The following is a 113475-nucleotide window of genomic DNA, read 5'->3' on the forward strand; positions in this document are numbered from 1 at the left end:
CGACCTTCGACCGGCTGCGTCATTCGCAGACCTTCGATGACGGCGATAGCGGGCGTTATTGGGACGAATTGCGTTAATCCCCCTTCGCCAACCTCCGCCATGGCAAGCTGCCGGACAGCGGTGACGAGGATCGCGCCTACTGAACCATAACATAAAACCTAGCTGCACGGTTTTGCCAACGTGCAGCCACCTTGGTGGCATGGCGCTTGGGAGCATTGCGCCATGCCATTTTCTCACTGAAAACTACATCGGGCGGAACAATCCCACAGCTTGATCGAAGTCAATCTGCTTATCGTTCACTCTGAACGCCAAATCGACGAGGGACTTGAAATCACCTCTTGCCTTCATAACGCCGCCTCGAAAGCTCGCCGCTGCGGCGCATTTCATGGCAAGATAATGATAGGAATGCGTCGTTGGCCGAATACTACTCAGCGTCGCAATACGATTACGAAAACGCAAAAGCAAGACATGCCTCGTCCGCGCAAGTGCAAAACTAATTGCTCCGCCAAATCTGTTGCTGATCGATGATGATCTTTTCACCTCGTGGCAGTCATTTTAGTGCTTCCGGAAGCTTGAGGGTCGAAGGCCGGTAGGGCATGATGTTTAGACGACGCTCTTCAAAGGCTGATAAAAACTCTTCGGGATTATTCATTTGAATATCAGCGAAATCTCGCCAGTCATAGTCCCACCAGCTTGACGCAAGAAGACGTTCAATGACTTCATCCGGAAATCTAAACCGAATTATTTTACTAGGATTGCCGCCGACAATAGCAAATGGTGGAACATCTTTCGTTACCAAAGAGTTTGCAGCCACGATGGCCCCATGGCCTATCGTAATCCCCATACTAAGAACCACATCTTGGCCGATCCATACATCGTGACCAATTTTTGGGTAGGATTTACCGCCCATGATGTCAAAGTGCTCTGCCTTGAAGCGGGGGCCGCAATCCTGTTCGGCAAGCTGAAGTAGGGCGTTATGCCTCCATGAAATATGCCCTGTACTTACGCGGCCAACAGGGTGCTGAGAGTCTAAAAATTTCAAACGCGGAGCTATTGAGCAGTGCCGCCCAACCTTCATGCCTTCTGGTAAAGCTGAATAGCTGTAGCTCCACGAACCGATCGAACAAAGACCGTGCTGGATGGACAATCCAGGTCCAGGGTGGTAGGTGGAAGTGTAGATCGCACTAAAAGGCTCGATCTCTATCGACGCATTGAAGGTCAATTGTAGCCCCGGCTTCAGCCAGCCGATGTCAGGATTGTTCAAGTACGAACTTGCGCTAGGCCGCCAAGCGGCCAGAAACCGGAACGATTTGAAAAGTTCAATATGATCCGGCGTCAGGACAATTTTTTGTACCATGCTAAAGTAAATACCTAAAAAAGTTGCTGTCCGCAAGACTAGGAGAAAAGAGCTGCATCGACGCTTCTGCTCAATCATGGATGAAGCATAAATTATCGAGGATTTGTCACTTTCTGGCTATCGCGTCCTAGATTGACTATCTCCGGCTGTGGCCGGGTTTATCATGAGGCCAGACGCGGGGAAGCGGGAGAACGCCTCTCCACTCACTCCCGCCAAAGTTAGCTTATTGGCGTGATGGTGGCCCCCTACCTTCATAAAACTGACCAGAATGCCCCCAGCGCGGAATCGATGGGGCGAGCCGAGCATACTATTTTGGAACGCTTCGATGCCTTTCTACCGATAAACTCGGTGATGGATCAACATCAATCCGCATTCGCCGCATTCCTGAGCTGCTCGTCGCTGACATGACAGTAGAGCGCCGTGGTCTGGATCGAGGAATGGCCCATGAGCTGCTGGATCGTGGCCATACCAATGCCCAGCTCATTCTTCCGTGTTGCGAACGTGCGCCGCCCTGCATGGCTGCTCGTATCAATGCCCGCTGCGCGGTAAATGGATTTGAGCCTCGTCGACAGCGTGACGGTGCACATATGCCGACCAGTGCGGGAGCTGGCGATCAAGGGCGCTGCGTCGGGCAATTCCTTTGAGTGTCCCAAGAAAATGCTCAAAATCCGGCGCAGCTCGTCGCCGACAAAAACACGCCGTGACCGATTGCCTTTGGTCTGGTGCTTGGCGAGGTGAATGATGTCCACCGCCCGGCCATCAATGCCCCTCACATCGCCCAAAGTGAGCGCAGCAATTTCACCTACACGCATGCCGCCCATGATGCTCAGCGCCAATGCCAGCTTGTCGCGCTGCCCATGATTGAGCGTCTCCGCAATGCGCAGCACACGACGCACTTCGTCCTTGGTGAGCACCTTAGCCTTGGCCATTGCAACCGCCTCTTGATGAACTTTTCCGCTGTACTCAGCATATTTTCATCAAGGCGACGTTCCTACGGAAAGGGGATCAGAGAAGACCTGTTCGATCTCAATGGTATAGCCGTAGTCGGTGAACTTTTATGTAAAAGTTCACATCGCCCAAAGAGGTGATTGGAAATACACGATTTAGATATGGCTAGATTTCGGTAGGAATAAGTTACTCATAAACTTATCATGCGATTTGTAGGAAATGTTTATGAGGAAATGGCAAAATGGCTCGTGCAAAGGTTCTCTCTCGTGATGAGATAAAGAGGGTCATGCGAATGGCTGACTGCACGAGCAATGGGCTTCGTGACAAAGTGAGCTTGGCTCTCAGCATTCAAGCAGGGATGCGGATTGGCGAAATCGCAGCACTCAAGATTGGCGACGTTCGAGGGATCGATGGTCGCTCAGTAGAAGTCATTCATCTCACTAAGCACCAGACGAAAGGCAATCGATCTCGACGTGTCTTTCTCAGCGACGAGCTTCGAAAGCTGCTGAACACCTATCTCGCTCAGATCGAGCAGCTAGACGACAGCAGAGCGTTCATTCGCAGCACTCGCACTGGAGGTCACTTCAGCAATGTGTCGCTCAGCTCCAGGCTGAAAGCGATCTACGAGAGCGCAGGTATCGAGACGAGCAGTCACAGTGGTCGACGCAGCTTTTGCACTGCGCTTCACGAGAAGGGCGTGGGCATCAAAACGATTCAGCATCTCATGGGTCATCAATCGATTCAGACGACTGCGATCTACATTTCCATAACTGACTGTCAGCTCGCCAACGCTGTCAACGCAATCTGAGCAAAACTCAAACTTTAAGAAAGGAAGCGATCATGTGCACGTGTCAGGATCTCGTGGAACAAGATGCACGACAAGGAGCTCCCTTGATCGCTTCACTTTCTATCGTTAGCTTTGAATATGATATCAGGGGGAGGAAGCTGAAATGGGAATAAGGGGCGTGAACCGCATCATGATCGCGGTGCATGATATCGAGAAAGCCAAGCAGCAGTATGCAGATTTGCTAGGCGCAACGTTCATGGATGCAGACTGGACGGGAGCACCGTTTGGAATCAAGGTTGCCATAGCTTGGGATGCAGGAATCGAACTTTGCGCGCCTATGCCAGGACGAGAAAAAGACAGTGCAGTTTCGCAGTTCCTCGAGAAACGCGGCGAAGGCATCATGAATGTCTTTTTTGGGGTAGACAATGGTGACGAAGCAAACGCACGAGCTTCATCTCATGGTTACAACTGCGTGGGCTCGCTTGATTACACGCAAGAGGAAATCGATGCACATCTTGGAGGTTTATTCAAACGCTACCAAGAGTTCACGCTAAACTCTAGCGGTCGCTGCGGATTTACGATTTCCCTCGCTCAGATTGATGAAAAATAGCTCGTTGCGTATTTCGCGGTTCAAGACGCAATAACATTCGCAGCCTTGCGAAACGCAACGTCCTTGTTCTGCGTCCCATATATCTGACGACGAAGCTGTTGCTGCTGTGATTGTGGTGTAGGCGCTGCGTTCAGAGCCTGCTGAATGCCCTGCCCTATACTCGATTGCCCCTGTGAGCGTCCCTCAGAGTCTTTCTGACTATCAGGGTTATCTGTGCTGCTTTGCTTGTCGTGCTGCTTCTGAGGAATGCTCTGAGGAGCAGGCTTTGGTGGTTTAGCTTTTCGTGGACGACACTGCTTTGCGAGAGCAGCGCACTTGTTCTGCAAAATCCCTGTGAACTGCTCTGCACCAACGAGCATCAGATCGATGTAGAGCTTCAGTCGCTCAGCATCTGACTTCGCAGCTTTCTGCAGAGCTACTGCAAGCCAACGCTTCAGCTCCTCGATATCGTCAATCTCAGTGTCCATCGCACTCTCCTATCGAGAGTATTTAGCGATGCTCAGAAACTCAAAAGTTTGAGTCAGGGATGATCAGATGGGCGTTATTCTGCCGTTCTCGTCACGCACGTAATCTGCTGTCGCATTCGTAAATCGACGCTCATCGTTGAGATGAAAGTAGACCTTTCCAATCTGATACTCGCTGCTGCCAATCATCTCTGCAACTTGCTGAAACGATAGACCGCTCATCACACGCTGCGTGACCATGAAATGGCGCAAGCTGTAGGGTACGACATGCCTCGCTTTGCGATCAGTGATCTTCGCTTCCTCGAGAATCTTGTCGAAGTGATAGCCTACAGCACGATTCGACAGTCTCGCTTTCCCATCGATGCTGAAGATCAGATCAGTCTCGCTTTCAGGAGGGAAAAGCTCCTTCAGACGCTGAAAATAATAACCACCTCGACACAGAAACTCTCTTGATTCTTTGACCTTCGAGGTTTTGTCTCTGACATAGATACGAGCTAGCAATGTGTGCAGATAACTCTGCCCTTTCTCATACTTCTCCAAGCCAACGTCGCACCATCGAAGCTGCTGCTGCTCACCTGAACGAAGTCCTGAGTTAGCAGCGATGATGAAATAATGACGCATGATCTGACGCATCTTCCACTCGTTTTCGTCGAGTTTGTTTTTCGTCTTCGAAGCGTACCTTCTCGCTGCTGCTGTGAATGCGTTGTACTCGTCAGGACTGAAAGTTTGACGTTTGATGCGATTTGAATCGATCTTGTACGTGCTGAGCTTGGGGAAATCGAAAGAGTCGACCATCACTTCGTTGTGACGAAACAGGTATTTCATCATGCTGTTAATGGTGCCTTGCTCATTGTGAAGAGTTGAATGAGCAAGTTGACGCTTCGCTTTGGCGATGCGTTCGCTGAAGTAGTTCTCGCAAGCTGTGCGCCCCAAATCCTTCAGCTTCGTATCTCGACCTATGAAGTCGAGCCAATGATTGAGATGCGTTGTGATCGTACCATGTCGTCCTTTGACGATATGCCCAACGCCAATGTCCTTCTCTCGATGTTCAAGAAAGAGCCTTACGCCTTCCTTCGCATTCAAAGAAAAGTACTTTTTGCCAATCTGCTGATTGCCTAGAAGCTCAAGGTAGAAGGTCTTACCACGTTCGAGAGCAGTAGCTCGATTGGTGGTGCCTAAGCTCTTACGGGCATATTTGTTCTCAGCTTTAAGCCACAAGCGAAAGTGCCAATAGTCGCCACGCTTGTAGATGCAGCCATCATCAAAGATGGCAATCTCATCCTCACCAAAGCGTTTCTTCTTCGAGACCATCAGCGCCCCCAAGCTGCACGTTAGAACTCACATACACTACGAAACGCAATAGCGTCCTCAGTGTGAAAGTTCGTGTGCAACTTTATGAGGCGTGGCACTGAAGGGCAACGCTTTTTTCTGCGATGTGAAAGTTATGTGAAACTTATAAATCTCAGAAATGCGTTACTTTTGGAGTATGAACTACTCCCACTCGATCGTACCCGGCGGCTTTGACGTATAGTCATAAACCACGCGGTTGATGCCCTTGACCTCGTTGATGATCCGCGTCGCCACCCGGCTCAGGAACGCCGCGTCGAACGGATAGATGTCAGCCGTCATCCCGTCAGTGCTGGTCACGGCGCGCAGCGCGCAGACGTTGTCATAGGTGCGACCATCGCCCATCACGCCGACCGTCTTGACCGGAAGCAGCACGGCGAACGCCTGCCAGATCGCATCGTAGAGGCCAGCGTTGCGGATTTCCTCCAGATAGATCGCGTCGGCCTTGCGCAGCACATCGCAGCGCTCACGCGTGACTTCGCCGGGAATGCGGATGGCCAGGCCCGGGCCGGGGAACGGATGGCGACCGACGAACACATCCGGCAGGCCCAGTTCACGGCCCAGTTCGCGGACCTCGTCCTTGAACAACTCGCGCAGCGGTTCGACCAGCTTCATGTTCATGCGCTCGGGCAGGCCGCCGACGTTGTGGTGGCTCTTGATGGTGACGCTCGGACCACCGGTGAACGAAACGCTTTCGATCACGTCGGGATAGAGCGTGCCCTGCGCCAGGAATTCAGCCCCGCCGATCTGCTTGGCTTCGGCCTCGAACACGTCGATGAAAGTCTTGCCGATGAACTTGCGCTTGGCTTCGGGGTCGGTCACCCCGGCCAGCCCGCCCAGGAACAGCGCGGAAACGTCCTTGTGGATTAGCGGGATGTTGTAGTGTCCGCGGAACAGGCTGACGACCTGGTCCGCCTCGCCCATGCGCATCAGCCCGTGGTCCACGAACACGCAGGTCAGCTGGTCGCCGATCGCTTCGTGGATCAGCACGGCGGCGACGGCCGAATCGACCCCGCCCGAGAGGCCGCAGATGACCTTGCCGCTGCCGACCTGCTCGCGGATTTCCGCGATCTTGGTCTTGCGGAATTCGGCCATGGTCCAGTCACCGGCCAGCCCGCAGACGTGGCGGACGAAGTTCTTGAGCAGCTTGGCCCCGTCCGGCGTGTGGACCACTTCCGGGTGGAACTGCATCGCGTAGATGCGCTTTTCGTCATTGGCGATGACCGCAAACGGCGCGCCGGGGCTGGCTGCGACCGGGCGGAAGCCGGGTGCCAGCGCGGTGACCTTGTCGCCGTGGCTCATCCACACCTGGTGCTTCTCGCCTTCGGCCCAGAGCCCGTCGAACAGAACGCAAGTGTCGGAAATATCAATGAAAGCGCGGCCGAACTCGCCGGCGTCGCCTTGCAGGACCTGTCCGCCCAGCTGGTGCATCAGGGCCTGCTGACCATAGCAGATCCCCAGCATCGGCAGTCCGCTGTTCAGGATCGCGTCGGGAATGCGGGGGCCGTTTTCATCCAGAACCGAGGCCGGCCCGCCCGACAGGATGATCCCCTTGGGCTGCATCCGTGCAAAGGCGGCTTCGGCGTGGCTGAACGGGGCGATTTCGGAATAGACCCCGGCTTCGCGCACCCGGCGGGCGATCAGCTGGGTTACCTGGCTGCCGAAATCGACAATGAGGATGGAGTCGGAGGGCTGGATGGTCATGTCTGGCCGATAAAGACGCCGCCGCGCGGTGGCAAGGGCGCGCGTGGCGCTTTTCAAGGGTGGCATAACGGGACAAGGCGGCACCGACCGGCCGCCATGCCCCGCTGAACCGCGCCAGACCGCCTACCGGGCGATCGCGATTTCGCGCAAGTCGGTCTTGAGCAGCTTGCCGATGTGGCTGCGCGGCATTTCGGCAATGGCATGGAGCGCGGAAACGCGCTGTGTCTTGCCAAGGCGGCTGTTGGTGACGGTGCGGATGTCTTCCAGCTGGTCCTCGCCCACGCCGGGTTTCAGCACGACGAAGCCGACCGGCGTTTCGCCCCACTGGTCGGATGGAATCCCGACCACCGCCGCTTCGACCACCCGGTCGTCCTTGGCCAGTTCCATTTCCAGGTCGATCGGGAAGATGTTGAAGCCGCCGGAGATGATCACGTCCTTGGTTCGGCCGACCAGCTCGACAAAGCCGTCCTCGTCGACCCGGCCGACATCGCCCATGCGCTGCCAGGTGCTGCCATCGGCGGGATCTATCCAATAGCCTTCGCGGGTCTTTTCGGGTTGGTTCTTGTAACCCAGCATCATCGTGGGCGATTTGCCGACGAGTTCGCCGGCGACGCCGGGGGGGACTTCGTTGCCGTGCTCGTCCAGCACTTTCAGGAAGTGGCCGGGGGCGGGGCGGCCCACGGTGTGGAGCTTGTCCGGGTGTTCATGCACCGGGAAGATGCAGGCCACGCCGCCTTCGGTCATGCCATAGATCTCGATCAGCCCGCCCGGCATCCGCGCCAGCACTTCGGCCTTCAGGTCGGCGGGGAAGGGGGCGGAGGTGCAATACTTCATCCGCATCGAGGACAAGTCGTAATCGTCGAAGTGCTCGAACTGCATCAGGCGGCGGTATTGCACCGGGACCAGCATGGTGTGGGTGATGCGTTCGCCTTGCGCGCGCTTCAGCCAGCCTTCGGTATCGAACTTGCCCATCAGCGAGGCACAGCCGCCCGAATACATCGTCGGCAGGAACACGGCCATCGTGGTGTTGGAATACAGCGGGGTCGAGGTCAGCGTCCGGCTGTCGGTGCCATAGTTGAGCGCGGCGCGGAACGTCATCTGCCGCCAGCGCATGCCGTGGCTGTGGACGATCCCCTTGGGAATGCCGGTGGTGCCGGAAGAGTAGATGATGTTGAGCGGATCGTTCTCGTGCGGTTCGAACGGCATGGCCTGCGCGCCCGGCGGTGCCATGAAGCTGTCCAGTTCCTCGTCCATCACGATCTGGTTGGCAGTGGGTAGCTTGAAATCGCCCAGCTCGGTCAGCTTGGCCCGGTCGATGAACAAGTGGATCGCGCCCGAATCCCTTGCCATTCCAGCCAGCTGGTCGGGGCTGGCACTGGTCGTCAGCGGGGCGGCGCAACCACCGGCGCGAATCGCGGCGAGGTAGATGAGCGCGTAGTTGACCGTGGTCGTGCCCAGGATGGCCACCGCCTGTCCGCGTTCCAGCCCATCGGCCTGCAGGCGCGCAGCGATCCGCTCAACCCGGTCCGCCGTTTCGCGCCAGGACAGCGAGGTCGTGCCATCGAACAGCGCTTCGGCATCCCCGCGATATTCACCCCAGGCGGCGATCAGGCCGGGGAACGAACCGAATTCGGCATCAAGCAGGGCAGCGGGGTTGCTGGTCATGGGGTGGCACGCCTCTCAAGTTTTGCTGTTTGTGCTGTCATGGCGCGGCTTGCCCGGTGGCTGCAACGATGAATTGCAGATCAGGACCCTTTTTGCCCGACCGGCGACAAGTTGCATAAAACGCAACAAGTGTTACGCCCTTTGCACTCGCAATCTCTACCATAATAGTTATGTTGCAACTGCGAACAACGCTTCGCATGTACAACCCAGGAGGCACACGATGCGCAATCTTATCGTCGCAGTGCTGCCGTTCATCGCCGCTGCTGGTTTCAGCGGCCTGATGTTCTCCGCCACGCTCGCCTGAGCGCCGGAGCAGCAGCACTCCCAAAACAGCAAAGGCCGTCCGCGCCCCACCGGCACGGACGGCCTTTGACTGTTGTCGTTCGGGCCTGCCTGCTCGCCAGACTTACTTGCTCGACAGTGTCTTCACCAGATCGAACAGGTAATCGCGCCCGGCATAGAGCGACTTCACCCCGATCCGCTCGTTGAGGCCGTGGGCGCCGTTGCCGTCGGGATCGCCCCATGCGCCGGGGACGCCATAGGTCGGGATGCCAACCGCGGCGAGGTAAAGCGCATCCGTCGCGCCGGTCGCCATGTTGGGGATCACCGGCACGCCGGGGAAGTGCTTGGCCGACAGTTGCTCCATCGGCCCGATGATCGCCGGATCCATCGGCGGGGCCTTGGCAATCGGCTTGCCCTTCACCCGCTGTTCCACCTTGACTTTGGGGTTGCCGATCGCGCGTTCAAGCGCGGCCTGGGTCTCTTCCGCCGTGCGGCCGGGGAACATCCGGCAATTGACATTGGCCGTTACCGTCTGCGGCAGCGCGTTGAGCGCATGGCCCCCGTCAACCAGCGTGGCGACGCAGGTCGTGCGGAGCATCGAATGGAGCATCTTGTCCTGGTTGACGATGGCTTCGGCTGCGCTGTCGGCCGGGTTCTTGACCAGCGCCTGCATGGCCGCGCCCGTTTCCCCGCCGCGCTGCGCCCCGGCCTTGGCAAAGAAGGCGCGGGTGGTGTCGTTGAATTCCAGCGGGAAGCGATAGTCGCGGACCTTGGCGATGGCATCGGCCATCACGTAGATCGCGTTGTCCGGCACCGGCTGGCTCGAATGGCCGCCGGGGTTGGTCGTGGTCAGGGTGAAGTCCTGATAGGCCTTTTCGCCGACCTGGATCGTCTGGACCAGCAGATTGCCCTTGCCGTCAGAGCGCCCGCCGCCGCCTTCGTTGAGGGCGAAGGCGGCATCGATCAACTCGCGCTGGTTGTTGGCCAGCCACTCCGCCCCGTTGAACGCGCCGCTCGTTTCCTCGCCGCAGGTCAGCGCCATCTTGATCGTGCGCTTGGGCTTGTAACCCGACTTGGCGAAGCGGACGAGCGTGTCGGTCCAGATCGCGGCCTGCGATTTGTCGTCCGCCGCGCCGCGCGCATAGAAGTATCCGTTCTCCTCGATCAGGGTGAAGGGATCGCGGGTCCAGTCCGCGCGGTTTGCTTCGACCACGTCGATATGCGCCAGCAGCAGCATCGGCTTCAGTTTCTTCGACGTGCCGGGATAGATCGCGACCAGGCTGCCTTCCTTGGGATGGTCGCTGGTGAACATCACCTTGACCTGATCGTCCGTCATCCCTGCCGCCTTCAGGCGGGCGGCCATGCGCTCTGCTGCCAGCGTGCAGCTACCGGCCGACAGGGTGGTGTTGGTTTCCACCAGCTCCTTGTACAGCGCGCGGAATTCGGCCTGATCGGCGCGGATCGCGCCATCCTGTGCGGCGGCGGTGCCGCCCAGCAGCGAAGTGGCGAGCAGGGCGGTCAGGATCGTGCGCATCGGGGCTACCTTCTGTCAGCGTGAAAACGTGCCGCCCGTTTGAGCAGCTTTAGCGCGTCGAGGGAAGAGGGTCCCGAATCGCAACCCAATATCCCATCGTCGGTGCGGCCTTGTCCCACAGGCGCGGCCGCCAGTAGCGCGCGTTCCATGCCATCAGCCACGATGCGGCGGCATCCGCCAGCACGAAGGCACGGTTGTCCCACACCTGCCGCAGGCCAAGCCGCCGGGCAATTTGCTGCAAGCCCGGAAAACCGGCAAGCGAGCGTGCTCGCACGGTGAACCCGGCCTCGGCCAGCATCCGGTCCATCAGCGCGCGCGGGATGCCGCGTTCGTGGGCGGTCAGGCCGGGGCGGGGACGGCGGAAATCGCCCAGCGAGACGATCGGTTCACGCAGGATCAGTGGTGCGCCGGGGGGCAGCACGCGGGCGAGTTCGGCCAGCACTTCGGAGACGTTGGGAATATGGTGCAGCACGCCAAAGCTGCACGCCAGGTCGCACGCTCCGTCCGGCAGGTCGATGGTCCCGCGCGGGGTCGGCATGCGGTATTCGGCCGGGGCACCCGCGATGCGATCCCGCCAGAACCCGCGTCCCGGTTCGATCGCGATGAAGCGGTCCACCTGGCCCGCGAACACCCCGTATTCCCCGCCATCCGCCGCGCCCAGCGCCAGGGCGGTGGCATAGCGCCGGGGCGGCAGATGGCGCAGTGCGTGGTGGCGATGGACCGCGCCCGTGGGGTTTTCCCGAGCGCCGCCGGTCAGCTCGAAATAGCCCTGTTCCTCGCTGGCGAACCATGCTGCGATCCCGGCGTCGTCCAGCCCTTCGCCATAGAGCGTGCGGCCGGTCAGGTCGTCGAAAGTGGGCGCGGGCAACGTCATCACGGCGCGTGGTATCGCATTCGCGCCGAAATGCCCAACCTTGGGGAAAAATTCGCGGTCGCGCGCCGGTTTGGCTTGGGTTTCGGGGGGGCTTTGCCTATAGCCTTGCCATGTCTGAAGCACCCGAAAACACCCCGAACACCAATTCCTATGGCGCGGATTCGATCAAGGTCCTGAAGGGCCTTGATGCGGTGCGCAAGCGCCCCGGCATGTACATCGGCGATACCGATGACGGTTCTGGCCTGCACCACATGGTGTTCGAAGTTTCGGACAACGCGATTGACGAGGCGCTGGCCGGGCATTGCGACCTGGTGCTGATCGAGCTCAACCCCGATGGCTCCGTTTCGGTCGAGGATAACGGGCGCGGCATTCCCACCGGCATCCATCCGGAAGAGGGCGTGTCCGCCGCCGAAGTGATCATGACCCAACTCCACGCGGGCGGGAAGTTCGAGAATACCAGCGACGACAACGCCTACAAGGTGTCGGGCGGCCTGCACGGGGTGGGCGTTTCGGTGGTGAACGCGCTGTCGGAATGGCTGGAGCTGACCATCTGGCGCGACGGTGAAGAGCACTGGATGAAGTTCGCCCATGGCGACGCGGTGGCCCCGCTGGTGGTGCGCGGCCCCGCGCCCGAAGGGAAGAAGGGCACCCGCGTGACCTTCCTCGCCTCGGACGAGACCTTCAAGAACGTCACGACCTATGACTTCGACAAGCTTGAGCATCGCTACCGCGAACTGGCGTTCCTGAACTCCGGCGTTCGCATCCTGCTGCGCGACCTGCGCGGCGAGGAAGTGAAGGAGCACGACCTGTTCTACGAAGGTGGGATCGCGGCCTTCGTGAAGTATCTCGATCGCAACAAGACCGCGCTGCTGCCCGATCCGATCGCGATCAGCTCCGAACGCGACGGCATCGGCATCGATGTCGCGCTGGAGTGGAACGATTCGTATTACGAAAACGTCCTGTGCTTCACCAACAACATCCCGCAGCGCGATGGCGGCACGCACCTGGCCGCGTTCCGCGCCGCGCTGACGCGCACGCTCAACGGCTATGCCGAGAAATCCGGCCTGCTGAAGAAGGAAAAGGTCAACCTGACCGGCGAGGACATGCGCGAAGGGCTGACCGCGATCGTTTCGGTCAAGCTGCCAGACCCGAAGTTCTCCAGCCAGACCAAGGACAAGCTGGTGTCCTCCGAAGTGCGCCAGCCGCTGGAAAGCCTGATGGCCGACCGGCTGAGCGAATGGCTGGAGGAAAATCCCGCCAATGCCAAGCAGGTCGTCGGCAAGATCATCGATGCCGCCGCTGCCCGCGAAGCGGCGCGCCGCGCCCGCGAACTGACCCGTCGCAAGGGGGTGATGGATATCGCCAGCCTGCCGGGCAAGCTGGCCGATTGCCAGGAACGCGATCCTTCGAAGTGCGAGTTGTTCCTGGTCGAAGGGGACTCCGCGGGCGGCAGTGCCAAGCAGGGCCGTGATCGCCACTATCAGGCGATCCTGCCGCTGAAGGGCAAGATCCTGAACGTGGAGCGCGCGCGGTTTGACCGGATCATTTCCTCGAAGGAAGTCGGCACGCTGATCCAGGCGATGGGCACGGGCATTCGCGATGAATTCAACATCGAGAAGCTGCGCTATCACAAGATCGTCATCATGACCGACGCCGACGTCGACGGTGCGCATATCCGCACCCTGCTGCTGACGTTCTTCCACCGCCAGATGCCGGAAATTATCAAGGCGGGCCATTTGTTCATTGCCCAGCCGCCGCTCTACAAGGTCAGCAAGGGACGCAGCGAAGTCTATTTGAAGGATAACGCCGCGCTGGATCGCTACCTGGTCGAAGCCGGTCTGGCGGGCCGCGTGCTGGAAACCGCCGGCGGCGCGCGCAGCGGCAAGGATCTGGAAGCGCTGGTCGATCACGCGATGCGGATGCGCAGCCTGATGGGCTTCGTTCCCAGCCGCTATGATCCCGCGATTGTCGAGGCGCTGGCCATGGCCGGGGTGCTCGGCCCCGATCTGGACCGCGCAGGCCGCGAAGCCGCGCTGGCGCGAGTTGCACTTTGGCTCGACGCCGGGGACCGCGATGCGACCTGGACCGCAGAACTGACGCCCGAAGGCGCCGTGATGGTCAAGCGGCTGTGGCGCGGGGTGACCGATGCCTATCCGATCGACGCCGCGTTCCTGATCAGCGCCGAAGCGCGCAAGCTTTCGCGCCTCGCGGCCGAAAACGTGGAAGTCTATGCCAGCCCGGTCCGGCTGGTCCGCGCCACCGCCGCGGTCGAGGAAGCCGCGGAACCGGATGCCGCCGAGGTGGCCGAGGACGAGGGCGCGGCCGTCCGCCCCGCAGCGGTCAAGGACCAGATCACCCGCCCGTCCGAACTGCTCGAAGCCGTGCTGGCTTCTGGCCGCAAGGGCCTGTCCATCGCCCGCTACAAGGGGCTGGGCGAAATGAATGCGGAACAGCTCTGGGAAACCACGCTCGACCCGGAACACCGCGCGCTGCTGCAGGTGAAGGTCGAGGACGCCGACGTGACCGACGAGATCTTCACCCGCCTGATGGGCGACATCGTCGAACCGCGCCGCGACTTCATCCAGGAAAACGCGCTGAACGTGGCCAACCTCGACGTTTGATGGTGCCGCGCCAGCGGCGCGCAATCGCCCTTGCCCATGGCGGCTCTCATTGTTATGCCTCATAACAACAAAGGAGAGCTGCCATGGAATTCACGCGCCTCAACCCGCTGACCGGTGAAGTCGCCTCGTCCGCTCCGGCGATGAAGGCGGCGGATATTCCCGCCATTGCCGCCAAGGCGGCTGCCGCCTTCCCGGCCTGGGCCGCGCAGGGGCCGAATGCCCGCCGCGCGGTGCTGATGAAGGCCGCCGCCGCGCTCGAAGCGCGGGCCGACGCGTTCGTCGAGGCGATGATGGGCGAAATCGGCGCGACCAGGGGCTGGGCGCTGTTCAACCTGGGCCTCGCCGCCGGGATGGTGCGCGAAGCCGCCGCGCTGACCACGCAGATCGCGGGCGAAGTGATCCCGTCCGACAAGCCCGGCTGCCTGGCCATGGCGCTGAAGGAGCCGGTCGGCGTGATCCTGGGCATCGCCCCGTGGAACGCGCCGATCATCCTGGGCGTGCGCGCGATCGCGGTGCCGCTGGCCTGCGGTAACAGCGTGATCCTGAAGGCGAGCGAAACCTGCCCCCGCACGCACGCCCTGATCATCGAGGCATTTGCCGAAGCGGGCTTCCCCGAAGGCGTGGTGAATGTCGTCACCAACGCACCGGAAGATGCCGCCGAAGTGGTCGGCGCGCTGATCGATGCGCCGCAGGTGAAGCGGATCAACTTCACCGGCAGCACCGGGGTTGGCCGGATCATCGCCAAGCGCGCGGCCGAGCACCTCAAGCCGTGCCTGCTGGAACTGGGCGGCAAGGCCCCGCTGATCGTGCTGGAAGACGCCGATCTGGACGAAGCGGTGAAGGCCGCCGCCTTCGGCGCGTTCATGAACCAGGGCCAGATCTGCATGAGCACCGAGCGGATCATCGTGGTCGAGGCGGTGGCCGATGAATTTGCCCGCCGCTTTGCCGCCAAGGCCGCCAGCATGGCGACCGGCGACCCGCGCGAAGGCACGACCCCGCTGGGCGCGGTGGTCGATCAGAAGACGGTCAACCACGTCAACGCGCTGATCGCGGATGCCGCCGCCAAGGGTGCCAGCGTGATCGCGGGCGGCCCGGCGGAATCGGTGCTGATGCCCGCGACTGTGGTCGACGGCGTGACGGCGGAGATGAACCTCTACCGCGACGAAAGCTTCGGCCCGGTCGTGGCCATGATCCGCGCCCGCGATGCGGCCCACGCGGTCGAACTGGCCAACGACACCCAGTATGGCCTCTCCGCCGCAGTGTTCACGCGCGACATTGCCAAGGGGCTGACCATTGCCCGCCAGATCCAGTCCGGCATCTGCCACGTCAACGGCCCGACCGTGCATGACGAGGCGCAGATGCCGTTCGGCGGGGTGGGCGCATCGGGTTATGGCCGGTTCGGCGGCAAGCAGGGGATCGACAGCTTCACCGAAACCCGGTGGATCACGGTCGAAACCCAGCCGGGCCATTTCCCGATCTGATTGAGAGGCACCGCCGATGAAGCACCTGCTGACCGCCGCTGCCCTCGCTCTTGCAACCCTCACCGGGGCGGCACAGGCCGAGGTTCCGCCGGGGGCAGCCGCGCCCGCGCCGACGCTGACTTATGTCTTCTCGATCCGCGCCGATCTCGATCCCCCGATCGAGGTGGGCACGGTCGACGGCGGGCGCCGCCGCTTCATCGGCATTCGCGGCGGCGAGGTCTATGGTCCGCGCTTGCAAGGCACGGTCATGGCCGGGGGTGGCGATTGGCAGACGATCATGCCCGAAGGCCTGACCAAGGTAGAGGCGCGTTATTTCCTGAAATCCGCCGATGGCACCGTGATCGAAGTCACCAACCCCGGCGTGCGCGTCGCCTCGGTCGAGGTGGTTGAGAAGCTGGCGCGGGGCGAGGTAGTCGACCCCTCGCTCTACTATTTCCGCACCACGCCGAACTTCAAGGTGAACGGCGGCCCGCTCGACTGGATGCAGCGTCACGCCTTCGTCGCGCGCGGCATTCGCAAGCCGGATTCGGTGGTGATCGACTATTACGTGGTGAATTGAGATCCGCGTTAACGTCACCTCGGACTCGATCCGGGATCCAGTTGCTTTCGCACGCGCTCTCCACAAAAGCGGGGCCCCGGATCAAGTCCGGGGTGACGGATGTGGGTGAGGTCCGTTTTGGGGTGTTGGTAGGCGGTTTAAATCGCCTGCCCAGCCGCCCAGCCGCTCGCCCAGGCCCACTGGAAATTATACCCGCCCAGCCAGCCGGTCACGTCGACCGCCTCACCGATGGCATAAAGCCCCGGAACCTTGCTGGCCATCATCGTGCGCGATGACAGGTCGGCGGTGGAAATGCCGCCCGCCGTCACTTCCGCCTTGGCGAAACCTTCCGTGCCGCTGGGCATGAATTGCCAGTCGGCCAGTTTGCTTTCCAGCGCGCGCAGCGCCTTGTCGGTCAGGCCCGCCAGTTCGCCGCCAATCCCGGTGCGGTCCAGCAGCGCGCTCGTCAGTCGGTCGGGCAGGGCCAGCGCGTTGTGCAGTGCCAGTTTGGGGCGCGCGCGTTTCAGGTCGGTCAGCCAGCCTTGCGCGGCATCGGGCAGGAAGTTCACGCCGATGGGCGTGCGGTGCTGCCAGTAGGATGAGATTTGCAGCATCGCCGGGCCGCTCAACCCCCGGTGGGTGAACAGGGCAGCTTCGCGGAAGCGGACCTTGTTCCAGCGCACCACGACTTCGGCGGACACGCCCGACAGCTCGCGGAACAGCGCTTCGTCCGCGCCCAGCGTGAACGGCACCAGCGCGGGGCGCGGCTGGACCACGGACAGGCCGAACTGGCGGGCCAGTTCATAGGCGAACCCGGTGGCGCCGAGCTTGGGGATCGCGGGGCCGCCCGTGGCCAGCACCAGCGCGGGAGCGGTGTAATCGTGCCCGCCCGCACTCACCCTGAACTGTCCGTCGGCATGCGTTACCGCGCTGACCGACTGGCCCAGCGCCAGAGCTACGCCGCCCGCGCGACATTCCTCCACCAGCAGGGCGACGATCTGGCGCGCAGAGCCATCGCAGAACAGCTGCCCCAGCGTCTTTTCGTGCCAGGCGATGCCGTGGCGTTCGACCAGCGCTAGAAAATCCTGCGGGCTGAAACGCCCCAGCGCGGACTTGGCGAAGTGCGGGTTGGCAGACAGGTAACGGTCCGGCGCGGTGCCAAGATTGGTGAAATTGCAGCGCCCACCGCCCGAAATCAGGATCTTCTTGCCCGGCTCGTCCGCGTGATCCAACAGCAGCACCCGCTTGCCGCGCTGGCCAGCGGTGGCCGCCGCCATCATTCCCGCCGCGCCCGCGCCGAGCACGATAGCGTCGAATTGGGCGGCGCTCATTGCGCCATGATGCTTTGCGCGACCGCTTCGCCCACCTTGATCCCGTCAATCGCGGCAGACAGGATGCCGCCCGCATAGCCCGCGCCTTCGCCCGCCGGGAACAGCCGTTCGACGTTGAGGCTCTGGAAATCCTTGCCGCGCGTGATGCGGATCGGGGAGGAGGTGCGGGTTTCAACCCCGGTCATCACTACGTCGGGATCGTCATAGCGGCGGATCTGGCGGCCAAACACGGGCAGCGCCTCGCGCATGGCCTCGACCGCGAAGTCGGGCAGGCAGGCAGCCAGGTCGGTCGGGGTGACGCCGGGCTTGTAGCTGGGGGTCACGCTGCCCAGTGCGGTCGAGGGCCGTCCGGCGAGGAAATCCTCGACCCGCTGGCCCGGTGCGAAATAGGCACCGCCGCCGGCCTGATAGGCCAGCGATTCCCATTTGCGCTGGAATTCGATCCCCGCCAGCGGCCCGTCCGGGTAATCGCGCGCCGGGTCGATCCCGACGACGAAGCCCGAATTGGCATTGAATTCGGCGCGCGAATACTGGCTCATCCCGTTGGTGACGACGCGGCCTTCCTCGCTCGTCGCGGCGACCACGCGCCCGCCGGGGCACATGCAAAAGCTGTAGACGGTGCGTTCGTTCGAACAGTGATGGACCAGGCTATAGGCCGCCGCGCCCAGGATCGGATGCCTGGCGCACTTGCCGAAGCGCGCTTCGTCGATCCAGCTTTGCGGGTGTTCGATCCGCACCCCGATGGAAAACGGCTTCGCCTCGATATGCACGCCCCGCGCGTGGAGCATTTCAAAGGTCGGACGCGCGGAATGGCCGACCGCCATCACCACGTGGTCGGTTTCCAGAAAGCTGCCATCGGCCAGTTGCAGCCCGCGCAGGCGCTGGCGGCCATCGGGCAGGCGGTCCAGCACCAGATCGTCGACGCGGGTTTCCCAGCGGTATTCGCCGCCCAGTTCCTCGATCGTCGCGCGCAGGCTTTCCACCATCGTCACCAGCCGGAACGTGCCGATGTGCGGGTGCGCTTCGTACAGGATATCGTCGGGCGCACCGGCCTTGACGAATTCCTCCAGCACCTTGCGGCCCAGGAAGCGCGGGTCCTTGACCCGGCAATAGAGTTTTCCGTCAGAGAACGTGCCCGCGCCGCCTTCGCCGAACTGGACGTTGGAATCCGGGTTCAGCTCTGACCGCCGCCACAGTCCCCAGGTGTCCTTGGTCCGCTGGCGCACGACCTTGCCGCGATCGACGATGATCGGGCGGAACCCCATCTGCGCCAGCACCAGCCCCGCGAACAGCCCGCACGGCCCCGCACCGATCACGACCGGGCGCTGGCCCGACCAGCCCTCCGGCGCGCGGACCGGCGGGTGCCAGGTCATGTCCGGCGTGGGGCGCAGATCCTTGTCATTGGGGAAGCGCGCCAGCACGGCGGCCTCGTCGGCCACGTCCACGTCGAAGGTATAGACCAGCAGGATCGCGCTCTTGCGGCGGGCATCGTTGCCGCGCTTGAACAGGGTATAGCCGCGCAGTTCATCCACCGCGATGCCCAGCCGCGCGCAGATCGCGGGTGCAATCGCTTCGGGGGGATGGTCAAGCGGCAGGGACAGTCCGGACAGGCGCAGCATTCGCGCCCCTTACCGGGAAAGCGCCTCTGCGCCAACTGGACTCGAATCTGTTGCAGCGAGGCGGCAACAGGGCATCACCGGCCCACTCCCCCGGCCCGACCACCCGATAGGATACAGTGTGGGTGGTCGGGCCGGGGGAGTGGGGCGGTGATGCTTCCACGATAGTGGAACAAGTCCCGATCACGCGCAGGCGGGGCAGCTTTCGCCGGGAATGTAGTCGGGCGAGGCCTGGTCTTCGGCGCTCACGGGCTGGTTGCAGGCATGGCACAGCGCATAAGTGCCGGGGGTCAGGCCGTGGCCGACCGTGACGCGCTCATCGAACACGAAGCATTCGCCCTGCCACAGGCTGTCCTCGGCAGGCACGGTTTCCAGGTATTTGAGGATGCCGCCCTGCAAATGGAATACGCTGTCCACCCCTTCCGCCTTCAGGAACGCGGTCGACTTTTCGCAGCGGATGCCGCCGGTGCAGAACATCGCGACCTTGGGCGGGGAGCCGCTGCCCAGCAAGCGCTCGCGGTTGGCGCGGAACCAGTCCGGAAACTCGCGGAAGCTGCGGGTGCCGGGATCGATGGCGCCCGTGAACGTCCCGGCGGCGACTTCGTAGGCGTTGCGGGTGTCGATCACGATGGTGTCGGGGTCCGCGATCAGCGCGTTCCAGTCATGCGGGGATACATAGGTGCCAACGCTGGCGAGGGGGTCGATCCCCTCTACCCCCAGCGTCACGATTTCCTTTTTCAGCCGCACTTTCATCCGCTGGAACGGCATGGCGGGGGCTTCGGAGTATTTGACTTCCAGCGCGGCGCAGCCCGGCAGAGCGCGGATGTGATCGAGTACGACGGCAAGCCCGGCCTCGGTTCCCGCGATGGTGCCGTTGATCCCTTCGCCCGCCAGCAGCAGCGTGCCCTTGATCCCCGCCGCCGCGCACACCGCCAGCAGCGGTTCGCGCAGCGCGGCGGGATCGGAGAAGGGCGTGAACTGGTACAGCGCGGCGACGCGGACGGGATCTGTGTCGGACATGGCCCGCGCTATTGCGCCGCCCGCGCCCCGCGCGCAAGGGGCGCCGTCAGGCCGGTTCCTCCCGCGCGGGCAGGCGCACCGGCAGGATCAGCAGGGCACCGACCAGCAGCGCCACGGCGCCGAACGCCTGCCAGATCGCATAGCTGCCGGTCGCATCGTGGAGCAGACCGACGCCGATGATTCCCGCCGCGTTGCCGATCCACCCGATCCCGACCAGCGCGCCATAGACCGTGCCATACTTCGCCACTTCGAACCGGCGACTGACGAAGTAGGCGAAGATGTCCAGTTCCGCCCCCTGCTGCAGCCCGATCATTGCCGCCGCGAACAGTGCGGCAGGGGCAAGGCCGGTGGTCAGAAGCAGGACGATGAAGCCCATCCCCGGCACCAGCGTCAGCAGGAACGCGACCCGGCGCGGCTCGAACCGGTCAAGCAGCCAGCCGCCGCCGAGCCGTCCGGCGAACTGCCCGGCGGCATAGACCGACAGCGCCAGCGCGGCGGTGGCGGCGCTGATCCCTTCTTCCTGGATCATCGGCGACATCTGGCTGACCGCCCCGGCGGTGGCCGTCGACATCGCGACGTTGGACAGGGTCATGAACCAGAAGTCCGGCACTTTCATGAAGCCATAGTCGGGCGGCGGGGACTTGGCCCCCACGCCGCTGCCGGCGCGTCCGGCATTGCGCGGCAGCAGCAGCGCGACCGAGGGGATGCCGATGCAGACCGAGATCGCCGCCAGCGCGATAAACCCGCCGCGCCAGCTATAGGCGTCCAGCACTTCCTGCAGGATCGGCGGCATGAAGATCGTGGTGACGGAGGCCCCCACCGCGACCAGCCCCAAGGCCTTGCCCCGGTGAACGCGAAAGTGCGCGCTGATCGGGCGGGTGATGGCGACGGCGGTGCTGCCGACGCTGAAGAACCCAGTCAGCGCGATGGAAATCGCCATGTGCCAGATCGTGCTGCCCAGCAGCGCGGTCGTGACCTGGATGGTCGCGACGATCAGCGTGCAGGCGAAATAGACCGGGCGAAAGCCGTAGATGTCGGTCATCCGCCCGATCACCGGCGATCCCAGCGCGGCGGTGATGATCAGCGCCTGGACGATCCCCAGCTGCCCGCGCGTGACGTTCAGTTCCGCCGCCAGCGGCAGCAGGAACAGGCTGAACGTGAAGAACAGCAGCGCCACCCCGGTGGCCGAGGCGAGGGCGCAGCCCAGCACGATGCGCCAGCCTTCGCGCCATTCGCCCGTCGCGGCGGGGAGCCATCGCGCCATGCCCCAGACTGCCCTTCAGCCCGCCAGCGCGCGGGTGTAGGTGCCCATGTCGAAGTAATCGCGCCACACCGCGATCTTGCCTTCGCGCAACTCGAACACGCCGCAGCACGGCAGGTCCACCGGTTTGCCGTTCGCCACGGTGCGGTCAACCCGCTCGGCAATCACCACATCCCCGGCGGAGAGCAGGTTCAGCACTTCCCAATCGGTACTGCTCCACCCGCCCGCGAACGCGCCGATGAACTGGCGCAGGGCCGCGTGGCCCTGCACCGGCTCGATCGGCATGTTGTGATAGATGCCGTCCTCGGTGAAGAAGCCGACGAGCTCCTCCACGTCGAGGCGCGACCATGCGGCGATGAAATCCCGCACCACGGTGGCGTTGTCCGCCATGGTCAGCCTTCCGCCGCGAACGTGATCTCGGCGTGGTCGCGCAGGCGCTGGACCAGTGCCTCGCCCAGCAGCGCGCCGGGGGTGGCAATCGCGCCCTCGGCCGTGCAGCTCAGCAGCGCGATCCCGGTTTCGGCGATCATCCGGCTGGTCGAGCCATAGCCCGGATCGTAGCGGCCCTTCACGCCATAGCGGATCGTGCGGCCATCGGGGTATTCGCCCACGAACAGCACATCGTAGTGGCCGTTGTCGCGCTCTTCCTTGGTCGGGCCTTCGCCGGGCTTGGGATCGTCGGGGTTGCCGATCATCGGCGTGGCGGCGACATGCTTGGCAATCGCCTCGCCCTGCTCGCCGGGGCCGGTCATCAGCATCTCGTCATAGACGAAGTCCGCGCCATAGGGATGGCCGAGCAGGAAGTTGGTGCGGTGGACGTTCTTGGTGTTGATCACCGCCATGATGAACGGTGCGCACCAGCTGCCCACGGCTTCGTCGAATTCCGGCGCATCGCCCTTGGGCTGGGGCGGACCTTCGAAGCCGGGGGTCAGGCCGAACGGGCTGACCATGTAGGGGACAAGGCTGGGGTCCTTGCCCAGCGCGGCCAGCGTTGCGGTCAGGCTGGCGGCGGTGCCGCCGGAGAAGCCGCCCTGCATCGCCCGCACCCGGCCCTTCACGCGCGGGACCGGGGTGCCGAACCGGGCCTTGGCTTCCTGCTGCAACATGAACACGCCGAGATCGAACGGGATCGAATCGAACCCGGACGAGAACGCGATGCGCGCGCCCGACGCCTTGGCGGCGGCGTGATACTTGTCCGCCATCTGGCGCATCCATACCGGCTCACCGCAGAGGTCGGCATAGTCGGTGCCGGCCGCGACGCAGGCGGCCAGCAGCGGTTCGCCGTAAAGCTGGTAGGGGCCGACGGTGGTGACGACCACGCGGGTCTGCTCCACCAGCGCCTTCATGCTGGCCGGGTCATCCGAATTGGCGACGATCAGCGGAGTATCGGCGGGCGCGCCGATCAGGTCGCGCACTTCGGCCAGCTTGGCCGCGCTGCGTCCGGCCATCGCCCATTTCGGGCCTTTCCCCTGATAGTGGTGGGCCAGATACTCGGCCACCAGGCGCCCGGTATAGCCGGTTGCGCCATAGACCACGATATCGAACGGACGGTCCGTCTTGTTCATTGAAAAGCTCTCCATTGTCCCGAATCTGCCGGTCCGGGTTGGCGGCAGAACGCCACAGTTCGGTGGCAATGTCGAACTGAATTGCGCTGACGCTACGGCAGCCTTTGGTCCGGGGAGGCGCTCAGAACTTGTATTGCCGGCTGGCGAGGTCGAACATGATTTCCTCGCTGCCTCCGCCAATCGCCATGACGCGCACTTCGCGGTAGATCCGCTCGATCCGGCTGCCCCGGACAAAGCTGGCCCCGCCCAGGATCTGGCAGGCTTCGCGCGCGCAGAATTCCATCGTCTGGGTTGCCTGCACTTTCAGCAGCGCGAAATCGCCGGGGAAGGCCTTGTCGTTCAGCACGCTCCACGCGCACTGGTCGATCCAGGCCTGCGTTGCGCTGATCCGGCGGACCATGTCGGCCAGCTTGTGGCGGATCACCTGGTTGCGGATCAGCGGCTGGCCGAAGGTTTCCCGTTGGCGCGCCCAGTCCAGCGCATCCTCGAAACAGATCCGGGCAAAGGCGTTGGCCTGCTGGCTCATCCCCAGCCGTTCGCCGTTGAAATTGCGCATGATACCGGCGAACCCGCCGTTTTCGGGGCCGATCAGGTTTTCGGCCGGAACTTCGACATCGTCGAAATGGATCGTCGCGGTATCGCTGGAATGCCAGCCCATCTTGGCCAGCGCGGTGCGCGATACGCCGGGGCGGTCGGTTTCCACCAGCAGCAAGGATATGCCGCCGATGCCGGGGCCGCCGGTGCGCACGGCCAGCGTGATGTAATCGGCGCGCACGCCCGAAGTAATCAGCGTTTTTGCGCCATTGACGATGTAGGCCGCGCCCTTGCGCTCCGCGCGGGTCTTCAGGTTGGCGACGTCCGATCCGCCGCCCGGTTCGGTGATGCCCAGCGCGATGATCTTATCGCCCGCCAGCACATCCGGCGCGATTCGGCGTTGCAGTTCCGCGCTGCCCATCGCCAGGATCGGCGGCAGCCCGATGCCGTGGGTCATCAGCGAGGCGCAGATGCCGCCCGCGCCGGGACGGGCCAGCTCCTCGGTCTGGACCAGGCTGTGAAACAGATCGAACGCACTGCCGGTGCCGCCGAATTCCTCCGGATAGTTCAGTCCCAGCACGCCAGCTGCGGCGGCCTTCCTGTGCAGGTCGCGCGGCAATTGCCCGGCGGCTTCCCATTCATCGACATGTGGGGTGATTTCCCGCGCGACGAAAGCGCGGACGGTGTCGCACACCGCTTCGTGGCTGTCGTCGTAATAGGGGGATCGGGCGCGCCACTGGTCGAACATCGGGGCGGTCATTGGCGCTGCTCCTGCTTACAGGCGGGGAAGGGTAACCCCGCGCTGGCCCATGTACTTGCCCGATCGGTCGCCATAGCTGACCTCGCACGGTTCGTTCCCTTGCAGGAACAGGAACTGGCAGGCCCCTTCGTTGGCGTAGATCTTCGCGGGCAGCGGGGTGGTGTTGGAAAATTCCAGCGTCACGTGGCCTTCCCATTCCGGCTCCAGCGGGGTGACGTTCACGATGATCCCGCAGCGGGCATACGTGCTCTTGCCCAGGCAGATCACCAGCACGTCGCGCGGGATGCGGAAATATTCGACCGTGCGGGCCAGCGCAAAGCTGTTGGGCGGGATGATGCAGCAGTCCGTCTTCATGTCGACGAAGCTGTTGTCGGAAAAGTTCTTGGGATCGACCACCGCCGAATGGACGTTGGTGAACACCTTGAACTCATCCGCGACGCGCGCGTCATAGCCATAGGATGACAGGCCATAACTGATGCAGCCGTCGCGCTGCTGCCGTTCCACGAACGGTTCGATCATGCCCGAATGCCGGGCTTCATTGCGGATCCAGCGGTCACTGAGAATCGTCATGGCCGTGTGATTACCGATGCAGCGCGCCCCGGCAAGCGCCCTGATCGCCTTTTCCCCTACACCCCGTGATAATCCCGGTACCAGCGCACGAACTCTGGCACGCCATCTTCGATGGCGGTCGTCGGGGCATAGCCCAGGTCCGCTTGAATCGCGCTGATATCGGCATAGGTCTTGTGGACGTCGCCGGGCTGCATCGGCAGGAATTCGATCTCGGCCTTCTGGCCGCAGGCTTCTTCCAGCAGGCCGACGACTTTCATCAGGTGTTCGCTGCGGCTGTTGCCGATGTTGTAGAGCCGGTGCGGCTTGACGCTGCCGCCGGCCTTTTCCAGCCCGTCGTCGGGCGGCGGATTATCGAGGCAGGCGACGACCCCGGCGATGATGTCGTCGATATAAGTGAAGTCGCGGTACATGTCGCCGTGGTTGAACACCGGGATCGGCTGGCCGGTCAGGATGCGGTTGGTGAAGTTCCACAGCATCATGTCGGGCCGCCCCCACGGGCCATAGACAGTGAAGAACCGCAGCCCGGTTTGCGGCAGGCGGAACAGGTGGGCGTAGGTTTCGCTCATCAGCTCGTCCGCGCGCTTGGTGGCGGCATAGAGCGAAACGGGGTGATCCACCCGGTCCTCCACCGCGAAGGGCAGCTTGGTGTTGCCGCCATAGACCGAGGACGAGCTGGCATAGACCAGGTGTTCCACTGCGCGGTGGCGCGCCAGCTCCATCAGGTTGAGGTGCCCGGCCAGGTTCGATTGCACATAGGCATGCGGGTTTTCGATCGAATAGCGCACCCCGGCCTGCGCCCCCAGATGCACGATCCGGTCAATCCGCGCGCCCTCAGTCGCGGCGTTCAGCGCCGCCATGTCGGAAAAGTCGAGGTTGTGGAACGCAAAGCGGTTGCCTCCGGCCGCGGCAAGCGCGGCCAGCCGGTCCTGCTTCAGGCTGACCTGATAGTAATCGTTGAGGTTATCGACCCCGATCACGATGTCGCCGCGCGCCAGCAAATGCCGGGCAAGGTGAAAGCCGATGAAGCCGGCAACGCCGGTAACCAAAATGTGCATTACTTTTCGCTTTACCTTGTGCTGTTTGGGCTACCGCATAGCGTGCGGGCGTTATGCATCGATTAACCAACCCGGCCTAGATCGGATTACATGACCAGACAGCACAAGATCCTTGTCGTATTCGGGACCCGGCCGGAAGCCATCAAGCTGTTTCCGGTGATCGCCGCGTTGCGGGCCGACCCACGCTTTCACCCGGTGGTCTGCGTTTCGGCGCAGCACCGCGGGATGCTGGATCAGGTGCTGGAAATTGCGGGGATCGTGCCCGATTACGATCTGGACCTGATGAAGCCCGATCAGACGCTCGACGGACTGACCTCGGCGTTGCTGAACGAGGTGGGCCGGGTGATGGACACCGAGCACCCCGACCGGGTGATGGTGCAGGGCGATACCGCCACCGCGATGGTGGGGGCGCTGGCGGCCTATTATCGCAAGATCCCGGTCGACCATGTGGAGGCCGGGCTTCGCTCTGGCGATATCTATCAGCCCTGGCCGGAGGAGGTGAATCGCAAGATCATCGGCGCCATGGCCAGCCTGCATTTCGCCCCGACCCAGACCGCGGCCGAAGCGCTGATGCGCGAGAATGTCGATCCGGGCCGCGTTCACGTCACCGGCAACACGGTGATCGACGCGCTGCACTGGGTCACCGCGCGCATCGCGGAGAATCCCGCGCTGGTCAGCGGCCTGGCCGACCTGGAAGCACGCTTTGCCAACAAGCGGATCATCGGGGTCACATCCCACCGCCGCGAGAATTTCGGCGACGGCCTGGAACACATTGCCGAGGCCGTGCGCCAGATCGCCGCGCGTGAGGATGTGGCTGTGATCTTTCCCGTCCACCCCAACCCCAACGTGCGCAAGGTCATGAACAAGGCGCTGGCCGGGCTCGACAACGTCGCGCTGATCGAGCCGCTGGACTACCCGCACTTTTCGCGCCTGCTGGCGATCTGCGACATCATGCTGACCGATAGCGGCGGCGTGCAGGAAGAAGCCCCCGCGCTGGGCAAGCCGGTGCTGGTGATGCGCGAGACGACCGAGCGCCCCGAAGGGGTGGAGGCCGGGACCGCCAAACTGGTCGGAACCGAAACCGCTCGTATCGTTACCGAAATTTTCACCTTGCTGGATGATAAGGCCGCCTACGAAGCCATGGCGCAGGCCCATAACCCGTTCGGGGATGGGCATTCCGCGCGCCGTATCGTGGAGCTGCTCGCGCATGAAATCGGATCTGAAGCCTGACGTCTGTGTTGTAGGCCTGGGCTATATCGGCCTGCCCACCGCCGCCATTGTCGCCCGCGCCGGGTGCAAGGTGCGCGGGATCGACGTGTCGCGGCACGTCGTCGACACGATCAACCGGGGCGAGATCCATATCGAGGAAGTCGACCTCGACGGGCTGGTGCAGGGTGTGGTCGCGCGCGGGCTGCTCTCCGCCTCGACCGAGATCGCGCCCGCCGATGTGTTCATCATCGCCGTGCCGACCCCGTTCGACGCCAACCATGCGCCCGACATTTCCTATGTCCTCGCCGCGGGTGAGGCCGTCGCCAGTGTGCTGAAGGCCGGGGATACGGTGATCCTTGAATCGACGTCGCCGGTCGGCACGACCGAACAGCTGCGCGACCTGATCGCCGCCCGCCGCCCGGACCTGAAATGCCCCGGTCTGACGGCGGAAACGCCCGATGTCTCGATTGCCTATTGCCCGGAGCGCGTGCTGCCGGGGAAGATCCTGGAAGAGCTGACCAACAACGATCGCTCGATCGGCGGGATCACGCCGCGCTGCGCGCGCAAGGCGCTGGCGTTCTACAAGCGCTTCGTGCGCGGCACCTGCGTCACCACCGATGCCCGCAGCGCGGAAATGACCAAGCTGGTCGAAAACGCCTATCGCGACGTCAACATTGCCTTTGCCAACGAGCTGTCGATGGTGGCGGACACGATGGGGCTGGACGTGTGGGAAGTGATCCGGCTGGCCAACCGCCATCCGCGCGTCAACATCTTGACGCCGGGGCCGGGCGTGGGCGGGCACTGCATCGCGGTAGACCCGTGGTTCATCGTCCACGGCGCGCCGGAGCAAACCCCGCTGATCCGCACCGCGCGCGGCGTTAACGATGGCAAGATCCACCACGTGATCGCGCAGGCCGAAGCCCTGATCGCGGCCCATCCGCAAGCCCGCGTCGCCTGCCTGGGGCTGGCGTTCAAGGCCAATATCGACGATTTCCGCGAAAGCCCGGCGCGGCTGGTCGCGGTCACGCTGGCGCGCAAGTTCGGGGACCGGATCGCCGTGGTCGAACCTTATGCTGCCGAACTGCCCAAAGAGTTTGACGGCACCGCCGCCAGCCTGATCGATATCGACACCGCGCTGGAAACGTCGGACATCCTGATCGTGCTTGTGGATCATGACGCGTTCAAGGCCGTTCCGCTGGCCGAACGCGCGCACAAGCTGGTCTATGACACGCGCGGTATCTGGCTGGACCAGCCGCGCGCCAGTGCAGAGGTCAGTGCGGAGCCGCTCAAGCTGGTCGGCTGACAGGGGGCATTGTCGGCGGCGCGGGGGGCTGTCATGGTTCGGCCATGACGTCCGCCCGCCTGCTCGCCGCCCTGTGTTCCACCGCCGCGCTTGCGGCCTGCGCCACCACGCCGCCAGCCGCGCCGCATGACGCGTTCTGGCAGGCGCTGTCCAGCCATTGCGGCAAGGCCTTCGCGGGACGGATGGTGAGCGACGAGGCCCCTGACGCAGAGATGCGCGGGGCGGCGATGGTGATGCACGTGCGCGAATGCTCTGCCGCCCGCATCGCGGTGCCGTTTCACGTCCAGCGCCCCGATGGCAGCTGGGATCGCAGCCGGACCTGGCTGATCACGCGCGTCGGCACGCTCGACAATCCGGGGCGCGGCCTGCGCCTGAAACACGATCACCGCCATGAAGACGGCACGAGCGATGCGCTGACGCTCTATGGCGGGGATACCGCCGTGCCGGGCACCGCCAGCGTGCAGGAATTCCCGGTCGATGCCGAAAGCGTGGCGCTGTTCCGCGCGCAGGGCCGCACGGTGTCGGTCACCAACGTCTGGCGGGTGGAAGTGACCCCCGCCGGTTCGGCGCAGCCCCGCTTTGCCTATCAGCTGCTGCGCCAGCTGCCCAATGCGCGCAATTTCCGGGTGGAATTCGACCTCACCCGGCCGATTCCCGCCCCGCCCGCGCCGTGGGGCACGACTGACGCCTATTGGCCGGGATAGCGCTCAAACCGGTGGAGCGCGGTCAGGTCGTCGATCCACGGCAGCCGCTCCGCCACCTGAATTTGCGCGCCGGGGACTTCGTCCGCCGCCGTGTCGAGCGTGGCGGACTGGATATCGATGATTCCGGGCAGCATTTCGGCGTTGGTATAGAACAGCCCGGTGCCGCACCCGGGGCAGAACTGCCGCCGCGCCCCGGTCTTGCCGACATAGGTCGTGGTCTGGCCCCTGGTCACGCGGACCTGGTCTTCGGCAATGGCCATCCACGCCACCAGCGGCGCCCCGGCTGACGCGCGGCAATCCGCGCAATGGCATACCGCGTGGTGCTGCGGTTCACCCACGGCCTCATACCGCACCGCGCCGCACTGGCATCCGCCGGATCGTGTCATGACCATCCTCCCGCTCTCGATTCGCTTTGAAACATAACATGAACATTGGGGCCTTACAAAGCGATTGCCAGCGCCGCGCTTCCCCGGCACATTCGATTGCGGGCGCGCGGCCTTCGTGAACAGGAATGCCTTGATGGGAGCGATCATCCTCAAATACCGCCTGAAGCCCGGCGTTACCCAGGCGGACTTCGAACAATGGGTCCGCACCGTGGACCAGCCCGCGATGCGGGGCCTGGCGCGGGTGCAGGCGTTCAACACCTATCGCGTCACCGGACTGCTGATGGGCGAGGGCGCGCCATCGGTCGAATACGTGGAAGTGTTCGAGATCGACGATATTGCCGGGTTCACCGGGCAGGACATGGCGGGCGAGGTGGTCCAGTCGATCATGGGTCAGTTCATGGGCTTTGCCGACGCGCCCGAATTCCTGTTGGCGGAAAGGATCTGAGTGTGATGCTGGCTCTGCGTCTGTTCCTGATCATCGGCTGGACCGTGTTGCTGGCCTATACGTCGTTCACGGTGGGGAAAGAGGGGATCAACCTGTTCCCCGCGTTCTTCGGCGCCATGGCGTCGGGCAGCTGGCAGGGCCAGTTCAACCTCGATTTCATGCTGATGCTGATGCTGTCCGCGCTGTGGACCGGCTGGCGCAACGGCTGGAGCGTTTCGGGCAGCCTGCTGGCCATCGTGGCGTTCTTCGGCGGAGCCGCGTTCCTGATGGTGTACCTGCTGGTCCTGCTCCACCGCGAACAGGGTGACATGCGGCGGGTCCTGCTGGGGGTGCGCGCATCGGCGTGAAGCGGATTGCCGTGGCGGCACTGGCCTACTGGGCCGGCGGGCTGGCGCTGGGCTTCCTGCTGGGACCGGTGCGGGTGCTGTGGGTGGCCCCCCGCCTTGGCGAGTTCGGGGCGGTTGCGGCCGAACTGCCGGTGATGCTGGCGGCGGGCTGGGGCTGGGCGCGGGTCGTGCTGGGCCGGGCCGCCGTGGTGGACGCGCGCGGCGCCTGGCTGGTCGGGGCCGGGGCTTTCATCCTGCTGCTGACAAGCGAATGCGTGCTGGCTGCCGTGCTGTTTGGCCGATTGCCGGATCAATGGGCTGCCGACCTGCTGCTGCCGGCCGGATTGCTGGGGCTGGCCGGGCAGCTGCTCTGGGCGTTGCTGCCCGGCTGGGCCTGGCGCCACGGGACGCCGGATCGCTTGGGCTGACCCGGCGGCGCCCGGCGATGCTTACACGCCCTGGGTCAGGAACACGCGGTAGTCGGCGCCCTGGAAACGGTGCGCGCGCGCTTCCTGATAGGCGGGGGAGTTATACCACGCGCGGGCGTCTTCCATGGTCGGAAACTCCACGATCACCGCGCCGGCCGCTTCCGGTCCTTCCAGCGTCTCGATCGCGCCATAGAATGCCAGCGGCTTGATCGGATGCCCGGCCCCGGCCGCCCGCGCCTTGCCGGCATATTCCGCCATCGCATCGGCGTCGTGCTCGCGTTCCTTGGTAAAGACGATGTAGGCGGCCATGCGGGATTTCCTCTCGGTTGTTGGTTTCAGGCCCAACATGGCGCGGAGGATGGGGCGAGGGCAAGGGGAAGTTGGGGCGGGGCTAACCAGCGAAATGCCACCCGGCCAGCGCTCCGGCCCCAGCCAGCTGAAACATCACGACATGAAACAGATTGTCGGAAAACGGCTGCTTGCGTGTCTTGTGCCGGAACAGCGCGCGGCCGGCATATGCGCCAGGGGTGCCGCCCAGAAACGCCAGCCACAGCAAGGTTGATTCCCTGATCCGCCACGTGCCGGATTGCGCGCGCGCCTTGTCGATCCCGAAGGCGGCAAAGGCGGCGAAATTCATGGCGGCCAACGCAGCGGCCAGATCCGCGGGCGTAACGGCGATGGGAAGCATCATGGGCCGCAAACTGGCAGGCGGCCGGTTGCCAAACCGTAAGCCGGTGCTGCTGTAAAATGGGAAAATTCAAAGCCGGAAAGGCGTCCGCGCACCAAGCTGCGCGGACGCCTTTCCGGTTACTCCGCCGCAACCCCGGCCGCGCCGAACATGTCCGGTTCGCTGGCTTCGTCGCCCGCTTCGTTGGCGGGTTCGCTGGTGCGGGCCTTGCGGCGCTGGTCGAAGTTGGCCCAGACGTCCTGCCAGTTGCCCTTGGTCGCGCCCTTGGAATATTCGGTCGCGCGGGTTTCGAAGAAGTTGGCGTGTTCAACGCCGTTGAGCAGCGGGGCCAGCCAGGGCAGCGGGTGGTCCTCGATCATGTAGATCGCGGGCAGGCCCAGCTGGCTCAGGCGCCAGTCGGCGATGTAGCGGATATAGCGCTTGATTTCCTTGGCGCTCATCCCCGGCACCGGGCCCTGTTCGAACGCCAGGTCGATAAAGGCGTCTTCCAGGCGGACCGTCTTCTGGCAGCAGTCGATGATGTCTTCCTTGACCGCCTTGGTCAGGCAGTCACGCTCGGCCACGAACGTGTGGAACAGCTTGGTGATGCCTTCGCAGTGCAGCGATTCATCGCGGACCGACCAGGTGACGATCTGGCCCATGCCCTTCATCTTGTTGAAGCGCGGGAAGTTCATCAGCATGGCAAAGCTGGCGAACAGCTGCAGCCCTTCGGTGAAGCCGCCGAACATCGCCAGCGTGCGGGCGATATCCTCGTCATTGTCGACGCCGAACTGCTGCAGGTAATCGTGCTTGGCCTTCATTTCCTCGTATTCGAGGAACATCCCGTATTCGGTTTCGGGCATGCCGATGGTGTCAAGCAGGTGGCTGTAAGCCGCGATGTGGATCGTTTCCATGTTGGAGAACGCGGCCAGCATCATCTTCACTTCGGTCGGCTTGAACACGCGGCCGTACTTTTCGTGGTAGCAATCCTGCACTTCCACGTCGGCCTGCGTGAAGAAGCGGAAGATCTGGGTGAGCAGGTTGCGCTCATGCTCCGAAATCTTCTGCGCCCAGTCGCGGCAGTCCTCGCCCAGCGGCACTTCTTCCGGCATCCAGTGGACCTGCTGCTGGCGCTTCCAGAAGTCATAGGCCCACGGATATTCGAAGGGCTTGTAGGTCTTGCGGGCTTCGAGAAGGGACATGCGCTTGGCTCCTGCGGCGAACTGTTCAGCGCTGCGCGGCGCCCGCGCGCAACGCGCGCGGGGCCGGCAGGCGGTTGGGGTTGAACCGGATGGACGGGCTAGCGAAACTCACCGCCAGAACCACCCGGGCTTAAGGTTGCGTTCCTTGCGGTTGCGCCACATCGAAATGTAGAGCCACAGCCCGGAAAAGCTGAAGAAGATCATCGAAAAGCCCGCCAGCGTGGCGATCACCACGCCCACCGGGCCGAAACTTTCCCCCGAATGGAGGTGATGCAGCGTGCCGATCCATGCGCGCGGATCGCCTTCCTTGGGCTTGGGCCGGCACATATAGTCCGGCGGGCAGACGAAGGCCGGCTTGCCATCCGCCTGCGCGGCAGGGGCGGCCTTGGGCAGGGTGGCGTCCAGGTACATCGGAACGACCTGGCTGAGCGCGCCGGTGATCGCGATCCAGAGCAGGACCACGCCAAACGCCACGGACAGCCAGCGGTGCCATTTACGCATTACTTTGAACTCCTCGATTGTTGCGATTGATTCGCAACAAGCAGGATGGACGTGCTGGCGCAAGCTCCATTTGGTCGCCAATTGTAACGCGCATTACAAACATTGCGGACGCTCCGGCCCGCCCGCCTTTACTGGCAGGCCAGGCATTCCTCGTAATCGGTCTGCTGGGCGGCCAGTTCCATGACCGGGGCATTGGCGGTGTTGTCCGCTTCGACCCCGCCGGCGAACCCGGCGCGCTGGACCGACTTCGAGCGCAGGTAATAGAGGCTCTTGATGCCCTTTTCCCAGGCCTGGAAGTGCAGCATCATCAGGTCCCACTTGTCCACGTCGGCCGGGATGTAGAGGTTCAGCGACTGGGCCTGGTCGATATAGGGCGTGCGGTCCGCCGCGAATTCGAGCAGCCAGCGCTGGTCGATTTCGAAGCTGGTCTTGAACACCGCCTTTTCTTCCGGGCTGAGGAAGTCGAGGTGCTGGACCGAACCGCCGCGTTCCAGAATCGAGTTCCAGACGTTGGTCGAATCCTTGCTCTTCTTCTGGAGCAGCTTTTCCAGGTAGGGGTTCTTGACCACGAAGCTGCCCGACAGGGTCTTGTGGGTATAGATGTTGGCCGGGATCGGCTCGATGCAGGCGCTGGTGCCGCCGCAGATGATCGAAATCGACGCGGTCGGCGCGATCGCCATCTTGCAGGAAAAGCGCTGCATCACGCCCATGTCGGCCGCGTCCGGGCAGGCGCCGCGTTCTTCGGCCAGCAGCATCGATGCCTCGTCGGCGCGGGCGGCGATGTGCTTGAACATCTTCAGGTTCAGCGCCTTGGCCATCGCGGTTTCGAACCCGATGCCCTTGGACTGCAGGAACGAGTGGAAGCCCATCACGCCCATGCCGACGCTGCGTTCGCGCGCGGCGGAATACTTGGCGCGGGCCATCTCGTCCGGCGCGCGGTCGATATAGTCTTGCAGGACGTTGTCGAGGAAGCGCAGCACGTCTTCGATGAAGCGCTTGTCGCCGTTCCACTCGTCCCAGGTTTCCAGGTTGAGCGAGGACAGGCAGCACACCGCCGTGCGGTCGTTGCCCAGGTGGTCGCGGCCCGTCGGCAGGGTGATTTCCGAGCAGAGGTTCGAGGTCGACACCTTCAGGCCCAGATCGCGGTGATGCTTGGGCATCATGCGGTTCACCGTGTCGGAGAACACGATATAGGGCTCACCCGTGGCGAGGCGGTTTTCGACCAGCTTCTGGAACAGCGCGCGGGCGTCCACCGTGCCGCGCACGCTGCCGTCCTTGGGGCTGCGCAAGTGGAACTCGCGCCCGTCGCGCACGGCTTCCATGAATTCGTCGGTCAGCAGCACGCCGTGGTGCAGGTTCAGCGCCTTGCGGTTGAAGTCGCCCGACGGCTTGCGGATTTCCAGGAACTCCTCGATCTCCGGGTGGCTGACGTCCAGATAGCACGCCGCCGAACCGCGTCGCAGCGAGCCTTGCGAAATCGCCAGCGTCAGGCTGTCCATCACGCGCACGAACGGGATGATGCCGCTGGTCTTGCCGTTCAGGCCGACCGGCTCGCCGATCCCGCGCACGTTGCCCCAGTAGGTGCCGATGCCGCCGCCGCGGCTGGCCAGCCACACGTTCTCGTTCCAGGTGGCAACGATGCCTTCCAGGCTGTCATCGACCGAGTTGAGGTAGCAGCTGATCGGCAGCCCGCGGCCCGTGCCGCCGTTCGACAGCACCGGGGTGGCCGGCATGAACCACAGCTTCGAGATGTAATCGTAGATCCGCTGGGCGTGGTCCTGATCGTCGGCATAGGCATCGGCCACGCGCGCGAACAGATCCTGGTACTTCTCGCCGGGCAGCAGATAGCGGTCGTCCAGCGTTTCCTTGCCGAAATCGGTCAGCAGCGCGTCGCGCGCCGGATCGGTCACGATGGTGAAGCGGCGGGCGTTGATCGCCTTGGAATCTTCCTTGGGGCGGGCGGCGGCCTTGGCCACCGCGCTCATCGCCCCGGCGAGCGCGTCGGCGCCCATCTTTTCCACCAGATCGGCCGAACCCGCGTCGGTCTTGTCAGTCATGCCTACCGCCGGGCCAGCGCCCGCCTCCTTCATCTGTGCGGGGGCTGCCCCGCCGGTCGCCGCGTCGTCCGTCGTCGTATCCGCCATTGCTGCTTCGACTTCGGCCATCGTCGGCTCTGCTCCGTTCCTGAAATCCACCTGGCGCCCCCGTTTTCTTCCATGCTTCCTGCGGACCCGATGTTCCGCATACGTTCGAATCGGCGGGCGAGGATGCATCCTACCAGACGGCAAGACGGGAACGAGGGAAACTTATCCCCATTCCATCCCCAACCCGACCCCGACCAGGGGTTGCCACGACCCGGAATCGCGCTTCGCCGCGCGTCTGGCGCGGATTGCGTTGAATCTAGGTCTAGAGGTCCCCCCGTGTGCCGGACCACTATCCATAGTGCCCGAACCGGAGTCGCGCGCAAGTGGGTAAATGTCCGGATAACCACGTTTGGGCGGGCGGGATGAGCGGCGCTCGGCTTGTGCGGCGCCGCGACGCGCGGAGTTTCCGGCCTTCGCGCGGCGCGCAAGAGTCAAAGTGAATCTGTGAAAAAATTTTTGGTCGGGGACAGTCGCTCCGGGGCGTTGACAACGATGGAATCGGACCGGGCAATCTTGTTGCGCAAAGCGGGGTGGATCGCGCAACCGGCGGCCCACTTGCCTGCGGCGCGGATCGCCCCCACACTGGAGCGCCTGACAACCGGAGGTGGCTGCCATGTTCAATCTAATCGGCGCGTTGTTCAGCGGCCTGATCATCGGCGCGCTGGCGCGATTCTTCTATCCCGGCGCGGTCGAGATGGGCTGGGGAATGACCATGCTGCTGGGCATCGGCGGATCCCTGCTGGCGGGCTTTGCCACCACGCGCGGCAGCGACGGGTTCAACCGGGCGGGCTGCCTGGCCTCAATCGTCGGGGCGATCGTGCTGATCTTCATCGGTCGAACGCTCGGCTGGCATTTCTAGAGTCTGTTTCAGTTACACTGAAACAGGTGCGGTACCCGCCCACTCCCCCGTCACCTACGGCGGCGGGGGAGAGCGCCGATACCGCTGCCACCCAAGTGGAACAGACCCTAGCGCGCGTGCGCGGCAATGGCGTCGGCGATCTCGTCCACCAGTTCCAGCGGCAGGTCGTGGCCCATGCCGGGAATTTCGTGCAGCCTGGCGCCGGGAATGGCCCTGGCGGTGTCGCGCCCGCCCTCGACCGGGACCAGCGGATCGTCGGTGCCGTGGATCACCAGCGTTGGCGCGGTGACGCGCCGCAGGCGCTTGCGGCGGTCGCCATCATCCATGATCGCGGCGATCTGGCGCGCCGGGCCTTCGGGATAGAAGCTGCGGGCATAATCGCGCGCGATTCGTTCGCGCAGATACTCTTCCGGGGCGGGATAGGCCGGGCTGCCGATCGCGCGGGCCACGCGGATACCGATCGGGATTACCTGATCCAGCGTGGCATTGGCCGGCGCGCGGTCCAGCAAGGCGTTCATCGCCTCTGGCCGGGGGCGCGGCAGGCGCGGGTTGCCGGTGGTTGAAAAGATCGAGGTCAACGTGCGCACCCGCGGCGCATGATCGATCGCCAGCAGCTGCGCGATCATCCCGCCCATCGATCCGCCGACGATATGCGCGCTGTCGATCCCCAGTGCGTCGAGCAGCCCGGCAGCATCGTCGGCCATGTCGGTCAGCCGGTAGGGCAACTTTGCCCGCAGCCCGAACAGCCGCATCAGCGCGACCCGGCGGAAATTGGGGACGCCGGCATGGCCGAACTTTTCCGACAGGCCGATATCGCGGTTGTCATGCCGGATCACGTAATAGCCGCGCGCCACCAGCGCCTCGACCAGCTCGATCGGCCACAGCGTCAACTGCGCGCCCAGCCCCATGATCAGCAACAGCGGCGGATTGGCCGGATCGCCGTGCGTTTCGTATTCGATCCGGATTCCGTTGGCGATGGCGTGTGGCATGGTGGCTCCCTGACGGTCTGTTTCAGGGCAGGTTAGCGCGCTGGCGGGCCAGCGCAACCAAGCCTAAGGTGCCTAATCGTCCATCCGGCCCCGGCCGTATTCGCCGCGTTCGTGGATGATGTTGGCGCGGCCCACCACCAGATCGTCGACCATCCCGATCCGGCTCACGTCCTTGTCCTTGTAGGGCAGCGAATGGAGGACATAGCGCATCGCGTTGAGCCGGGCGCGCTTCTTGTCGTCGCTCTTGATCACGGTCCACGGGCTGTCGGCGGTGTCGGTGGCGAAGAACATCGCTTCCTTGGCGCGGGTATAGTCATCCCACTTGTCGAGGCTGGCCATGTCGATCGGCGACAGCTTCCACTGCTTGAGCGGGTGGACCTTGCGTTCCTTGAAGCGGCGGCGCTGCTCCTCGCGGCTGACCGAGAACCAGAACTTGATCAGGTGAATGCCGCTGCGCACCAGGTTGCGTTCGAACTCCGGCGCCTGGCGCAGGAATTCGCGGTATTCGTCATCCGTGCAGAACCCCATCACGCGTTCCACCCCGGCGCGATTGTACCAGCTGCGGTCGAACATCACGATTTCGCCGCGCGTCGGCAGGTGTTCGACATAGCGCTGGAAGTACCACTGGCCGCGTTCGACATCGCTGGGCTTTTCCAGCGCGACCACGCGCGCGCCGCGCGGGTTCAGATGCTCCATGAAGCGCTTGATCGTGCCGCCCTTGCCCGCGGCATCCCGCCCTTCGAACAGGATCACCACGCGTTGCTGCGATTCCTTCACCCATTGCTGCAGTTTCAGCAGCTCGGTCTGGAGGATGAACTTCTCGCGCTCGTAATCCTTGCGCAGCATCTTGTACTTGTAGGGATAGCCGCCCTGGCGCCAGTCGTCCGCCAGTTCGTCGCTGGTCTTGCGCGGAGTGCCGGGCGGCTTGGGCAGGCCCAGGTGGGCCCGCATCCGCGCGGCATCGTCGGGCGCGGCACCGGCGATGATTGCATCCACCCCGTCATCCGTGCCGCTCGCCACGATGGCATCCAGCGCGGCGGTTTCGGCCTCCTGCGCGGCGATGACGCGCTCACCGGCCAGCCCGGCGGCGACCGGATCGGCAGGGGCGGTGGGGGGCGTGGACTTGCTCGTCATGCAGAAACTCCGTCAGGGCGCATCCGGCCGGATCGTCCGGCTCAGGCGCCATCATCGCAGACAAAGGTTCCCGCTTGGTTAGCCAAACCCCCGGAAAACCGGATGGTCCCGACTCAGGAACCGCTGGACAGAGCATCCTGCTGGCGGTGTTTCAGGTCAAACGGATAGCTGGCACCAGCTGTTGCGCGAAACGCAAGGCTACGGGACGAGGACGGTATCCGTCGGCTCAGCCAGCAGTTCCGGATAGTCGAGCGTGTAGTGCAGCCCCCGGCTTTCCTTGCGCGACAGGGCGGAGCGGACGATCAGGTCGGCGCATTGCAGCAGGTTGCGCAGCTCGATCAGGTCGGTCGAGACGCGGAAGTGGCCATAATAATCGTCCACTTCCTCCATCAGCAGCTTGATCCGGTGCTGCGCGCGTTCCAGCCGCTTGGTGGTGCGCACGATGCCGACGTAGTTCCACATGAACCGGCGGATCTCGGTCCAGTTCTGCTTGATGATCACTTCCTCATCCGAATCGGTGACCCGGCTTTCGTCCCAGCCGCGCACGGGCGGGGGCGCATCGAAGCTGTCCCAGCGGTTCAGGATGTCGGCGGCGGCCGCCTCGCCGAACACGAAGCATTCCAGCAGCGAGTTGGAGGCCAGGCGGTTGGCTCCGTGCAGTCCGCTTTCGGTGCATTCGCCCGCGGCATAGAGCCCGGGCAGATCGGTCCGCCCGTTGAGGTCGATCACGATCCCGCCACAGGTATAGTGCTGGGCGGGGACCACGGGGATCGGCTGGCGGGTCATGTCGATGCCCAGCCCCAGCAGCTTTTCGTGGATCGTCGGGAAATGCTCGCGCACGAATTCGGGCGGCATGTGGCTGATATCGAGGTGGACGAAATCCAGCCCGTCGCGCTTGATTTCCGCATCGTTGGCGCGCGCCACGATGTCACGCGGGGCGAGTTCGGCGCGATCGTCGTAATCGGGCATGTAGCGGTGGCCGGTGCGCGGGTTGAGCAGCCGTCCGCCTTCGCCGCGCACCGCCTCGGTAATCAGGAAGTTCTTGACATCGAGGTTGTAGAGGCAGGTCGGGTGGAACTGCATCATTTCCATGTTGCCGACCCGCGCGCCCGCGCGCCAGGCCATCGCGATGCCATCCCCGGTCGCGCCGCGCGGGGCGGTGCTGAACTGATAGACGCGGCCCGCGCCGCCGGTAGCCAGGATGGTGGCGCGGGCGGTGTGCGCCTCGACCCGGCCGGTTGCCTCGTCCAGGGCATAGACGCCCCAGACCCGGCCCGATCCGGAATAGCGCTCCTCGTGCCGCCCGGTAATCAGGTCGATACAGGCGCGGCCCGGCAGCAGGGTGATGTTGGGATGATCTTCCGCCGCCTTGACCAGCGCGGATTGCACGGCCCAGCCGGTTGCGTCGTTGACGTGGACGATGCGCCGATGGGAATGCCCGCCCTCCCGCGTGAGATGCAGGGATTCGCCCTCCATGTTGAACGGCACGCCCAGCTGGACCAGCCGGTCGATCGCGTGGGGTGCGCGGCTGATCACGAATTCCACCGTTTCCTGCCGGTTCAGCCCTGCGCCCGCGACCATCGTGTCGCGGATGTGGTTTTCGAACGTGTCGCCCGCGTCCAGCACGGCGGCGATCCCGCCTTGCGCCCATGCCGTGGAGCCGCCAGTCAGGGCGCCCTTCGCCAGCACCAGCACCCGCAGCCGGTCGGCCAGCGCCAGCGCTGCCGTCAGCCCGGCCGCGCCGGACCCGACAATGATCACGTCATGCGCCGCCGCGGCGCCCTGGGGTGCGGTTGTCATGGAACCGTCTTTGCCCGCGCGCGGCCGCTGTCGCAAGGGACCTGCCCCAAAGGACGGCACCGGGCCGGGGAATGGCACTGGATCAGTCCATCCGACGAATCGTCACACAGCCAGCGTAAGGATGCACGCGCAGCAGCAAGCAGCGGTCCGTCGGGCCGTTTGCAGCAGAAGGACACGGGGATGCGCCGCAAGTTGCCGAACTGCGCTATTCATGGCCACGCGCCGGAACGCGAACAGGTGCAGTGGGATGGCTGGGGCCATTTCAGCACCTGCCGCCATTGCGGGGAGATGCTGGAACGGCACAGCCACGGAAAGTGGCAGCCGGTGCGACCGGCGCCGGCTGCGGCCGGACTTACGCGCTCGTCAAGCTGACGAACACGTCCTCAAGGTCGGCCTCGCGCGTGGTGACGTCGACGATGGTCAGGCCCTGGGCCTGGATCTGCGCCAGCACTTCGCCCGCGTTGGTGCGGTCCTTGTCATAGGTTACCTCGATCGTGCGATCGCCGGTCTTTTCGCACTTCACGAAGGCGGGATGGCCGGGCAGCGTATCGACATCGCGGTCCAGCGTCAGCACCACGATCTTTTCGCGCGCCATTTCCACCAGATCGCGGGTCGGCTTGTTGGCGATCAGCTGGCCGTGGTTGATGATCGCGATCCGGTCGCACAGCTGCTCGGCCTCTTCCAGGTAGTGCGTGGTCAGCACCACGGTCACCCCCGCGGCGTTGAGTTCGCTGACCAGTTCCCACAGCTGGCGACGCAGTTCCACGTCGACCCCGGCGGTCGGTTCGTCCAGCACCAGCACCGGCGGCGAATGGACCATCGCCTTGGCGATCAGCAGGCGGCGCTTCATGCCGCCGGACAGGGTGCGGGCATAGGCGTTGGCCTTGTCCGACAGGTGCACTTCGGCCAGCAGTTCCAGGCTGCGCCGCGCGGCCTTGGGCACGCCATAGAGGCCGGCCTGGTTTTCCAGCACCTCGAACGGGGTGAAGAACGGGTCGAACACGATTTCCTGCGGCACGATCCCGATCGACCGCTTGGCGTTGCGGCTGTCGGCGTCGATATCGAAACCCCAGATTTCCGCGCTGCCGCTGGTCTTCATCACCAGCCCGGCCAGGATGTTGATCAGGGTCGACTTGCCCGCGCCGTTGGGGCCGAGCAGGCCGAAGATCTGCCCCTGCGGCACATCGAAGCTGACCCCGCGCAGGGCCAGCTTGCCTTCCCCGGTTCCGGCGGGGGCATAGCGCTTGACGACATCGCGGATGCGGATTGCGGCGGGAGTGTCCATGGCCCGCTCTTGCGGCAGGAATCGCGCGGCGTAAAGACCCCGCATCGGGGTGTTGAACGGTGGCAGTTACCGGCCCGTTAACCATGCTGCTGCAACATACCTTCACGGCTGGACAGTAGGCAGGCTGTGATGACCTGGGGGTTTCTTGAACGCGGCGCCGTGCCGCGGCACGCCGGACGCGCGATGGGCGCGGCGCTGGCGCTGACCCTGTGCGTCCCGGCCCAGGCTCAGGAAGTGGCCAGCGCGACCGCCACCACGCAGGCGGTGGTCGTCGCCCCGGCCACGCTCGTCAAGGTCCAGGACATGAGCTTTGGCCGGATCGTCGCACGGCCGCAGGCCGGCACGGTGACGGTCAATGGGACGACTGGCGCCTGCACTGTCACCGGACCTATTCTGGAAGTCGGCACCTGCCGCCAGGCGATCTTTGCCGGCATGGGCACCAAGAACATGCGGGCGCGCATCAGCCTGGACAGCGTGGTCAGCCTGACCGGCCCCGGGCAAGCCATGGTGCTGGACCAGGTGTTCCTGTCCAACGATGCAACCATCAGCTTTTCCGGCAATCCCAATGCCAACGGGCAGGGCGTGGGCCTGACCCAGGGCAACGGCAACCAGCGCTATACGATTGCGTCGAACAGCGGGATCTTCACGCTGAAGATCGGCGGACGGCTGAACGTCAACGCCAACCAGCTGCCGGGGATCTACACCGGCTCGATTACGGTCACAGTGCAGTACCAGTAGGCTGGAAAAGCCCGGCGCGCCCTGCTAGAGCGCTGGACCATGAGCACGCAGCCTGAAACCGTCTTCACCGCCACCACCCGCGTTTCGTGCGACGGCGCCAGCGACATTCGCGGCGGCGCGGCGCTCGGCCATCCGCGCGTTTACCTTGAGATCGACGAGCGCGGCTATGTCGACTGCGGGTATTGCGACCGCCGCTTCGTGCTGAAGGGTGGCCCGGCGGATCAGGCCGCCGCCTAATTTGCTGGTGCGCCAATCGTATCCGCGATTGGCTTGCGGCACCGGCCCGTGCCCCCGCTCTGGCACTTCCTGATGCAGCCCCTATATTTGGGGTATGACCACGCTTGATCCGCGCTCGCTCCTTTACCGCCAACTCGATCCTGCCGAGGCGCAGGCGATTGCCCGCGATACGCTGGCACGCTGCGATGATGGCGAACTTTACCTGCAATTCATCGCGGCCGAGACGTTCGCGTTCGACGACGGGCGGCTGAAAACCGCCGATTATTCGCGTGATGCGGGCTTTGGCCTGCGCGGCGTGTCGGGCGAGATGACCGGGTTTGCCCATGCCAACGAAATCAGCGCCGCCGCGATCCGCCGCGCCGGCGAGACGTTGCAGTTGCTCGATCCGGCCAAGGGCCAGCCTGCCCCGCCGCCGCGCCTCAACAACCGGCACCTCTATACCGATGCCTCGCCGCTGGACCTGATCCCCTTCGCGCAGAAAGTGGCGCTGCTGGAAACCATCGACGCGGCGGCCCGCGCGCGCGATCCGCGCGTGGCGCAAGTCTCGGCCAGCCTGTCGGCCAGCTGGTCGGTGGTGGAAATCGTCCGCGCTGATGGCTTTGTTGCCACCGATGTGCGTCCGCTGGTGCGACTGAATGTCTCCATCGTGGCAGAGCAGAACGGGCGGCGCGAAACCGGCAGCTTCGGCATGGGCGGGCGGCGGCTCTATGATGATCTGTTCGCGCCCGAAACGTGGAACCGCGCGATCGATACCGCGCTGGCGCAGGCGCTGACCAATCTGGAAAGCGTTGCTGCCCCGGCGGGTGAAATGACCGTGCTGCTCGGCCCCGGCTGGCCCGGCGTGCTGCTGCACGAAGCGGTCGGGCACGGCCTCGAAGGCGATTTCAACCGCAAGGGCACCAGCGCATTTTCCGGCCGGATCGGTGAGCGCGTCGGCGCGCCGGGCGTGACAGTGGTGGACGATGGCTCCATCGCCGCGCGGCGCGGATCGCTGTCCATCGACGATGAAGGCACGCCCACGCAGGAAACCGTGCTGATCGAGGACGGCATCCTGAAAGGCTACATGCAGGACCGGCTGAACGCCCGGCTGATGGGGGTGGCCCCCACCGGCAACGGACGGCGTGAAAGCTATGCCCATGCGCCGATGCCGCGCATGACCAACACCTTCATGAAGGGCGGGAACGACGATCCCGCCGAACTGCTCAGCCGCATGAAGTCCGGCATCTTTGCCAAGAGCTTTGGCGGCGGGCAGGTCGATATCGTGTCGGGCAAGTTCGTGTTCAGCTGCACCGAGGCCTATCTGGTCGAGAACGGCAAGCTGGGCGCGCCGATCAAGGGCGCGACGCTGATCGGCGATGGCCCGACCGTGCTGACCCGCGTGCAGGGTATCGGCAACGACATGGCGCTGGACGAAGGCGTGGGCGTGTGCGGCAAGGGCGGGCAAAGCGTGCCGGCCGGGGTGGGCCAGCCGACCCTGCTGGTTGCGGGGTTGACGGTGGGCGGCACGGCCTGATCGCGGCGCTCCCGGACAATCCGTCAGCCGCCGTTCAGGCAACCGTGCTATCGTCCGCCGGAATTGAGAGAAGGAGACAGGATCATGCGCAGGATTGCACTCGCTCTCGCGTCGGCGGCGATGCTGGCGGGCGGGGCCACGGCGGTTTCGGCCAAGCCCAAGCTGACCCCGCAGGAGCGGCTCGACAAGATGCTGGAAGGGCGTGAGGCGGGCAAGCCGGTCAGCTGCATCAGCACTTACGATTCGCGCGACATGACCGTGCTGGACAAGGTCGGCATCGTGTTCCGCAGCGGCAGCACGCTCTACGTCAATCGGCCGCAGAACGTGGACCAGCTCGATTCGGATGACATCCTGGTCACCAAGACCTTTGGCAGCCAGCTCTGCAGTCTGGACATCGTCCACACCGTGGACCGCACCGGCCACTTCCCGACCGGCTTCATCAATCTGGGCGAATTCGTACCCTACAAGAAGGTCGCGAAAGTCGCCAAGGGCAACTGACGCCCGGCTGCAATCGCGCCGCTGACAGGCCGCCGCCCGGTTCCCGCCGCGCGGCGGCCTTTCGTTTGGGCGCTTGACTCGGACGGCGCTTTGCGGTGATTTAGGGTGAATACCCTAAAAGGCGCAGGTAAGCGCCACCGGGAGAGGACCGCCATGACCCAAGCCGCCACCCTGACGCGCCATGCCGCGCCGCTGGCCCCGATCGATGTCAGCCGTCCTGAAATCTACGCGGAGGATCGCTGGCAGGAGCTGTTTCGCCGCCTGCGCGCCGAAGCGCCGATCCAGTTCGTGCCGGAATCCGATTTCGGCGCCTACTGGTCGGTCACCACGCACAAGCCGATCGTGCACATCGAGGCGCTGCCGAAGATCTTCTCCTCCAGCTGGGAATACGGCGGCATCTCGATCGCGGGCGGGGTGGACAAGCCGACGCAGGGCGAAATGCGCATGCCGATGTTCATCGCCATGGACCCGCCCGAACACACCGCCCAGCGCCGCACCATCGCCCCGTCCTTCGGGCCGAGCGAGGTGGCCGCGATGAAGGCCGAAGTGCAGCAGCGCACGGCTGCCGTGCTCGATTCGCTCCCCATCGGCGAAGCGTTCGACTGGGTAGAGCGGGTGTCGATCGAACTGACCACGGGCATGCTGGCCCGCCTGTTCGACTTCCCGTGGGACGAGCGCCACAAGCTGACCTACTGGTCCGACATGGGCGGCGATGTGGAACTGATGAAATCGCCCGACACCCATGCCATGCGCAATGCCGCGCTGGGTGAAATGGGCGCAGCCTTTGCCGCGCTGTGGCAGCAGAAGGCCGCCAATCCGGGCAAGGACCTGATTTCGGTCATGCTGCGGTCTGACGCGATGAACCACATGAGCGAGCAGGAATTCATGGGCAACCTGATCCTGCTGATCGTGGGCGGTAATGATACCACCCGCAATTCGATGTCGGCCTTTGCCTATGGCCTGTCGCAGTTCCCGGATGAACGCGCCAAGCTGGAGGCGAACCCGGACCTGATCCCCAACGCGGTGCAGGAACTGGTGCGCTGGCAGACCCCGCTGGCGCACATGCGCCGGACGGTGATGGAAGATACCGAAGTCGACGGCGTCGCCATGAAAAAGGGCGACAAGGTCGTGCTGTGGTACATTTCGGCCAATCGCGACGAGAGCGTCTTCAAGGACGCCGATGCGATTCAGGTGGACCGCGAAAACGCGCGTCGCCACTTGTCCTTCGGGTACGGCATCCACCGCTGCGTGGGTGCCCGGGTGGCCGAGCTTCAGCTGTGTACGCTGCTGGAGGAAATGGCGAAGCGGCGCCTGCGCGCCAACGTGATCGGTGAACCGACCCGCGTGCCGGCCTGCTTCGTTCATGGTTACAAGTCGATGCAGGTCGAGCTATCGCGCTATTGATGAAGAAGACCGTCAGTACCCGGGACCGCATCGTCGAGGAGGCCCGGCGGCTGTTCAACGCGCAGGGCTATGGCCAGGTCACGACCGCCGCGCTGGCAGCGCACCTGGGCATGGCCGAAGGCAACCTGTGGTATCACTTCAAGACCCGCGCCGCGCTGCTCGATGCGCTGGGGGAGCGGTTTTCCGAGGCGATCGAGGCGCGGCTGACCTTGCGCCCCGGGGCAGACCCGGTTGCCAGTTATGGCGCATTGCTGCGCGCACTGATGGCAGAGTTCCGGACTTTCCGTTTTCTCTACCGCGACCAGCGCGGATACGGGGAAGGCGCGGCCCTGATCCGCGCCAACGCGCCGCAATGGCTGGAACGGACGTTCGATCAGATCGAGGAACACCTCGCCGCGCTGGTCGATGCGGATCTGCTCGACTGGCCGCGTGAACGACTGCGCGACCTGGCGATCAACGCCACGATCATCCTGCGCTATGGCCTGGAACACTTCCTGGAACTGGGCGAGCCGGGCGGCGAAGGCTCCGGCACGGTGCAGCGTACGCTGAAGCGCCACCTGACCCTGTTCGAACACCGGCTGGCCCCGCAGGCCGCCGCCGCGATCCACGCCGCGATCGAGCGGATCGAGGCGGACAGCGAACTGGCGGCATAGCCTCTTGTCCACTTGCGTGGATGCATCACCGGGCCGGGGGAGCGGGCCGGTGATGCCCTGGACTCCCTTCAGTACGGTCCGTTGAGCCGTGCCAATGCGCCTTCCATCAGCCCGGCCAGCTGATCCGGGCGACCGTGGGCGAGTTGCAGGTTCCCGATGGCAATGCTGGTTTCAACCACATCGCGGCAACGCTCGAACCGGCGGTCTTCATAGGCGGTGAGCGCCTGTTCGGGCGACACGCCCGCGCGGGCCAGTTCCTCGGCCAGCACAATGGCGCTTTCCACCGCCATGCCCGCGCCCGATGCGAGGTGCGGGGTGGTGGCGTGGACCGCATCGCCCAGCAGCACGATCCGGCCGTTCGACCAAGCGCGCGGTTGCAGCACCGCGGCCAGCGGGCGGTAGTTGATCCAGTCTCCCGGGGTCATGTTGTCGCGGATCCACCCGGCATTGCCGCCATAGCCCGCCAGCAGGGCCTGCATCCCGTCGAACAGCTCCGCGTCGGTCATGTAGGTTTCGCGCTCGACGTGCTCCGTCAGCATCCACATGTACATCGAATCCGGGCCGCAGATCGTGATCCCGCAGGGGTTGGCTCCGCCGAAATAGAACTCGCCCATATCCAGCTCGGGCGCCTTGCGCATGGAAATGCGCCAGCAGCCCTGCCCGGTCGGCTGGGCCGGGCCCATGTGCGGAAACGCCAGGTCGCGGACGCGGGAAAACACGCTGTCGGCCCCGACCACCAGGTCGAACCGCGCCGCGCTGCCATCGGAAAAGCGCACGTCGACGCCGCCGTCCACGTTGTCCAGCGCATCGACGGTCAGCCCCAGCCGCACCGGGATGTTCTCGGCGCGGACCGCGTCCTGCATGATCCGGTGCAGCACGGGGCGCATGATCCCGCCGGTCGCGGGCAGGCCTTCCTCGATCACGGGTTCGTCCATCACGCGCAGCACGGTGCCGTTGAACAGGCGGAAGCGCGATGCGGTGGTGACCGCGCCTTCGGCCTTGATCCGGTCGATCAGGCCCAGCTGCGCATAGGCGCGCAGGGTTGGCCCGGTGATGGTGATGCCCGCGCCATAGACGCGCCAGTCGGGGTCAAGGTCGATCAGTTCGACGGCCACGCCTCGGCGGGCAAGGCTGATCGCCGTTGCCATGCCACCAATCCCGCCGCCCACGACCAGCGCGGTGGCGATGCTCTCGATCTTCTCCCGGTTCATGCTGCCTGTCTAGGCGATCCAGCGCGCGAGACCAATCGGAACGGTGGATGCCGCCGCATTGATGCAATCGGAGCGAGTTGCCCCCGGCTGGGGTTATAGCAGGGTGTAGCGGGGGCATTGCTTTGCCAGCGGCGGCGGGTCTGCTAGGCTACGTGCCAGTTACCCCCGCGATCCTGCAACAGACAGATCACGCAACAGACAAGGGGGGGACCGGGAGATGGCAATGCGGTTTGGACGGCTGGACCTCAACCTGCTGGTGGCGCTCGACGCGCTGCTGACCGAGCGGAGCGTCAGCCTGGCGGCCGACCGGCTGTGCCTGTCGCAGTCCGCCACCTCCAGCGCGCTGGGGCGGCTGCGCGAATACTTTGCCGACGACCTGCTGGTGGTGAAGGGCCGCCACATGATCCTGACCGCCCGGGCCGAGGAACTGATCGAGCCGGTCCGCGCGGTGCTGGACCAGATCCGCTCGACCATCGCCATCGCCCCGCCGTTCGATCCGGCCACGGCGGACCGGCAGGTGCGGATCATGGCGTCGGACTATACCACCCAGGTCCTGCTGGCGGATGTGTTTGCCCATCTGGAACAGGAAGCGCCCAATATGCGCTTTGAGATCCAGCCGATGAACACCAACCCGACCGACGCGATCGAACGCGGCACGGTGGACCTGCTGGTGACCATCGATTTCGCTGTCTCGGCCGATCACCCCAGCAAGATCCTGTTCGAGGACGATTACGTGGTGGTCGGCGCGGCGGACAACCCGGCGATGCAGGGGGAAATGACGCGGGAACGCTATTTCGAATCCGGCCACGTTACCGCCCGGTTCGGCCGCGCGCAGCTGCCCGCGTTCGAGGAGTGGTTCACCCGTCGCCAGAAAAAGCAGCAGCGCCGGATCGAAGTGGTCGCGCCGACATTCCTGTCGCTGCCGGGGCTGGTGATGGGCACGCGCCGGATCACCACGATGCACCGGCGGCTGGCCGAACAGATGGTGCGCACGTTCCCGCTGGTGATGCGCGAGTTGCCCTTTGCAATCCCGCCGATCCGCGAAGTAGTGCAGTGGCACATCACCAACAACAACGACCGCGCGCTGCGCTGGGTGGTGGAACGGATGGAGGCGATTGCCCACCACCGGGTGCAGGAACAGGGCAATGTGGTGCGCCTCGATTCGCCGGATGATCTCTTGCGCGATGAACTGGCGGTGCGCTTCCAGGCGGATTCCAGCTCGCGCTGAAGCTTGCAGGTCCGACTTGGCCCGCGATGGTCACCAGCCGTCACCCCGGAACCGGTCCGGAGTGACGGTGAAGTGCCCGCTTAGTCCTCGAAGATCGCGACGGCGCGGGTCCAGCCGGCGCTGGCGGCCTTGATCTTGTGCGGGAAGCAGCTGATCTGGAAGCCGGTGGAGGGGATTGCCTCCAGGTTGTGCAGCTTTTCGATGTGGCAGTAACCGATGTCGGCCCCGGCGCGGTGGCCCTCCCAGATCAGCTTGGCGTCGCCGGTTTCCTGATACTTCTTCGCGGTGTGGACGAATGGTGCGTCCCATGACCAGGCATCGGTGCCGGTCACGCGCACGCCGCGTTCCAGCAGATACATCGTGCCTTCATAGCCCACGCCGCAACCCCGGCTGACGTAGTCCGGCTGGCCCACCGCGCCCCCGGCGGCCGTGTTGACCACCACGATGTCGAGCGGCTGAAGCTCATGCCCGATCCGCTTCAGCTCCGCCTCGATATCGGCGGCAGTGGCGACATAACCGTCCTCGAAGTGGCGGAAGTCCAGCTTTACGCCGCGCTGGAAGAACCATTCCAACGGCATTTCGTCAATCGTCTGGGCCGAACGGGTGTTGCCCAGCGCGCCGTCCTGCTGCGGGTGGTAGTGCCACGGCGCATCGACGTGGGTGCCGCTGTGCGTGGTCAGCTTGACCCACTCCGCCCCGCAAAACCCGACGTCGCCGCCGCGCATTTCATCGAACTTCACGCCGGGAAAGAACATTTCCAGCTCGTTCCGGGTGTCGTTGTGCGCTTCGTAATCGATATGCGGCTTCAGGAACGGCGGGTCGGTGACCACGTCGTTGCACAAGGTGATCGACAGGTCGACGAAGCGGCGGGTCATTGCGGATTCTCCCAGTTTCTTGAACGGCACCACGGCGCGGCCAGACCACACCTGCGGGTTTCACGCGCAGTCATGCATTTACCTTAGCCTGCGCGCTATCCGATAGTATCGATGCCATCCTATCGACGAGAGGGTATCAGAACCGGTTCAGCAGGTTTTCGCACCATTCCTGCCGCCCGGACTGGCCCTGCGGCGCCCGGTTGGAGCGCACCGCGTGATCGGCGACATCGGCCAGCGTGGTGCCCGGCGCGTGGATCATCCGGCCCAGTTCACCCTGCCACCCGGCATAGCGCTCGGCCCGGAAGGTTTCGAGGGCGCCGTCCTCGATCACCGCCGCCGCGCGCAGCAGGGCGCGCGCGATCGTGTCGATCCCGCCGATGTGGCCGTGGAACAGGTCCACCGCGTCGATCGACTGGCGGCGCACCTTGGCATCGAAGTTCCAGCCGCCATTGCCCAGCCCCCCGGCGCGCAGGACTTCCAGCTGGGCCAGCGTGATCTCCTCGACCGAGTTGGGGAACTGGTCGGTATCCCAGCCGTTCTGCGGATCGCCGCGGTTGGCGTCGATCGAACCCAGAATGCCCAGCGCGCGGGCCATCGCGATTTCGTGTTCGAACGTATGGCCCGACAGCGTGGCGTGGTTCGCCTCGATGTTGACCTTCACCTCGTTTTCCAGCCCGAACCGCTTGAGGAAGGCATAGACCGTCTGCGTATCGAAATCGTACTGGTGCTTGGTCGGCTCGTGCGGCTTGGGCTCGATCAGGATCGTGCCGGTAAAGCCGATGCGGTGCTTGTGATCGACCACCAGGCTGAGGAACCGGCCAAAGTTTTCCTGCTCGATCCCGATCTCGGTGTTGAGGATCGTGTCATAGCCCTCGCGCCCGCCCCACAGCACGTAGTTGGCCCCGCCCAGCCGGTGGGTCGCCTCCAGCGCGTCGCGGACCTGCAGCGCGGCCCAGGCATAGACTTCCGGATCGGGATTGGTCGCCGCGCCCGCCATGTAGCGCGGGTGGCCGAACAGGTTGGCCGTGCCCCACAGCAGCTTGCGCCCGTGGCGGGCCTGCAATTCCTCCAGATGGTCGACCGCCTCGGCAAAGCTGGCGCGGAACGATGCGGCATCGTCGGCATCGGCCATCACGTCGACGTCGTGGAAGCAATAGAACGGCACATCCAGCTTTTCGACAAAGGCCAGCGCGGCCTCGCGCTTGGCGCGGGCGTTGGCGGAGTCCATCGGCCCCTTCAGCCAGGGGCGATCGAACGTGCCCGCGCCGAATACGTCGCTGCCCGGCCAGCAGAAGGTGTGCCACATGCACACGGCAAAGCGCAGGTGGTCTTCCATCCGCTTGCCCATGACCACGCGGTCCTTGTCATACCAGCGATAGGCAAGGTCGGAGGTGGCGTCCGGGCCTTCATAGCGGACCGTGGCGAACTCGGCGAAATAGTCAGCGGACATCGGCGTTCCTCTCAGATTGTTTTCAGCGCGCCATAGGCGGCGCGGAATTGGGCCAGCTTGGGGGCAAGGCGCTCGGCCAGCGCCGGATCGGGGGCCACTTCGGCCAGCGTCGCGGGGCGCGGGCAGGCATCGGCCAGGCTGGCCCCGGTCACCGCGATCTGTGCGAGCCGCGCCGCGCCCAGCGCCGGGCCGACTTCACCGCCGTCGAGGTATTCCAGCGTCACCCCCAGCGCGGCGGCGATGATGCTGCCCCAATGGCGCGAGCGCGATCCGCCGCCGATCACCGCCAGCCGCTCGATCCGGGTGCCGGCGGCGGCCAGCGCGGCCAGGCCATCGGCATGGGCAAACGCCACTCCTTCGAGCACGGCGGCGGCGATCCGGCCGGGGTCGGTGTCGTTCGACAGACCCAGCAGCGCGGCACGGATGTGCGGATCGTTGTGCGGGGTGCGCTCACCCGAGAGATAGGGCAGGAACAGTTCCGGGCCGCCCGCCGCACCTGCCGCTTCGGCAGCGCCCAGCAATTCGGGAATGCCCAGCCCGGTGGCCGCTGCCGCCCAGTCGAGGCAGCTGGCGGCGGACAAGTGCACGCTCATCTGGTGCCACAGGCCCGGCAGGCAGTGGCAGAACGCATGGACCGCGCCCGCCGGGTTGGGGCGGAAATCGCGGGTCGCGGCAAAGATCACGCCCGATGTGCCAAGCGAGAGCAGCGCATCGCCATCGGCAATCACGCCGACACCGACCGCACCCGCCGCGTTGTCGCCCGCGCCCGCCGCGATCGGCACGGCGGCCATGCCCCAGCGCAGCGCGGTGGCGGTGCGCAAGGTGCCGGTTGCCTCTGTCCCTTCGTGCAGGCGCGGCATGTGGGCGCGGCTCAGCCCGGTCGCGGCCAGCAGATCTTCCGACCAGTCGCGGGCGGCCACGTCCAGCCACAGCGTCCCGGCGCTGTCCGACAGGTCGCTGGCCTTGTCACCGCTCAGCCACAGGCGGACGTAGTCCTTGGGCAACAGCACGGTGCGGACCTGCTCGAACAGGTCCGGCTCATGCCGCCGGACCCACGCCAGCTTGGGCGCGGTGAAGCCGGGCATGGCGATATTGCCGCTGATTGCGCGCGCGGATGGCAGCGCGGCCTCCAGCTCGGTGCATTCGGCGTGGGCGCGGCCATCGTTCCACAGGATCGCCGGGCGCAACGGGCGATCGTCCGCGCCCAGCAGAGTCGCGCCGTGCATCTGCCCGGCGAGGCCAATCCCTTGCACGCGTGCGCGCATGTCGGCGGGCAGGGTGAGGACGGCGGCATCGGTCGCGGCGCACCAGTCGTCCGGGGTCTGCTCTGACCACAAGTCATGCGGGCGCGATACCGTCAGCGGCGCGCTGGCCTGCGCGGCAACCGCGCCGCGTTCATCCAGCAGGATCGCCTTGACCCCGGATGTGCCGATGTCGATCCCCAGGAACATCGCCGCCTACCCGCGCGCGTCGGCGCGGATCAGTTCGGCGGCGCGCTCGGCCACGGCCATCGCCGGGCCGTTGGTGTTGCCCGAAACCGGCGCGGGAATGATCGAGCAATCGACCACGCGCAGGCCGTCCACGCCATGAACCCGGCAGCGCGCATCGACCACGGAGGTCGCGGCATCGCCGCCCATCGAACAGGTGCCGGTGCCATGCAGCCCGGCCTCGACCATCTTGGCCAGTTCGGTGACGACCGCGGCTTCATCCTGCACGCCGGGGCCGGGCATCCGCTCGGTCCCGATGAACGGGGCAAGCGCCGGGGCGGCCGCGATGGAGCGGAACAGGCGGAACAGTTCCAGCGCCTTGTCCCGGTCATAGGGATCGGACCAGATCGCCGCATCGACCAGCGGCGGCGTGCGGTGGTCGGGCGCGGTGAGCTTGACCGAACCCCGGCTGCGCGGGCGTAAGTGATAGCCAGAGAACGTCAGCCCCGGCTTGTCGGTGATCGGGCTGCCGGGTTTTTCGGCCATTTCGTTCACGGTGCGCATCGCAAATGGCGCGGCGGCAACCTGGAAGTCCGGCCAGTCGGCGCGGCCATCCCGGCTGGCGATCAGCCCGGTCAGCGGCATGCCGACGCGCGCCAGCGGCCCGGTGCGGGTCAGGAAATAGCGCATGGCATTGCGATAGAGCCGCCAGCCGACGAATTCGCGGTTGGTGCCGGGGTGGTTGTGCAGATCGAACGAGACGCCGAACTTCTGGTGATCGGCCAGGTTCTGGCCCACGGCGGGCAGGTCGCGCAGCGTTTCCAGCCCCAGTTCCTGCAAGGCCGCGCCCGGCCCCACGCCCGATAGCTGGAGCAGTTGTGGCGAGCCATAGACCCCGGCAGCCAGGATCACTTCGCCGCTGGCGGCAAAGGTCACATCCTGTCCGCCGCGCTCGCACACCACGCCGGTGGCGCGGCCATCGGCGATCAGCACGCGCTTGACCGCGGTGTACGTCGTGATGGTCAGGTTGGCGCGGCCCCGCACCGGCTTCACGAAGGCTTCGTAGCTCGATTCGCGCTGACCCCAGCGGTCGACGGTGTATTGGCTGCGGCCGACCCCGGTGATCCCCGGCGCGGTGATGTCGCTGACGCGCGGCATGCCTGCATGCTCGAACGCGCTCATCAGCGCATCGAACACGGGAGACTTGTGGTCCGACGGGGTGATCTGCAGTTCGCCGCTGCGCCCGCGCCCCGGATGGGCGCCGGGATCGCGGTAATCCTCGAACCGGGCAAAGCAGCGCGAAATCTCGTCCCAGCCCCAGCCGGTCACGCCGTGATCCGCCCAGCTGTCATAGTCGGCGGGCATCCCGGTCAGATACCAGGTGCCGTTGATTGCCGACGATCCGCCCAGCCCCCGGCCATAGGCGTGCATTTCCTTGCGCATGCCGGGCCGCTGGACCGAAGGATAGGCGCGGAAATAGGCCGGGTTGCCCATGATCTTCACGAACCCGCCGGCCATCTTGATGAAGGGGTGCTGGTTGTCGCCCCCATCCTCGATCAGCAGCACGCGGACCTTGGGATCGGCGCTCAAGCGGTTGGCCAGCACGCACCCGGCAGAGCCCGCGCCCACGATCACATAATCGAAACTGTCCACTTCGCCGGCCCCTCGCCCATCCAAATAAATTTAGAACATCAGTTCGTATTTTTTCAGCACGAGGGTTGACCCTATGTCAAGCACTAAGTAGAACGATGGTTCTAATTGATGCAACGGGAGAGCGAGAATGTTGCCAGTCGAACGGGTGATCGGGGAAGAAGGGCTGACGGCGACGCCCGCTGGCGCGCGGCTGGCGATGCGCCTGCCGTGGTATCGCTCGCTGCCGTTCTCGACCGTCGAAGTCGGCGGTCTGTCGATCGATGGCGCGGTTGTGGACCTCTCCGGCGCGCTGGTCGAATACGATGGCAACCGCTGGCCACTGGCGCAGCTGGGCGAACAGACCAACGCGTTCTGGTTCGTCCGCGACAGCGCGTTTCTGGTGTTGCCGGACGTTTCGGTGACCGCTGGATCGCAGCATGACGTGGCGCTGACCGTCAACGTCAACCCGCCCTACATCCCCGGCATGAAGCGCACCAATCCCCAGGTCGCCACGCTGACCGTGAACTGAGCGCAAGAGGACCCGGACAATGACCAATCCCACCGGCCCGCAGATGGGCGTGACCCTGTATTCCTTCACCAACGAATGGCTGACCCGCCAGTTCGAACTGCCCGGCCTGATGCGCGAAGTGGCGCGCCGCAACCTGGGCCCGAACATCGAGATCATCGGGTTCCAGAACTTCAAGGAATTCCCCGATGTTTCGGACGATTTCGCCGCGCAGTTCAAGGATCTGATCGCGGAAACCGGGCTGAACCCGGTGTCCTGCGCGATCAATTCGGACCGCTTCCTGAAGCCCGGCCAGCAGCCGATCGACGATGCCAGCCTGATCGAATACCACAAGCGCCAGCTGCGCTCGGCCAAGAAGATGGGCTTCAGCCTGGTGCGCTATCAGTTCGCGCTGCCGGTCGAACTGCTGCCCGAAATCGCGCCTTATGCCGAAGACATCGGCATCCGCATGGGCGTGGAAGTCCACGCGCCGATGTGGGCCGGTCACCCGGCGGTGCAGGCCTATGCCGAGATGTATGACAAGCTGAACACCCCGGTGCTGGGCTGGATTCCCGACTTCGGCGGCACCGCCAGCCGCATCCCGGAATCGATGCTCAACGCCGCCCGCGCCGCCGGTGCGGCGGAAAGCCTGCTCGACAAGCTCAAGGAAGTCTGGCTGGAGCCGGGCATGAGCCATGAAAAGGCCGGCCGTCTGCGCGAATGGGCGCTGGCCAACGGTCATGCTCCGCTCCACATCCAGTCCGCCAGCCTGGCGTTCTTCATCCTGTCGAACAACGATCCCAAGAGCTGGGCTGCGCTGGTTGACCGCACCATCCACATCCACGGCAAGTTCTATGGCGTGGGCGAGGATCTGGTCGAGGAAGCCATCGACTATGCCACGATCCTGCCGCTGTTCCGCGACGGCGGGTTCACCGGCACGATCGTGTCCGAATGGGAAGGCCACGCCTATTGCACTGTCGATGCGTTCGAACAGGTCGAACGCCATCAGGCCATGTGCCGCAAGATCCTGGCGGGTTGATAATCAGGACGCGGGGCGGGGGTGATCCCTCCGCCCCGCTTAAACTTAATGCCGATCAAGCCAGGCGATGTACTGGTCGATCCACAGATCGCTGGTCGCGCCCTTGATGCCCATGCCAAAGCCGTGGGAGCCGCCCGAATAGAGGTGGAACTCGGTCTTTTCGCTCTCGGCCAGCCAGGCGCTCAGCAGATCCAGCTTGCCCTGCCGGAACAGCGGATCGTCGACCGCAATCGCCAGGAACAGCGGCGGACGGGGGCCACCCTTCACCACCTGCGTCATCGGCGGATAGATCAGCGCGACGTTCTCGGCCAGTTTGGCCTCGTCCTTCCATTCCAGCAGACGGATCGTCGTGCGCGCGCCGGCGGAAAAACCGACCACGCCGATCTGCGCCGGGTCCAGCCCGCGCTTGGCTGCTTCGCCGTGGACCATCCGCACGGCGGCGGCGAGATCGTCGACGGCGGGCGGGTTGTCTTCCAGTTCGCGCTGGCCAAGGTTGCCGAACAGCTGCGCCATCTTCGCCATGTAGGCGCCAGCCTCGCGCGGGGTTTCGACCGTGCGATACTTCACCACGAACGCGCTGTAACCGTGCGCGGCCAGCGCATCGGCCACGCGGAACCCTTCCTGCTCGATCGACACGAACTGATAGCCGCCGCCCGGCACCACGATCACCGACTTGCCGTTGGCCTTGCCGGGCTTGGGCAGCACCGGATAGACCGCCGGGCAGGTGACGTTGCGGACGTTGATCTGCTCGAACATCCGCTCCCACTGCTCCGCCCCGGTGCAGGGCGCGCCAAGCGGCACCGCCGGGCGGCGGACCGGGCCGACCTCCTCGGGTGCGGGCATTTGCCCCGGGGCGGATGTGCCCAGCGTCAACGCGGCGAGCGGCAGCAGGGCGGATTTCAGCAGCTTCATCGTCATTCTCCTTCGCGCGCGGCGCGCACCTTTGCCAGTTTGTCGGAGTCGATCCGGAATGTGCCGACCAGCCTGGCCATCGCGCCGCCCGCCAGCACGATCAGTGCCAGCACGAACCAGGCCAGCGCCTCAACCTTTTCGGGCGGCATTTGCTCCACCGGCAGGCCGACCGGAAAGTCGATCAGGCCCAGGAACGAACCCGCCAGCAGCGCCACCGCGCCGCTGCCCAGTTGCAGCCCGATGAACATGAAGCTGGCGACCATCCCCTGCGCCGGACGACCGGTGTCCGCTTCGTGCTCGTCGCCGATTTCATAGGTCACGACGTTGAACGGCACCACGTAGAGCCCGTAGGCCAGCCCGCCCGCGAAGCGCAGCGCAAAGATCAGCGCGCCAACCGCGGCCGTGCCCGCCGCCGGTGCCAGCCCCGCCAGCGGCAGGACGATGGCGAGTGCCTGTGCCAGAAAGAATCCGCCCAGCCCCAGCATCATCGCGGCGCGGGTGGTGAACAGGCGCAGGAACAGCGGGGCCAGCAGCATCGCCAGGATCGATCCGAACGTTGCCCCCATCAGCAGACGCGGGGTCCAGGTCTGGTCAAGCTGCCAGAAGTAGGTCGCCAGATGCAGGGACAGCTGGTTGATGACCGAATTGGTGAACAGCACCAGAAACGCGACACACAGCAGGCGGCCGATATTGGGCGTGATCCGCACGGCGCGGACCATGGCGCGCAGGATCGCCAGCGGGCCCGTGGCCGCTTCCGGCGCTGCAGCCGGGGCGCTGGTCCGTTCGATCAGGCGGGCGCGCCGCAGCGTGCCGAGCGCGCCGACCAGCATCAGCACCCCGCCCAGCAGCGCCACGAACAGCCCGAACGGGGCATAGGGCGCGGGGTTGAGCTGCGGCTTGGGGAAGGCGGCGGAGTGGACGAAGAACAGCCCGAACGCGGCCGCCGGGACGGTCAGGATGATGATCTGGTTGCCGATATTGCGCAGCACCGCCACCAGCCGCCGTTCCGCCGTATCCAGCGTCAGGTCGCCGCCCAGCGCATAGGCGGGCACGGTCCACAGCGAGATGCCGCAGCGCGCCAGCAGCCCCCAGCCGAGCAGCCAGGCGAGGATCTGCCCCTGCGCCATTCCGGCGGGCGGGGCGAACACGGCGGCGATACCAACGGTAAAGGGCAGGATCGCGGCGAACATCAGCGTGTGTCGCCGCCCCAGCCGGGTGCCGCTCAGCCGGTCGGACAGCGCGCCGATCCACGGATCGACCACCGTGTCGAACACGATGATCACCGCGATCGCCACGCCCAGCAGCCAGCCGTTGAGGCCCACGACCTGCGCATAGAAGAACAGCACGAAGGCGTCCCACGCGAAGGACTTCAGCAATTCCGGCATGGCGCAGACCATCCAGGCCAGCCGCACCGGCCAGTTCAGCCGCCCGCCTTGCGAATTGACGCTCTGGTCCAATGCCACGGCCGCCACTCCCGATTGGCGCGGGTCGGTGCCCACCGCCTTAAATTGAAATCGGGATTCTTATATTGTTCGGCGGTGCTGTCAATCGGCCCGCAGGTAGGCCAGGCCCATCCGGCCCATTTCCCGCTTCAGCAGGCTCCAGTCATAGTCGTGCACAGCCTCGCCCGATGAACCCAGGCTCAATTGGCGGGCCAGCGTGGCAAAGATGATGTGAAAGGCCGATTGCGCCTTGACCCGGTGATCGTCGGCATCGTCGCCGCCGAATTCTGCCGCATGGGCCAGCATGGCTTCGGTGGACTGGCGTTCGGCGCGCAGCGCATGTTCCTTGCCCGGCGCGGACACCAGCGGGTCGAACGTGGCGCGCTCCATCGTCAGGCGCAGCAGCGGAGCATGCCGGCGCAGCACTTCGGCATAACCTTCGACATAGGCCGGCACGAACGAGGCGAGGTTCGGGCAGTCTGCCGCCAGTCGTTCCAGCAGGGCGGTTTCATCGGCCGAGAGGGCGTCCAACGCCTCGGCAATCACGCCGCGGACCAGGTTGTCCTTGCTTTCAAAGCGCAAGTAGATCGACCCGATCGAAACCTGCCCGCGCTCGCTCACTTCCTGCAAGGTGAACTCTTCGCTGCCGCGCTCCAGCATCAGTTCGCGCGCGGCGGCCAGCATGCGTTCGAGCGAGGCCTTGGACCGGCCCTGCTGGGGTCTGCGGCTGACGTTCGCAACGGCGAGTGCGGGGCTTTCGTCCTTGGTTTTTGCGCGAGTCGGCATTCAGCAGCACCTGTCCTGGCGGTTTCCGGGCGGAATTCCGGATGACTGACAGCGCATGTGCGCCACCTTTCCGTAAAGGTAAACCAGGTTCTGGAATGAAACCAATCGTTCCATTACTTTTTACGCGGTTTCCGCAAGAACGGGCTTGGACCCGCGCGCCAGATGCAGGACCAGCGCCACGACTGCCGCAGCCAGGCCCACCGCACCCGCGATGGTGAAAGCGCCTTGCATCGAGCCGGTCTGCGTATCGATCAGGTGAACCAGCCGGGGCGATTGCGACTGCCCCAGGAAGAACGCAGCCGTCCATAGCCCCATGCCCATGCCCCGGTGGGCGAAATCGAACTTGGTCTGCGTCCAGGCGATCAGCGTCGGCACGGCCATGCCTGCGGCAGTTTGCTGCACGATCAGTGCGGCGGCCATTGCGGTGGCGCTGGTCGCCAGTCCCATGCCGCCCAGCCCCAGCCCCAGCAGGCCCAGAAAGGTTCCCAGTTGCAGCGCGTGGCTGCGGTTGGCCAGCAGGCGGAAAATCCCCGCCCCGGCCAGGATGAACAGTTGCGGGACAAAGATCAGCGCCGCATAGCGCTGCGGCTCGGTCACGCCGACTTCCTTGAATACCAGCGCGCCATTGATGATGAACACGTAATAGAGCAGCGATGCGAAGAACGTGACCGTGACGATCAGGACCGCCGAAGCCCACGGGAACGGGGACTTGGCAGCAGCTGTCGGCGCGCTCGGCGTGGCATCCGTCGCCGGTTCCTGCCGCTTGGGCTCGAACAGCCAGACGAACATCGCCGCCCAGATCGGGAACGCCACCAGATAGACGAAGAACACCCCGTTCCACTGGACCTGCGTGGCATAGCCCACGATCAGCGCGACGAACCCGGCCAGGAACGGGCCGACCAGCCCTTGCAGGAACAGCCAGTTCTTGCGGCCCTTGTCGTCCCAGTAGTCGCCGATCAGGGTGTTGACCACGGTCAGGATGCCCGCTTCCGACACGCCCAGCAGCAGCCGCGACCAGTAGATGTGGTCCAGATCGTTGAGGAACAGCGGCGCCGCGCCGAAGAAGCCATACAGGCCCGTGCAGATCAGCAGCAGCGGCCGCCGCCCGAACCGGTCCGTCAGCAGGCCCGCGAACGGGGCGAGCAGCGCCATCGCCAGCCCCGGCGCGCCGATCATGGCGGGCACCTTGGCGCGGGCTTCGGGATCATCGGCAAAATGCTGGATCATGGATGGCACCGCCGGCCCCATCGCAACGATGGCGATGATCGGCAGGAACGCGGCGATCACAAGCGTCATGCCCTGCGGGCGCAAGGTCAGATCGCGGAAGAATTGGGTAACGCGGTTCATGCTCTCTCCCTGCCGCTCGATGCTCCTGCGAATTGGTGCAACGCGGCTTGACGCGGGCGGGGATAACAAACTAGAACGATAATTACAAATACTACATGTCGGGAGTTTGCGATGCGGCGTTTGCGGATGGGGATGATCGGGGGCGGGCCGGGTTCGTTCATCGGACCGATCCACCGGATCGCTGCCGAACTGGACCGCGAAATCGAACTGGTCGCAGGGGTTTTCTCCAGCGATGCGGCGCGCAGCGCGCAGGCGGGGGAGAGCTACCGGATAGACCCGACGCGGGCCTATCCCGATCTCGATGCGATGTTCGCGGCGGAACGGGCGCGGGCCGACGGGATCGATTTCGTCGCTATCGTCACCCCCAACCATCACCACCTGCCCGCCGCGCGCGCCGCGCTGGCTGCCGGTCTGCCGGTAATCAGTGACAAGCCCGCCACCGCGACGCTGGCACAGGCGCGCGAACTGGCCGGGCATGTTGCCGCCGCCGGTCTCCCCTATGCGCTGACGCACACCTATTCCGGCTATCCGCTGGTGCGCGAGGCACGTGCCCGGATTGCGGCGGGCGCGTTGGGGGCGATCCGCAAGGTCGTGGTCGAATATCCGCAAGGCTGGCTGGCGGGCGAGGCATCGGGCAAGCAGGCCGAATGGCGCGTCGATCCGGCCAAGTCCGGCCCCGGCGGCTGCATTGGTGATATCGGCACCCACGCGTTCCAGCTGGCCGAGTTCATTTCTGGCCTGAAAGTGACCGAGATCCTGGCCGATCTGGGCGCGGTCGTGCCGGGGCGTCCGGTCGATGACGATTGCACCGTGCTGCTGCGCTTCGAAAACGGAGCGCGCGGGGTGCTGCTCGCCAGCCAGATCGAGGTCGGCGAAATGAACGGCCTGCGCATCCGTCTTTATGGCGAGAAGGGCGGCCTCGTGTGGAAGCAGGAAGTGCCCAACACGCTGACCCTCCACACGCTCGACGGACGGACCGAGGTGATCCACGCGGGCGGTGCGCAGCTGGGGCCGGATGCCGCCAGCCGCACCCGCACGCCCACCGGCCACCCGGAAGGCTATCTGGAAGCCTTCGCCAACATCTACCGCGATTTCGCCGCCGTGCTGCGCGGTGAAACCGCACCGCTGCTGCCGGGGATCGAGGATGCCCTGCGCGGCATGACTTTCGTCGACACCGCCGTCACCGCCAGCAAGGCGCGCGCCGGGTGGACGGCGCTGACCGTTTGAGAGGACCTGAAGCCATGAAGACCATCAAGGGACCCGGCATTTTCCTCGCCCAGTTCGCGAGCGATGCCGCACCGTTCAACAGCCTGCCGGCAATTGCCGACTGGGTGGCCGGACTGGGTTACAAGGGCATCCAGATCCCCAGCTGGGACGAGCGCCTGTTCGACCTGACGCTGGCGGCGGAAAGCCAGACCTATTGCGACGACGTGAAGGGGATGCTGGCCGACAAGGGGCTGGAAATCACCGAGCTGTCGACCCATTTGCAGGGCCAGCTGGTGGCGGTCCACCCGGCGTTCGACGCGCAGTTTGACGGGTTCGCCCCCGCTAAAGTGCACGGCAATCCCAAGGCCCGGCAGGAATGGGCGGTGCAGCAGGTCAAGAACGCCGCCTTGGCCAGCCGCCGCCTCGGCCTGACTGCCCATGCAACGTTCTCGGGCGCGCTGGCGTGGCCCTATTTCTATCCCTGGCCCGCCCGGCCCGCCGGGCTGGTGGAGGATGCGTTCGACGAACTCGCGCGGCGCTGGAAGCCGATCCTCGACGTGTTCGAGGACAACGGGGTGGACGCCGCCTATGAAATCCATCCGGGCGAGGACCTGCACGACGGCGTGACGTTCGAGATGTTCCTGGAGCGCGTCGGCAATCACCCGCGCGCCAACATCCTCTACGATCCCAGCCACTTCGTGCTGCAACAGCTCGATTACCTGGCCTACATCGACATCTATCACGAGCGGATCAAATGCTTCCATGTGAAGGATGCGGAGTTCCGCCCGAACGGCCGCAGCGGCGTCTATGGCGGCTACCAGTCGTGGGTCGACCGGCCGGGCCGGTTCCGTTCGCTGGGTGACGGGCAAGTCGATTTCCCGGCGATCTTCTCGAAAATGGCGGCCAACGACTTTGCCGGCTGGGCTGTGCTGGAATGGGAATGCGCGCTGAAGCACCCGGAACAGGGCGCCGCAGAGGGCGCGCCATTCATCGACCGGCACATCATCCGCGTCACCGAACACGCCTTTGATGACTTCGCGGCAGGCGGGGCCGACCGGGCGCTAAACCGGCGGCTGATGGGGATCGACTGAACGCCTCGCGGCTTGACAGGAATTATCATTCCAATATGGTCGGCCGCGTTCGCTGCGGCGAACGACAGCCTGGTGGCCGGGACGTTCCCGGCCTGGGGCGGCATTCCTGCTGGGGTGCCGACTGCAGGCCCCACAGCGTTTTCGCGAGCGGAGTGCTCGCGGGTGGGTGCGGGGATTGCGTCGAACCACCAGCCATTCCCGCGCCTGTCGTAGACAGACAACCGAGGGAATGCCGATGTCCGAATATATCCGAAATGCCTGGTACATGGCCGCGTGGGTAGGCGAAGTTCCCGCCGATGGCTTTCTGGCGCGCACGTTGCTGGACCGCAAATGGCTGCTCTGGCGCGAAGCCGATGGCGGCTGGGCGATGGTCGCGGACCGCTGCCCGCACCGGTTCGTGCCGCTCAGCCGGGGGACGTTCGCGGGCGGACGGATCGCCTGCGGCTATCACGGGCTGACGTTCGATGGCTCGGGCGCGTGCGTCCACAACCCGTTCGGCGGCGCGCTGCCGGATAGCGCCCGGCTGGCGACCATGCCGGTGGTGGAGCGCCACGGCGGCCTGTGGTTCTGGCCGGGCGACCCGGCACGCGCGGATGCGGACCTGATCCCCGACTTCACCTTCATCGATGCGGGCGCCCCGGTGGACCGGTCGCACTACGTCATGGGCGTGAACTACGAGCTGATCGCCGACAACCTGCTCGACCTCAGCCATGCGGAATTCCTGCACGTCGAAAGTTTTGGCACCAATGGTTCGCTGTTCAGCCACGGCGCTCACACGGTGGAGCAGGACGAAACCGGCGCGATCTGGAACAAGTGGGATATGACTGCCGCCCCGCCGCCGGGCTGGGCCGCGCCGCTGCTGGGGGATGGCGGAACGGTCGATCAGGCGTTGCACATCCGCTGGCACGCTCCGGCCAGCCTGGCGCTTTTCATCGCGATGCACCCCACCGGCGAAGCGCAGCCGCTGGTCCCGCCGATGGCCAACCCCCATATCCTGACCCCCGAAACGCAGGGGTCGACGCATTACTTCTTCACCCACGATCCGGGACCAGAGGCCGAGGCGATGGCCCGCCGGGTGTTCCTGGACGAAGACGAACCGATGATCAGCGCCCAGGCCGAGGCGATGGCGGGCGAGGATTTCTGGGACCTCAAGCCACTGGTCCTGCCCAGCGACAAGGCCGCGATCCTGGCCCGGCGCAAGCTGATGCAGTTGCGGCGGGCCGAGGCGGAATGACGCGACGCGCTACAGCGCGTGATAGGTGAAATTGCGATACCGCACTGCGCCGGCCCCTGCCGCAAACAGGGCCGGCTGCAGGCCCTCGCCCTCACCGGCCAGCGCCGTGTTGATGTTGTAGCCCGATGTTTCCAGCCGCAGCCCGTGGCGGGTCCAGCGTTCGCCATCGAGGCTGTAGAACATCGTGACGATATGCTCGCGGTTCTCCATCCGCAGGAAGATCCGGCGCGTGGCAGGCGCAGGCTCGCGCCAGTGGTGAACCTTGCCGGCGGCATAGGTCAGCATGCGTTCGCCATTTACGGCCATGCCCACGAACAGGCGGCTGGTCAGGAACAGCAACAGTCCGCCGCTGGCAGCGCCCTCCAGCTCCAGCTCGACCGTGATGGCATAGGATCGGTCTCCTGCCAGATTGGTCAGCGGTGAACTGTCGTGCGGACCACTGCCCTTGCCTGCCAGTCGCAGACCGTCGGGGCCAAACGTGGCGCGTCTGGCCTCGTCCTTTCCGGGTGCATGAAACGTCCAGCGGGTGCCCAGTGCAGGGGTGGCGAACGTGTCGGAGCGCGGCAGGCCGTGCGGCTGCGATTGGCCGCCGCGCGGTTTGGGCAAGGCGCGCGAAAGATCGCCCCCGCGTGCCCGGAACCAGCCGTCCCGGGTCCATTCGACTGGCTCAAGCAGGGTCTGGCGGCCCAGCGAACGGAAACCATTCTCGAACCCGTGATAGACCATCCACCAGTCACCCCCTGGACCTTCGACCAGCGTGGCATGGCCGCGTGACCACCACGCCTCGGTGGCGTTGCGGGTGCGCACGATCGGGTTGTGGGGGCAGTTTTCCCAGGGACCGTGGATCGAGCGGGATCGGGCGGCGATCACCATGTGGCCGGTTGGCGGCCCCGCCGTGCCGCCCACCGCGCTGACCATGTAGAACCAGTCGCCCCGGCGCAGCATCTTGGGCCCTTCCAGCGCATAGGCCTCGGTTACCCAGTCGTCGGGGTATTTCCACCCGTCATAGACTTTCTCGACCGGTCCAGCCGTGGCCAGCCCATCGGGGGTCAGTCTTACGCGGTAACCGGCTGACAGGAACAGGTAGCGCTCGCCGTCCTCGCCCACGACATGGCCGGGATCGATCCGGCCGCGAATGCCCAGATCGACCGGTTCGCTCCACGGACCGGCCATGGAATCGGCATGGATCACATAGATCGCCGCACCGCCGCTGACCTCGGTCGACCAGGCAGTGGGGATAAACGGAATGTAGATGTAATAGCGGCCAGCGTGGCGGATCATGTCGACCGCGAAGACCGAGCCAAGCGGATTGGGTAGTGCGTTGGTGAATGGCTGCCAGTTCACCAGATCGCGCGAATGCCAGATCAACAGTCCGGGGGTGGACTCGAAACTCGAAAAGGTCAGGTAATAATCGTCGCCGTCCTTCAGGATCGACGGATCGGCATTGGCCCCGGCCATGATCGGGTTGCGAAAGGTGCCATCGCCCCGGTCGGCGCAGCGCTGCCCTTCAAAGGTCTGGCCCCAGCCATCCCGCGCCGCCTTGCGCGGCGGGCCCGCATCGCTGTTTGCACCAGATGCTGCCGCCGCCGCGCTGGGGAGCGCGGCGGTAGCCATGGTGGTGGAAGCAAGGACCAGCAGTTCGCGCCGGGAAACGTCGATCATTGTCGGTTCCTTGCAGATCGATCGGTCAGGCGGCCAGCGCCAGGTCCTTTACGCACTTGGTGGTCGGCACGAAGGGCAGGTAGCTGACCCGGTTGCGCACGGCCATTTCAAGCTTGTGCGGTCCGGCAGCCAGACCGCCCGGCTTGAGCGCGGTGATCAGGGCCTTTTCCCCGAAGTTCCAGCGATCGTCATAGACCGTTTCCATCTCGTCGAGGGTGTAGGTCTTGCCGCGCACCGTGAAGCGCACGTTCTCGCGCGGGATTACCTCACCGTCGATGGTGATCTGGATGTCCTCGATCATCGAGAGGCCCAGGCCGCGGTAATAGGGCAGTCGGCCCAGGAAGGCGAACCCGCCGTCGACGTTTTCGAGGCTGTCCTCGACGATCATCAGTTTGTCCATCATGGCACGGATATCCTTTATGCAGCGGCCTTGAGGGCGGGGGTTTCGGGTTCGCCCAGCAGGCGGGCCAGCATCACCTGCTGGCGGCGGACCTGTTCGACCGAATCCGGTTCCTCGGCGTCCTCGATCCAGCGGTTGCCCTCGTATTCGGAGCAGATGTAGCCATCGTAGCCACCCTGGCTCAGCACCGCGACGATCTTGTCATAGGGGATGCTGGGTTCGACGTAGTCCGCGGTCATTTCATAGAACTTGCCGTGGATGTTGTGGATCATCGGCATGTAATCCAGCATCCGCTTCGGTTCGAACGCGGCGTTGTGGCGCAGCGTTTCGGCCATGGCGATCGCCGGGCCGACACCACCCATGTTCTGCACCTCGAGGATCACGTATTCCGACAGCACCCGGTCTTCGTAAGCCTTGACGATGTAGTCGGCGATATGGACCGGAACGCCCATGCGCTCGAACTTGGCGCGCCAGACCGGCGGAAACTTGTCGAGGAACATGCCCATGTCAGGCAGGAAGCCAAGCGCGGGCGAACCGCTCTTCTGGAACATTTCGGCCATGCGGATGATCCACGGATGGTCGAAGTGCAGCGGGGCGTGGACTTCGGTCAGCAGCTTGATGCCCTTTTCCTCGGCATAGGGCGCAGCGGCGATCAGCACTTCGGGCGCGATCGACACGAGGCTGCGGATGAACGGCATCCCCAGCGCGGCACCGAAATCGATGTCCTTGCGGACGCTGGCGACCTGCTCCTCGAACGGCATCGGCCGGCCTTTGTAGCGCTTGTAGTCCAGCATGTAGTCATGGCTGACCGGCACGCAGTCATACTGCTTGATCAGTTTGTGCCAGTTGTCGATGTCGGCCTGGTTCACGCCCACTTCGGGCCAGCCCCAGAACGTCTGCTCACCGATCACTTCGATCCCGCGCGCGCCCAGTTCGGCGCACGTGCGGATGCAGTCCTCCAGGGTCATTTTGCCCTGGAACGTCTCGTTCTGGAAGGAATAGAGGCTTACGCCCCGCTTGATTTGACTTGTCACTTCGCACCTCTCCACCTGGTGGCACACGTTGCACGGAGGCGGGCAGCGCTGATGGCCGGATCAGGCCGGTTGGCAGCATCTCCCCTGGGGCCGAAGCCCTAATTAGAACGTATATTCTTATAAAGTTCGGCGTCGGTCAAGCCTGAAAATATCCCGGATTTCCGAGCTTTTCCGATGATTGACAGAATTAGAATTATCATATTTATTTAGGCGCGAAACCAGAACGAAGGGAAGATTCGGATGGCCGGGGCGGTCCTGCGCAAGGGGGCGGCGGCGATGCTGGCGCTGCTGCTGGCGGCGTTTTTCGGCTTTGTCGGCTGGAACAAGGCGTTCGCGCCGCTGGCGGAACTGGCCCGGCACGGTGCCTGGACGGTCCACCTGCCCGAATGGCTGGGGCGGCTGGTTGGGTGGAGCGAGCTGGCGCTCGCTGCCGCGCTACTGGCGGTGCCGGTGCGTCCGTCTATCGCCCGGATCGCGGCGCTGGCGCTGGTGGCAAACCAGATCGCCGCCGGGCTGGTTCATCTGGCGCGGGGAGAAACGGCAGCGCTGCCGCAGAACGCGGTGCTGATCGTGATCTTGCTGGCCCTGTGGGGCGCGGCGCGAACACAACAAGGGGAGACTGCCTGATGCAAAATTTCCGAATGCTTGCCGCCACCGCGGCCCTGGGCCTTGCCGCACTGCCGGCCGGCCTTGCCGCCGCCCCGGCCGAGGGCGGAACCGATGCCCGCGTCGCATCGCTTGAGGCCCAGCTCAAGGACCTGCAAAATCTTGCGCAGCGTACCCACGACCGCGCTGCGGTAGAGAACCTGTTCTCGCAATACATGTATCTGCACAACGCGTTCCGGGATACCGACATCATTCCGTTGTGGGCCAGCAAGGGCACACCTGACGTACGCGCCCAGTATTCAAATCTTGGGGTCTATACTGGCTGGGACAAGATCATGTCCTATCACCAGAACCGCCCCGCACCGCGCGGCAAGCTGATCTCGCACTACACGACCACTCCGATGATCGAGGTTGCCGGTGACGGGCAGACCGCGAAGGGCCTGTGGATTGTCAACGGCATCGAATCCGGCCTGGTCGATCCTGAGCATGCCAAGAACATGCCCGCCTGGATGTTCGAGAAGGACATGGTCGGCGGGAAGAAGGTCTGGATGCACAACGTCTACCTGAAATACGGGGTGGATTTCATCAAGCAGGACGGCCAGTGGAAAATCTGGCATTTCCATTGCTTTGAAGTGGCCCGCGCACCCTACGGCATGGGCTGGATCCCGTTCGCTGCGGCAGCGCAGGACGATGCGTTCAACTTCGACCTGATGTACGTTGGCGAGAACGGCAAGCCCGTGTTCATGCCGCCGGTCGATGGGCCGGCGGTGGTGCGCAGCAACACCTATCGTACCGACACTGCCCAATCGCTGGATGCGCGTCCGCCCGAACCTTACCGCACCTTCAGCGAAACCTTCGCGTACTGATGGAGGCCGCGGTGCGTTTTGCCCTGGTTTTCGCTGGCGTGCTTGCCAGCGCGCAACCTGTGCTGGCCGGTCCCGTGGTCCGTCTGGATGGCGGGGCGGTGCAGGGCAAGGTGTCCGGCGCGGTGGAGGCGTTTCTGGGGGTGCCCTACGCGGCGCCCCCGGTCGGTCCGCTGCGCTGGCGCGCGCCGCAGCCGGCCGCAAGCTGGACGGGCACACGCGATGCGACCCGGTTCGCCCCGGCCTGCTATCAGGGCATCGCGCAGCCGTGGGGGCCCTATTCGCAGGAATTCATCGCCCAGCCGCCGCTCAGCGAGGACTGCCTCACCCTCAACGTCTGGAAGCCGGCCGGGGTGAAGCGGCGCTTGCCGGTGCTGGTCTATATCCACGGCGGCGCGTTTTCGGGCGGGGCAGGGCACGTACCGGTTTACGACGGGGCGGCGCTGGCGGCGCGCGGGGCGGTGGTGATCACGATCAACTACCGCGTCGGGGTGCTGGGCTTCATGGCCCATCCGGGGCTGAGCGCCGAAGCGCCGGGCAAGACGTCCGGCAATTACGGGCTGCTGGATCAGGTCGCGGCGCTGGAATGGGTGCGGGCCAATGCGGCGCGGTTCGGGGGCGATCCGGGTAATGTCACCGTGGCCGGGGAATCCGCCGGGGCGGCCTCGGTCAATTACCTGCAGGTCATGCCCGCCGCGAAGGGGCTGTTCCACCGCGCGATTTCCTTCAGCGGGGCCAGCATGGCGATCGATATGCCGCCGCTGGCGCGTAGCGAAGCCGCCGGACAGGCGCTGGCCGAGCGGCTGGGCGCCGCTTCGGTAGAGGCACTGCGACAGGTGCCAGCCGACCAGCTGATCGCCGCGACTGCGGTCGTGCCGGTGCCGGGTGGTGCGCCGCCCCGGCTGGTCCATGTCCCCAATCTTGATGGCGTGGTTCTGCCCGCCGACCCGGATCGCCCAGCCGCGCCGCGCATCACGCGCGTGCCGCTGCTGACCGGGTTCAACGCCGAGGAAATGATCGACTTTTCAGTCCGCACCCCGGCTGCGTTCGAACAGGCGGTGCGCCGCCGCTATGGCGATTTCGCGGACCGGCTGCTGGCGCTTTACCCCCATGCCGATGCTGCGCAGGCCACGCAGGCGAATGCCGATCTGGCGCGCGACCGCTATATGGCCGGGCTGGTGCTATGGGCGCAGGCGCGGCCCAAGGCGGCGCGCGATCCGATCTACCTCTATCGCCATGATCAGCCCTATCCCGCCGTGCGCGGGCAGCAGGGCTGGGGGGCGTTCCATTCCTCTGGCCTGCCTTATGTCTTCGGCACAATCGGCCTTGGCGACCGCGCGTTCGGCGCGGCGGACCGGGCCGTTTCCCGCCACTGGCAGGACGTAATTGTCGCCTTCGCGCGCAGCGGCAATCCCGCGCTGCCGGGGCGGCCCTGGGGCGCGGTGCGCGCCGGGACAACGCAAGTGATGGCCTTTGGCCAGATCCAGGGGGCCAACCCCGCCATGGCACCTGCCATGAGACCCGCTGTCTCCACCCCCGAACGTCTTGCCGCCTGGCGCGCCTATGCTGCCGCCGGGGGCAGGCTGGGGCTGATGTAAAGGACCCTACGCATGCCCTTCGATCTGTCCGTCAACCTTGAATACATGTTCCACGAAGCCGGGGAGCGGCTGGAAGACCGCATGGCCGCCGCTGCCGCTGCGGGCTTTCGCAAGGTGGAAATGTTCACCACCGCCAACCGCGACGTGCCCTCGCTGCGCGCCGCGCTGGACGCCACCGGGTGCGAGCTGGTCTCGGTCGTTACCGATCCGCGCATCCAGCTGGTGATGGAAGCCAACCACGACGCGTTCCGCACGATGTTCGAAGCCGCCGCAAAGGATGCCGCCGCGCTGGGTTGCAGGAACATCGTCGTGCCGTCGGGCTCGGCCGTACCTTACATGAAGCGTCCGGTGCAGCTGGCCATCGTTGCCAAGGCCATTGCCAGCGTGGTCTCCGTGGCCGAGGCGCACGGCCTCACCATCCTGCTGGAGCCGGTCAACACCCGCATGGACCACCCCGGCGTGCTGTTCGGCATGACCGAGGACGCGGTCAACGTGATCGAGGCGGTGAACAGCCCGCGCGTGCGGCTGCTTTACGACATCTACCATTCGATCACGGAGGGCGAGGATCCCTTTGCCGTGCTGCCCAAGGTCGCGCATCTGGTCGGCCACGTGCAGGTCGCGGATGCGCCGGGCCGGGGTGAGCCGGGTTCCGGCACGGCGGATTGGCCCGCGCTGATCGCGCTGCTGGGGAAGGTCGGCTATACCGGCATTGTCGGTGCGGAGTTCACCCCCACCGGGTCCGATACGCCTGCCGCGCTGGCCTATATCCGCCAGCTCTGCGCCTGAGCCGAGGTCTTGCCGGGGCGGCGCATAGCCGCCCCGGTGAGGCTGTCAGGGCTGGGTCGGATAGTCTTTCGCCTCTTCCAGGACCGGCAGCGTCACCGCACCGGTCGCGGCCCATTCGGTGCCGCGCAGGATCAGCGTCTGCATCGGCTGGAAGTGCAGGCTGACCTCGTCATGTCCCAGCGTGATCGAAAACACCCGGCCCTTGCCGTAATCGGCGGTCCAGACTTGCGGGTGGTCGGCGTCGATCCCCTTCATCGCCTTCAGCTTTTCGGGCGTATAGGCGGCGGCGGGATACTTCGGCCCGGTCAGCTTCGGATCATAGGCGGCGGCATTGTCGCGCGCGGTGGCCAGCACGTGGATCTTCGCGTCGGGCGCGAAGCTCATGTTGGTGTACATGTCGTCGTTGTAGGTCCAGATGAATTCGCGCATCCCGCGCGTCACCGGGTGGTCGCGGTCCGTCAGCCGCACCGGGAACGCCCCCGGCGGCGCGCGGCGGCTTGATCCCGGATCCATCGCCGCGCCGATCAGTCGTTTGTATTCGGGAATGTCACGGCCCCAGGTGAACGACGAATGATAGGCTACCAGCCCGCCGCCCTCGCGCACGTACTGGTAGAGCGCCTGAAATGCTGCGTCGGACCAGACCTTCTGTTCCTTGTCGGCATAGTTCCAGCGGCTGGAATAGTTGAGCAGGACCACGTCATAGCCCTTCAGCATGGCCAGCGTGCCGTGGTCGAAATCCTCGGTCACGCGCACGTCGAAACGCTTGCTGTCGTGCATCAGGGTGCGCAGCATGTTGTTCACGCCGGTCCAGTCGTGCTCATAGCTGTTGCGGCCGCTGATGATCAGCACTTTCAACCGCTGCTCCGCCGGGTTGACCGGAATCGCGACGCGCTGGACCGTCTCGGGCGGGCGATAGTCGACTGTTACGATCACTTGCGCCGTGGCGGCCGCGGCGCTGGCCAGCGCGGTGGCGGTCAGCAGGGTTTTGAAGCGGTTCATTCGGCGTCCTCCCCTTTGGCGGCGGGATTGGCGGCACGGGCCGCGATGTCGGTCCTGATGCGCTCGGCCAGTCCGTCCATCGGCCAGAACAGGATGATGCCGATCTGGACCAGCAGCAGCGCGATGACACCGCCGTAATAGGTCCAGCGGATCGCCTCGCGCGCGGTGTCGGTGACGGCGTCCGGGGCATAGCTGGCGGCGGCAAGGACAAAGGCAATGCCGGCCGTTCCCAGCGCCATGCCGACCTTGGTGGCCAGGCTGACCCCGGCGGACAGCAGCCCTTCCTTGCGGCTGGCAAAGCGCCATTCGTGATAGTCCACCGTTTGCGCGATCATCGTGAAGGCGGCGGTGATGGTGATCGAATTGGCCAGGCACGCGGCGATGTAGATTGCCAGGAACAGCGGAGGCCGGTCCTCGAACCACGGCAGCAGCGCAAACAGCGCGGCGGCCAGCCCCAGCGCGATGGTGCAGCCCAGCCGGATGCCGGTGCGCGCCAGGATGGACGGTGCGACGAATGCGGAGAGCAGCAGCATCCCCGCGACCGCCGGCAGCATGACCGAGATCATCCACGGTTGCTGCAGCACATCGAGCGCGAAATAGACCGTGATCGCCATCATCCCGCCGAAGCGGATGAAGTAAACCAGGCAGGAAGCGAACGCGACCCACCACGCGCGGTTGCGCAGCATCCGCGACACTTCGGGCAGCAGCGCGAAATGGGCGGGCGCGCTGTCGACGATCCGCTCCCGGCAATTGCGGAACAGGGCTAGGATCGCGATCAGGCCGATCAGGGCGAACAGTGTTGCCGCGGCCTGATAGCCACCCGGCGCGTTTTCTCCCCCGAAATGGGACAGGATCGGCTGGACCGCGGCCGTGCCCAGCACGACCGAGACCGATGTGCCGATCGATCGCATTCCGCCCAGCTTGAGCCGTTCGGAAGTGTCGCTGGTCATCATTGGCATCAGCGCGGTGTAGGGGATCGCCCCCAGCGACATCATGATGCCCAGCGCCTTGAACGTCAGGAAGGCATAGATCAGCTGCGCGGTCTGCCCCCAGCTGTCCGGCACCGCGAAGACCGCGACCGACAGCACGGCATAGGGCACTGCGGTGAACAGGAAGTAGGGGCGGGTGCGGCCCCAGCGGGTGCGGGTGCGGTCCACCGCGACGCCAACCGCCAGGTCGATCACGGCGTCCATCAGCCGCGCGACCAGAAAGATCGTGCCCACCGCCGCCGCAGGCAGGCGCACGACGTTGATGTAGTAGATCAGCAGGAACCCGCTGGCCATGTTGTAGGGCAGGCTGAAGCCCATGTCGCCCATGCCATAGCTCAGCTTCTCCTTCAGGCTCAGCCGCGTCGGTGCGCCAGCCGAAGCATCAGATTGTGCCATCACATCTCTCCAGATGGCGGCCCCACGACAATCCGTTGCCGGATCCCGTTTGCCTGGCGGTCTGAATCGCCGCTATTTTATTAGAATATTTATTCGCATTGGCCGGAGCGGTGGTCAATGGGAGAATCTGCCTGGGTGCCCGGCGGAGCTATTGAGCGCGTGGATACAAACGTTGCAGCTAAATCGTGAGCGCCGGCCCCGGCATTTGCTATGGACAGTCGGGCGAGGGCCCGACGGTGGACCTGCATCAGGCCGCGGCCGACATGTTAGCTGCCGTTGCGCAGCCGAGTTGAGAATAGAAGGAATGGGGATGAGCCGAGTTACCGAAATCCGTTACGTCGGATATGGGGTTGTCGATCTTGCGGCAGAGCAGCGGTTCTATGAGGAATCGTGGGGGCTGGAACTGGTTCCCTCGGACGATGGCATGGTCTGGCTGAAGGCGCCGGGGCATGACGAACATCACGTCGTGCGGCTGCGGCAGGCCGATGAAAGCCGGATCGATGTGGTCGCGCTGGCGGCGGACAGCCGCGCCGATGTGGACGCGCTGTGCGAACAGGTGCGCGCATCGGGTGCGCGGATCGTGCATGAGCCGCGCGACCTGACCACGCCGGGCGGCGGCTATGGCTTCCGCTGCTTCACCCCGGACGGGATGCAGTTTGAAATCTCCAGCGATGTCGCGCGCGGTTCCGCGCGGCCGATCGGCCATTGGGACGGCCTGCCGGTGAAGATCAGCCACATCGTGTTCCACTCGCCCGACCATCAGGCGATGGTGAAGTGGTTCTGCGATGTGCTGGGCTTCAAGGTTTCCGACTGGCTGGGTGATTTCATGTGCTTCCTGCGCTGCAATTCGGCGCATCACCGTATCGCGCTGCTGCCGGGGCCGCCGTGCCTGAACCATGTCGCCTATGACATGACCGGCGTGGACGGGATGATGCGCGGTGCGCACCGGCTGAAAGTGAAGGGCACCGACATCCAGTGGGGTCCGGGGCGGCACACGGCGGGCAACAACACGTTCAGCTATTTCGTCACGCCCGGCGGTTTCGCGGTCGAATACACGGCCGAGCTGGAGGAAGTGGACTTCGAAACGCACGAGGCCAAGGTCCACGTGCCCGCACCGCTGGTGATGGACCAGTGGGGCATTGGCACCGGCGGTCCGCAGACGATGCCGCATCCCGCCCCCAATCCGGGGCTGTTCGTAGCGGTCGAGGCCTGAGTTGGCGCGCGGCGCGTTGCTGCTGGCGGGGGCGGCCGGGCTTGTCCTGCTGGGCGCCCGCCCGCCACTGACCGAAACGGAGCGCAACCGCGCGGCGATTACCGATTTCGCGCGGTTGTTCTATGCGGAAAAGCAGGTCCGCACGGCGTTCGAACGGCATGTCGCGAGGGATTACATCCAGCACAATCCCGGCATTGCCGATGGCCGCGATGCCGCGATTGCCGCGCTGGAGCCGAAGTTTTCCAGCCCGAGCGCGCGTTTTGCCGTGAAGCGCATCCTGGTCGATGGCGAATACGCGATGATCCACCTGCACGCCCGGCCCGACGAGCAGAGCCGGGGTGGGGCGGTGGCCGATATCTACCGGCTGCGCGGGGGCAAGGTGGTGGAGCACTGGGACGTGCTGCAGCCCATCCCGGCCGAGAGCGCCAACCCGCATCCGATGTTCTGACGCCGCCAGGGAGAACTGCCGCCGCGTGCCGCAATTCCGTCATCGGGGCGGAACGTATCGACGGGGCAGGATCGAACCTATCGGCAATTTCAATGCCAGCCGCTTGACTCGCGCAGCGGCATATATGAATTAACATTCTAGTTTCTAACGTTCTAGTTTGATCGTCGGAAGAGCCTCGCATGAGGGGCGATCATAAAAAAGGGGAGGAGTGCCTGACATGACCAAGTCATCCATTCGTCGCGTCCTGTTGGCCAGTGCCTGCGGTTTCGCGATTGCCACGCCGGCGTTCGCTCAGGACGCGGCCGACGAGACCGAAGATCCCAACGTGATCGTCGTGACCGCGCAAAACCGCTCGCAAAGCGTCAACGACGTTCCCATCGCGATTGACGTGGTGAACGGCGAGGCGCTGCAGAACGCCGGCTTCAAGGACATGAACGATATCGACCAGGTTGCCCCGGTCGTGCAGCTCAACCAGGATCAGGGCACCGTGAAGGTGACCGTGCGCGGCGTCGGCACCGGTTCGAACGATGAAGCCCAGGACACCTCGGTCGTCATCAATATCGACGGCGAATACGTCAACCGCCCGAACGTGCTGGGCACCGCGCTGTTCGATATCGAACGCGTTGAAGTGCTGCGCGGTCCGCAGGGCACGCTTTATGGCCGCAACTCGACCGGCGGCGCGATCAACTTCATTACCCGCAAGCCGGGCCGCGACTTTGGCCTCAACGCCTCGGCCAGCTATGGCAACTACAATGCGCTGCGTCTCGATGGCGGTGTCGACCTGCCGCTGGGCGAAATCGGTGGCCTGCGCGTGGCTGGTTTCTATGAAGACCGCGACGGTTATGTCTCGCACCCCGCGCGCGCCGCGTTCGGCCCCTACCCGGCGTTTGCCGGTGGCCGTTCGGACGACAACCACGCCTACGGTGGCCGCGCCTCGCTGCGGCTGGAGCCGACCGAAGGCCTGACGGTCGACGTTTCGGGTGAAGTGGCCCGCCGCGAATTCACGCCGCAGGCCTTCGCCGCGGTGGACCTGAATGCGGCCGGCAACGGCCCGGGGGCGACTTGCGCGCTCAACGGTTATGTCCGCGTGGCTCCGGCCTATACCCAGACGCTCTGCTCGCCGGCCAACACCAACTTCCTCGCCTCGGTGGACCGCAGCAAGTATTTCGCGCCGGGCTTTGGCCTGGGCAAGGTCGGGCAGGATACCCACGCGATCCGCGGCCGCATCGCCTATGAAATCAGCGATGCGGTGACGCTGACCTATACCGGCGGCTATCGCAGCTTCTCGGGCGACAGCAACAACTACCTGACCCTGCCGATTTCCTATCGCTCGTACTCGTTCATGGACGAAGCCCGCTCGCACAGCCACGAGCTGCGCCTGAACGGCGACCTCAATGGCATCATCTATCAGGTCGGCGCGTTCTACTTCAAGGAAACGCTGGATCGCGAAAGCGGCTTCATGCTGCCGATCGGCGGGCCGAACGGAACGTTCCTGTCGTACTTCGGCCGCGATGTGACCAGCGACAGCCGTTCGCTGTTCGGCCAGGTCGAAGTGCCGCTTGGCGAAACGCTGACTGCCGTCGGCGGGCTGCGCTATACTGACAGCGACCGCAAGGCGATCTATCGCAATGCCTCGCCGTTCGGCGCCACCGGTCCCGACCCGGCGCTGTTTAACGCCGGTCCGGCCCGCAAGGCGTTCTCCAGCTTGCGCTACCTGACCACGCTGAACCTCAACCCGCCCAAGGAAGACAAGATCACCTGGCTGGCTGGGCTGAACTTCAAGCCCAACAGCGACACGCTGGTGTTCGTGAAGGCTTCGACCGGCTTCAAGGCGGGCGGGTTCGACTCGGTCGGTTCCTATCGCCCCGAAACCAACACCGCGTTTGAAGCGGGCTGGAAGCAGAGCTTCGGCGAAAGCAGCCAGCACCAGTTCAACCTGGGCGCGTTCTATTACGACTACAAGGATCTGCAGGTCTCTGTCCTGCTGGACACCGCGATTGGCGGCCAGACCTTCAACGCCGGCAAGGCGAAGATCTGGGGCCTGGAAGCGTCGGCTGACATCAAGCTCAGCGACAACGACACCTTCCGTGCCTCGGTCAACTACCTGAACGCCGAATACAAGCAGCTGCTGGCGCAGTTCAACGTGTACACCGTTCCGGGCACCGGCGCTGACATCAACGGCGTGGGTGATCTCGATCCGACCAGGGCGGGCGTGCAGCAGCCGAACTTCGCGGGCAACCGTCCGGCCTTCTCGCCGTCGATGATCGTCACGGTGGGCTATGACCACGTGTTCGACATGGGCAGCATGGGCACCCTGAAGGCAAGCGTGAACTCCACCTTCAAGAGCTCGTACTTCACCGACTTCTACAACAACCGTGACGGCAAGCAGACGGCCTTCAGCCAGACCGACCTGAGCCTGGAATACAAGCCGGAGAACGAAAAGTTCACCATCACCGGTTTCGTCCGCAACCTGGAGAACAACCGTCCGCTGACTTACGGCAGCTTCGTGTCGGCTGGCCCGGACGATATCTTCAACTGGCAGTTCGGCGCGCCGCTGACCTACGGTGTCCGCGTCGGCATCGACTTCTGATCCATGGGGGGGATGCGAGGGTGCGGCCCATGGCCGTGCCTTCGCACTCGGCCCGATCGGGCAAGACAAAACGGGCGGAGCCGCAAGGCCCCGCCCGTTCTTTCGTATCCGGCAGAAGCGTTCAGTCGGTCGTGCCGAAGGCCGCACCGGCACCATAGAAGCGGACCGTGCCGTCCTGTTCGGGCGCCGATACCATCACGCACAGCTGCACCCCGAACCGCAGTGGCAGTGGCGGGGCCAGGGTGAAGGTGCTGAGCTGGCGGTTGGTCACCGGGCACCAGGGGCGAAACTCCGGCGGCGGTTCGAACGGCACCGCTACGCTGTCGGGACTGGACAGGCGCGGGATCAGCTCGATCCGCTCCATCCCGCCGTGTTGCACCGTTGCCCAGCTGATCCGCGCGCCGTCCAGCACTTCCCACAGCAGTTGCAGCTCGGTCAGGCAGATCGGGGCCGCGTTGCGCTCGGTCAGGGTCGGTAGCGGAAAGTGGAACCACACATCGCGGCCCGCGCGCACGCGAAACGCGCTGAAGAACCCGCGGTAGAACCCCGTCCCCTCAGACCATTCCGCGCCGTCGACCGGAGCCAGAAACGTGCGGCCGCGCTCCTGCGGCACCACGGCGGCGGCGGGCACCCAGGTGCGCTGGACGCAAGTCTGCGGACTCACGCCCACGACGGGTCCTTCCCCGGACGCCACTTGATCGAGCAGCCTGCGCTGGGGTGCTGCGGCTGCGGAGCGGGCAACCCGGCCAGCAGTGCATCGACCGCGCCGCGCAGGTCCTCACCCGTTACCGGCAGGTCGTGGCGCAGCGGCGGCAGCCCCGGCACCGGCGGACGGTTGATCTTCGGGCGGCTGGCGTCGAACTGGCCAGCGTAAGTGAGGCGGCGCTGGCCATCATAGAGGAAGAAGTCCGGCGTGCAGATCGCGTTATAGGCCAGCGCCACGTCCTGGCTGTCATCGTGCAGGTAGGGGAAGGGAAAGGCCTTGTCCCGCGCCAGCGCCTGCATGTGGGCGTAATCGTCTTCCGGATAATCGTCCGGCCAGTTGGATGATATCGCCACCACTTGCAGGCCCTTGGGGGCATAATCGCGGGCGAAATCGATGAAGCCGTCCAGCACGTGCAGCACGAACGGGCAGTGGTTGCAGATGAACGCCACCAGCAGGGCGGGTGCCTCGGCAAATTCGCCGAGCGTGCGGATTGTCCCTTCGGTATCGGGCAGGGCAAAGTCCGGAGCCGGCTGGCCATAATCCAGCTGGCGCGACAATCGCAGCATTGTTCACTCTCCCACTAGAAATAGAATTTGCATTCTGATAAGTCGGATTCAGAAGCCCGGCAAGGGGCAATCGCCGCGCGGACGCGGCATGATCGGGTGACTGGGCGGAGAGAGGTTGCGGGATGACCGAAACACAGGAAAGCGGCTGGAACCGGCGCGACTTCATAGGCGGCGCGGCGCTGCTGGCGCTGGCACTGGGGGTGCCGCTGGCAGCGGTGCGGATGTCATCGCTCGATCCCGCGGATGCCCCGACCGAGGCCCAGCGCGGGTTGCTGCGCGAAGTCAGCCAGCTGGTCCTGCCGCGCACCGGCACGCCCGGCGCGGGTGAGGTCGGCGTGGGCGATTTCGTGGCGCTGGCGTTGGCGCACGGCCTCGAAAAATCGCGCCAGCCGCTGGATGACAATGCCGATCCACGCCTGCTGCGCTTCCGTCGCGGCGATGGCTCGCTTGATCACGTGACCTGGCTGGCGGCGGAGCTGGAGCGGCGGGCCGGGATGGACTTCCTGATGGCCGCGTCGGACGCGCGCGTGGCGGCACTGACCGCGCTCGACGCCGAAGCCTTCGGCCCGGAGGCAAAGACGCATCCGTGGCGCACGCTGAAGGCGCTGATCCTGACAGGCTACTACACCAGCGAGGTCGGCGGCGCGCAGGAACTGCGGTTTGAACTGGTGCCGGGACGGTTCGACCCGGATCTGCCGTTGCAGCCGGGCGACCGCGCCTGGTCGAGCGACTGGACCGCGGTCGATTTCGGATAAGGGGCGATGACAATGCAATTCGACGCAATCGTGGTCGGCTCCGGCATCACCGGTGGCTGGGCGGCCAAGGAACTGACCGAAGCGGGGCTGAAAGTCCTGATGATCGAGCGCGGCCGCGAAATCCGCCACCAGCAGGATTACGCGACCGAGATGAAGGCCCCGTGGGAAATGCCCTGGCGCGGGGCGGGCGACGCGGAGCTTTATGCGCGCGAATACCCCGTGCAGATGCTCAACCGGCATTTCACCGAATATACCGAAGGGCACTTCGTCAACGATGCCCAGAACCCTTATGCCAAGGCGGCGGGCACCGATTTCAACTGGTTCCGCTCGTACCAGCTGGGTGGACGCTCGCTGACCTGGGGGCGGCAGTGCTATCGCTGGTCGGACTATGATTTCGGCGCGAACCAGCGCGACGGGCACGGCACCGACTGGCCGATCCGCTATGCCGATCTGGCCCCGTGGTATGACAAGGTGGAAGACTTCGTCGGCATTTCCGGTGCGGCAGAGGGCCTGCCACAGCTGCCCGATGGCCGTTTCCAGCCGCCGATGGCGCTGAACGTGGTGGAAGAACACGCCCGCGCCGCGATCCGCGCCAAGTGGCCCGAACGCTGCCTGACCGTGGGCCGCACTGCCAACCTGACCGAGGCCAAGGACGGGCGGGGCAAGTGCCAGAATCGCTCGATCTGCGCGCGCGGCTGTTCCTATGGCGCGTATTTCTCCACCCAGTCGAGCACGCTGCCCGCGGCGATGAAGACCGGGCGGCTGACGGTGATTACCGATGCCGTGGTCGAAGCGGTGGACTATGATCCCGTCACCCGCCGCGTCACCGGGGTGCGCTATGTCGATACCCGCACCCGCCAGCGCCGCAGCGCCACCGCGCGGCTGGTGTTCCTGAACGCGGGCGCGTTCAATTCGGTGCAAGTGCTGCTGAATTCCGCCAGCGAGGCGATGCCCGGCGGCCTTGCCAATTCCAGCGGGGTGCTGGGCACGCATATCATGGACCATGCCAACACCCTGTCGGCGATGGCGCTGATGCCGGGGTTCGAAGGGCGCACCACGTTCGGCAACCGCCCGACCGGGGTGGTCGTGGCGCGCTATCGCAACCTCGATGTGATGGACGGGGTCGGCCACACGCGCGGCTTCTCGTTCCAGGGCGGGGCGCTGCAAAGCACGTGGAGCGCGGGCAAGCGCGAGGCCGGGATCGGCGCGGACTACAAGGACAAGCTGCGCAGCCCCGGCATGTGGCGGATGGTACTGGTCGGCTTTGCCGAATGCCTGCCGCGCGCGCGCAACCGGCTGACGCTGGACCCGGCGCGCAAGGATGCCAACGGGCTGCCGCTGCTGCGGATCGACTTTGCCTTCGGGCCAGAGGAGCAGGCCGCGCTGGCGCAGGCCAAGGCTGATGCGGCGGACATGCTGGGCGCGGCGGGCGGCAAGGTGCTGATGGGCTTTGACCGCCCCGGCGCGGGCGGCACCGCGATCCACGAAATGGGCGGTGCGCGGATGGGGCATGACCCGTCGACTTCGGTGCTCAACAAGTGGAGCCAGGCGCATGACGTGCCCAACCTGTTCGTCACCGACGGCGCGCAGATGTCTTCGTCCGCCTGCCAGAACCCGTCGCTGACCTACATGGCGCTGACCGCGCGGGCCTGCGCCGCGGCGGTATCGATGCTGCGCGAAGGCAAGCTTTGACATGGCCCAGACCGGAACCCTGACCAAGCGCCAGCAGAACCTGGCGCTGGTGACGCTGATCGTCGCGGTCGTGCTGGAGATCGTCGACCTGACGATCGTCAACACTGCGCTGCCCGCGATCTCGGCCGATTTCGGCGCGGGAGCAGAGGCGGTGCAGTGGATCGTCGCGGGCTATGCGCTCAGCTTCGCGCTGCTGCTGATGGCGGGGGGGCGGCTGGGCGACAGTTTCGGTTACCGCCGGATGTTCCTGTTCGGGGTGGCGGGTTTCACGCTCGCCTCGGCGGCCTGCGGGCTGGCACGGACGGCAGAGGAGCTGGTCGCCGCGCGGCTGCTGCAAGGGGCGACGGGCGCGATCATGTCGCCGCAGGCGCTGGCGCTGATGCAGGTGCTGTTCGATCCGCTGGAACGGGTGCGCAAGCTGGCGCTGTTCGGGCTGGTCGGCGGGCTGGCCTCGATCGCCGGCCCGGTGCTGGGCGGGATCCTGATCGACGCCAACCTGTTTGGCCTGGGGTGGCGGCTGATCTTCCTGATCAACCTGCCGGTCGGGTTGCTGGCGCTGGTTTCGGGCTGGTATTTCCTGCCGGATCGCCGTTCAGCCCGGCCCGCCGGTTTCGACGCGCCGGGCATGGCGCTGTTCGGCGCGGCGGTGCTGGGGCTGCTCTGGCCGCTGACCCGCGCCGAGGCGGGCTGGGGTGCGCGCGAATGGGCCGCGTTGGCCTGCGCCGCGCCGCTGTTCGCGCTGGGTTGGCGGCACGTCGCCGCGCGGGTGGCGCAGCATCGCCCCGCACTGTTCGATCCGGCGCTGCTGGCGATCCTGCCATTCCGGCTGGGCATGGCAATTTCGGTTGCGTTCGCGGCGGCCAATGCCGGGTTCCTGCTGACGTTCGCGTTCGCGCTGCAGGCCGAGCGTGGGCAGTCGCCGCTGACGACCGGATTGCTGCACATGCCGTTCGGGCTGGGCGCGATGATCGGGATCGCGGTGCTGGGGCGCAATTTCCTGCCGCGCTATGGCAAGTGGGTGCTGGTGGCGGGCGGCGCCGCGATGACGCTGGCGGCGGGCGGCGTGCTCGCCGGCATCGGCCTGCTGGCGCTGTCCTGGCCAGTGCTGGTGCCGCTGTTGCTGCTGACCGGGCTGGGGATGGGCGCACTGTCGGGCTGCATCATGCCGGTATCGGTCGCGCAAGTCGGCAACGACCACGCCGGGGCGGCCAGCGCCCTGCTGAAAACCGCCCAGCAACTGGGCGCGGCGCTGGGCATAGCGTTGGCGGGCAGCGTCTATTTCGCGTGGAACAACGCGCTGGGCCTGCCGCCGTCGACCGGGGCGTTCACGGTAATCGGCTTGCTGCTGGCGCTCTGCGTGATCTTTGCCGCGCAATTGCCGGAGAAGATCTTCAACAAGCGGGGATGACCGGCTGAAACCATGGTTTCGCCGCTCGACACGGGCCCGCACACGAATGCCGGGAGAAAAGGGATGGGCTTTCGCAAGGAACTGCTGCTGGCGGGCCTGATGGTGTCAAGCACGCTGCAGACCCCGGCGGCATTCGCGCAGGACGGGGCGCCTGTGGCAGCCCCGCCCGCGTTGGAGCAGCAGTTCCGCGATCCCCCGGCCGAGGCCCGCCCGCGCGTGTGGTGGCACTGGATGAACGGCAATGTCTCGAAGGACGGGATTGCCAGGGACCTGGCCTGGCTGGCCGCTGTCGGGATCGGCGGGGTGCAGAACTTCGACGCCAATCTGGCGACGCCGCAAGTGGTCGACCGGCGGCTGGTCTATATGCAGCCCGAATGGCAGGAAGCGTTCCGCTTTGCAGTGCGCGAGGCGGACCGTCTCGGGCTGGAATTCGCGATTGCCGCCTCGCCCGGCTGGTCGGTCACGGGCGGGCCGTGGGTGCCTCCGCAGGACGGGATGAAAAAGCTGGTCTGGGCCGAAACGCGGCTGGCCGGGGGCAAGCGCTTTACCGGAAAGATCGCCACCGCGCCGGACGTGACCGGCCCCTATCAGAACCTGCCGTTCGCCGAGATGATGCCGAGCCATGCCGGCGGCGATGCGGTGAAGCCGCGGGCCAGCGGCGTGGTCGCGGTGCTGGCCGTGCCACAGGCCGCGCCCGCCCTGCCGGTCCCGGCTTATGCCACCGATACCGGCACGGCGCTGGCGGCGGCGGCGCTGAGCGATGCGGACCTGACGAGCACCGCCGAACTGCCGCTCTCTGCCGACAAGTTCGGCGCGATAACGCTGCGCTATGACCGGGCCGTCACGGCGCGGTCGCTGCGGGTGTTCATTCCGGGGCTGAAATTGCCGTTCCGGGGCGTGCCGCTGCGCGCCGTGCTGGAACGGCGCGACGGCGGTGATTGGCTGGCGGTCAGCAATGTTGCGCTGTCGGGCGTGCCGACCACCCAGAGCTTCGCCCCGGTTACCGCGCAGGAATTCCGCCTGCGATTGCAGGACAGCAACGATCCCGGCAGCCTCGACGTGCTCGATGCCGCGCCGGGGGCGCAGACGGTCAATTTCTTCGATGTCGGGCCGCTGAAATCGGTGCAGGTGGGCGACCTGCAACTGTTCGGTGATGAACAGGTGGACCGCGCGGCGGAAAAGGCCGGGTATGAAACCGTGCCCGATTACCACGCGATTGCCGCCACCGCTGGCGCGTCCGCCGGGTTCGGTAGCGATGCGGTGATTGACCTGACCGGGCGGTTGAGGGCCGATGGCACGCTCGACTGGACCCCGCCAAGGGGCCGCGACTGGCGGGTGTTGCAGTTCGGCTGGTCGCTGACCGGCAAGACCAACCACCCCGCCACCCCCGAGGCGACCGGGCTGGAAGTCGACAAGTATGATGGCGGGGCAGTGCGGCGCTATCTGGAAACCTATCTGGGCAAATACCGCGCGGCGCTGGGCGATGACCTGATCGGCCAGCGCGGCTTGCGCGCGCTGCTGACCGACTCCATCGAAGTCGGCAACGCCAACTGGACCCTGGCGATGGAAGCGCAGTTCCAGGCCCGGCGCGGCTATGCGCTGCGTCCTTGGCTGCCCGCGCTGGCGGGCGTGGTGATCGGATCTGCGGCGGATACCGACCGCTTCCTGTTCGACTATCGCCAGACGCTGGCCGAATTGCTGGCCGACCAGCACTACGGCACGGTCGCCAAAGTGGCGCGCGAACAGGGCCTGATCGTCTATGGAGAAGCGCTGGAGGACAAGCGCCCGATGCTGGGTGACGATCTGGCGATGCGGGCCCACGCCGATGTGCCGATGGCGGCGATGTGGACCTGGCAACCGGGCAAGCCGCTGCGCACCACGCTGCTGGGCGACTTGAAAGGCGCATCATCGGTCGCGCACGTTTACGGCAAGCGCTTTGTCGCGGCGGAATCGATGACCGCGGTCAACTCGCCGTGGGACTTTGCCCCGCGCGATCTGAAGCCGGTGATCGATCTGGAATTCGCCCACGGCATCAACCGCCCGGTGATCCACACCTCGGTCCACCAGCCGCGCGACGACATGCAGCCGGGGCTGTCGCTGGCGATCTTCGGCCAGTACTTCAACCGCCACGAAAGCTGGGCACCGCTGGCCCGGCCGTGGATCGATTACATCGCGCGCACGTCCTATCTGCTGCAACAGGGCCGCAACGTGGCCGACGTGGCGTGGTTCGTGGGCGAGGATTCGCCGGTCACCGCCCTGTTCGCGGACAAGGTTCCAGACGGCCTGCCAAGCGCGCATGCCTATGACTTCATCAACGCGCAGATGCTGGGCGATGCGCTGTCGGTGGATGGTCGCGATGTGGTGTCGAAGGGCGAGGCGCGCTACCAGGCGATCTATCTGGGTGGCACCTCGCACCGGATGACCTTGCCCACGCTGCGGCGGCTGGCGGCGCTGGTGCGCGGCGGGGCGACGCTGATCGGGACGAAGCCCACCGGCACCCCCAGCCATGCGGACGATGCCGCCGAATTCACTGCGCTGGCCGATGCGCTGTGGGGCGGGGATAGCGGCGCGGGCCGGGTGCTGCCGACTGCCGACATCGATTCCGCGCTGGCGAGCGTGGGGATCGCGCCGGGTCTGCGCGTGGAAGGGGCGAGTGCGGGCGCGCGCATTCCATTCGTGGAGCGGGAGTTTGACGGCGGGCGGCTGTTCTTCCTCAGCAATCCGGGTGCGCAAGCCGAAGCCATCACCGCGCGGTTCCGCGTCATGGGCAAGCGGCCGGAACTGTGGAACGCGGAAACCGGCACGGCCCGCCCGCTGGCCTATCGCACCGAAGGCAGCGAAACGGCGGTGCCGCTGACGCTGGCCCCGGACGATGCGGTGTTCGTCGTGTTCCGCGACGCGGCCACCCAGCCCGCGCTGGACCTGCCCGCCGCCCAGCCGGTCATGGCCGGGACTATTGCGGGGCCGTGGACCGTATCCTTCCAGCCGGGGCGCGGCGCACCCGCGCGGGCGGTGCTGGATAACCTCTCCGCGCTGGAGGACAGCGATGTGCCGGGCATCCGTTATTTCTCTGGCGTGGCCAGCTATGCCAACACCTTCACCGCGCCGCGCGGGTGGCAGCCGGGTCAGCCGCTGTGGCTCGATCTGGGCGAGGCGCGCGACGTTGCCGAAGTGTGGGTCAATGGCCGCAAGGTCGGCGGGCTGTGGCGCGCGCCCTGGCGGATCGATGTCGGCGCGGCGGCGCGCAAGGGGGCGAACACGCTGGAAGTGCGGGTCGCCAACAAGTGGGTCAACCGCCTGATCGGCGATGCCCAGCCGGGGGCGGACAAGGTCGCGCGCCTCGCCGCGCCGGGCTACCGCGCCGATGCGCCGCTGCGTCCGTCTGGGTTGCTGGGGCCGGTCACGCTGCTGGTGGCGCCGCGCTGATCGAAAAGTGCAAGTTTATGGATCAAACCGACATGGCCGGATGGGGCGGTCCGGGTTAGCCCCGTCCCCATAACAACGGGAGATGCGTTGCATGAAAACCCAGGTTGCCATTGTCGGCGCTGGTCCGGCCGGCCTGTTCCTTGGCCATTTGCTGCGGGCCGAGGGCATCGACTGTGTGGTGGTGGAACGCCAGACACCTGATTACGTCCTTTCGCGGATTCGCGCCGGGGTGCTGGAACAAGTCACCGTCGGGCTAATGGAACGGCTCGGCCTCGACGCGCGGCTCAAAGCCGAAGGGCTGGTCGAGGAAGGCTTCAACCTGGCCGATGGCGAACGCCTGATCCGGATTGATGTGGCGGGCCTGACCGGCAAGACCGTGGTGGTCTATGGCCAGACCGAGATTACCCGCGACCTGATGGACGCCGCCCCGGCGCGCGGATTGCCGGTGCTGTACGGCGCGGAGGACGTCGCGGTCCACGCCATCGAGAGCGACGCGCCCTTCGTCACGTTCCGCCACGACGGCGCGGATCAGCGGCTCGACGCGCGCTTCGTGGTTGGCTGCGACGGGTTCCACGGCCCCAGCCGCAAGGCGATCCCCGCCCGCGCCGCGCGCGAGTTCGAGCGGGTCTATCCGTTCGGCTGGCTGGGCATTCTGGCCGATGTGCCGCCGTGCAATCCGGAACTGATCTATGCCAACCATGAACGCGGCTTTGCGCTGGCCTCGATGCGCAGCCACACCCGCAGCCGCTATTACATCGACGTGCCGCTGACCGAGAAGGTCGAGGACTGGTCGGATGAGCGGATCTGGGATGAGCTGGCGATCCGCCTCGGCCCCGATGCCGCCGCCGGGATGACGCGCGGGCCCTCGATTGAAAAGTCCATCGCGCCGCTGCGTTCCTATGTGTTCGAACCGATGCGCCACGGCAGCCTGCTGCTGTGCGGGGACGCCGCGCATATCGTGCCGCCGACCGGGGCAAAGGGCCTGAACCTCGCCGCCAGCGACGTCCATTATGCCGCCGAAGCGCTGACCGCGTTCTTCAGGCGCGGCGATAACGATGCCGTGATCGGTTACTCCGCCAAGGCGCTGGCGCGGGTGTGGAAATCGGAACGGTTCAGCTGGTCGCTGACCAAGCTGATGCACCGCTTCCCCGAAGACGGCCCGTTCGAACGCGCGATGCAGGTGGCCGAACTGGATTACATCGCCAGCAGCGTGGCCGCGCAGACCACCATCGCGGAGAACTATGTCGGCCTGCCGGTGTGATCGCCTGACGCTCCGTCCCGCCGGATCGATAGGGCGATATCTGCCCGATCAATACCGCAATTCCAGTATGTCCGGATGGCTTCCAGCTTGATACTCCCCCGCCACCAAGAGGCGCGTGATGCGCCCGGTGGGGGAGAATGCAATGCCGGGGACCACTGACAATCGTCGCGCCATCTACTGGGTCTGCGTGCTGGCGCTGTTCACCGCCGCGCTGGCCAACTCGTTGCGCGCGGGCGCGGCGGGCGCGCTGAAGACGGCGCTGCTCGATCCAATCGACGCGCAGCATTCGGGCGAGATGATCGGGACCGTGCTGGGCAGCTCGTTCCTGGGTTTTGCACTCAGCCTGCTGGTGATCAGCCCGCTGCTTGACCGGGTCGGCGCGCGGCGGGTGGTGCTGTTCGCGGCGTTCTGCTTCGTTGCGGGTCCGGCATTGGTGCTCATGGCGCCGCTGGCAAGCGGTTCGGTCTATCTGCTGCTGAATCTCGCGATGGTGATCTGGGGCTTCGGCTGGGGCGCGACCGAGGCGTCGATTAACCCGGTGACCGCCACGATCTATCCCGATGACCAGACCGGCAAGCTCAACAGTCTGCACGCCTGGTGGCCGTTCGGGATCGTGGTCGGCGGGCTGACCAGCGTGGTGCTGTTCAGCCAGCTGAACCTTGACTGGCGGCTGGCGGTGGCGCTGCCGATCCTGCCGGGGATCGTGCTGGGGCTGTGGGCGCTGCGGGTCGATTTTCCGCAGACCCAGTGCGCAGTGCAGGGCGTCAGCTTTGGCGATATGCTGGCCGAACCGTTCAAGCGCCCGACGTTCTGGATCTTTTTCGCGATCATGTTCCTCACCGCCTCGGCCGAACTGGCGCCGGGGGCGTGGGTGGACGTCACGCTCAGCCAGACGGTCGGGATGCCGGGCATTCTGGTGCTGGTCTATGTCTCGGCGATCATGTTCGTGATGCGGCACTTCGCGGGCGCGCTGGAGCAGCGCTTTTCCGACATGGGGCTGCTGCTGATCTGCACGCTGCCGGCTGCGGCGGGGCTGTACCTGCTCAGCACCGCGAATTCGCCGCTGACCGCGCTGGTCGCGGCGACGCTGTGGGCGCTGGGGGTGTGCTTCATGTGGCCGACGATGCTGGCGGCAGTATCGCGGCGGTTCCCGCGCAGCGGGCCGTGGGGGATCGGGCTGGTCGGCTTTGCCGGGGCGATGGCGATCTATTTCGTGCTGCCGCAGCTGGGCCGGATCTATGACGATGCCAAGCTGGCCAAGGCTGGCGGGCAGGAGGCCTTTGCCGCGCTGGAATCCGGTTCGCCCCAGTTGCAGGACGTGCTGGCCTATGCTGCCGAGACTTCGTTCCAGACCATCGCGGTGATCCCGCTGGTGCTGTTCGTGGTGTTCGGCGTAGTCTGGTTGATGGAGCGTAATCGCACATGAAAGTCGGGATGAACCTGCTGCTCTGGACAGGGCACGTGACCAAAGAGCACGCGCCGCTGCTGGGCGCGCTGAAGCAAACCGGGTTCGACGGGGTTGAAGTGCCGGTGTTCGATGCGGCAGACCCTGCGCATTACCGGCGGCTGGGAGCTTTGCTGGACGATCTGGGTCTGGCGCGCACGGCGGTGGCCCTGATCCCCGATGCCGCGCACAGCCCGATTTCGCCGGATGCCGCCGTGCGTCAGGCCGGGTTCGAGCATCTGGCCCGCGTGGTCGATTGCTGCGAGGCGCTGGGGGCCGAAGTGCTGGTCGGGCCGTGGTATCAGCCGCTGGGGGAATTTTCGGGCACCGGGCCGACGCTGGCAGAATACGAGCGCTGCGCCGAAGTGCACCGGCGGATTGCACCGCTGGCCCGCGCCGCGAACCTGACTTGCGCGCTGGAAGTGCTCAACCGCTTCGAATGCCACCTGCTCAACACCTGCGAGCAGGCCGGCGCCTACCTTGACCTGCTGGATGAGCCGGGTTTCGGCATCCATTTCGATACGTTCCACGCCCATATCGAGGAAGCCGATTCCATCGCCGCGCTGACCGGGGCGTGGGGCCGGGGCCAGCTGGCGCACGTCCACATCAGCGAGAACGATCGCGGCACGCCGGGGCGCGGGCAGGCGCGTATCCGCGAGGCGATCAGCGCGCTGAAAGCGCTGGGCTATGACCAGTGGCTGACCATCGAGGCATTTGGCGGAGCGGTCCCCGAACTGGCCGCCGCGACGCGCGTGTGGCGCAAATTCTTCGCCTCCGAGGAGGAGGTGTACACCCAGGGCCATCGCTTCATCCGCGATTGCTGGGCGCAAGGCTGAGGACGGGAGACGACGCGATGGAGGATTTCGCCATGATGGCCCCCATGATCGACAGGCGCGGGCTGATGCAGCGCGCGATGCTGCTGCTGGGGGCGACTGCGCTGGCCGGGTGCGACCTGCTGCCGGGATCGGGTGCGCCTGCCGCGCTGGCGGCGGACCGGTTGAAGCTGCTCGACGCCTATGCCGACACGCTGCTTCCGGCAACCGATACGCCCGGCGCACTGCAAGCCGGCGTGCCCAGGGTGCTGGCGCAGATGTATGCCGACTGGGCGAGCGCGGAGACGCGCGAGGCCCTGTCCGGCGCGCTCGACCGGCTGGATGCGGCGGCCAGACGGCAGACGGGCAAGGCCTTTGCCGAACTGGCCGCAGCCGATCGGCTGGCGTTCCTGGCCGCGCATGACAAGGCTGCGTTGGCCCCCGTGCCGCTGGCCCCCGATGCGCCCAAGGGGTCGCTGTTCGAACCGGTCATCTCGGTGGCGGACGTGGGCTATCACAAGCTGAAGGAACTGGTGCTGGTGCTGTTCTACGCCAGCGAGGCAGGCCTGACGAGCGACCTGTCGTACGAGCACGTTCCCGGCAAATGGCAGCCGTCGATCAAGGTCACCCCCGAAACCCGTCCTGCCGCCGCTTTCGGCATCTTCTGATCTGGAGCAAGCCTGATGTCGTTTGATGCAATCGTGATCGGTTCGGGGATGAGCGGCGGGTTCGCCGCCAAGGAGCTGTGCGAGCGCGGCCTGAAAGTGCTGGTGCTGGAACGCGGCAAGAAAATCGATCCGGCGACCGATTACACCGACCACCTGATGCCGTGGGAATTCCCGCTGAACAACCGCGTGCCGGAAGAGGAAGTCGCGCGCGACTATCCGGTGCAAAGCCAGTGCTATGCCTTCAGCCAGGCGACCAAGCAGTACTGGCCCAAGGACAGCGAGCAGCCCTATTCCACGCCGGACGGCAAGCCGTTCAGCTGGATTCGGGGCGATCATCTGGGCGGGCGTTCGGTCATGTGGGGGCGGCAAAGCTATCGCCTGTCGGAAATCGACCTGTCGGCCAATGCCAGGGATGGCCACGGGGTCGACTGGCCGATCCGTTATGCCGATCTGGCACCGTGGTATGACCACGTTGAAACCTTCATTGGCGTCGCCGGATCGAACGAGGGACTGGAGCAACTGCCCGATGGCAAGTTCCTGCCCGCGTTTGAACTCAACGATGCCGAAAAGCAGTTCAAGGCGGCGGTTGAAGGCACGTTTCCGGGCCGCAAGGTGATTTCCGGGCGCACGGCCAACCTCTCGGTCGCGCAGCCGCAGCATGAGGAGCTGGGGCGCACGAGCTGCCAGAACCGCTCGATCTGCGAACGCGGCTGTCGGTTCGGGGCGATGCATTCCAGCCTGACCGCATCGCTCCCTGCGGCAGAGCGCACCGGCAACCTGACCATCGTGACCGATGCCATCGTCCACTCGCTGGTCCACGATCCCAAGACCGGCCGGATCACGGCGGTCAAGGTGATCGACGCCAAGACCAACGAGGGCCGCACCTATGCGGCGAAGATCTTCTTCCTCAACGCCTCGACCATCGGCACCGCGCAGATCCTGCTCAATTCCGCCAGCGAGGCCAACCCGCGCGGGCTGGCCAACGGGTCGGACCAGGTCGGGCGTAACCTGATGGACCACCTCTATGGTCTGGCCACCGTGGCGATGTTCCCGGGGCCGCAGGACAGCTATTACAAGGGCCGCCGCCCGACCGGGCTCTATATCCCGCGCTTCCGCAACGTGACCGAGGAGGCGGACGGCTATGTCCGCGGATATGGCTATCAGGGCGGGATCAGCCGCGCCGGGTGGAAGCAGGGGGCGATGACGCCGGGCGCGGTCGGGGCGGATATTCGCCAGAAAGCCAGCCAGCTTGGCCCGTGGATGGGCTTCATCGCGGGCTTTGGCGAAGTGCTGCCCAACCCGGACAACCGGGTGACGCTGCATGCCACCCGCAAGGACAAGTGGGGCATCCCCATTCCGCATATCGAATATGCCATTGGCAAGAACGAGCAGACCATGATCAAGCAGATCCTGGCCGATGGGAAGGCGATGCTGGAAGCCGCCGGGGGCAAGGTCGTGGCGCAGGCCGATGCCGCTGCCACGCCGGGGCTGGGCATCCACGAAATGGGCACCGCGCGGATGGGCCGCGATCCGAAGACGTCGGTGCTGAACGGGTTCAACCAGGCGCATGAAGTGCCCAACCTGTTCGTCACCGATGGCGCGGCGATGACTTCGTCCGGCTGCCAGAACCCTTCCCTGACCTATATGGCGCTTTCCGCCCGCGCGGCGCATCATGCGGTCGAATTCCTGAAATCGGGCAAGTTGTAAGGAGACGGCGCGATGACCCGCTTGAAACTGATCGGTCTGATGGCCGCGCTCGGCACCGCACTGGCGGCCATGCCCGCTGCGGCGAGAACCGCGCCGCTGCTCGATTGCCCGCTGCGCGATGCGCCGTTCTCGGTCGATGCACCGCTGGTCGACATCCTGCTCAACCCCGCCGCGCGCCGCTTGGCGACCGAGGCGACCGGCAAGGACCCCGGCAAGGATTACTTCATGCCGATGGGCACCGCCGCCCCCACCTTCGCATCGATCCTGACGATCCGCGACGCGGCGGCGATTGTGGGCATGGACGCGGGCGTGCTCCCCGCGCTCGATGCAAAGCTGCGCGCCTTGCCGGTGACGCGCGAAGACAAGGTCGCCCGCTGCGCCCGCTATGACAATGACCGCGTGGCCGTGCCGAAAGGCGCTGCCAAGGCCCCGCGCGTGCTGCTATTTGAAAAGATCAACGGCTTTCGCGATGTCCCCTCGGTCAACTCCGCCCGCGCCGCGCTGACGGCGATGGCTGAGCGCAAGGGCTGGCAGATGGTCGTCACCGAAAAGGGCGGCGCGTTCAACGCCGCGACGCTGGGCAAGTTCGACGCGGTGATCTGGAACAACATTTCGGGCGACGTCCTGACCCTGACCCAGCGCAAGGCGTTTCAGGCCTTCCTGAAGCGTGGCGGCGGCTATGTCGGCATTCATGGTTCGGCGGGCGATCCGGTCTATTTCTGGGACTGGTATCCCGACACCCTGATCGGCGCTCGCTTTGCCGGGCATCCGATGGACCCGCAGTTCCAGGAAGCCCGCGTGGTGGTGGACAAGAGCCACCCGCTGGCCGGGCGCCTGCCGGCCGAATGGCGCATGACGGACGAATGGTATTCATTCCGGAACAACCCGCGCGCCACCGGGGCCAGGGTGATCCTGTCGCTGGATGAAAGCACCTACAGCCGCACGGGCCGGTTCGGCGGCAACCTCGACATGGGCGATCACCCAATCGCGTGGACCCGCTGCATCGGCAAGGGACGGATGTTCTATTCCGCCATCGGCCACCTGCCCGAAACCTACAGCCATCCGCTGAATGTTGCCCTGCTGGAAGACGCCATCGGCTGGGCCGCGACGAAGGGCGCGCAGTGCTAACGCAATAGCCCGCGCACGATCAGGCTGGCGGCGGCCTCGATGGTCCGCGCCAGCCCGTCCGGTTCCTTGCCGGTGCGCGGGCTGACGGCCGCCATCAGCGGGCGCAGCGCCACCAGCGCGCCCGCGCCGTGGGCCAGCAGGGTGAACGGCACGGTGACATGGACATCACGGAACACGCCCTGCGCCTGCCCTTCGGCCAGCAACGCGGTGAACGGCCAGTCCTGACCACGAAAGAATGTCTGGACGATATAGTCCAGCCGCTCGCCCGGCTGGGTGCCCTCGATATTGACGACCTGGATGATCGCGGGAAATTCGGCCAGCGATTCCAGGAAATCGATGCAGGCGGCCAGCATCCGGTCTGCCACGCTGGCGGCGGCGGGCAGGGCGCGCGTGGTGGCGATCATCCGGCGGTTGAGCCGCATCATCCCGTGATCGACCGCCGCGATCCACAGCGCCTGTTTTGACCCGAACCGCATGGCCAGCAGCCCGTGGCTGATCCCGGCGGCGCGGGCGATCTCGCGGATCGATGCGCCTTCGAACCCGCGCTCGGCAAAGGCGGCCAGCGCCACGTCCAGGCAGGCATCCTCCGACAGGGCGGGGGCATCGCCTTGCGCGGGGCGGCCCGGTCGGCGTTGGGGCGGCGGGGTGGTCATGGATCAGCCATAGCACGCCAGCGTGAAATTAAATAGACAGTCGTATAATTAAGTGGCATCCCGGTGGGCATAACCAGACCAGACCCGGAGAGCGCGATGCCCGCCACCGATGCCGAACTGATCCAGCGCGCCCGCGACCTTGCCCCGCGCATCCGTGAACGCGCGGCCGAGACGGAGCGCCTGCGCCATCCGCACGATGAGTCCATCCGCGACATGATCGAGGCGGAACTGATCCAGATGTTCGTGCCCCGCCGCTTCGGCGGATCGGAAGCCAGCCTCTCCACCATGCTGGAAGTGGTGGAAATCATCAGCGCGGCCTGCCCCTCCACCGGCTGGATCGCGGCGTTCTACATCAGCCACATCATCTATGTGACCAAGTTCCCGCAAGCAGGGCAGGAAGAGCTGCTGGGGCCGAAGGGCTATGTCCTGCTCCCCGCCGCCGCCGCGCCGGACATGGCCGCGCGCAAGGTCGATGGCGGGTGGATCGTCAGCGGCCGGGTGTCGTGGGGATCGGGCATCGCCCACGCAGACTGGGTGATGATGAGCGGCAAGGCCGAAGACGGGATGCGATCCTTCGTCATGCCGGTGGACGCGGTCGAGGTGGTCGACGTGTGGAACTATGTCGGCATGGGCGGCACCGGCAGCAACGATTACATCGCGCGTGAGGTGTTCGTGCCCGATCACCGCACCATCGCGCGTGAATCGCTGCAGGACGGGTCGACCGAAGGCTCGCGGCTGTATGACAATCCGCTGATGTCGATCCCGTTTATGGTCTCGGCCTATTGCACCATCGTGCCGGTGCTCACCGGAGCCTTGGTGGGCGCGCTTGCGGCCAGTCAGGACATCGTCGCGCGCCGGGTGCGCAACTTCAGCGGCGTGGTGGTCGGGGACCAGCAGATGGCGCACATCACCTTGGGCGAACAGGAAATCGCCACACGGATCGCGACCGACATGGCGCGCGTGATCTATGGCCGGGCCGAGCAGATCCTGCACAGCCGCCCCTTTACGGTGGAGGACCGGCTGGAGATGAAGGGCCGCGTTGGCTGGGTTTCAAAACACTGCCGCGACAGCGTGAACGCGATGATGGCCGCAGCAGGCGCGTCCAGCTTTCACGAAAGCCAGCCGCTTCAGCGCATCTGGCGCGATCTCAACATGGTCTGCTCGCACGCCTTCTGGGATTGGGACGCGACCCGCGAACTGACCGGGCGGCAGCATCTGGGGCTGGCGCTCAATCACCCGCTCGTCTGAGTATTTGTAAATTTAATTGACTATTGATCCCGCGGCGCGTGTGCCGCATGTCTGGCACCATGACCGACGCCCACAACGCCACGATCCGCGCCGCCGGCCCTGCCATCACCCGCGCCACATTGCTGGACCGGGTCGAGCGGACCGCGGCGGGGCTGGCCGCACTGGGCGTGACTGCCGGGGAGCGGGTTGCGCTGATCCTGCCGAACTCTGTCGAATTCATCGAAATCTCCCTCGCGGTGGGGCGGATCGGTGCGTTTGTGGTGCCGATCAACTGGCACTTCAAGCCGGGCGAGATCGAATACCTGCTGGATGACAGCGCCCCGCGCGCGCTGTTCGTCGCCGACACGCTGGCCGCATCGCTCCCCGCCAGCTGGCACGCCCGCATCCCGACTTTCGCGGTAGCCACGCCGGACGGTGCCGCTACCGGCCTGCCGGGTTACGCCGACTGGCGCGATGGCTTTGCGCCCTGCGATCTGCCGCGCCAGCTGGCCCCCGGCAGCATCGTCTATACTTCTGGCACGACCGGGCGGCCCAAGGGGGTGCAGCGCGTGCCGGCGAGCGCAGAGCAGCAGGTGCGGATGCAGGCGCTGCGCTCGGCGATGTACCAGATCACGCCGGACAGCCGGGTTGCGGTGCCGGGGCCGCTTTATCACGCCTTTCCCAACCAGATGGCGCTCCACGCCGCGACGCTGGCGGCGCATCTGGAGATCATGCCCCGGTTCGATCCCGAAGCCTTCCTGGCGCTGGTGGAGCGGGAACGGATCACCTCGGTCGGCCTCGCCCCGATCATGTTCGTGCGGCTGCTGCGGCTGCCAGAGGCGGTCCGCAAGGCCTATGACCTCTCCTCGCTGCGCTGGGCGATCCACGCGGGCGGGCCCTGCGCGCCAGACGTCAAGCGGGCGATGATCGACTGGTGGGGGCCGATCATCGCGGAATATTATGGCGGCACCGAAACCGGCCCGCTGACCCTGTGCGACAGCGCGGAGTGGCTGGCCCATCCCGGCACCTGTGGCAAGCCGGTGGCCGGGGCGGAGCTGCGGATTGTCGGCCCCGACGGGCACGACGTGCCGCGCGGCAGCACCGGCGAAATCTATGGCCGCCTGCACGACTATCCCGATTTTACCTATCGCGGCGATCCGGCCAAGCGCGCCGAAGTGGCGCTGGGCGACCTGATCACGCTGGGCGATGTCGGCTATCAGGACGCAGAGGGCTACCTCTACCTCTGCGACCGGGTGCGCGACATGGTCGTGTCCGGCGGGGTCAACATCTATCCGGCCGAAGTCGAGGGCGCCTTGTTCGCGCTCGATGGGGTGAGCGATTGCGCCGTCATCGGGGTGCCCGATGCGGAGTATGGCGAGGCGGTCGTCGCGCTCGTCAGCGGCACCGGCCTTGATCCGCAGGTGTTGCGCGCCCAGTTGAAGGACCGGATCGCCGGATACAAGGTCCCGCGCGAGATCGTGATCGTCTCCGCGCTGGAGCGCGACGCATCGGGCAAGCTGCGCAAGGGCGGGCTGCGGGATCGCTACCTGGCCGGATGGCGGGGGTGACCCGCCCTACCGGCTGATCGCCAGCCAGTCCGCCAGCAGTGCGTTGACCGTAGCGGGTTTTTCCAAAGTGACCAGATGACCGCAATCCTCGATCACGGTCAGGCGGCAATCGGGAATCGCGGCGAGCATTTCCGTCTGGTGCGCCTCGGTGGCAATGCCGTCCTGTCGGCCCCAGATCAGCAGCGTCGGGCAGGGGATGGTGGACAGGGACAAGCGGCTGTCGGCCCGCGCCATGATCGCGCGTTGCTGGCCCAGAAACCGTTCCGCCCCGGTATCCTGCGCCATGCGGCGGACCACGGCCAGCAAGCCCTCGTCCTCGCGCCGGGCGGGGTGGAGCAGGATCGGCACCCGTTCCTCCACCACGGCATCGAACCGGCCGGCTTCGACCAGCCGGATATAGCCCTGCCGTCGCTCGGTCTGGGCGGGCTGGTCGGCAGGGGCGAGGGTGCTGAGCAGTGCCAGGCTGCGCACCCGCTGCGGCGCGCGGCGCAGCACTTCGAACGCCACGAACCCGCCCATCGCGTGGGCCACCAGATCGAACCGCTCCGGCATTTCCGCCAGCAGCCGCGCGGCCATGGCGCCGATGCTGTCATCGCGGCCATGATCGGCGATGCGGATGTCATAGTCCGGGCTCAGCGCGGCGATCTGCGGCGCCCAGCACGCGGCGGTGAGCAGCTGGCCGGAGACGAGGACGACAGCGGGGCGGGTGGCTGCCGCCATCTCAGGCAACCCGGTGCAGCAGGGCTTCGCCCGCCGCGATCCGCCGCACGTTCTCGAACGCCACGACCATGCTGCGGCGCAGGGTTTCCTGCGTGATCCACGCGACGTGCGGCGTGACCAGCACGTTTGGCAGCGCGAACAGCGGATTGTCGGCATGGGCCGGTTCGGCATCGAACACGTCCAAACCTGCCGCGCCAAGGTGCCCGCTGACCAGCGCGGCATGGAGCGCGGCTTCATCCACCAGCCCCCCGCGCGCGGTGTTCACCAGCACCGCGCCCTGCTTCATCGCCGCCAGCGCGGGGCCATCGATGATCCGCTGCGTCTCCGCCGTCAGCGGCGCGTGGAGCGAGAGGATATCGCTTTGCGCCAGCAGCTCGGCCAAGGGCACCGCCTCGCCCGGCGCATCGGCCTTGGGGCTGCGCGCGGTATAGATCACCCGCGCGCCCAGTGCGATCAGCGCGGGGGCCAGCAGCTGCGGGATTGCGCCATAGCCCAGGAAGCCCACGGTCCGCCCGCCGATCTCGCCCACCCGGTCGATCAGCGCGGCATCGGGATGCCAGCCTTGTCCCGCGCGGGTCAGCGGATCGAGGTAGGCCAGTTGGCGCAGCGCGCCCAGCATCAGCCCCAGCGTCAGTTCGGCCACGGCCTGGCTGTTGGTGCCCGGCATGTTGCACACCGCGATTCCGCGCGCGCGGGCAGCGTCAAGGTCGATGGTGTTCACGCCCACGCCGATCTTCTGGATCAGCTTGAGGTCCGGCCCTGCGTCCATCATCGCGGCGGTCACGGGTTTCAGCACATGCAGCAGCACCTGCGCATCGGCGATTTCGCAGGTAAAGCCTGCGGCGTCGTCCTCATCGACGATGGCCACCGGCACCGCGCCGCGCGCGGCCTCGATAATGGCCGCAAAGCCGGGGCTGGCGCGGTATTGCAGGACGGCCTTCATCGCGCCAGCCGGTCCCGCACCGCCGCCGGGAACGCATCGATCCCGGCATAGCGGGCCGCGCTGCCCAGCTGTTCCTCGATCCGCAGCAGTTCATTCCATTTCGCCATGCGTTCCGACCTTGCAAACGATCCGACCTTGATCTGCCCCGCGTCCCAGCCGACCGCAAGGTGCGCGATGCTGATGTCTTCGGTTTCGCCGCTGCGCGCGGAAACGATGGTGGCCCAGCCCGCATCCCGCGCCGCATTCAGCGCGGCGGCGGCTTCGCTGACGGTACCGATCTGGTTGACCTTGATCAGTGCGGCGTTGCACGCGCCGCCCGCCAGCGCCTGTTTAACGCGGGCGGCATTGGTGACCAGGAAATCGTCACCGATGATCTGGATTTCATCCCCCAGCAGCGCGGTGGCGCGGGCCATTCCGGCCATGTCGTCCTGCCCGACCGGGTCCTCGATGGAGATCAGCGGATAGGTCCGCGCCCACTGCGCCGCGCGGTCGACCATTTCGGCAGAGGTCATGCGGCGCTGATCGAGCGGCAGGAAATAGCCGTCGCCATCAGCCAGTTCGTTCGCCGCGATGTCGAGCGAGATGAACACGTCCTCGCCCCCGCGATAGCCCGCGCGCTCGATCGCGCGGGTCAGGAAGACCAGCGCCTGTTCGTTGGAGTTGAAGTTGGGCCACCAGCCGCCTTCATCGGCAGTTCCGGCGAGCAATCCGGCTTCGTCCATCAATATGCCCGCCGCGCGGTAGACATCGGCGGTCATTTCCAGCGCGCGGGCGATGGACCCGGCGCGCGGGCACATCACCATGAAGTCCTGCACGTCGGTGCGCCGCCCGGCATGGGCGCCGCCGCCGAAGATCTGGATTTCGGGCAAGGGCAGCCGCACGGCGCGGCCCTGCGCCAGCCAGCGCCAGGTCGGCTCGCCCGCTGCGGCAGCGGCGGCATGGAGCACCGCGAGCGAGACGGCGACAGTGGCGTTCGCGCCCAGCCGGGCCTTGTTGGCGGTGCCGTCCAACTCGCACAGCGCGGCGTCGATGGCGGCCTGGTCGGCGGCGTCCATCCCGGTCAGGCGCGGGGCAATCTCCGCGCGGGCCAGCGCGACCGCGTTGGCCACGCCCATGCCCGCAAGGTGTTCGCCGCCGTCACGCAAGTCGATGGCTTCGTGCGCGCCGCGCGATGCCCCGGCCGGGGCGCTGGCGCGGCCAGTCGCGCCGCCCGCCAGTTCGACTTCGGCCTCGACCGTGGGGCGGCCGCGCGAATCCCAGATGGCGCGGGCGTGGACGCGGGTGATGGTGGTGTTCATGGCTGTCCTGTCAGTTGCCGCCAGCGCGCGCCGAAGGCGGCCAGCGTGGGCGGAGGGTCTTGCAGCAGCTGGCGGGCGGCGCGGCGCACACGGTCCCGGTCAGCTTCGGCGGTAAGGTATTCGACCGGCGAGCGGCCATCGATCCGCGCCAGCAGGATCGCGGCGAGCAGGGCAATCGCGCGTGCCTCGATCCCGCCGCGCAGGGCCGGGGTCACGGCGTCCAGATAGGCGGAATGCAGCGCATCGAACGCGGCGGCGGTTTGCGGTTCCCACTGTGGATGCCACACGCCCTTCAGCAACATGTGGGTGCAGCAGAACGCCAGGTCGAACGCCGGGTCGCCATACCACGCGCATTCGGCGTCGATCAGCACCGGCCCGGCGCGTCCGCACAGGATGTTCTTGGGGCTGACATCGCCGTGGACCAGCGCGGCGCGGGTGGCCTGCGTGGTCGCGGCGATGCCCTCGATGATCGCGGCCAGATCCGGGTGCGCGCGGGCGGTGTGGAGCAGGTAGGGCTCGATCCGGAGCGCGGCGAACAGGTCGTCCGTCGCAAAGCGCGCTGCAATCGCCGCATCGCCCTGCGTCGCGGAATGGATCGCGGCGATGGCCCGGCCGACCGCTGCGGCAAAGCCGGGATCGATCCGCCCGGCGGCCAGTTCGGCCTTCCACACCGGGTTATCCGCCTGGGGGAACCATTCCATGAAGAACAGGTGCTGGTCTTCCCATTCCGCCACCACGCGAGGCACGTTGAGCCCGGCGACGCGGGCGACGGAGAGCCACTCCACCTCGAAGTGCGACCGCCGCGTCGGCGCTTCCCACACGGTCGCGACCCGCAGCCGGGGCAGCGCGCGCTTGGCGCAGAGCGTGCCCGACGGCGTCTCCACCCGGAACACGTCGCACGAAACCCCGCCCGACAGCGCCGTGATGACCGGCACGTCCCCGGCGGCGATCAGGCCCGCGCGGAGCAGCCCTTCGGTAATGATGCGCTGATTGTCGTCCATGCCCATTCACTTAGAAGACTAAGCAATAGCTTGCGTCGGCGCGCCGATCAAGCCTTGCTCGGTTTAATTAGAATGCTATGTATTTTGCGAAACCGGCCCCTGAGCCGGCGGGAGAGAGTGTAAGCCATGTTCGATGACACGCCACTGAAAGCGACCGTTGATTCCCGTTTCGTCAGCTCCGCATCGCCCACCGCGCCGCGGATCATGGCGGGCGGCAACCCGTGCCAGGGGATCTACTGGACGCCCAAGGGCAATCCGCGCCCGAAGGTGGCGCTGATCGCGACGCACTACAACGTCGATTTCTCCGAACACTACCTTGCCCCCTACATCGCCGCGCGCGGGTTTGGCTTTCTGGGCTGGAACACGCGCTATCGCGGGTTCGAGGACCAGTTCCTGCTGGAACACGCAATTCTGGACATTCTGGTGGGGATGCGCTGGCTGCGCGAGGAAGCGGGGGTCGAGCAGATCGTGATCTTGGGCAATTCCGGCGGGGGATCGCTGATGGGCGCCTATCAGGGCGAAGCCATCGCCGCGACCCTGGCGGGCGAACTCAGCGGGGCGGGGGCGGAAGCCTATGCCCAGCTGATCCCGGCGCAGCTCTACATCTCGCTCAACGCCCATGTCGGGCGGCCTGAGGTGCTGACCGACTGGATGGACGCGTCGGTTGCGGACGAGACGGACCCGGTCGCCACGATTGCCGAGCTGGACCCGTTCAACCCGGACAACGGCCCGCCCTATTCGCCCGAGTTCGTGGAGAAATACCGCGCCGCGCAGCGCGCCCGCAACCAGCGCATCACGGATTGGGCCAAGGCCGAACTTGCCCGCCTGAACGCCGCCGGGGTGCCGGACCGGCTGTTCCCGCTGTTCCGCTGCTGGGGCGATCTGCGCTGCATCGACCCCACCCTCGATCCGTCGGACCGCCTGCCCAATCTGTGCTATCGCGGGGACCCGAAAATCGCCAACAAGACGCCCAGCATCGGGCGGGTCAACACGATCAAGACCTGGCTGTCGATGTGGAGCCTGGAAACGTCGAAGTGTCAGGGCGCGCCGCACCTCGCCAAGTTCCGCCTGCCTTCGCTGGTGGTGCAGGGGACAGCGGACACCGGCGTGTTCCCCAGCGATGCGACGCGCATTTTCGATGCGATCGGTTCGGCCGACAAGCAGTTGGCGCTGATCCCCGGCGCGCATTACTTCGAGGATTCGCCCGCCCACCGCGATGCCGCCGCCGATCTGATCGTCGACTGGATCAAGGCCAAGTCGTGATCAGCCGATGGCGTAGATGAAGTGCCGGATGCCCCACGGCATCCGGTGGCCGATGCCTACCGCCAGAATGCCGTTCAGCCAGCCATAGCGTTCGTCCGCGACCTCGAACACGGGGGCGATCCGGATGTAATAGTCCGCTGGATCGACGCCATTGTCGCCCGCCCGGAACGCCGCGCCAACGGCGGGCGGGATCGATGTGCGACCGGTGTAGGTGACATAGATCAGTGCCCCGTCGTCCGTCTGCCAGATCGCGCGGGCATCGAATGTGCCGACCGCGTTGCCATCCGCGCCGGTGCCCGCCATCGACCAGTTGCCGCCGCCCGGCAGGATCGACCCGCGCAGCCGGCCGCCCGCGAACGAACCGCCGGTGACGTAGCCGATCCGGCGCTCTGCCCAGGGCGACCGGCCCAGCGACATGATTGCGCCCTCAACCTGGAAATCGGCAGTGCACAGCGGCGTTCCAAGCAGTTCGGGCCAGGTATCGGGCATCAGGCAGTCTCCTCCAGCCGGCGCTCGTAGGCGGCAATCGCGGCCTCGAATTGCAGGGTGCGCGCAATTTCATCGAGCGGGCGTGTGGCGTAATCCTCGTGCCCCGGCGCGAAGGCGAAGGCGTGCTCGCCGCCATCGGGCGTGCGCACCACCTGTGCGGCAAGATCGATGGCCAGGGTCTCGCCCCGCTCGCACGCGGCGGCGACAGCGCCATGGCCGGAGGTCAGCGTAATCAGCGTGATCCCGTTGCGGCGGCAGTTCTCGCGGAAAATGTCGCCAAAACTGCCCGCAATGACACAGCGGATGCCGAAATCGGCCAGCGCCCACGGCGCATGCTCGCGCGAGGAGCCGCAGCCGAAGTTGTCACCCGCCAGCAGGATCGCCGCCTTGCGCCAAGGTGCGCGGTTCAGCACGAAATCGGCGCGCGGTGTCCCGTCCGGCTGGTAGCGCCAGTTGCGAAACAAGTGCTCGCCAAGGCCAAACCGCGAGATCGTGGTCATGTAGCGCGCCGGAATGATCTGGTCGGTATCGATATTGTCCCGCGCCAGCCGGGCGGCCAGCCCGGTGATGCGATCCACTGGTTCGGCCATCATGCCGCGCGAACTTGTCATTCCACGCAGAATAGTTACATATCTAAGTAAATCAAGCGGGCGGGATAGGCACTGCCGCCGGGTTCGGCTATGCCTGCCAGCAGACCGAAGCCCGCACGCCGACGGCCTATGCAATCGTTTCAATGGACTGTGCCTTCATGACCGCCGACACGACCCCTCCCGATCCTTCGTTCTATGCCCATCCTGAAAACAGCCTCGGCTATCTTTGCCGGATCGCGTTTCGCAATTTCAGCCGCGCGCTGGAAAAGCGGACGCTGCCGCTGGGGGTAACGGCTGGGCAGTGGCGGTTCCTGCGCGTGCTCTGGGCCGAGGATGGCCTGAGCCAGCGGGAGCTCTCGCGGCGGGTGGGCATGCGCGAGCCGACCACCGTGGTTGCGCTGAAAAGTCTGGAAAAGGCCGGCTATATCCGGCGCGAGCCGAACGCGGCGGACCGGCGCGTGACCAATGTCTTTCTGACCCAGGCCGCCCGCGACATCGAGGAGCGGCTGCTGCCCTGCGTGGTCGAGGTCAACGCCATGGCGACCGAGGGGCTGACCCCGACCGAAGCGAACCAGCTGCGCGCGCTGCTGGGGCGGGTGATCGACAACCTGCAGGACGAAGCCGACACCGTGCTGCGCCGCGCCGGGGGCGAATAGCGGGCGCTGCGCTCTTGCCATGACGGCGCACCCGGCTTTATGCTTAGGCATCTAAGTATAGGGTGAGGGTAGCGGGGATGGAGCGGCAGGCAGAGCCGGAAGCAGGCGCGCTGACGCTGCACGACAAGCTGTGGAACGCCCATCTGGTGGCGACCGACGGCGACGAATCGCTGCTCTATATCGATCTGCACCTGCTGCACGAGGCGACCAGCCCGCAGGCGTTCGAAGGGCTGCGCCTGGCCGGACGCACGGTGCGCCGGCCGGATCGCGTGCTGGCGCTTGCCGACCACAGCGTGCCGACGCAGGGTCAGGCGCGCGGGGTGGACGCGGTCCGCGATGCAGCCGCGCGGCTGCAATTGCAGGTGCTGGCGCGCAACGTCGCGGAATTCGGGATCGAGAGCTTTGCCCTGGGCGATCCGCGCAATGGCATCGTCCATGTCGTCGCGCCGGAACAGGGCCGCACCCAGCCCGGCATGACCATCGCCTGCGGGGATAGTCATACTTCCACCCATGGCGCGTTCGGGGCGCTGGCGTTCGGGATCGGCACCAGCGATGTGGAGCATGTGCTGGCGACGCAAACCCTGCGCCGCAAACGTCCGCGCAGCCTGCGCGTGACCCTGACCGGGGCGCTCCATCCGGGGGTTACGGCCAAGGACATCGCGCTCACGGTCGTGCGCGAACTGGGGCAGGCCGGGGCGACGGGCCACGCCATCGAATTTGCCGGCCCCGCCTTGGCCGCGTTGTCGATGGAAGCGCGCATGACGCTGTGCAACATGAGCATCGAGGCCGGTGCGCCCTGTTCCCTGATTGCGCCCGATGCGGTGACGCTGGCGTACTTGCGCGGACGACCCGCCGCGCCGCAGGGCACCGACTGGGACGCGGCGACCGTGCGGTGGCTTGCGCTTGCGTCCGATCCGGGCGCGCGGTTCGACCGGGAGATTGCGATCGACCTGGGGGCGCTGGAGCCACTGGTCAGCTGGGGCACCAGTCCGGCCCAGACCATCGGGATCGGCGGCACCGTGCCCGATCCGGCGGCTTGCGCCGACCCCCAGGAGGCCGCGCGGATCGGACGCGCGCTCGATTACATGGGGCTTGCGCCCGGACAGGCGATTGCCGGATTGCCAGTGGACCGGGTGTTCATCGGTTCGTGCACCAACGCCCGGATCGAGGATCTGCGCGCCGCCGCCGCCGTGGTTGACGGGCGAACGGTGGCGCCGGGAGTGCGCGCGCAAGTCGTGCCGGGATCGGGACTGGTCAAGGCGCAGGCCGAGGCGGAGGGGCTGGATGCGCTGTTTCGCGCCGCCGGGTTCGAATGGCGCGAACCCGGCTGCTCGCTCTGCGCGGCGATGAGCGAGGACCGGCTGGAGCCGGGCGAGCGCTGCGCCTCGACCTCCAACCGCAACTTTGAAAACCGGCAGGGAACTGGCGCGCGCACGCATCTGATGAGCCCGGCAATGGCGGCGGCGGCGGCCCTGGCGGGGCGCATCGTCGATCCGCGCGCCGGGTAAAGGGTGTTGCGCGAATGCAACGGCAATAGTCAATTTCATTGACGCAAAGACAGGGGTGACGCATCATCTGGACAAGCCTGCTGACTTGCCATACGAAGGATATAGTTAGAGCGCTAAGCATCCGTGACGCTAAAGGATCACGGAGTCTACGGGCCCCGGCACAGCCGGGGAGATGGAGGAGAGCCACATGGGTAAGGTAGAATTGCGCCGGTTCCTGACGGGAGCAGCAGTCATTGCGCTTTGCGGCGCCTGGGCGCCCGCCGCCCTGGCCCAGAGCGAAGCGGTCAGCGAAGCTGACGAAGCCGCGAACGCTGACGAGATCGTCGTGACCGCGCGCTTCAAGAAGGAAACCCTCCAGGACGTGCCGCAGGCGATTTCCGCGTTCAGCGAAGCCAAGCTGGACCGGCAGGCGGCGCGCAACCTCAGCGATCTGGCGCCGTCCACGCCCAACGTGAACATCCAGCCGGTGGCGACCTTCCCCAATTCCGCCGCGATCCACATTCGCGGGCTGGGTGCCCAGGGGATCGAATCGACCGAGGAAAGCCCGGTCGGCGTCTCGATCGACGGCGTCTACGTTACCCGCCCGGTGGCGACCCTGCTCGACACGTTCGACATGGACCGGGTGGAAATCCTGCGCGGCCCGCAGGGCACCTCGTTCGGCAAGAACTCGCTGGCGGGCGGGATTTCGTCCTATTCGAAGGACCCCAGCCTCGATCAGGGCGGCGTTCAGGCCGAAGGCACGATCGGCAACTATGGCCGGCTTGACGTGAAGGGGGCGGTCGAACTGCCGCTGGTGCGCGATCAGCTGGCCGTGCGGCTGGTGGTCAACAAGCAGACGGCCGACGGCTATTTCACCAATCGCCTGAACGGTGACGACGTGGGTGGGCAGGACAAGCTGTCCATGCGCGGCACGATCCTGTTCAAGCCGTCGGAAGCGCTGACGGTCAACCTCAAGGGCTTCCTCGTCAAGGACCGCTCCAGCGCGCCGGGGGGCGATTCCGCGCCGGACCGGACCAAGCTGCACTACCTGATCTTCCGCTTCGAGGAACCGAACGACGGGCCGTACACGATCGGGCGCGACTTCCCCAGCCTGCATGAATCCGACCAGTGGGGCCTGATCGGCAAGGTCGAGGCGGATCTTGGCTCGGTCGTGGCGACCTCGGTCACGGGCTACATCAAGACCGACGACTTCAACGACAGCGATTTCGACGGGTCGGAAATCAACTTCTTCCCGACCTTCCGCCTGCAGACCCACAAGCAGTTCAGCCAGGAACTGCGGCTGGCGACCGACTTTTCCGACCGGGACGATGCGCTTTCGCGGCTGAACCTGGTCGTGGGCGGGTATTACCTGAACCAGAGTTTCAAGCTGACCCAGGCCTTCCCGACCCTGCCGGTGCTGGTCGCGCCTTCGCTCAACTTCGGCAGCCAGGATTACGTCCAGCAGTCCAACACCGCCAAGGCACTGTTCGCGCAGCTGATCTATGGCGTGACCGACAAGCTCAACATCACGCTGGGCGTGCGTCAGAGCTGGGAGGAAAAGGACTTCTTCCGCGATCCGACCGGCACGTTGATCTCGCCGTCGCGGTTCTCCTCACGCGCGTTCGTGAAGCCGATTGCCGAAATGGAGCAGATCGCCGCGGCGAACTTTGCCGCGAACAAGGCCTTCAAGAATGCCTATTCGCGCAACCGCGCGACGTTCAAGGCCGGGATCGACTACAAGTTCAATCCCGATCTGATGGCCTATGCGATCTACAACCAGGGCTACAAGGGTGGCGGTTACGGTGCGCGCGCCGCAACGCTGACCACTGCCGGTCCGACCGAGGACAACACGTCGGAACTGTGGGAAGCCGGGTTCAAGGGCGATTTCCTGAACGGCATGCTGCGGGTCAACCTCGCGGGCTTCGTGACCAAGTTCAAGAAACTGGAATTCGGGGTGTTCTTCCCCAACCCGAACGTCGCTTCGGGCCAGGAAACCGCATCGCAGAACATCGGCGCGGCCACCACCAAGGGGGTCGAACTGGAACTGGCGCTGCGCCCGGTGTCGAACCTCAACCTCGGGGTCAACGTCGGCCATCTGGACAGCAAGTACACCGACTTCTGCGCCGACCTGAACGGGCCGCAGTCCTACACCACTGCGCCGACCTCCACTTGCGGGGGCAAGGTGACGCTGCTGCCCAACGGCACCTATCTGCGGGATGAGGACTACACCAGCCTCAAGCTGGTCCGCGCGCCCAAGTGGCAGGCCAACTTCACGGCGGAATACACCATCCCGCTGGGTAGCGCCGGCGATCTGACCGCGCGCGGTTCGGTGCTGTACAAGAGCACGTACTACAACACCGTCACCAACGATGTGCAGGGCATTGCGGGCGATTACACGCTGGTCGATGCCTCGCTCAACTGGGCCAGTGCCGACAGCCGGTTCCGTGTGCAGATCTGGGGCAAGAACCTGACCAACAAGACCTATGTGGCGGCGCTGACGCCGACCGCGCAGTTCTTCATCCAGCGCTTCTACAGCCCGCCCCGCACATATGGCGTGACGCTCGGCGCGAAGTTCTGATCCCCCTGCACGCCGCCGGTTGTCTCCCTCGACCGGCGGCGTGTTCCGTTTCAGCAGGAAGGGAACCCCATGCAGGACATGCACGACCTGGCTGACCGCTTTTTCGCAGCCGTCGAAGCCGGAGACATCGATACGGTGCGCGACTGCTATAACCCGGCAGTGGCGATCTGGCACAACACCGACGATCTGGAGCAGACCCGCGATGAGAACCTGGCCACGCTGGCCGGGATGGCGCGGCGGATTGCCGACCGCCGCTATGAAGTGCTCCGGCGCGAGGTGTTTCCCGGCGGGTTCGTGCAGCGCCACATCCTGCACGGCACGCGGGCGGACGGGGTGCGGCTGACGCTGCACGCCTGCATCCTGTGCAGCGTGGAGAACGGCCGGATCACCCGGCTGGACGAATATTTCGATTCGGCCCAGGTTGCCGAATTCCGCAAGTTCGCGAGTTGATGAAGATCCAAGGAGAAGACGATGCCCGTGCTGCGCCAGGTACCGAAATCGGAAGTGACGGCGGAAGTTGTCCAGCGCTATTACAAGCGCCTGTTCGGGGATCGCGATCCCGTGGCGGAACCCGGCACCGCCACCGGCACGCCGGGCGACTGGTGGACGGTCTTTGCGCTCGCGCCCGACATTTTCCAGCACGCGGTCGATGGCTTTGCCGTCTATCGCCACCCCGCGCGCAAGATCGATCCGGTGCTGCGCGAACTGGGCCAGACCCGCGCGGGCTGGGTCAAGGGGAGCCAGTTCGTGTTCTCGCAGCACTGCAAGTCGCTGCGAGGGCTGGGGGTGTCGGATGAAAAGATCGCGGCGATCCCGCACTGGACCGTGTCCGACGTGTTCGATGATCAGGAACGCGCCGTGCTGGCCTATGCCGATTGCCTGACGGCCGGCGATGGGCGGGTGCCGGACGAGGTCTTCGCCAAGCTCAAGACGTTCTGGGATGACGAACAGATCTTCGAATACACCTACATCACCTGCCTCTACGCGATGCATGCGGTGATGACCCGCGCGTTGCAGCTGGAATACGACAACCGCAAGGACCCGATCGTCGAGGTTGCCGCACCCGAAGGGTTCAACGCCGCGGACTTTCTCAGCCCGGCGGCGACGCAGAACCGGTAGGGTAAAGGTCCTTTCGCTGGTGCGCCAATCGCCTCCGCGATTGGCTTGCGGCACCGGCCCGCTCCCCCAGGTCGCGTTTCCGCGACCTGGGAGCATACGTTTTACGCCGCCGGACGCAGATCCGCTGCGGTCATCGGCCGGGCAGTGTTGTCGACATCGCTGTCATTCAGCGCACGCGTCCACGCGGCCAGTTCGACGCAGACACCGTCCGGATCGAAGAAATAGACCGAGCGCACGAACACCCGGTCGGTCACGGTTTCGCTGATCTGGGTCGGGGAATCGTCGTGGTTGGAGACGGGCGAAATGTCGATGCCCTTGGCCTTCAGCTTCTCCACGTATTCATCGAACTTCTCGGGCGCGACGTCGAAGGCGATGTGGTTCATCGAACCTTGCGCCGACACGAAATTGCCCCGACGCGGCAACTGCGCGGGCGAGGAGATCCCGGGGACGGCCTCGGGCGAATCCGGGAACCAGAAAAACGCCAGCGAATCGCCGTTGCCGCAATCGAAGAAATAATGCTGGCCCATGTTGCCGGGCAGGTTGATCGTCTTGGTCAGCGGCATGCCCAGGATGTCGCGGTAGAATTCAACCGTCTTGGCCATGTCGCGGCAGACCAGCGCCAGATGGTTGACGCCGCGAAACTCGAATTCGGTGTTCTTTGCCTGTCCCATTATCGACTCTCCTCAAACCGTACGGCAGTCTCTGGTCCTGCGTATGCGATATGGATAGACTTCTAATCAAAAGCTGTCAAATTCGTTGACCATCTGCGCGGCTGCCGGAACGCAGTCCAGGACAAGCATCGCCCGTTGCAACGGGCGGGAAACGGGAGAGGAAGTGGGTATGGGCGAAGCGGCCGGGATCGGTTCCGTGCGGGAAATTCCCGCCGTGCAGGCGGCGCGCATTGGCGAGCGGCCGGCCGTGACGGTGGGCGGGCAGACGTTCAGCTACGCCGATCTTGGCGCGCGGGCCGGGCGGGCTTGCGCCAACTTGCGCGCGCTGGGGCTGGAAGCCGGGCAGCGGGTGGCCTGGCTGGGCAGCAACAGCATCCACTGGTTCGACATCGCCTTTGGCAGCGCGCTGGCCGATGGTTGCTTCCTGCCGATCAACTACCGGCTGAGCGTGGGCGAGATCGCCTATATCGTGGAGCATTCCGAGGCCCCGCTGCTGGTGGTGACCGAGGACATGCTGGACCTGGCCCGCGCGGCCTGCGCCGAACTGGCCGTGCCGCCGCGCATTGTCAGCGCCGGATTCGCGTTGCCTGGGCATGCCCGGATCGATCAGGGCGCACTGGTGCCGGCGCAGCAGCCGGAGGGGCTGGGCGGGGATATCCTGCAGCTCTACACCAGCGGCACCACCGGGCGGCCCAAGGGGGCGTGCCTGTCGGACGCGAACTATGCCGCGTTCTTGGTGGCCGCGCAGCAGATCGACGGATTTGACTATACCGAAGATGATATCGTGCTGATCGCGGTGCCGATCTTTCATGTCGCCGGGTTCAACGTGGTGATGGCTTCGCTCGCCTCGGGCAGTCACGTGATCGTCCACCGCGAATTCGATGCGGGCGCGGTCATGGAAACCATCGCCCGCGAGAGGGTGACGCGCACTTTCCTGGTCCCGGCCATGATCAACGCGCTGCTCCATTCGGGCAGCGACGCGGATGTCAGCTCGATGCGCTCTATCGGCTATGGCGCGTCCCCCATCAGCGAAGCGGTGCTGACCGGCGCGCAGGCCCGGTTCGGCTGCGATTTCGTGCAGTATTACGGGATGACCGAATCCGCCGGGGGCGGCTCTTCGCTTGCGCCGCAGGACCACCACGGCGCGCTGCTGCGATCCTGCGGCAAGCCGTGGCCGGGGCTGGAGATGGCGATTCTGGGGCCGGACGGGACGCCCCTGCCTGATGGCGAGGTGGGCGAAATCGTGATCCGGGGGCCGATGATCACCACCGGCTACTGGCGCAACCCCGAGGCCAGCGCCGATGCGATCCGCGACGGCTGGTTGCACACGGGTGACGCCGGCCTGCGCAGTGCCGATGGCTTTTACTTCGTGCAGGACCGGGTCAAGGACATGATCGTTTCGGGGGGTGAGAACATCTATCCCGCCGAAGTCGAAAATGCGCTGGCGGGCTGCCCCGGCGTGGTCGAAGTGGCGGTGATCGGGGTTCCGTCCGACCGCTGGGGCGAGGAAGTGAAGGCAATTGTCGTGCCCGGCCCCGATGCACCGGACGCCGCCGCCGTGATCGACTGGGCGCGCAGCCGGATCGCGGCCTACAAGCTGCCGAAGTCGGTCGATTTCATCCCCGCCCTGCCGCGCAACGCATCGGGCAAAGTGCTGAAGCGGGAACTGCGCGCACCTTATTGGAAAGGCCGCGACCGGGCGGTGTCCTAGATCACGAACTGCGCAAAGGTTTCCGGTGCGAACAGCTCCTCCACCGTCAACGGACGCGGGGAAAGGCCCTGTTCGTGGTGATAGCGGGTGAAAGTTTCCAGCGCCGCGCGATTGGAATCGACGCCATAGGGCCACCAGTCCGCGCCCATGATCCGGGTGGTGTCCTCCACCATCGCGATCTGCCAGGGCAGCATGGTCTTGAGCGAGGCGGAAATGCGCAGTTCGGCCTGGGCGAGCGCTTTCGCCTCGGCGAACGCCTTCATCAGCGCGCGGGCGATCCAGCGGTTGGCTTCGTACACATCGCGCCGCAGCGCGATCACGTGCATGATCGGGAAGATTCCGGTGCGGGCGAACCAGTCCTGTTCACGCGTGACGAAATCCGGGAACAGGCGGCGCACCGCGTGGGGCTCACTGGTGAAGGTGCTGGGCGCGCGGGCGGTGTAGAGCGCGTCGATCTCGCCATCGGCGAGCATTCGCGCCAGCGTCTGGTCCGGGCCGATCGGGGTCAGGCGGAAGCACTCCGGCAGGTCCAGCTTCAGCTTTTCCTCGCGCCCCGGCGTCTCCTCGCCCCCGGTGAAATAGTGCACGCTGGCCGGGTCGATCCCGCATTCGTCGTGCAGGATGCCGCGAATCCAGACCGGTGCGGTCATCTGGTATTCGGGCACGCCGATCCGCTTGCCGACCAGATCGGCGGGCGTTTCGATGCCCGATTTTGTCGACACGAAAATGCACGAATGGCGAAAGAACCGCGACGGGAACACGGGTAGCGCAATGAAATCGGTGCTGCCCCGGCCCAGCCCCACGCAATAGGACGACAGCGACATCTCCGCCGCGTCGAATTCGCGGTGGCGCAGCATCCGGAAGAAGGTTTCCTCCACGTCGAGTGTCAGGACGTTGAGGTCGATCCCCTCCGCTGTCACCCGCCCGTCGCTCAGGGCGGCGGTGCGGTCATAGTTCCAGCAGGCCAAGGTCAGGGGCAGTTTGCTCATGCGGATGGGGCTTCCGGTTCGATGCGAATTTCGCGGCGCTCATGCGCGGAGCGGGACAGGGCGAGGCAGGCCTTGACGGTGTCGATCCCCCAGCTTCCGGCCTGCGGCGGCAGCGGCCCACCCCGGCACGCCTCGGCAAAGGCGGCAATCGCGCCGTATTGCGCGGCGGGCGGCGGCGGGAGCGGGGTGAACCGCGCGCCATCATCGGCATAAGTCCAGACGCCGTCCGGCATCAGGCGCAGGTCCGCGCGCTCGCAGCTGATCAGCACCAGCCCGAACTGTTCATTGGCGACGGGGGCGGGGGGCAGGGCTGGGCTTGCCCCGCCATAGGCGCGGGCCAGCTTGGCGGCGATTTCCTCTCCGGGGGAGAGCGCGGCGATCCGGCGGCGGGCAGTCGCGTGGGCGGCGGGGTCTTTCGGTTGGCCGAATTCGCCCGTGCCGCCTTGCAGTGCGTCGCTGTCGAACCGGGCATAGCCGCTGTAGGTCAGCGTCGCGGCGCAGCCATTGGCGAAGTCTAGCAGGGCGGCATAGGCGCCTTCGCTGGGGCGGGCGGCGTCCCAGTCCCCGGTCACGGCGCGGACGCTGCGCAAGGGGCTGCCCGCCAGCAGGCGCGCGATGTCGATCTGGTGCGCGGCTTGACTCAGCACCACGCCCCCGCCTTGCGCGGAGTCAAGTTCTTCCGGGCGGCGCGGGCGGAACAGGAAATCGGTGTAGTTGAGCGCGGTGATCAGGCGCGGCGCGCCCACCGCGCCGCTGGCAATCAGCGCGGCCGCATGGCGCACCGGCGCATCGAAGCTGTGGCTGGGGCCGGTGACCAGCACCGTTCCGGCCTGCTGCGCGGCGCCGGCCATCGCGCGGCAATCGTCGAGGCTGAGCGCCATCGGCTTTTCCACCAGCACGTGCTTGCCCGCGCGTGCGGCGGCCACGGCCTGCTCCGCATGGAACTGGTGCGGCGCGGCGATATAGACCGCGTCGATGGCGGGATCGGCCAGCAGCTCGGCCCAGTCGGCATAGGCGCGCGCACCGAACTCTGCGGCAAAGCGTTCGCGCGCTACGGGCCGGGGATCGGCTGCGGCGACCAGCCGGATTGCGGGGTATGCGATCAGCGCGGGCAGCGCCAGCATGAGGCCCCGGCCCAGCCCGATCACCCCCAGATTGATGGTTCCGCCTGTCGCCATGCCCGCTTTGCGTCCCCCCGGTCGCCCCGACATAGGGCTTGCCCAGCACAATACTTAGAATTAGAAGTATTTTCAACCGAGCATTGCATGGCCCCCATTCGGGCCGGATCGAAGGAGCCGCACGGAGGCATGACACCGCAGCAGAACGATACGCTGTGCCGGGTCGAACGCGCCGCGCCAATGGGCGCGCTGATGCGGCGCTATTGGCTACCTGCCTGCCTGAGCGAGGACGTGGCCGAGCCGGACGGCCCGCCGCGCCGGGCGCGGCTGCTGGGCGTCAACCTGGTGGTGTTCCGCGATACGGCGGGGCGGGTTGGCGTGCTGGATGAGCTGTGCCCGCACCGCCGCGCCTCGCTCGTCTATGGCCGCAACGAGGACTGCGGGCTGCGCTGCCTGTACCATGGCTGGAAGTTCGACGTGACCGGCGCGGCCACCGAAATGCC

103 protein-coding genes and 1 pseudogene (1 of these 104 only partly in view) are annotated in these 113475 nt (G+C 65.7%); 51 read left to right on the forward strand and 53 right to left on the reverse strand.

Going from position 1 to position 113475, the window contains the following annotated elements:
- Positions 1-550 precede the first annotated feature (550 nt).
- A pseudogene (locus IE113_RS16495) lies at positions 551-883 on the reverse strand (CatB-related O-acetyltransferase); the annotation flags it as partial.
- Positions 884-1719: 836 nt separating this feature from the next.
- Positions 1720-2286, reverse strand: coding sequence for a tyrosine-type recombinase/integrase (locus IE113_RS10965; protein ID WP_189541412.1), 567 nt, complete (start codon positions 2284-2286; stop codon positions 1720-1722).
- Between the two features lie 260 nt (positions 2287-2546).
- On the opposite strand from IE113_RS10965, the gene IE113_RS10970 reads away from it, so the two are divergent.
- Positions 2547-3113, forward strand: coding sequence for a tyrosine-type recombinase/integrase (locus IE113_RS10970; RefSeq protein ID WP_189541414.1), 567 nt, complete (start codon positions 2547-2549; stop codon positions 3111-3113).
- 157 nt (positions 3114-3270) lie between these two features.
- Complete coding sequence (locus IE113_RS10975; RefSeq protein WP_189541416.1) at positions 3271-3702, forward strand: VOC family protein; 432 nt, start codon at positions 3271-3273, stop codon at positions 3700-3702.
- A gap of 20 nt (positions 3703-3722) precedes the next feature.
- On the opposite strand, the gene IE113_RS10980 is transcribed toward IE113_RS10975, so the two are convergent.
- The 6 genes from IE113_RS10980 to IE113_RS11005 form a co-directional block, all read right to left on the reverse strand.
- Positions 3723-4169: a hypothetical protein gene (locus tag IE113_RS10980; protein ID WP_189541417.1), complete on the reverse strand. Its 447-nt coding sequence runs from the start codon at positions 4167-4169 to the stop codon at positions 3723-3725.
- Between the two features lie 63 nt (positions 4170-4232).
- Complete coding sequence (locus tag IE113_RS10985; protein WP_189541419.1) at positions 4233-5477, reverse strand: tyrosine-type recombinase/integrase; 1245 nt, start codon at positions 5475-5477, stop codon at positions 4233-4235.
- A 180-nt stretch (positions 5478-5657) separates the two neighbouring features.
- Positions 5658-7217 carry a glutamine-hydrolyzing GMP synthase gene (gene guaA / locus IE113_RS10990; protein WP_189541422.1) on the reverse strand — a complete coding sequence of 520 codons (1560 nt, stop codon included), beginning with the start codon at positions 7215-7217 and terminating at the stop codon, positions 5658-5660.
- Positions 7218-7340: 123 nt separating this feature from the next.
- Positions 7341-8882 (reverse strand): class I adenylate-forming enzyme family protein, encoded by a 1542-nt coding sequence (locus IE113_RS10995; RefSeq protein WP_189541424.1) that lies wholly within the window; start codon positions 8880-8882, stop codon positions 7341-7343.
- Positions 8883-9288: 406 nt separating this feature from the next.
- On the reverse strand, positions 9289-10698 hold the full coding sequence (locus IE113_RS11000) for a M20/M25/M40 family metallo-hydrolase (protein WP_189541426.1): 1410 nt from the start codon (positions 10696-10698) through the stop codon (positions 9289-9291).
- Positions 10699-10747: 49 nt separating this feature from the next.
- Positions 10748-11572 (reverse strand): class I SAM-dependent methyltransferase, encoded by an 825-nt coding sequence (locus IE113_RS11005; protein ID WP_189541429.1) that lies wholly within the window; start codon positions 11570-11572, stop codon positions 10748-10750.
- 110 nt (positions 11573-11682) lie between these two features.
- Here IE113_RS11005 and gyrB point away from each other — a divergent pair, with 110 nt between their 5' ends.
- The 3 genes from gyrB (at position 11683) to IE113_RS11020 (ending at position 16233) form a co-directional block, all read left to right on the forward strand.
- Positions 11683-14193, forward strand: coding sequence for a DNA topoisomerase (ATP-hydrolyzing) subunit B (gene gyrB / locus IE113_RS11010; protein ID WP_189541431.1), 2511 nt, complete (start codon positions 11683-11685; stop codon positions 14191-14193).
- 83 nt (positions 14194-14276) lie between these two features.
- Complete coding sequence (locus tag IE113_RS11015) at positions 14277-15674, forward strand: aldehyde dehydrogenase (RefSeq protein WP_189541432.1); 1398 nt, start codon at positions 14277-14279, stop codon at positions 15672-15674.
- A gap of 16 nt (positions 15675-15690) precedes the next feature.
- Entirely contained in the window at positions 15691-16233 is a 543-nt protein-coding gene (locus IE113_RS11020) for a DUF3237 domain-containing protein (RefSeq protein ID WP_189541434.1), read from the forward strand.
- A 137-nt stretch (positions 16234-16370) separates the two neighbouring features.
- On the opposite strand, the gene IE113_RS11025 is transcribed toward IE113_RS11020, so the two are convergent.
- From IE113_RS11025 to IE113_RS11065, 9 genes are all read right to left on the reverse strand, one after another.
- Positions 16371-17543, reverse strand: coding sequence for a BaiN/RdsA family NAD(P)/FAD-dependent oxidoreductase (locus IE113_RS11025; protein ID WP_189541437.1), 1173 nt, complete (start codon positions 17541-17543; stop codon positions 16371-16373).
- Positions 17540-19162: an NAD(P)/FAD-dependent oxidoreductase gene (locus IE113_RS11030; protein ID WP_189541439.1), complete on the reverse strand. Its 1623-nt coding sequence runs from the start codon at positions 19160-19162 to the stop codon at positions 17540-17542. Before IE113_RS11030 ends, IE113_RS11025 begins: the two co-directional genes overlap by 4 nt.
- A gap of 180 nt (positions 19163-19342) precedes the next feature.
- Positions 19343-20179 carry an oxygen-dependent tRNA uridine(34) hydroxylase TrhO gene (trhO, locus tag IE113_RS11035; RefSeq protein ID WP_189541441.1) on the reverse strand — a complete coding sequence of 279 codons (837 nt, stop codon included), beginning with the start codon at positions 20177-20179 and terminating at the stop codon, positions 19343-19345.
- 46 nt (positions 20180-20225) lie between these two features.
- Positions 20226-21443 carry an MFS transporter gene (locus tag IE113_RS11040; protein ID WP_189541443.1) on the reverse strand — a complete coding sequence of 406 codons (1218 nt, stop codon included), beginning with the start codon at positions 21441-21443 and terminating at the stop codon, positions 20226-20228.
- 15 nt (positions 21444-21458) lie between these two features.
- Positions 21459-21830, reverse strand: coding sequence for a nuclear transport factor 2 family protein (locus IE113_RS11045; RefSeq protein WP_189541445.1), 372 nt, complete (start codon positions 21828-21830; stop codon positions 21459-21461).
- A 2-nt stretch (positions 21831-21832) separates the two neighbouring features.
- A complete protein-coding gene (locus IE113_RS11050; protein WP_189541446.1) occupies positions 21833-23005 on the reverse strand; it encodes a saccharopine dehydrogenase family protein in 1173 nt (390 codons plus the stop codon).
- A 121-nt stretch (positions 23006-23126) separates the two neighbouring features.
- Positions 23127-24299, reverse strand: coding sequence for an acyl-CoA dehydrogenase family protein (locus tag IE113_RS11055; protein ID WP_189541448.1), 1173 nt, complete (start codon positions 24297-24299; stop codon positions 23127-23129).
- 15 nt (positions 24300-24314) lie between these two features.
- Positions 24315-24869 carry a dCTP deaminase gene (dcd, locus tag IE113_RS11060; RefSeq protein ID WP_189541450.1) on the reverse strand — a complete coding sequence of 185 codons (555 nt, stop codon included), beginning with the start codon at positions 24867-24869 and terminating at the stop codon, positions 24315-24317.
- Between the two features lie 56 nt (positions 24870-24925).
- Positions 24926-25924 carry a GDP-mannose 4,6-dehydratase gene (locus IE113_RS11065; protein ID WP_189541452.1) on the reverse strand — a complete coding sequence of 333 codons (999 nt, stop codon included), beginning with the start codon at positions 25922-25924 and terminating at the stop codon, positions 24926-24928.
- Between the two features lie 90 nt (positions 25925-26014).
- On the opposite strand from IE113_RS11065, the gene wecB reads away from it, so the two are divergent.
- From wecB to IE113_RS11080, 3 genes are read left to right on the forward strand one after another with little or no spacing between them, the layout of a single operon-like run.
- Positions 26015-27154: a non-hydrolyzing UDP-N-acetylglucosamine 2-epimerase gene (gene wecB / locus IE113_RS11070; RefSeq protein ID WP_189541454.1), complete on the forward strand. Its 1140-nt coding sequence runs from the start codon at positions 26015-26017 to the stop codon at positions 27152-27154.
- Entirely contained in the window at positions 27132-28436 is a 1305-nt protein-coding gene (gene wecC, locus IE113_RS11075; RefSeq protein WP_189541455.1) for a UDP-N-acetyl-D-mannosamine dehydrogenase, read from the forward strand. Before wecB ends, wecC begins: the two co-directional genes overlap by 23 nt.
- 44 nt (positions 28437-28480) lie before the next feature.
- Positions 28481-29140, forward strand: coding sequence for a hypothetical protein (locus tag IE113_RS11080; RefSeq protein WP_189541457.1), 660 nt, complete (start codon positions 28481-28483; stop codon positions 29138-29140).
- Here the strand turns inward: IE113_RS11080 and IE113_RS11085 are convergent.
- A complete protein-coding gene (locus tag IE113_RS11085; protein ID WP_189541459.1) occupies positions 29125-29526 on the reverse strand; it encodes a GFA family protein in 402 nt (133 codons plus the stop codon). The two genes, IE113_RS11080 and IE113_RS11085, sit on opposite strands and share 16 nt — an antisense overlap.
- A 133-nt stretch (positions 29527-29659) precedes the next feature.
- Here IE113_RS11085 and IE113_RS11090 point away from each other — a divergent pair, with 133 nt between their 5' ends.
- From IE113_RS11090 to IE113_RS11100, 3 genes are read left to right on the forward strand one after another with little or no spacing between them, the layout of a single operon-like run.
- Complete coding sequence (locus IE113_RS11090; protein WP_189541461.1) at positions 29660-29971, forward strand: RedY/HapK family protein; 312 nt, start codon at positions 29660-29662, stop codon at positions 29969-29971.
- A gap of 5 nt (positions 29972-29976) precedes the next feature.
- A complete protein-coding gene (locus IE113_RS11095) occupies positions 29977-30318 on the forward strand; it encodes a hypothetical protein (protein ID WP_189541463.1) in 342 nt (113 codons plus the stop codon).
- On the forward strand, positions 30315-30725 hold the full coding sequence (locus IE113_RS11100; RefSeq protein WP_189541465.1) for a hypothetical protein: 411 nt from the start codon (positions 30315-30317) through the stop codon (positions 30723-30725). The genes IE113_RS11095 and IE113_RS11100 overlap by 4 nt, the downstream gene beginning before the upstream one ends.
- 21 nt (positions 30726-30746) lie before the next feature.
- Here the strand turns inward: IE113_RS11100 and IE113_RS11105 are convergent, their stop codons facing one another.
- The 5 genes from IE113_RS11105 to IE113_RS11125 all read right to left on the reverse strand — a co-directional run bounded on the left by IE113_RS11105 (position 30747) and on the right by IE113_RS11125 (position 35260).
- Complete coding sequence (locus IE113_RS11105) at positions 30747-31034, reverse strand: DUF1330 domain-containing protein (RefSeq protein ID WP_189541468.1); 288 nt, start codon at positions 31032-31034, stop codon at positions 30747-30749.
- An 82-nt stretch (positions 31035-31116) separates the two neighbouring features.
- The gene (locus IE113_RS11110) at positions 31117-31416 is read right to left on the reverse strand and encodes a DUF1294 domain-containing protein (protein WP_189541470.1); all 300 of its coding nucleotides are present in this window, start codon (positions 31414-31416) and stop codon (positions 31117-31119) included.
- Between the two features lie 116 nt (positions 31417-31532).
- Positions 31533-32594, reverse strand: a complete 1062-nt coding sequence (locus tag IE113_RS11115; RefSeq protein ID WP_189541472.1) for a ribonucleotide-diphosphate reductase subunit beta — start codon at positions 32592-32594, stop codon at positions 31533-31535.
- Between the two features lie 108 nt (positions 32595-32702).
- Positions 32703-33095, reverse strand: a complete 393-nt coding sequence (locus tag IE113_RS11120) for a PepSY-associated transmembrane domain-containing protein (RefSeq protein WP_189541474.1) — start codon at positions 33093-33095, stop codon at positions 32703-32705.
- A 128-nt stretch (positions 33096-33223) separates the two neighbouring features.
- Positions 33224-35260, reverse strand: coding sequence for a ribonucleoside-diphosphate reductase subunit alpha (locus IE113_RS11125; RefSeq protein ID WP_373297863.1), 2037 nt, complete (start codon positions 35258-35260; stop codon positions 33224-33226).
- Positions 35261-35852: 592 nt separating this feature from the next.
- Between IE113_RS11125 and IE113_RS11130 the strand changes: the two genes are divergently transcribed.
- Positions 35853-36098, forward strand: coding sequence for a GlsB/YeaQ/YmgE family stress response membrane protein (locus tag IE113_RS11130; RefSeq protein ID WP_189541478.1), 246 nt, complete (start codon positions 35853-35855; stop codon positions 36096-36098).
- A gap of 107 nt (positions 36099-36205) precedes the next feature.
- Here IE113_RS11130 and IE113_RS11135 read toward each other — a convergent pair whose 3' ends face one another.
- The 4 genes from IE113_RS11135 to IE113_RS11150 all read right to left on the reverse strand — a co-directional run bounded on the left by IE113_RS11135 (position 36206) and on the right by IE113_RS11150 (position 41306).
- Positions 36206-37087, reverse strand: coding sequence for an alpha/beta fold hydrolase (locus IE113_RS11135; RefSeq protein WP_189541479.1), 882 nt, complete (start codon positions 37085-37087; stop codon positions 36206-36208).
- Positions 37088-37159: 72 nt separating this feature from the next.
- On the reverse strand, positions 37160-38221 hold the full coding sequence (gene ppk2, locus IE113_RS11140; RefSeq protein ID WP_189541481.1) for a polyphosphate kinase 2: 1062 nt from the start codon (positions 38219-38221) through the stop codon (positions 37160-37162).
- 198 nt (positions 38222-38419) lie between these two features.
- Positions 38420-40021: an L-aspartate oxidase gene (gene nadB / locus IE113_RS11145; protein WP_189541484.1), complete on the reverse strand. Its 1602-nt coding sequence runs from the start codon at positions 40019-40021 to the stop codon at positions 38420-38422.
- Positions 40022-40373: 352 nt separating this feature from the next.
- Positions 40374-41306: an ABC transporter ATP-binding protein gene (locus IE113_RS11150; RefSeq protein WP_189541486.1), complete on the reverse strand. Its 933-nt coding sequence runs from the start codon at positions 41304-41306 to the stop codon at positions 40374-40376.
- 129 nt (positions 41307-41435) lie between these two features.
- Between IE113_RS11150 and IE113_RS11155 the strand changes: the two genes are divergently transcribed.
- The 6 genes from IE113_RS11155 (at position 41436) to IE113_RS11180 (ending at position 46349) form a co-directional block, all read left to right on the forward strand.
- Positions 41436-42044: a DUF4402 domain-containing protein gene (locus IE113_RS11155; protein WP_189541488.1), complete on the forward strand. Its 609-nt coding sequence runs from the start codon at positions 41436-41438 to the stop codon at positions 42042-42044.
- A gap of 39 nt (positions 42045-42083) precedes the next feature.
- Entirely contained in the window at positions 42084-42281 is a 198-nt protein-coding gene (locus IE113_RS11160; protein WP_189541489.1) for a zinc-finger domain-containing protein, read from the forward strand.
- 94 nt (positions 42282-42375) lie between these two features.
- Entirely contained in the window at positions 42376-43794 is a 1419-nt protein-coding gene (gene tldD, locus IE113_RS11165; RefSeq protein ID WP_189541491.1) for a metalloprotease TldD, read from the forward strand.
- 84 nt (positions 43795-43878) lie between these two features.
- On the forward strand, positions 43879-44292 hold the full coding sequence (locus IE113_RS11170) for a hypothetical protein (RefSeq protein WP_189541493.1): 414 nt from the start codon (positions 43879-43881) through the stop codon (positions 44290-44292).
- 153 nt (positions 44293-44445) lie between these two features.
- Positions 44446-45696: a cytochrome P450 gene (locus IE113_RS11175; protein ID WP_189541495.1), complete on the forward strand. Its 1251-nt coding sequence runs from the start codon at positions 44446-44448 to the stop codon at positions 45694-45696.
- Positions 45696-46349 carry a TetR/AcrR family transcriptional regulator gene (locus tag IE113_RS11180; RefSeq protein WP_189541496.1) on the forward strand — a complete coding sequence of 218 codons (654 nt, stop codon included), beginning with the start codon at positions 45696-45698 and terminating at the stop codon, positions 46347-46349. The genes IE113_RS11175 and IE113_RS11180 overlap by 1 nt, the downstream gene beginning before the upstream one ends.
- A gap of 68 nt (positions 46350-46417) precedes the next feature.
- Here the strand turns inward: IE113_RS11180 and IE113_RS11185 are convergent, their stop codons facing one another.
- The gene (locus tag IE113_RS11185; protein WP_189541498.1) at positions 46418-47560 is read right to left on the reverse strand and encodes an FAD-dependent monooxygenase; all 1143 of its coding nucleotides are present in this window, start codon (positions 47558-47560) and stop codon (positions 46418-46420) included.
- Between the two features lie 217 nt (positions 47561-47777).
- Here IE113_RS11185 and IE113_RS11190 point away from each other — a divergent pair, with 217 nt between their 5' ends.
- On the forward strand, positions 47778-48788 hold the full coding sequence (locus tag IE113_RS11190; RefSeq protein ID WP_229822302.1) for a LysR family transcriptional regulator: 1011 nt from the start codon (positions 47778-47780) through the stop codon (positions 48786-48788).
- 80 nt (positions 48789-48868) lie between these two features.
- Here IE113_RS11190 and IE113_RS11195 read toward each other — a convergent pair whose 3' ends face one another.
- The 4 genes from IE113_RS11195 to IE113_RS11210 form a co-directional block, all read right to left on the reverse strand.
- Positions 48869-49663, reverse strand: coding sequence for a cyclase family protein (locus tag IE113_RS11195; protein ID WP_189541500.1), 795 nt, complete (start codon positions 49661-49663; stop codon positions 48869-48871).
- 136 nt (positions 49664-49799) lie between these two features.
- The gene (gene xylA, locus IE113_RS11200) at positions 49800-51113 is read right to left on the reverse strand and encodes a xylose isomerase (protein ID WP_189541502.1); all 1314 of its coding nucleotides are present in this window, start codon (positions 51111-51113) and stop codon (positions 49800-49802) included.
- Positions 51114-51124: 11 nt separating this feature from the next.
- On the reverse strand, positions 51125-52564 hold the full coding sequence (gene xylB, locus IE113_RS11205) for a xylulokinase (protein ID WP_189541503.1): 1440 nt from the start codon (positions 52562-52564) through the stop codon (positions 51125-51127).
- Positions 52565-52570: 6 nt separating this feature from the next.
- Positions 52571-54193 (reverse strand): GMC family oxidoreductase, encoded by a 1623-nt coding sequence (locus IE113_RS11210; RefSeq protein ID WP_189541505.1) that lies wholly within the window; start codon positions 54191-54193, stop codon positions 52571-52573.
- A 127-nt stretch (positions 54194-54320) separates the two neighbouring features.
- On the opposite strand from IE113_RS11210, the gene IE113_RS11215 reads away from it, so the two are divergent.
- Positions 54321-54701 carry a C-glycoside deglycosidase beta subunit domain-containing protein gene (locus IE113_RS11215; protein ID WP_189541507.1) on the forward strand — a complete coding sequence of 127 codons (381 nt, stop codon included), beginning with the start codon at positions 54321-54323 and terminating at the stop codon, positions 54699-54701.
- A gap of 19 nt (positions 54702-54720) precedes the next feature.
- Complete coding sequence (locus tag IE113_RS11220) at positions 54721-55716, forward strand: sugar phosphate isomerase/epimerase family protein (RefSeq protein WP_189541509.1); 996 nt, start codon at positions 54721-54723, stop codon at positions 55714-55716.
- A gap of 45 nt (positions 55717-55761) precedes the next feature.
- Here the strand turns inward: IE113_RS11220 and IE113_RS11225 are convergent, their stop codons facing one another.
- From IE113_RS11225 to IE113_RS11240, 4 genes are all read right to left on the reverse strand, one after another.
- Positions 55762-56628, reverse strand: coding sequence for an alpha/beta hydrolase (locus IE113_RS11225; protein WP_189541511.1), 867 nt, complete (start codon positions 56626-56628; stop codon positions 55762-55764).
- A 2-nt stretch (positions 56629-56630) separates the two neighbouring features.
- Entirely contained in the window at positions 56631-58091 is a 1461-nt protein-coding gene (locus IE113_RS11230) for an MFS transporter (RefSeq protein WP_229822307.1), read from the reverse strand.
- An 81-nt stretch (positions 58092-58172) separates the two neighbouring features.
- A complete protein-coding gene (locus tag IE113_RS11235) occupies positions 58173-58856 on the reverse strand; it encodes a TetR/AcrR family transcriptional regulator (RefSeq protein ID WP_189541513.1) in 684 nt (227 codons plus the stop codon).
- A 120-nt stretch (positions 58857-58976) separates the two neighbouring features.
- Entirely contained in the window at positions 58977-60203 is a 1227-nt protein-coding gene (locus IE113_RS11240) for an MFS transporter (RefSeq protein WP_189541515.1), read from the reverse strand.
- 111 nt (positions 60204-60314) lie between these two features.
- Between IE113_RS11240 and IE113_RS11245 the strand changes: the two genes are divergently transcribed.
- The 3 genes from IE113_RS11245 to IE113_RS11255 all read left to right on the forward strand — a co-directional run bounded on the left by IE113_RS11245 (position 60315) and on the right by IE113_RS11255 (position 63734).
- Positions 60315-61430, forward strand: a complete 1116-nt coding sequence (locus IE113_RS11245) for a Gfo/Idh/MocA family protein (RefSeq protein WP_189541517.1) — start codon at positions 60315-60317, stop codon at positions 61428-61430.
- Between the two features lie 14 nt (positions 61431-61444).
- On the forward strand, positions 61445-62500 hold the full coding sequence (locus IE113_RS11250; RefSeq protein WP_189541520.1) for a sugar phosphate isomerase/epimerase family protein: 1056 nt from the start codon (positions 61445-61447) through the stop codon (positions 62498-62500).
- A 235-nt stretch (positions 62501-62735) separates the two neighbouring features.
- Positions 62736-63734, forward strand: coding sequence for a Rieske 2Fe-2S domain-containing protein (locus IE113_RS11255; protein WP_189541522.1), 999 nt, complete (start codon positions 62736-62738; stop codon positions 63732-63734).
- Between the two features lie 9 nt (positions 63735-63743).
- Here the strand turns inward: IE113_RS11255 and IE113_RS11260 are convergent, their stop codons facing one another.
- The 3 genes from IE113_RS11260 to IE113_RS11270 are packed head-to-tail and all read right to left on the reverse strand — an operon-like array spanning position 63744 to position 66830.
- Positions 63744-65396: a family 43 glycosylhydrolase gene (locus IE113_RS11260; protein ID WP_229822310.1), complete on the reverse strand. Its 1653-nt coding sequence runs from the start codon at positions 65394-65396 to the stop codon at positions 63744-63746.
- A 25-nt stretch (positions 65397-65421) separates the two neighbouring features.
- A complete protein-coding gene (locus IE113_RS11265) occupies positions 65422-65799 on the reverse strand; it encodes a C-glycoside deglycosidase beta subunit domain-containing protein (RefSeq protein WP_189541524.1) in 378 nt (125 codons plus the stop codon).
- A 14-nt stretch (positions 65800-65813) separates the two neighbouring features.
- On the reverse strand, positions 65814-66830 hold the full coding sequence (locus IE113_RS11270; RefSeq protein WP_189541526.1) for a sugar phosphate isomerase/epimerase family protein: 1017 nt from the start codon (positions 66828-66830) through the stop codon (positions 65814-65816).
- Between the two features lie 240 nt (positions 66831-67070).
- Between IE113_RS11270 and IE113_RS11275 the strand changes: the two genes are divergently transcribed.
- Genes IE113_RS11275 through IE113_RS11290 form a run of 4 tightly spaced genes read left to right on the forward strand, consistent with a single transcriptional unit; the run spans position 67071 to position 70683 of the window.
- The gene (locus IE113_RS11275) at positions 67071-67457 is read left to right on the forward strand and encodes a DoxX family protein (protein WP_189541528.1); all 387 of its coding nucleotides are present in this window, start codon (positions 67071-67073) and stop codon (positions 67455-67457) included.
- Positions 67457-68302, forward strand: a complete 846-nt coding sequence (locus IE113_RS11280; protein ID WP_229822313.1) for a nuclear transport factor 2 family protein — start codon at positions 67457-67459, stop codon at positions 68300-68302. Before IE113_RS11275 ends, IE113_RS11280 begins: the two co-directional genes overlap by 1 nt.
- Before the next feature lie 11 nt (positions 68303-68313).
- Positions 68314-69897, forward strand: a complete 1584-nt coding sequence (locus tag IE113_RS11285; protein WP_229822317.1) for a carboxylesterase/lipase family protein — start codon at positions 68314-68316, stop codon at positions 69895-69897.
- 12 nt (positions 69898-69909) lie between these two features.
- Positions 69910-70683 (forward strand): TIM barrel protein, encoded by a 774-nt coding sequence (locus IE113_RS11290; protein WP_189541532.1) that lies wholly within the window; start codon positions 69910-69912, stop codon positions 70681-70683.
- A gap of 45 nt (positions 70684-70728) precedes the next feature.
- On the opposite strand, the gene IE113_RS11295 is transcribed toward IE113_RS11290, so the two are convergent.
- Both IE113_RS11295 and IE113_RS11300 read right to left on the reverse strand, forming a co-directional pair.
- A complete protein-coding gene (locus tag IE113_RS11295) occupies positions 70729-71682 on the reverse strand; it encodes a ThuA domain-containing protein (protein WP_189541534.1) in 954 nt (317 codons plus the stop codon).
- Positions 71679-73067 carry an MFS transporter gene (locus IE113_RS11300; RefSeq protein WP_189541536.1) on the reverse strand — a complete coding sequence of 463 codons (1389 nt, stop codon included), beginning with the start codon at positions 73065-73067 and terminating at the stop codon, positions 71679-71681. The genes IE113_RS11295 and IE113_RS11300 overlap by 4 nt, the downstream gene beginning before the upstream one ends.
- Before the next feature lie 310 nt (positions 73068-73377).
- Here IE113_RS11300 and IE113_RS11305 point away from each other — a divergent pair, with 310 nt between their 5' ends.
- From IE113_RS11305 to IE113_RS11315, 3 genes are all read left to right on the forward strand, one after another.
- Positions 73378-74280: a VOC family protein gene (locus IE113_RS11305; protein WP_189541538.1), complete on the forward strand. Its 903-nt coding sequence runs from the start codon at positions 73378-73380 to the stop codon at positions 74278-74280.
- Between the two features lies 1 nt (position 74281).
- Positions 74282-74728: a nuclear transport factor 2 family protein gene (locus IE113_RS11310; protein WP_229822319.1), complete on the forward strand. Its 447-nt coding sequence runs from the start codon at positions 74282-74284 to the stop codon at positions 74726-74728.
- 217 nt (positions 74729-74945) lie between these two features.
- Positions 74946-77318 carry a TonB-dependent receptor gene (locus IE113_RS11315; RefSeq protein ID WP_189541540.1) on the forward strand — a complete coding sequence of 791 codons (2373 nt, stop codon included), beginning with the start codon at positions 74946-74948 and terminating at the stop codon, positions 77316-77318.
- Positions 77319-77439: 121 nt separating this feature from the next.
- Here IE113_RS11315 and IE113_RS11320 read toward each other — a convergent pair whose 3' ends face one another.
- Positions 77440-77982, reverse strand: a complete 543-nt coding sequence (locus IE113_RS11320) for a hypothetical protein (RefSeq protein ID WP_189541542.1) — start codon at positions 77980-77982, stop codon at positions 77440-77442.
- Positions 77979-78590: a thioredoxin family protein gene (locus IE113_RS11325; RefSeq protein WP_189541544.1), complete on the reverse strand. Its 612-nt coding sequence runs from the start codon at positions 78588-78590 to the stop codon at positions 77979-77981. Before IE113_RS11325 ends, IE113_RS11320 begins: the two co-directional genes overlap by 4 nt.
- A 122-nt stretch (positions 78591-78712) precedes the next feature.
- Here IE113_RS11325 and IE113_RS11330 point away from each other — a divergent pair, with 122 nt between their 5' ends.
- The 10 genes from IE113_RS11330 to IE113_RS11375 all read left to right on the forward strand — a co-directional run bounded on the left by IE113_RS11330 (position 78713) and on the right by IE113_RS11375 (position 92891).
- Positions 78713-79345: a gluconate 2-dehydrogenase subunit 3 family protein gene (locus IE113_RS11330; RefSeq protein ID WP_189541546.1), complete on the forward strand. Its 633-nt coding sequence runs from the start codon at positions 78713-78715 to the stop codon at positions 79343-79345.
- Positions 79346-79357: 12 nt separating this feature from the next.
- The gene (locus IE113_RS11335; RefSeq protein ID WP_189541548.1) at positions 79358-81037 is read left to right on the forward strand and encodes a GMC oxidoreductase; all 1680 of its coding nucleotides are present in this window, start codon (positions 79358-79360) and stop codon (positions 81035-81037) included.
- Position 81038: 1 nt separating this feature from the next.
- Complete coding sequence (locus tag IE113_RS11340; RefSeq protein WP_189541550.1) at positions 81039-82445, forward strand: MFS transporter; 1407 nt, start codon at positions 81039-81041, stop codon at positions 82443-82445.
- Between the two features lie 63 nt (positions 82446-82508).
- Positions 82509-85871, forward strand: coding sequence for a glycosyl hydrolase (locus IE113_RS11345; RefSeq protein WP_189541552.1), 3363 nt, complete (start codon positions 82509-82511; stop codon positions 85869-85871).
- Positions 85872-85962: 91 nt separating this feature from the next.
- Complete coding sequence (pobA, locus tag IE113_RS11350; RefSeq protein ID WP_189541554.1) at positions 85963-87132, forward strand: 4-hydroxybenzoate 3-monooxygenase; 1170 nt, start codon at positions 85963-85965, stop codon at positions 87130-87132.
- A gap of 142 nt (positions 87133-87274) precedes the next feature.
- Entirely contained in the window at positions 87275-88558 is a 1284-nt protein-coding gene (locus tag IE113_RS11355) for an MFS transporter (RefSeq protein WP_189541555.1), read from the forward strand.
- Positions 88555-89412: a sugar phosphate isomerase/epimerase family protein gene (locus IE113_RS11360; RefSeq protein WP_189541557.1), complete on the forward strand. Its 858-nt coding sequence runs from the start codon at positions 88555-88557 to the stop codon at positions 89410-89412. The genes IE113_RS11355 and IE113_RS11360 overlap by 4 nt, the downstream gene beginning before the upstream one ends.
- 17 nt (positions 89413-89429) lie before the next feature.
- Positions 89430-90056 carry a gluconate 2-dehydrogenase subunit 3 family protein gene (locus IE113_RS11365; RefSeq protein WP_189541559.1) on the forward strand — a complete coding sequence of 209 codons (627 nt, stop codon included), beginning with the start codon at positions 89430-89432 and terminating at the stop codon, positions 90054-90056.
- A 15-nt stretch (positions 90057-90071) separates the two neighbouring features.
- On the forward strand, positions 90072-91763 hold the full coding sequence (locus tag IE113_RS11370; RefSeq protein WP_189541562.1) for a GMC family oxidoreductase: 1692 nt from the start codon (positions 90072-90074) through the stop codon (positions 91761-91763).
- Positions 91764-91775: 12 nt separating this feature from the next.
- Positions 91776-92891: a ThuA domain-containing protein gene (locus tag IE113_RS11375; protein WP_189541564.1), complete on the forward strand. Its 1116-nt coding sequence runs from the start codon at positions 91776-91778 to the stop codon at positions 92889-92891.
- On the opposite strand, the gene IE113_RS11380 is transcribed toward IE113_RS11375, so the two are convergent.
- Positions 92888-93544, reverse strand: a complete 657-nt coding sequence (locus IE113_RS11380) for a TetR/AcrR family transcriptional regulator (RefSeq protein WP_189541566.1) — start codon at positions 93542-93544, stop codon at positions 92888-92890. The two genes, IE113_RS11375 and IE113_RS11380, sit on opposite strands and share 4 nt — an antisense overlap.
- Before the next feature lie 96 nt (positions 93545-93640).
- Here IE113_RS11380 and IE113_RS11385 point away from each other — a divergent pair, with 96 nt between their 5' ends.
- Together IE113_RS11385 and IE113_RS11390 are read left to right on the forward strand one after the other, a co-directional pair.
- The gene (locus IE113_RS11385) at positions 93641-94792 is read left to right on the forward strand and encodes an acyl-CoA dehydrogenase family protein (protein WP_189541568.1); all 1152 of its coding nucleotides are present in this window, start codon (positions 93641-93643) and stop codon (positions 94790-94792) included.
- A gap of 59 nt (positions 94793-94851) precedes the next feature.
- Complete coding sequence (locus tag IE113_RS11390) at positions 94852-96339, forward strand: AMP-binding protein (RefSeq protein ID WP_189541570.1); 1488 nt, start codon at positions 94852-94854, stop codon at positions 96337-96339.
- Between the two features lie 6 nt (positions 96340-96345).
- On the opposite strand, the gene IE113_RS11395 is transcribed toward IE113_RS11390, so the two are convergent.
- The 4 genes from IE113_RS11395 to IE113_RS11410 are packed head-to-tail and all read right to left on the reverse strand — an operon-like array spanning position 96346 to position 100301.
- On the reverse strand, positions 96346-97059 hold the full coding sequence (locus IE113_RS11395) for an alpha/beta fold hydrolase (RefSeq protein ID WP_189541572.1): 714 nt from the start codon (positions 97057-97059) through the stop codon (positions 96346-96348).
- A 1-nt stretch (position 97060) separates the two neighbouring features.
- Positions 97061-98002 carry an NAD(P)-dependent oxidoreductase gene (locus IE113_RS11400; RefSeq protein WP_189541574.1) on the reverse strand — a complete coding sequence of 314 codons (942 nt, stop codon included), beginning with the start codon at positions 98000-98002 and terminating at the stop codon, positions 97061-97063.
- Positions 97999-99300 (reverse strand): phosphopyruvate hydratase, encoded by a 1302-nt coding sequence (gene eno / locus IE113_RS11405; protein ID WP_189541575.1) that lies wholly within the window; start codon positions 99298-99300, stop codon positions 97999-98001. The genes IE113_RS11400 and eno overlap by 4 nt, the downstream gene beginning before the upstream one ends.
- The gene (locus IE113_RS11410; protein WP_189541577.1) at positions 99297-100301 is read right to left on the reverse strand and encodes an aminoglycoside phosphotransferase family protein; all 1005 of its coding nucleotides are present in this window, start codon (positions 100299-100301) and stop codon (positions 99297-99299) included. The genes eno and IE113_RS11410 overlap by 4 nt, the downstream gene beginning before the upstream one ends.
- A gap of 126 nt (positions 100302-100427) precedes the next feature.
- Between IE113_RS11410 and IE113_RS11415 the strand changes: the two genes are divergently transcribed.
- A complete protein-coding gene (locus IE113_RS11415; protein ID WP_189541579.1) occupies positions 100428-101564 on the forward strand; it encodes an alpha/beta hydrolase in 1137 nt (378 codons plus the stop codon).
- Here the strand turns inward: IE113_RS11415 and IE113_RS11420 are convergent, their stop codons facing one another.
- Entirely contained in the window at positions 101565-102053 is a 489-nt protein-coding gene (locus IE113_RS11420) for a DUF3237 domain-containing protein (protein WP_189541581.1), read from the reverse strand. It abuts the gene before it with no gap.
- A complete protein-coding gene (leuD, locus tag IE113_RS11425; RefSeq protein WP_229822321.1) occupies positions 102053-102664 on the reverse strand; it encodes a 3-isopropylmalate dehydratase small subunit in 612 nt (203 codons plus the stop codon). The genes IE113_RS11420 and leuD overlap by 1 nt, the downstream gene beginning before the upstream one ends.
- A gap of 137 nt (positions 102665-102801) precedes the next feature.
- Between leuD and IE113_RS11430 the strand changes: the two genes are divergently transcribed.
- From IE113_RS11430 to IE113_RS11450, 5 genes are all read left to right on the forward strand, one after another.
- Positions 102802-103299 carry a MarR family winged helix-turn-helix transcriptional regulator gene (locus IE113_RS11430; protein WP_189541584.1) on the forward strand — a complete coding sequence of 166 codons (498 nt, stop codon included), beginning with the start codon at positions 102802-102804 and terminating at the stop codon, positions 103297-103299.
- 77 nt (positions 103300-103376) lie between these two features.
- Positions 103377-104807 carry a 3-isopropylmalate dehydratase large subunit gene (leuC, locus tag IE113_RS11435; RefSeq protein ID WP_189541586.1) on the forward strand — a complete coding sequence of 477 codons (1431 nt, stop codon included), beginning with the start codon at positions 103377-103379 and terminating at the stop codon, positions 104805-104807.
- A 187-nt stretch (positions 104808-104994) separates the two neighbouring features.
- Complete coding sequence (locus tag IE113_RS11440; RefSeq protein WP_189541588.1) at positions 104995-107364, forward strand: TonB-dependent receptor; 2370 nt, start codon at positions 104995-104997, stop codon at positions 107362-107364.
- A 69-nt stretch (positions 107365-107433) separates the two neighbouring features.
- Positions 107434-107814: a nuclear transport factor 2 family protein gene (locus tag IE113_RS11445; RefSeq protein WP_229822322.1), complete on the forward strand. Its 381-nt coding sequence runs from the start codon at positions 107434-107436 to the stop codon at positions 107812-107814.
- A 21-nt stretch (positions 107815-107835) separates the two neighbouring features.
- A complete protein-coding gene (locus IE113_RS11450; RefSeq protein ID WP_189541590.1) occupies positions 107836-108483 on the forward strand; it encodes a carboxymuconolactone decarboxylase family protein in 648 nt (215 codons plus the stop codon).
- Positions 108484-108584: 101 nt separating this feature from the next.
- Here IE113_RS11450 and IE113_RS11455 read toward each other — a convergent pair whose 3' ends face one another.
- Entirely contained in the window at positions 108585-109154 is a 570-nt protein-coding gene (locus IE113_RS11455; protein WP_189541592.1) for a VOC family protein, read from the reverse strand.
- A gap of 169 nt (positions 109155-109323) precedes the next feature.
- Between IE113_RS11455 and IE113_RS11460 the strand changes: the two genes are divergently transcribed.
- Entirely contained in the window at positions 109324-110865 is a 1542-nt protein-coding gene (locus IE113_RS11460) for an AMP-binding protein (RefSeq protein WP_189541594.1), read from the forward strand.
- On the opposite strand, the gene IE113_RS11465 is transcribed toward IE113_RS11460, so the two are convergent.
- Positions 110862-111854, reverse strand: coding sequence for an ABC transporter substrate-binding protein (locus IE113_RS11465; protein ID WP_189541596.1), 993 nt, complete (start codon positions 111852-111854; stop codon positions 110862-110864). The genes IE113_RS11460 and IE113_RS11465 overlap by 4 nt on opposite strands.
- Complete coding sequence (locus IE113_RS11470; protein WP_189541598.1) at positions 111851-113032, reverse strand: Gfo/Idh/MocA family protein; 1182 nt, start codon at positions 113030-113032, stop codon at positions 111851-111853. The genes IE113_RS11465 and IE113_RS11470 overlap by 4 nt, the downstream gene beginning before the upstream one ends.
- Positions 113033-113161: 129 nt before the next feature.
- Here IE113_RS11470 and IE113_RS11475 point away from each other — a divergent pair, with 129 nt between their 5' ends.
- Positions 113162-113475: the 5' end (the start) of a Rieske 2Fe-2S domain-containing protein gene (locus IE113_RS11475; protein WP_189541600.1), read on the forward strand. It continues 973 nt past the right edge of the window; 314 of the gene's 1287 nt are visible here — the first part of the coding sequence; its start codon is at positions 113162-113164; its stop codon lies beyond the right edge, outside the window.

The sequence above is a fragment of the Novosphingobium arvoryzae genome, assembly GCF_014652615.1.
GTDB classification, from domain to species: domain Bacteria; phylum Pseudomonadota; class Alphaproteobacteria; order Sphingomonadales; family Sphingomonadaceae; genus Novosphingobium; species Novosphingobium arvoryzae.

Bases quoted from the DNA above. Each gene is read 5' to 3' on its own strand.
- IE113_RS10965 (WP_189541412.1), bottom strand. From the start codon at position 2,286: ATGGCCAAGGCTAAGGTGCTCACCAAGGACGAAGTGCGTCGTGTGCTG.
- IE113_RS10970 (WP_189541414.1), top strand. From the start codon at position 2,547: ATGGCTCGTGCAAAGGTTCTCTCTCGTGATGAGATAAAGAGGGTCATG.
- IE113_RS10980 (WP_189541417.1), bottom strand. From the start codon at position 4,169: ATGGACACTGAGATTGACGATATCGAGGAGCTGAAGCGTTGGCTTGCA.
- IE113_RS10985 (WP_189541419.1), bottom strand. From the start codon at position 5,477: ATGGTCTCGAAGAAGAAACGCTTTGGTGAGGATGAGATTGCCATCTTT.
- guaA (WP_189541422.1), bottom strand. From the start codon at position 7,217: ATGACCATCCAGCCCTCCGACTCCATCCTCATTGTCGATTTCGGCAGC.
- IE113_RS10995 (WP_189541424.1), bottom strand. From the start codon at position 8,882: ATGACCAGCAACCCCGCTGCCCTGCTTGATGCCGAATTCGGTTCGTTC.
- IE113_RS11000 (WP_189541426.1), bottom strand. From the start codon at position 10,698: ATGCGCACGATCCTGACCGCCCTGCTCGCCACTTCGCTGCTGGGCGGC.
- IE113_RS11005 (WP_189541429.1), bottom strand. From the start codon at position 11,572: ATGACGTTGCCCGCGCCCACTTTCGACGACCTGACCGGCCGCACGCTC.
- gyrB (WP_189541431.1), top strand. From the start codon at position 11,683: ATGTCTGAAGCACCCGAAAACACCCCGAACACCAATTCCTATGGCGCG.
- IE113_RS11015 (WP_189541432.1), top strand. From the start codon at position 14,277: ATGGAATTCACGCGCCTCAACCCGCTGACCGGTGAAGTCGCCTCGTCC.
- IE113_RS11020 (WP_189541434.1), top strand. From the start codon at position 15,691: ATGAAGCACCTGCTGACCGCCGCTGCCCTCGCTCTTGCAACCCTCACC.
- IE113_RS11025 (WP_189541437.1), bottom strand. From the start codon at position 17,543: ATGAGCGCCGCCCAATTCGACGCTATCGTGCTCGGCGCGGGCGCGGCG.
- IE113_RS11030 (WP_189541439.1), bottom strand. From the start codon at position 19,162: ATGCTGCGCCTGTCCGGACTGTCCCTGCCGCTTGACCATCCCCCCGAA.
- trhO (WP_189541441.1), bottom strand. From the start codon at position 20,179: ATGTCCGACACAGATCCCGTCCGCGTCGCCGCGCTGTACCAGTTCACG.
- IE113_RS11040 (WP_189541443.1), bottom strand. From the start codon at position 21,443: ATGGCGCGATGGCTCCCCGCCGCGACGGGCGAATGGCGCGAAGGCTGG.
- IE113_RS11045 (WP_189541445.1), bottom strand. From the start codon at position 21,830: ATGGCGGACAACGCCACCGTGGTGCGGGATTTCATCGCCGCATGGTCG.
- IE113_RS11050 (WP_189541446.1), bottom strand. From the start codon at position 23,005: ATGAACAAGACGGACCGTCCGTTCGATATCGTGGTCTATGGCGCAACC.
- IE113_RS11055 (WP_189541448.1), bottom strand. From the start codon at position 24,299: ATGACCGCCCCGATGTTCGACCAGTGGCGCGCCCGATCCCCCTATTAC.
- dcd (WP_189541450.1), bottom strand. From the start codon at position 24,869: ATGACGATTCTCAGTGACCGCTGGATCCGCAATGAAGCCCGGCATTCG.
- IE113_RS11065 (WP_189541452.1), bottom strand. From the start codon at position 25,924: ATGCACATTTTGGTTACCGGCGTTGCCGGCTTCATCGGCTTTCACCTT.
- wecB (WP_189541454.1), top strand. From the start codon at position 26,015: ATGACCAGACAGCACAAGATCCTTGTCGTATTCGGGACCCGGCCGGAA.
- wecC (WP_189541455.1), top strand. From the start codon at position 27,132: ATGAAATCGGATCTGAAGCCTGACGTCTGTGTTGTAGGCCTGGGCTAT.
- IE113_RS11080 (WP_189541457.1), top strand. From the start codon at position 28,481: ATGACGTCCGCCCGCCTGCTCGCCGCCCTGTGTTCCACCGCCGCGCTT.
- IE113_RS11085 (WP_189541459.1), bottom strand. From the start codon at position 29,526: ATGACACGATCCGGCGGATGCCAGTGCGGCGCGGTGCGGTATGAGGCC.
- IE113_RS11090 (WP_189541461.1), top strand. From the start codon at position 29,660: ATGGGAGCGATCATCCTCAAATACCGCCTGAAGCCCGGCGTTACCCAG.
- IE113_RS11095 (WP_189541463.1), top strand. From the start codon at position 29,977: ATGCTGGCTCTGCGTCTGTTCCTGATCATCGGCTGGACCGTGTTGCTG.
- IE113_RS11105 (WP_189541468.1), bottom strand. From the start codon at position 31,034: ATGGCCGCCTACATCGTCTTTACCAAGGAACGCGAGCACGACGCCGAT.
- IE113_RS11110 (WP_189541470.1), bottom strand. From the start codon at position 31,416: ATGATGCTTCCCATCGCCGTTACGCCCGCGGATCTGGCCGCTGCGTTG.
- IE113_RS11115 (WP_189541472.1), bottom strand. From the start codon at position 32,594: ATGTCCCTTCTCGAAGCCCGCAAGACCTACAAGCCCTTCGAATATCCG.
- IE113_RS11120 (WP_189541474.1), bottom strand. From the start codon at position 33,095: ATGCGTAAATGGCACCGCTGGCTGTCCGTGGCGTTTGGCGTGGTCCTG.
- IE113_RS11125 (WP_373297863.1), bottom strand. From the start codon at position 35,260: ATGGCCGAAGTCGAAGCAGCAATGGCGGATACGACGACGGACGACGCG.
- IE113_RS11130 (WP_189541478.1), top strand. From the start codon at position 35,853: ATGTTCAATCTAATCGGCGCGTTGTTCAGCGGCCTGATCATCGGCGCG.
- IE113_RS11135 (WP_189541479.1), bottom strand. From the start codon at position 37,087: ATGCCACACGCCATCGCCAACGGAATCCGGATCGAATACGAAACGCAC.
- ppk2 (WP_189541481.1), bottom strand. From the start codon at position 38,221: ATGACGAGCAAGTCCACGCCCCCCACCGCCCCTGCCGATCCGGTCGCC.
- nadB (WP_189541484.1), bottom strand. From the start codon at position 40,021: ATGACAACCGCACCCCAGGGCGCCGCGGCGGCGCATGACGTGATCATT.
- IE113_RS11150 (WP_189541486.1), bottom strand. From the start codon at position 41,306: ATGGACACTCCCGCCGCAATCCGCATCCGCGATGTCGTCAAGCGCTAT.
- IE113_RS11155 (WP_189541488.1), top strand. From the start codon at position 41,436: ATGACCTGGGGGTTTCTTGAACGCGGCGCCGTGCCGCGGCACGCCGGA.
- IE113_RS11160 (WP_189541489.1), top strand. From the start codon at position 42,084: ATGAGCACGCAGCCTGAAACCGTCTTCACCGCCACCACCCGCGTTTCG.
- tldD (WP_189541491.1), top strand. From the start codon at position 42,376: ATGACCACGCTTGATCCGCGCTCGCTCCTTTACCGCCAACTCGATCCT.
- IE113_RS11170 (WP_189541493.1), top strand. From the start codon at position 43,879: ATGCGCAGGATTGCACTCGCTCTCGCGTCGGCGGCGATGCTGGCGGGC.
- IE113_RS11175 (WP_189541495.1), top strand. From the start codon at position 44,446: ATGACCCAAGCCGCCACCCTGACGCGCCATGCCGCGCCGCTGGCCCCG.
- IE113_RS11180 (WP_189541496.1), top strand. From the start codon at position 45,696: ATGAAGAAGACCGTCAGTACCCGGGACCGCATCGTCGAGGAGGCCCGG.
- IE113_RS11185 (WP_189541498.1), bottom strand. From the start codon at position 47,560: ATGAACCGGGAGAAGATCGAGAGCATCGCCACCGCGCTGGTCGTGGGC.
- IE113_RS11190 (WP_229822302.1), top strand. From the start codon at position 47,778: ATGGCAATGCGGTTTGGACGGCTGGACCTCAACCTGCTGGTGGCGCTC.
- IE113_RS11195 (WP_189541500.1), bottom strand. From the start codon at position 49,663: ATGACCCGCCGCTTCGTCGACCTGTCGATCACCTTGTGCAACGACGTG.
- xylA (WP_189541502.1), bottom strand. From the start codon at position 51,113: ATGTCCGCTGACTATTTCGCCGAGTTCGCCACGGTCCGCTATGAAGGC.
- xylB (WP_189541503.1), bottom strand. From the start codon at position 52,564: ATGTTCCTGGGGATCGACATCGGCACATCCGGGGTCAAGGCGATCCTG.
- IE113_RS11215 (WP_189541507.1), top strand. From the start codon at position 54,321: ATGTTGCCAGTCGAACGGGTGATCGGGGAAGAAGGGCTGACGGCGACG.
- IE113_RS11220 (WP_189541509.1), top strand. From the start codon at position 54,721: ATGACCAATCCCACCGGCCCGCAGATGGGCGTGACCCTGTATTCCTTC.
- IE113_RS11225 (WP_189541511.1), bottom strand. From the start codon at position 56,628: ATGAAGCTGCTGAAATCCGCCCTGCTGCCGCTCGCCGCGTTGACGCTG.
- IE113_RS11235 (WP_189541513.1), bottom strand. From the start codon at position 58,856: ATGCCGACTCGCGCAAAAACCAAGGACGAAAGCCCCGCACTCGCCGTT.
- IE113_RS11240 (WP_189541515.1), bottom strand. From the start codon at position 60,203: ATGAACCGCGTTACCCAATTCTTCCGCGATCTGACCTTGCGCCCGCAG.
- IE113_RS11245 (WP_189541517.1), top strand. From the start codon at position 60,315: ATGCGGCGTTTGCGGATGGGGATGATCGGGGGCGGGCCGGGTTCGTTC.
- IE113_RS11250 (WP_189541520.1), top strand. From the start codon at position 61,445: ATGAAGACCATCAAGGGACCCGGCATTTTCCTCGCCCAGTTCGCGAGC.
- IE113_RS11255 (WP_189541522.1), top strand. From the start codon at position 62,736: ATGTCCGAATATATCCGAAATGCCTGGTACATGGCCGCGTGGGTAGGC.
- IE113_RS11260 (WP_229822310.1), bottom strand. From the start codon at position 65,396: ATGATCGACGTTTCCCGGCGCGAACTGCTGGTCCTTGCTTCCACCACC.
- IE113_RS11265 (WP_189541524.1), bottom strand. From the start codon at position 65,799: ATGATGGACAAACTGATGATCGTCGAGGACAGCCTCGAAAACGTCGAC.
- IE113_RS11275 (WP_189541528.1), top strand. From the start codon at position 67,071: ATGGCCGGGGCGGTCCTGCGCAAGGGGGCGGCGGCGATGCTGGCGCTG.
- IE113_RS11280 (WP_229822313.1), top strand. From the start codon at position 67,457: ATGCAAAATTTCCGAATGCTTGCCGCCACCGCGGCCCTGGGCCTTGCC.
- IE113_RS11290 (WP_189541532.1), top strand. From the start codon at position 69,910: ATGCCCTTCGATCTGTCCGTCAACCTTGAATACATGTTCCACGAAGCC.
- IE113_RS11295 (WP_189541534.1), bottom strand. From the start codon at position 71,682: ATGAACCGCTTCAAAACCCTGCTGACCGCCACCGCGCTGGCCAGCGCC.
- IE113_RS11300 (WP_189541536.1), bottom strand. From the start codon at position 73,067: ATGGCACAATCTGATGCTTCGGCTGGCGCACCGACGCGGCTGAGCCTG.
- IE113_RS11305 (WP_189541538.1), top strand. From the start codon at position 73,378: ATGAGCCGAGTTACCGAAATCCGTTACGTCGGATATGGGGTTGTCGAT.
- IE113_RS11315 (WP_189541540.1), top strand. From the start codon at position 74,946: ATGACCAAGTCATCCATTCGTCGCGTCCTGTTGGCCAGTGCCTGCGGT.
- IE113_RS11325 (WP_189541544.1), bottom strand. From the start codon at position 78,590: ATGCTGCGATTGTCGCGCCAGCTGGATTATGGCCAGCCGGCTCCGGAC.
- IE113_RS11330 (WP_189541546.1), top strand. From the start codon at position 78,713: ATGACCGAAACACAGGAAAGCGGCTGGAACCGGCGCGACTTCATAGGC.
- IE113_RS11335 (WP_189541548.1), top strand. From the start codon at position 79,358: ATGCAATTCGACGCAATCGTGGTCGGCTCCGGCATCACCGGTGGCTGG.
- IE113_RS11340 (WP_189541550.1), top strand. From the start codon at position 81,039: ATGGCCCAGACCGGAACCCTGACCAAGCGCCAGCAGAACCTGGCGCTG.
- IE113_RS11345 (WP_189541552.1), top strand. From the start codon at position 82,509: ATGGGCTTTCGCAAGGAACTGCTGCTGGCGGGCCTGATGGTGTCAAGC.
- pobA (WP_189541554.1), top strand. From the start codon at position 85,963: ATGAAAACCCAGGTTGCCATTGTCGGCGCTGGTCCGGCCGGCCTGTTC.
- IE113_RS11355 (WP_189541555.1), top strand. From the start codon at position 87,275: ATGCCGGGGACCACTGACAATCGTCGCGCCATCTACTGGGTCTGCGTG.
- IE113_RS11360 (WP_189541557.1), top strand. From the start codon at position 88,555: ATGAAAGTCGGGATGAACCTGCTGCTCTGGACAGGGCACGTGACCAAA.
- IE113_RS11365 (WP_189541559.1), top strand. From the start codon at position 89,430: ATGGAGGATTTCGCCATGATGGCCCCCATGATCGACAGGCGCGGGCTG.
- IE113_RS11370 (WP_189541562.1), top strand. From the start codon at position 90,072: ATGTCGTTTGATGCAATCGTGATCGGTTCGGGGATGAGCGGCGGGTTC.
- IE113_RS11375 (WP_189541564.1), top strand. From the start codon at position 91,776: ATGACCCGCTTGAAACTGATCGGTCTGATGGCCGCGCTCGGCACCGCA.
- IE113_RS11380 (WP_189541566.1), bottom strand. From the start codon at position 93,544: ATGACCACCCCGCCGCCCCAACGCCGACCGGGCCGCCCCGCGCAAGGC.
- IE113_RS11385 (WP_189541568.1), top strand. From the start codon at position 93,641: ATGCCCGCCACCGATGCCGAACTGATCCAGCGCGCCCGCGACCTTGCC.
- IE113_RS11390 (WP_189541570.1), top strand. From the start codon at position 94,852: ATGACCGACGCCCACAACGCCACGATCCGCGCCGCCGGCCCTGCCATC.
- IE113_RS11395 (WP_189541572.1), bottom strand. From the start codon at position 97,059: ATGGCGGCAGCCACCCGCCCCGCTGTCGTCCTCGTCTCCGGCCAGCTG.
- IE113_RS11400 (WP_189541574.1), bottom strand. From the start codon at position 98,002: ATGAAGGCCGTCCTGCAATACCGCGCCAGCCCCGGCTTTGCGGCCATT.
- eno (WP_189541575.1), bottom strand. From the start codon at position 99,300: ATGAACACCACCATCACCCGCGTCCACGCCCGCGCCATCTGGGATTCG.
- IE113_RS11410 (WP_189541577.1), bottom strand. From the start codon at position 100,301: ATGGACGACAATCAGCGCATCATTACCGAAGGGCTGCTCCGCGCGGGC.
- IE113_RS11415 (WP_189541579.1), top strand. From the start codon at position 100,428: ATGTTCGATGACACGCCACTGAAAGCGACCGTTGATTCCCGTTTCGTC.
- IE113_RS11420 (WP_189541581.1), bottom strand. From the start codon at position 102,053: ATGCCCGATACCTGGCCCGAACTGCTTGGAACGCCGCTGTGCACTGCC.
- leuD (WP_229822321.1), bottom strand. From the start codon at position 102,664: ATGACAAGTTCGCGCGGCATGATGGCCGAACCAGTGGATCGCATCACC.
- IE113_RS11430 (WP_189541584.1), top strand. From the start codon at position 102,802: ATGACCGCCGACACGACCCCTCCCGATCCTTCGTTCTATGCCCATCCT.
- leuC (WP_189541586.1), top strand. From the start codon at position 103,377: ATGGAGCGGCAGGCAGAGCCGGAAGCAGGCGCGCTGACGCTGCACGAC.
- IE113_RS11440 (WP_189541588.1), top strand. From the start codon at position 104,995: ATGGGTAAGGTAGAATTGCGCCGGTTCCTGACGGGAGCAGCAGTCATT.
- IE113_RS11445 (WP_229822322.1), top strand. From the start codon at position 107,434: ATGCAGGACATGCACGACCTGGCTGACCGCTTTTTCGCAGCCGTCGAA.
- IE113_RS11450 (WP_189541590.1), top strand. From the start codon at position 107,836: ATGCCCGTGCTGCGCCAGGTACCGAAATCGGAAGTGACGGCGGAAGTT.
- IE113_RS11455 (WP_189541592.1), bottom strand. From the start codon at position 109,154: ATGGGACAGGCAAAGAACACCGAATTCGAGTTTCGCGGCGTCAACCAT.
- IE113_RS11460 (WP_189541594.1), top strand. From the start codon at position 109,324: ATGGGCGAAGCGGCCGGGATCGGTTCCGTGCGGGAAATTCCCGCCGTG.
- IE113_RS11465 (WP_189541596.1), bottom strand. From the start codon at position 111,854: ATGAGCAAACTGCCCCTGACCTTGGCCTGCTGGAACTATGACCGCACC.
- IE113_RS11470 (WP_189541598.1), bottom strand. From the start codon at position 113,032: ATGGCGACAGGCGGAACCATCAATCTGGGGGTGATCGGGCTGGGCCGG.